This window comes from Bacillus sp. NPDC094064, from assembly GCF_050279585.1.
GTDB lineage: Bacteria > Bacillota > Bacilli > Bacillales > Bacillaceae_G > Bacillus_A.
On the sequence record NZ_JBNNUI010000002.1, the window covers coordinates 495933 to 611275 of the forward strand.

At 35.2% G+C, this 115343-nt stretch carries 91 protein-coding genes, 11 pseudogenes, 1 riboswitch and 4 other annotated features (1 of these 107 only partly in view); of the genes and pseudogenes, 78 read left to right on the forward strand and 24 right to left on the reverse strand.

Translation table 11 applies throughout. The features are described from left to right. Positions 1-39: 39 nt before the first annotated feature. Positions 40-210, forward strand: a complete 171-nt coding sequence (gene fbpA, locus ACQKNI_RS07220; RefSeq protein ID WP_088231164.1) for a Fur-regulated basic protein FbpA — start codon at positions 40-42, stop codon at positions 208-210. 144 nt (positions 211-354) lie between these two features. Here the strand turns inward: fbpA and ACQKNI_RS07225 are convergent. After that, positions 355-591, reverse strand: a pseudogene (locus tag ACQKNI_RS07225) (GntR family transcriptional regulator); the annotation flags it as partial. Between the two features lie 169 nt (positions 592-760). On the opposite strand from ACQKNI_RS07225, the gene ACQKNI_RS07230 reads away from it, so the two are divergent. The 11 genes from ACQKNI_RS07230 (at position 761) to gndA (ending at position 16104) form a co-directional block, all read left to right on the forward strand. Continuing rightward, on the forward strand, positions 761-1246 hold the full coding sequence (locus ACQKNI_RS07230) for a hypothetical protein (RefSeq protein WP_088231165.1): 486 nt from the start codon (positions 761-763) through the stop codon (positions 1244-1246). A 119-nt stretch (positions 1247-1365) separates the two neighbouring features. Continuing rightward, on the forward strand, positions 1366-1776 hold the full coding sequence (locus tag ACQKNI_RS07235) for a hypothetical protein (protein ID WP_088231166.1): 411 nt from the start codon (positions 1366-1368) through the stop codon (positions 1774-1776). Between the two features lie 193 nt (positions 1777-1969). Then, on the forward strand, positions 1970-3424 hold the full coding sequence (locus ACQKNI_RS07240; RefSeq protein WP_427282290.1) for a hypothetical protein: 1455 nt from the start codon (positions 1970-1972) through the stop codon (positions 3422-3424). Between the two features lie 523 nt (positions 3425-3947). Continuing rightward, the gene (gene nhaC / locus ACQKNI_RS07245) at positions 3948-5351 is read left to right on the forward strand and encodes a Na+/H+ antiporter NhaC (protein WP_088231168.1); all 1404 of its coding nucleotides are present in this window, start codon (positions 3948-3950) and stop codon (positions 5349-5351) included. A gap of 231 nt (positions 5352-5582) precedes the next feature. Beyond that, positions 5583-6971, forward strand: a complete 1389-nt coding sequence (fumC, locus tag ACQKNI_RS07250) for a class II fumarate hydratase (RefSeq protein ID WP_088231169.1) — start codon at positions 5583-5585, stop codon at positions 6969-6971. A gap of 837 nt (positions 6972-7808) precedes the next feature. Next, positions 7809-8573 carry a DUF2087 domain-containing protein gene (locus tag ACQKNI_RS07255; protein ID WP_088231170.1) on the forward strand — a complete coding sequence of 255 codons (765 nt, stop codon included), beginning with the start codon at positions 7809-7811 and terminating at the stop codon, positions 8571-8573. Between the two features lie 98 nt (positions 8574-8671). Further along, positions 8672-10081, forward strand: coding sequence for an MATE family efflux transporter (locus ACQKNI_RS07260; protein WP_088231171.1), 1410 nt, complete (start codon positions 8672-8674; stop codon positions 10079-10081). Positions 10082-10494: 413 nt separating this feature from the next. Next, entirely contained in the window at positions 10495-11226 is a 732-nt protein-coding gene (locus ACQKNI_RS07265; protein WP_088231172.1) for a GntR family transcriptional regulator, read from the forward strand. Then, positions 11219-12754 (forward strand): gluconokinase, encoded by a 1536-nt coding sequence (gene gntK / locus ACQKNI_RS07270; protein WP_098252664.1) that lies wholly within the window; start codon positions 11219-11221, stop codon positions 12752-12754. Before ACQKNI_RS07265 ends, gntK begins: the two co-directional genes overlap by 8 nt. 256 nt (positions 12755-13010) lie before the next feature. After that, entirely contained in the window at positions 13011-14357 is a 1347-nt protein-coding gene (gene gntP, locus ACQKNI_RS07275; protein ID WP_088231174.1) for a gluconate permease GntP, read from the forward strand. A 337-nt stretch (positions 14358-14694) separates the two neighbouring features. Then, entirely contained in the window at positions 14695-16104 is a 1410-nt protein-coding gene (gene gndA / locus ACQKNI_RS07280) for an NADP-dependent phosphogluconate dehydrogenase (RefSeq protein ID WP_088231175.1), read from the forward strand. Positions 16105-16259: 155 nt separating this feature from the next. Here the strand turns inward: gndA and zwf are convergent, their stop codons facing one another. Then, complete coding sequence (gene zwf, locus ACQKNI_RS07285; protein ID WP_218012275.1) at positions 16260-17735, reverse strand: glucose-6-phosphate dehydrogenase; 1476 nt, start codon at positions 17733-17735, stop codon at positions 16260-16262. 346 nt (positions 17736-18081) lie between these two features. Beyond that, a complete protein-coding gene (locus ACQKNI_RS07290) occupies positions 18082-18780 on the reverse strand; it encodes a peptidase E (protein ID WP_088231177.1) in 699 nt (232 codons plus the stop codon). Between the two features lie 382 nt (positions 18781-19162). Between ACQKNI_RS07290 and ACQKNI_RS07295 the strand changes: the two genes are divergently transcribed. The 5 genes from ACQKNI_RS07295 to ACQKNI_RS07315 all read left to right on the forward strand — a co-directional run bounded on the left by ACQKNI_RS07295 (position 19163) and on the right by ACQKNI_RS07315 (position 22207). Next, entirely contained in the window at positions 19163-19561 is a 399-nt protein-coding gene (locus tag ACQKNI_RS07295; protein ID WP_088231178.1) for a DUF3942 family protein, read from the forward strand. 107 nt (positions 19562-19668) lie between these two features. Continuing rightward, complete coding sequence (locus ACQKNI_RS07300; protein WP_088231179.1) at positions 19669-20085, forward strand: BlaI/MecI/CopY family transcriptional regulator; 417 nt, start codon at positions 19669-19671, stop codon at positions 20083-20085. A gap of 1 nt (position 20086) precedes the next feature. Then, positions 20087-20899, forward strand: a complete 813-nt coding sequence (locus ACQKNI_RS07305) for a M56 family metallopeptidase (RefSeq protein WP_088231180.1) — start codon at positions 20087-20089, stop codon at positions 20897-20899. Between the two features lie 55 nt (positions 20900-20954). After that, on the forward strand, positions 20955-21509 hold the full coding sequence (locus ACQKNI_RS07310; protein ID WP_088231181.1) for a TlpA family protein disulfide reductase: 555 nt from the start codon (positions 20955-20957) through the stop codon (positions 21507-21509). 17 nt (positions 21510-21526) lie between these two features. Further along, positions 21527-22207 carry a prolipoprotein diacylglyceryl transferase family protein gene (locus ACQKNI_RS07315; protein ID WP_088231182.1) on the forward strand — a complete coding sequence of 227 codons (681 nt, stop codon included), beginning with the start codon at positions 21527-21529 and terminating at the stop codon, positions 22205-22207. Between the two features lie 45 nt (positions 22208-22252). On the opposite strand, the gene ACQKNI_RS07320 is transcribed toward ACQKNI_RS07315, so the two are convergent. After that, positions 22253-22798 (reverse strand): helix-turn-helix domain-containing protein, encoded by a 546-nt coding sequence (locus tag ACQKNI_RS07320; RefSeq protein WP_088231183.1) that lies wholly within the window; start codon positions 22796-22798, stop codon positions 22253-22255. A 148-nt stretch (positions 22799-22946) separates the two neighbouring features. Between ACQKNI_RS07320 and ACQKNI_RS07325 the strand changes: the two genes are divergently transcribed. Both ACQKNI_RS07325 and ACQKNI_RS07330 read left to right on the forward strand, forming a co-directional pair. After that, a complete protein-coding gene (locus ACQKNI_RS07325; protein WP_088231184.1) occupies positions 22947-24278 on the forward strand; it encodes a D-serine ammonia-lyase in 1332 nt (443 codons plus the stop codon). Positions 24279-24431: 153 nt separating this feature from the next. Beyond that, on the forward strand, positions 24432-25679 hold the full coding sequence (locus tag ACQKNI_RS07330; protein ID WP_088231185.1) for a DUF445 domain-containing protein: 1248 nt from the start codon (positions 24432-24434) through the stop codon (positions 25677-25679). Positions 25680-25709: 30 nt separating this feature from the next. Here the strand turns inward: ACQKNI_RS07330 and exsE are convergent, their stop codons facing one another. Genes exsE through ACQKNI_RS07350 form a run of 4 tightly spaced genes read right to left on the reverse strand, consistent with a single transcriptional unit; the run spans position 25710 to position 28747 of the window. Further along, positions 25710-26672, reverse strand: coding sequence for an exosporium protein ExsE (gene exsE / locus ACQKNI_RS07335; RefSeq protein ID WP_088231186.1), 963 nt, complete (start codon positions 26670-26672; stop codon positions 25710-25712). Further along, complete coding sequence (locus tag ACQKNI_RS07340; RefSeq protein WP_088231187.1) at positions 26669-27739, reverse strand: hypothetical protein; 1071 nt, start codon at positions 27737-27739, stop codon at positions 26669-26671. The genes exsE and ACQKNI_RS07340 overlap by 4 nt, the downstream gene beginning before the upstream one ends. Next, the gene (locus ACQKNI_RS07345; protein WP_427282291.1) at positions 27732-28175 is read right to left on the reverse strand and encodes a hypothetical protein; all 444 of its coding nucleotides are present in this window, start codon (positions 28173-28175) and stop codon (positions 27732-27734) included. Before ACQKNI_RS07345 ends, ACQKNI_RS07340 begins: the two co-directional genes overlap by 8 nt. Beyond that, positions 28172-28747: an RNA polymerase sigma factor gene (locus tag ACQKNI_RS07350; protein ID WP_240522835.1), complete on the reverse strand. Its 576-nt coding sequence runs from the start codon at positions 28745-28747 to the stop codon at positions 28172-28174. The genes ACQKNI_RS07345 and ACQKNI_RS07350 overlap by 4 nt, the downstream gene beginning before the upstream one ends. 188 nt (positions 28748-28935) lie before the next feature. Here ACQKNI_RS07350 and ACQKNI_RS07355 point away from each other — a divergent pair, with 188 nt between their 5' ends. From ACQKNI_RS07355 to ACQKNI_RS07390, 8 genes and pseudogenes are all read left to right on the forward strand, one after another. After that, positions 28936-29574, forward strand: coding sequence for a response regulator transcription factor (locus tag ACQKNI_RS07355; protein WP_088231189.1), 639 nt, complete (start codon positions 28936-28938; stop codon positions 29572-29574). 4 nt (positions 29575-29578) lie between these two features. Next, complete coding sequence (locus ACQKNI_RS07360) at positions 29579-30679, forward strand: sensor histidine kinase (protein ID WP_088231190.1); 1101 nt, start codon at positions 29579-29581, stop codon at positions 30677-30679. A gap of 137 nt (positions 30680-30816) precedes the next feature. After that, positions 30817-31755 carry an ATP-binding cassette domain-containing protein gene (locus tag ACQKNI_RS07365; RefSeq protein ID WP_427282292.1) on the forward strand — a complete coding sequence of 313 codons (939 nt, stop codon included), beginning with the start codon at positions 30817-30819 and terminating at the stop codon, positions 31753-31755. A 37-nt stretch (positions 31756-31792) separates the two neighbouring features. After that, positions 31793-32902 (forward strand): ABC transporter permease, encoded by a 1110-nt coding sequence (locus ACQKNI_RS07370; RefSeq protein WP_427282293.1) that lies wholly within the window; start codon positions 31793-31795, stop codon positions 32900-32902. Position 32903: 1 nt separating this feature from the next. Beyond that, the gene (locus ACQKNI_RS07375; protein ID WP_427282294.1) at positions 32904-34049 is read left to right on the forward strand and encodes an ABC transporter permease; all 1146 of its coding nucleotides are present in this window, start codon (positions 32904-32906) and stop codon (positions 34047-34049) included. Between the two features lie 111 nt (positions 34050-34160). Beyond that, positions 34161-35372, forward strand: coding sequence for a cardiolipin synthase (cls, locus tag ACQKNI_RS07380; RefSeq protein ID WP_140417388.1), 1212 nt, complete (start codon positions 34161-34163; stop codon positions 35370-35372). A gap of 86 nt (positions 35373-35458) precedes the next feature. Then, positions 35459-35779 (forward strand): annotated as a pseudogene (locus ACQKNI_RS07385) (cytoplasmic protein); the annotation flags it as partial. Between the two features lie 51 nt (positions 35780-35830). After that, a pseudogene (locus tag ACQKNI_RS07390) lies at positions 35831-36319 on the forward strand (imm11 family protein). Positions 36320-36502: 183 nt separating this feature from the next. Here the strand turns inward: ACQKNI_RS07390 and pyrH are convergent. After that, the gene (gene pyrH, locus ACQKNI_RS07395) at positions 36503-37246 is read right to left on the reverse strand and encodes a UMP kinase (RefSeq protein ID WP_427282295.1); all 744 of its coding nucleotides are present in this window, start codon (positions 37244-37246) and stop codon (positions 36503-36505) included. 375 nt (positions 37247-37621) lie between these two features. Between pyrH and ACQKNI_RS07400 the strand changes: the two genes are divergently transcribed. From ACQKNI_RS07400 to ACQKNI_RS07435, 8 genes are all read left to right on the forward strand, one after another. Then, on the forward strand, positions 37622-38893 hold the full coding sequence (locus ACQKNI_RS07400) for a cation:dicarboxylate symporter family transporter (RefSeq protein ID WP_088231196.1): 1272 nt from the start codon (positions 37622-37624) through the stop codon (positions 38891-38893). 25 nt (positions 38894-38918) lie between these two features. Beyond that, positions 38919-40358, forward strand: coding sequence for an aspartate ammonia-lyase (aspA, locus tag ACQKNI_RS07405; RefSeq protein WP_088231197.1), 1440 nt, complete (start codon positions 38919-38921; stop codon positions 40356-40358). A gap of 75 nt (positions 40359-40433) precedes the next feature. Further along, the gene (malS, locus tag ACQKNI_RS07410; protein ID WP_140417389.1) at positions 40434-42146 is read left to right on the forward strand and encodes an oxaloacetate-decarboxylating malate dehydrogenase; all 1713 of its coding nucleotides are present in this window, start codon (positions 40434-40436) and stop codon (positions 42144-42146) included. Positions 42147-42209: 63 nt separating this feature from the next. Then, entirely contained in the window at positions 42210-43508 is a 1299-nt protein-coding gene (locus ACQKNI_RS07415) for a sensor histidine kinase (protein ID WP_088231198.1), read from the forward strand. A 2-nt stretch (positions 43509-43510) separates the two neighbouring features. Further along, positions 43511-44443, forward strand: coding sequence for a response regulator (locus ACQKNI_RS07420; RefSeq protein WP_088231199.1), 933 nt, complete (start codon positions 43511-43513; stop codon positions 44441-44443). 224 nt (positions 44444-44667) lie between these two features. Further along, a complete protein-coding gene (locus ACQKNI_RS07425; RefSeq protein ID WP_427282296.1) occupies positions 44668-48588 on the forward strand; it encodes a choice-of-anchor L domain-containing protein in 3921 nt (1306 codons plus the stop codon). Between the two features lie 50 nt (positions 48589-48638). After that, positions 48639-52265, forward strand: coding sequence for an S-layer homology domain-containing protein (locus ACQKNI_RS07430; RefSeq protein ID WP_098946025.1), 3627 nt, complete (start codon positions 48639-48641; stop codon positions 52263-52265). 125 nt (positions 52266-52390) lie between these two features. Continuing rightward, complete coding sequence (locus tag ACQKNI_RS07435; protein WP_088231202.1) at positions 52391-55585, forward strand: DEAD/DEAH box helicase; 3195 nt, start codon at positions 52391-52393, stop codon at positions 55583-55585. Positions 55586-55685: 100 nt separating this feature from the next. Here ACQKNI_RS07435 and ACQKNI_RS07440 read toward each other — a convergent pair whose 3' ends face one another. Then, on the reverse strand, positions 55686-55820 hold the full coding sequence (locus ACQKNI_RS07440) for a DUF3934 family protein (protein ID WP_000047587.1): 135 nt from the start codon (positions 55818-55820) through the stop codon (positions 55686-55688). A 102-nt stretch (positions 55821-55922) separates the two neighbouring features. Between ACQKNI_RS07440 and ACQKNI_RS07445 the strand changes: the two genes are divergently transcribed. Both ACQKNI_RS07445 and asnA read left to right on the forward strand, forming a co-directional pair. Next, the gene (locus tag ACQKNI_RS07445; protein ID WP_088231203.1) at positions 55923-56096 is read left to right on the forward strand and encodes a hypothetical protein; all 174 of its coding nucleotides are present in this window, start codon (positions 55923-55925) and stop codon (positions 56094-56096) included. A gap of 131 nt (positions 56097-56227) precedes the next feature. Continuing rightward, positions 56228-56486 (forward strand) — a binding site (T-box leader). 70 nt (positions 56487-56556) lie between these two features. Next, entirely contained in the window at positions 56557-57540 is a 984-nt protein-coding gene (gene asnA / locus ACQKNI_RS07450; RefSeq protein WP_088231204.1) for an aspartate--ammonia ligase, read from the forward strand. A 202-nt stretch (positions 57541-57742) separates the two neighbouring features. On the opposite strand, the gene ACQKNI_RS07455 is transcribed toward asnA, so the two are convergent. After that, on the reverse strand, positions 57743-58972 hold the full coding sequence (locus tag ACQKNI_RS07455; RefSeq protein ID WP_088231205.1) for an aspartate kinase: 1230 nt from the start codon (positions 58970-58972) through the stop codon (positions 57743-57745). 201 nt (positions 58973-59173) lie between these two features. After that, positions 59174-59360, reverse strand: a riboswitch (Lysine riboswitch). Between the two features lie 191 nt (positions 59361-59551). Between ACQKNI_RS07455 and ACQKNI_RS07460 the strand changes: the two genes are divergently transcribed. From ACQKNI_RS07460 to ACQKNI_RS07470, 3 genes are read left to right on the forward strand one after another with little or no spacing between them, the layout of a single operon-like run. Then, positions 59552-60460 (forward strand): DoxX-like family protein, encoded by a 909-nt coding sequence (locus tag ACQKNI_RS07460; RefSeq protein WP_088231206.1) that lies wholly within the window; start codon positions 59552-59554, stop codon positions 60458-60460. Positions 60461-60463: 3 nt separating this feature from the next. Further along, positions 60464-61075, forward strand: a complete 612-nt coding sequence (locus ACQKNI_RS07465) for a DUF4166 domain-containing protein (RefSeq protein WP_088231207.1) — start codon at positions 60464-60466, stop codon at positions 61073-61075. 5 nt (positions 61076-61080) lie between these two features. Continuing rightward, positions 61081-62706 (forward strand): YndJ family protein, encoded by a 1626-nt coding sequence (locus ACQKNI_RS07470; protein ID WP_427282297.1) that lies wholly within the window; start codon positions 61081-61083, stop codon positions 62704-62706. A 28-nt stretch (positions 62707-62734) separates the two neighbouring features. Here the strand turns inward: ACQKNI_RS07470 and ACQKNI_RS07475 are convergent. Then, a pseudogene (locus tag ACQKNI_RS07475) lies at positions 62735-62899 on the reverse strand (DNA mismatch repair protein MutT); the annotation flags it as partial. A gap of 367 nt (positions 62900-63266) precedes the next feature. On the opposite strand from ACQKNI_RS07475, the gene ACQKNI_RS07480 reads away from it, so the two are divergent. Then, positions 63267-64529 carry an MFS transporter gene (locus ACQKNI_RS07480; RefSeq protein WP_427282298.1) on the forward strand — a complete coding sequence of 421 codons (1263 nt, stop codon included), beginning with the start codon at positions 63267-63269 and terminating at the stop codon, positions 64527-64529. A gap of 25 nt (positions 64530-64554) precedes the next feature. Beyond that, positions 64555-64833: a hypothetical protein gene (locus ACQKNI_RS07485; protein WP_098841108.1), complete on the forward strand. Its 279-nt coding sequence runs from the start codon at positions 64555-64557 to the stop codon at positions 64831-64833. A gap of 9 nt (positions 64834-64842) precedes the next feature. Here ACQKNI_RS07485 and ACQKNI_RS07490 read toward each other — a convergent pair whose 3' ends face one another. Then, positions 64843-65307: a hypothetical protein gene (locus ACQKNI_RS07490; protein ID WP_088231211.1), complete on the reverse strand. Its 465-nt coding sequence runs from the start codon at positions 65305-65307 to the stop codon at positions 64843-64845. Between the two features lie 110 nt (positions 65308-65417). Here ACQKNI_RS07490 and ACQKNI_RS07495 point away from each other — a divergent pair. The 4 genes and pseudogenes from ACQKNI_RS07495 to ACQKNI_RS07510 all read left to right on the forward strand — a co-directional run. Beyond that, positions 65418-65666 (forward strand): annotated as a pseudogene (locus ACQKNI_RS07495) (carbon starvation CstA family protein); the annotation flags it as partial. Between the two features lie 89 nt (positions 65667-65755). Continuing rightward, positions 65756-66549, forward strand: a pseudogene (locus tag ACQKNI_RS07500) (polyphosphate kinase 2 family protein). A gap of 176 nt (positions 66550-66725) precedes the next feature. Next, positions 66726-67265, forward strand: coding sequence for a PadR family transcriptional regulator (locus ACQKNI_RS07505; protein WP_088231213.1), 540 nt, complete (start codon positions 66726-66728; stop codon positions 67263-67265). A 32-nt stretch (positions 67266-67297) separates the two neighbouring features. Next, positions 67298-69046: an MFS transporter gene (locus ACQKNI_RS07510; protein ID WP_088231214.1), complete on the forward strand. Its 1749-nt coding sequence runs from the start codon at positions 67298-67300 to the stop codon at positions 69044-69046. A 34-nt stretch (positions 69047-69080) separates the two neighbouring features. Here the strand turns inward: ACQKNI_RS07510 and ACQKNI_RS07515 are convergent. Continuing rightward, positions 69081-69941: pseudogene (locus ACQKNI_RS07515) on the reverse strand (hypothetical protein); the annotation flags it as partial. 291 nt (positions 69942-70232) lie between these two features. On the opposite strand from ACQKNI_RS07515, the gene ACQKNI_RS07520 reads away from it, so the two are divergent. After that, positions 70233-71507, forward strand: a complete 1275-nt coding sequence (locus tag ACQKNI_RS07520) for an MFS transporter (RefSeq protein WP_088231215.1) — start codon at positions 70233-70235, stop codon at positions 71505-71507. Positions 71508-71548: 41 nt separating this feature from the next. On the opposite strand, the gene ACQKNI_RS07525 is transcribed toward ACQKNI_RS07520, so the two are convergent. Then, the gene (locus ACQKNI_RS07525; protein WP_088231216.1) at positions 71549-72532 is read right to left on the reverse strand and encodes a ketoacyl-ACP synthase III; all 984 of its coding nucleotides are present in this window, start codon (positions 72530-72532) and stop codon (positions 71549-71551) included. A gap of 177 nt (positions 72533-72709) precedes the next feature. Here ACQKNI_RS07525 and ACQKNI_RS07530 point away from each other — a divergent pair, with 177 nt between their 5' ends. Both ACQKNI_RS07530 and hflX read left to right on the forward strand, forming a co-directional pair. Further along, on the forward strand, positions 72710-73252 hold the full coding sequence (locus tag ACQKNI_RS07530) for a cobalamin biosynthesis protein CbiN (protein ID WP_088231217.1): 543 nt from the start codon (positions 72710-72712) through the stop codon (positions 73250-73252). A 483-nt stretch (positions 73253-73735) separates the two neighbouring features. Then, positions 73736-74995 carry a GTPase HflX gene (hflX, locus tag ACQKNI_RS07535; RefSeq protein WP_088231218.1) on the forward strand — a complete coding sequence of 420 codons (1260 nt, stop codon included), beginning with the start codon at positions 73736-73738 and terminating at the stop codon, positions 74993-74995. A gap of 41 nt (positions 74996-75036) precedes the next feature. Here the strand turns inward: hflX and ACQKNI_RS07540 are convergent, their stop codons facing one another. Further along, complete coding sequence (locus ACQKNI_RS07540) at positions 75037-76677, reverse strand: peptide ABC transporter substrate-binding protein (RefSeq protein ID WP_088231219.1); 1641 nt, start codon at positions 76675-76677, stop codon at positions 75037-75039. Between the two features lie 244 nt (positions 76678-76921). Between ACQKNI_RS07540 and ACQKNI_RS07545 the strand changes: the two genes are divergently transcribed. From ACQKNI_RS07545 to ACQKNI_RS07560, 4 genes are all read left to right on the forward strand, one after another. Further along, on the forward strand, positions 76922-78133 hold the full coding sequence (locus ACQKNI_RS07545) for an MFS transporter (RefSeq protein WP_088231220.1): 1212 nt from the start codon (positions 76922-76924) through the stop codon (positions 78131-78133). Between the two features lie 10 nt (positions 78134-78143). Beyond that, positions 78144-79061 carry a cysteine synthase A gene (gene cysK / locus ACQKNI_RS07550; RefSeq protein ID WP_098841111.1) on the forward strand — a complete coding sequence of 306 codons (918 nt, stop codon included), beginning with the start codon at positions 78144-78146 and terminating at the stop codon, positions 79059-79061. Positions 79062-79155: 94 nt separating this feature from the next. Next, the gene (locus tag ACQKNI_RS07555; protein ID WP_088231297.1) at positions 79156-79668 is read left to right on the forward strand and encodes a GNAT family N-acetyltransferase; all 513 of its coding nucleotides are present in this window, start codon (positions 79156-79158) and stop codon (positions 79666-79668) included. Positions 79669-79761: 93 nt separating this feature from the next. Beyond that, positions 79762-80586, forward strand: coding sequence for a DUF4037 domain-containing protein (locus ACQKNI_RS07560; RefSeq protein WP_088231222.1), 825 nt, complete (start codon positions 79762-79764; stop codon positions 80584-80586). Positions 80587-80623: 37 nt separating this feature from the next. Here ACQKNI_RS07560 and ACQKNI_RS07565 read toward each other — a convergent pair whose 3' ends face one another. Further along, positions 80624-82258, reverse strand: a complete 1635-nt coding sequence (locus tag ACQKNI_RS07565; protein WP_098356972.1) for a putative polysaccharide biosynthesis protein — start codon at positions 82256-82258, stop codon at positions 80624-80626. A gap of 220 nt (positions 82259-82478) precedes the next feature. After that, positions 82479-82702: a binding site (T-box leader), on the forward strand. A 302-nt stretch (positions 82703-83004) separates the two neighbouring features. Here ACQKNI_RS07565 and ACQKNI_RS07570 point away from each other — a divergent pair. Further along, on the forward strand, positions 83005-84342 hold the full coding sequence (locus ACQKNI_RS07570; RefSeq protein WP_088231224.1) for a sodium-dependent transporter: 1338 nt from the start codon (positions 83005-83007) through the stop codon (positions 84340-84342). A gap of 39 nt (positions 84343-84381) precedes the next feature. Here ACQKNI_RS07570 and ACQKNI_RS07575 read toward each other — a convergent pair whose 3' ends face one another. Beyond that, entirely contained in the window at positions 84382-85086 is a 705-nt protein-coding gene (locus tag ACQKNI_RS07575) for a polysaccharide deacetylase family protein (RefSeq protein ID WP_088231225.1), read from the reverse strand. A 334-nt stretch (positions 85087-85420) separates the two neighbouring features. Here ACQKNI_RS07575 and ACQKNI_RS07580 point away from each other — a divergent pair, with 334 nt between their 5' ends. The 5 genes from ACQKNI_RS07580 to ACQKNI_RS07600 all read left to right on the forward strand — a co-directional run bounded on the left by ACQKNI_RS07580 (position 85421) and on the right by ACQKNI_RS07600 (position 88762). Further along, on the forward strand, positions 85421-85684 hold the full coding sequence (locus ACQKNI_RS07580) for a CD3324 family protein (protein ID WP_088231226.1): 264 nt from the start codon (positions 85421-85423) through the stop codon (positions 85682-85684). A gap of 171 nt (positions 85685-85855) precedes the next feature. Then, positions 85856-86542 (forward strand): DUF421 domain-containing protein, encoded by a 687-nt coding sequence (locus ACQKNI_RS07585; protein ID WP_088231227.1) that lies wholly within the window; start codon positions 85856-85858, stop codon positions 86540-86542. A gap of 109 nt (positions 86543-86651) precedes the next feature. Next, entirely contained in the window at positions 86652-87293 is a 642-nt protein-coding gene (locus ACQKNI_RS07590) for a FusB/FusC family EF-G-binding protein (RefSeq protein WP_046959069.1), read from the forward strand. A 143-nt stretch (positions 87294-87436) separates the two neighbouring features. Further along, entirely contained in the window at positions 87437-88333 is an 897-nt protein-coding gene (locus ACQKNI_RS07595) for an RCC1 domain-containing protein (RefSeq protein ID WP_088231228.1), read from the forward strand. 228 nt (positions 88334-88561) lie between these two features. Beyond that, on the forward strand, positions 88562-88762 hold the full coding sequence (locus ACQKNI_RS07600) for a hypothetical protein (RefSeq protein WP_098252678.1): 201 nt from the start codon (positions 88562-88564) through the stop codon (positions 88760-88762). A gap of 166 nt (positions 88763-88928) precedes the next feature. Here ACQKNI_RS07600 and msrA read toward each other — a convergent pair whose 3' ends face one another. Beyond that, on the reverse strand, positions 88929-89465 hold the full coding sequence (gene msrA, locus ACQKNI_RS07605) for a peptide-methionine (S)-S-oxide reductase MsrA (RefSeq protein WP_098252679.1): 537 nt from the start codon (positions 89463-89465) through the stop codon (positions 88929-88931). A 193-nt stretch (positions 89466-89658) separates the two neighbouring features. After that, positions 89659-89904: a binding site (T-box leader), on the forward strand. A 67-nt stretch (positions 89905-89971) separates the two neighbouring features. Further along, positions 89972-90210, forward strand: a binding site (T-box leader). Between the two features lie 149 nt (positions 90211-90359). On the opposite strand from msrA, the pseudogene ACQKNI_RS07610 reads away from it, so the two are divergent. The 5 genes and pseudogenes from ACQKNI_RS07610 to ilvA form a co-directional block, all read left to right on the forward strand. After that, a pseudogene (locus tag ACQKNI_RS07610) lies at positions 90360-90464 on the forward strand (branched-chain amino acid aminotransferase); the annotation flags it as partial. Between the two features lie 22 nt (positions 90465-90486). Continuing rightward, positions 90487-91173, forward strand: a pseudogene (locus tag ACQKNI_RS07615) (thiamine pyrophosphate-binding protein); the annotation flags it as partial. Continuing rightward, positions 91164-91517 (forward strand): annotated as a pseudogene (locus ACQKNI_RS07620) (ketol-acid reductoisomerase); the annotation flags it as partial. The pseudogenes ACQKNI_RS07615 and ACQKNI_RS07620, both read left to right, overlap by 10 nt. A 46-nt stretch (positions 91518-91563) precedes the next feature. Next, positions 91564-93237, forward strand: a complete 1674-nt coding sequence (gene ilvD / locus ACQKNI_RS07625) for a dihydroxy-acid dehydratase (RefSeq protein WP_088231230.1) — start codon at positions 91564-91566, stop codon at positions 93235-93237. A gap of 31 nt (positions 93238-93268) precedes the next feature. Further along, complete coding sequence (gene ilvA / locus ACQKNI_RS07630) at positions 93269-94531, forward strand: threonine ammonia-lyase IlvA (RefSeq protein ID WP_098883099.1); 1263 nt, start codon at positions 93269-93271, stop codon at positions 94529-94531. Between the two features lie 81 nt (positions 94532-94612). Here the strand turns inward: ilvA and ACQKNI_RS07635 are convergent, their stop codons facing one another. Both ACQKNI_RS07635 and ACQKNI_RS07640 read right to left on the reverse strand, forming a co-directional pair. Then, positions 94613-94840, reverse strand: a complete 228-nt coding sequence (locus ACQKNI_RS07635; RefSeq protein ID WP_088231232.1) for a hypothetical protein — start codon at positions 94838-94840, stop codon at positions 94613-94615. Positions 94841-94892: 52 nt separating this feature from the next. Next, entirely contained in the window at positions 94893-95996 is a 1104-nt protein-coding gene (locus ACQKNI_RS07640) for a CapA family protein (protein WP_427282299.1), read from the reverse strand. 213 nt (positions 95997-96209) lie between these two features. Between ACQKNI_RS07640 and ACQKNI_RS07645 the strand changes: the two genes are divergently transcribed. Next, complete coding sequence (locus ACQKNI_RS07645) at positions 96210-96926, forward strand: DUF554 domain-containing protein (RefSeq protein WP_088231234.1); 717 nt, start codon at positions 96210-96212, stop codon at positions 96924-96926. A 142-nt stretch (positions 96927-97068) separates the two neighbouring features. Here the strand turns inward: ACQKNI_RS07645 and ACQKNI_RS07650 are convergent. Then, positions 97069-97485, reverse strand: a pseudogene (locus tag ACQKNI_RS07650) (PucR family transcriptional regulator); the annotation flags it as partial. Positions 97486-98260: 775 nt separating this feature from the next. Here ACQKNI_RS07650 and ACQKNI_RS07655 point away from each other — a divergent pair. From ACQKNI_RS07655 to ACQKNI_RS07715, 13 genes are all read left to right on the forward strand, one after another. Then, the gene (locus ACQKNI_RS07655) at positions 98261-99412 is read left to right on the forward strand and encodes a Gfo/Idh/MocA family protein (RefSeq protein ID WP_088231235.1); all 1152 of its coding nucleotides are present in this window, start codon (positions 98261-98263) and stop codon (positions 99410-99412) included. Positions 99413-99442: 30 nt separating this feature from the next. After that, positions 99443-100426: an ABC transporter permease gene (locus ACQKNI_RS07660; RefSeq protein WP_240522838.1), complete on the forward strand. Its 984-nt coding sequence runs from the start codon at positions 99443-99445 to the stop codon at positions 100424-100426. 13 nt (positions 100427-100439) lie between these two features. Then, complete coding sequence (locus tag ACQKNI_RS07665; protein ID WP_088231236.1) at positions 100440-101321, forward strand: carbohydrate ABC transporter permease; 882 nt, start codon at positions 100440-100442, stop codon at positions 101319-101321. 18 nt (positions 101322-101339) lie between these two features. Further along, a complete protein-coding gene (locus tag ACQKNI_RS07670; RefSeq protein WP_088231237.1) occupies positions 101340-102962 on the forward strand; it encodes an extracellular solute-binding protein in 1623 nt (540 codons plus the stop codon). A gap of 76 nt (positions 102963-103038) precedes the next feature. Next, positions 103039-103746, forward strand: coding sequence for a YesL family protein (locus ACQKNI_RS07675; RefSeq protein ID WP_240522839.1), 708 nt, complete (start codon positions 103039-103041; stop codon positions 103744-103746). A gap of 148 nt (positions 103747-103894) precedes the next feature. Next, positions 103895-106498 (forward strand): beta-galactosidase, encoded by a 2604-nt coding sequence (locus ACQKNI_RS07680; protein ID WP_098883098.1) that lies wholly within the window; start codon positions 103895-103897, stop codon positions 106496-106498. Further along, positions 106495-106707 (forward strand): hypothetical protein, encoded by a 213-nt coding sequence (locus tag ACQKNI_RS07685; protein WP_088231240.1) that lies wholly within the window; start codon positions 106495-106497, stop codon positions 106705-106707. The genes ACQKNI_RS07680 and ACQKNI_RS07685 overlap by 4 nt, the downstream gene beginning before the upstream one ends. A 110-nt stretch (positions 106708-106817) precedes the next feature. Continuing rightward, positions 106818-107537: a GntR family transcriptional regulator gene (locus tag ACQKNI_RS07690; RefSeq protein ID WP_098356970.1), complete on the forward strand. Its 720-nt coding sequence runs from the start codon at positions 106818-106820 to the stop codon at positions 107535-107537. Between the two features lie 77 nt (positions 107538-107614). Further along, entirely contained in the window at positions 107615-108802 is a 1188-nt protein-coding gene (locus ACQKNI_RS07695) for an SIS domain-containing protein (RefSeq protein WP_098356969.1), read from the forward strand. A gap of 6 nt (positions 108803-108808) precedes the next feature. Further along, complete coding sequence (gene nagA / locus ACQKNI_RS07700; protein ID WP_176549322.1) at positions 108809-109972, forward strand: N-acetylglucosamine-6-phosphate deacetylase; 1164 nt, start codon at positions 108809-108811, stop codon at positions 109970-109972. Positions 109973-109976: 4 nt separating this feature from the next. Then, positions 109977-110822, forward strand: coding sequence for a tagatose-bisphosphate aldolase subunit GatY (locus ACQKNI_RS07705; protein WP_098356968.1), 846 nt, complete (start codon positions 109977-109979; stop codon positions 110820-110822). Between the two features lie 12 nt (positions 110823-110834). Beyond that, complete coding sequence (gene pfkB, locus ACQKNI_RS07710; RefSeq protein WP_088231244.1) at positions 110835-111758, forward strand: 1-phosphofructokinase; 924 nt, start codon at positions 110835-110837, stop codon at positions 111756-111758. 19 nt (positions 111759-111777) lie between these two features. Beyond that, positions 111778-112716, forward strand: a complete 939-nt coding sequence (locus ACQKNI_RS07715; RefSeq protein WP_098883097.1) for an ROK family protein — start codon at positions 111778-111780, stop codon at positions 112714-112716. Between the two features lie 49 nt (positions 112717-112765). Here ACQKNI_RS07715 and galT read toward each other — a convergent pair whose 3' ends face one another. Together galT and ACQKNI_RS07725 are read right to left on the reverse strand one after the other, a co-directional pair. Next, the gene (gene galT, locus ACQKNI_RS07720; RefSeq protein ID WP_098883096.1) at positions 112766-114295 is read right to left on the reverse strand and encodes a UDP-glucose--hexose-1-phosphate uridylyltransferase; all 1530 of its coding nucleotides are present in this window, start codon (positions 114293-114295) and stop codon (positions 112766-112768) included. Further along, on the reverse strand, positions 114292-115343 hold the 3' portion of the coding sequence (locus ACQKNI_RS07725; RefSeq protein WP_088231247.1) for a galactokinase. The gene runs 118 nt beyond the window's last position; 1052 of the gene's 1170 nt are visible here — the last part of the coding sequence; the start codon falls outside the window, past its right edge — the gene reads right to left on this strand; the stop codon is at positions 114292-114294. The genes galT and ACQKNI_RS07725 overlap by 4 nt, the downstream gene beginning before the upstream one ends.

The window sequence follows — 115343 nt, forward strand, 5'->3', positions numbered from 1 at the left end:
TATCATTTTCAATGATCGTAGAAAGGAGTTTTTTAAAAGATGAGTAGTCAACTCCGTTTTGCTGTTGAAAATCGTAAGAGGTATTTAATTGATGAGTTAATTGGAGCAGGTGTGTTTAAAATTCGCGACCGACAATTATACGAGCTGTCTTTAGAGGAATTAGAAAAAGAGTATGAAGATATTGTAGATTACGCAGATATTCAGGCATAGCTATATAGATTAGTAAAAGGTGAGCTGGTTACGATTTTGTGTAACCAGCTCTATTATTATTTCATAGAAATTATTTTTTGTATTTCTTTCATGACAGATCCACTTTTGAGACATTATTTGTTCTATTCGCTTTTCATTTTACTTTTGAAGTGTTTGCTTTCCAATAATTGAGTGAAGACTAGCCATCGTCTCATAAATAATGGATACGTCTTCTAATTTAATTGGAGCAATTTTTTTGCCCAGGGACCATTTCCACTAGACCTCTAGAATTTATAATGCTTCTCTAACTGGTGATCTACTTACTCCAAGTGCTTCTGTCAATTCCCCATCATTCATTTTTTTATTAGGCTGTAATACACCTTCTATAATCCAAAGTTGTATAACTATCATTTGACATTTAGTGATACATAAAAGTGTGTTTATAGTAAGATTTCCGCATATTAATAAAATATGGGGGATAAAGGGGAGCATGCGAGATAGGTATCTGTGAATACAATTCCTAGAAGAGGTATGATGAAAAAATTTTTCAAAATGTGTATGGGGGGAGACGATGAAAAAAATGAGATGGGTGATTTTTTTGGTGGTGATCATGATGGGAAGTATTGCGGGTTGTTCAGAAAAACAGGAAGTGGAACAAGCATCAACAGAGTCAAAAAATAAAAATGAAGTGAGTAAATTAGTTGGAAATTGGCATAATGATGATTGGTATTTCACACTAAAGAAACAGAATGAAAATCTAGTGATGAGTCTAGAGGATGATGGGAAGTATTGGGATTTAACTTTAGAAGTACAAAATGTAAAAAAAGATAGAGTAGAAGCAATTGTAGTCAATTCGAGTTCACAATCACAAGAACGTTCCATTGGTTCAAAAGTAATATTCAAACTGAAAGGTGATGGTGATTTAGAAGAGATTATAGAGAGTCCTTCTGGTGTTCAACAAGTTATGGAATTCACAAAAACGGCGGAAAGTCGTTCTACATGGGCAGAGCAAAAGAAAAAAAGAGAAGCTACACGTGAAGAGCTTTCGGGGAAATGAGATAGAACTGATAGTGAATAAAAAAGAAAAACTTGTGCTTACGAAATAACAAGCGATCCTTCAGGTGAGATATTCGTCGTTTAAATAACTTGATTTTACAATGTGCAGGAGGTGGCAAATTGACATTATTGTTAAGATGTCTTTTCATGTGTACGCTTATTTTTACTTTTTTTATGCCTTGGTATAATGCGTTTGGAGCAAAAGATGTGAATGGATTTACAATTCCTATCTGGGAAGAAATTTCAATTTTCTTTTTTCTATACCTTACTCCTCTTTTTTCCGCAATTAGTATGTATAGAATGATTATAGGAAGAAACCCAGGGATTTTTTATTTATTATCTGGAATTCCAAATGTGTGTTTCTGGTTATTGTTACTTCTTACAGATAATTTATATGCGCCTTGGAAATATTCTTATATCGGTGGAAAAGTAGGTTTATTCGTTTCTATACTTGTCATCGTAACCTACTTCATTCCATTTTCAGTTTCGCAGGGGAGAAAAATAATCCATGGTAAGAAAAAAGATATGTAGGTATCCGCTTTAAATATTCATGCATGATTTTTGTGTAAATCATGAAATAGCGATAAATGAGTTGTATGGGATGAATATTGATAGGATTTTAAGAAATTGTGTTTGTATCATTTTGATAGAATCTATTCGCTTGAAAAAATTGGTAGAACATAGTTTTGATGTATGTGATTCGGGCATATAGAGGAGGAAGCGAATGAAACGTTATATAGGGATTTCACTTTTAACAATTGCGACAGTTTTTGGAATGGCAGCTTGTGGAAGTGAAGAAAAAGAGAAAGTCATGAAAGAAGTGAAGCAGGAAGAAACGAAAAAAACAGATGGAGTAAAAGAACAAAGTGAGAAAGTAAAAGAGCAGAGTGAAAAAGGAAAAGAAGTGAAAAAAAACGTTACATATGCAAAAGCTCCATTAGAAATTCAAAAACAAGAACAACTTTTATATGAAAATGAAAGTGGAGCGATTCGGTATTTAGGGTATGCAAAAGATAAAACAACAGGGTATACACTATTAGCATTACGATATGAAGGAGAAATCGCTCATTTAGATAGAGATAATATGGCAGTTACTGTTATTGCCGAAGATAGTACAAGTGATATATTTGTAGATAGCATGAAAATAGAAACGCGTATTACTGATGAAGGAGAAGTTCATTTATATAAAATGGGTAAGGATTTTAGTAGTAAAAAGCTTGTTCGTATGGATGCGGTATTCGAAAGAAAAGTAGATGGTGGTTATGAGGAAAAAGATAAAAAAACAATCCAATTAAAACCATCAAGTGGAACATTGGACATTCCAGGTGTTGAAGCAATCGATACGGCATCTTATAGTAGTCTATCCATGAAAAAAGAAGGAAAAGACATGGATGTGGAAGTGAAAGTAATTGAATTGTCGCCAGATTATAAAGAGATAAAAATTGCAGGTATTTTAGATTTGAAAAAAGATATACAAGACCACCCTGAAATTTCTTTCTATCAGCCTGTTACACGGTATGTAAGTTCAACAAAGGTAGGGATTAAATCTGAAACAAGTTCTTTATTTGCGGGAACAAAGATTCCATTTGAATCAACTATTAGTTTAAAAGAAACAGTAGGGAAAACAGATGGTGTCATTTATTTCTCTGTTGAAAGCGCACTGTATGCCTTTAATTTAGCAACAGGAAAAGAATTGGATGAAGTATCATTGACTGGATTCCCCGCGATAGAAACAAATCGGAGTAACAAATTACCTTCTACTTATGGATTTAAAGATGTGAGTGGAAAATCGCATTATGATGCCATGAAAGCAGTGGGTGCCGATTTCGATTTAGGAAGTGATACAACTAGATATGGAAATTATCAATATCCAATTGCGGATGATTTCAAAACTGTAACATTCAATATAGGAGCTGGAGAAGGACAAAGTGTTCATACAGGTGATTATATTGTTCGTGTATATGGGGACGATTATAAAGTAGATAAGGTAACGAAACAAATTGTAGGAACACCAATTATCGAAAAGAAAATCAGCAAAAATAGTCCGATGGAATCTGTTACAGTAGATGTAGAAGGAATAAAAGTTCTTACTATTCATTATGATACGAATGTAAAAACGCCCCAAGGAGAAAGGTCCTATATTCCAATGATTATTTCGGATATGCTCTTGAAGAAATAAAGTTCAATGGAAGATTACTATGTAACAAACTATGTAAATGAAAAAAGTGAAAAGTTGAAATTAATATTGTGAAATTTAAAGAAGCAAGATCCTAAAGAAGGGTTAATTCTTCATCTTTTTATGAAACAAAATCATAATTACAATGATAAAAAAATAATGAAAAGAAGAAATAAAAATATATATAGATAATAGTGGAGTACGCATCATGTTAATGATGTGTGTTTTTTTATGGGGAAACATAGCACTTCATAGTAAAAAGTTTTATGAAGACAAATATTAAAAAGGTTATTATCAGGAGATTTTTAATTGCTGCAAATAGCTTAATAAATAAAAATACAACATTTTTTTATTTTTTTCATTGCGAAAAGTAGCATCTACTTTTACAATAGAAAAGGTGTAAAAATATTATACTGAAAAAATAAATCGAAATAATATGAAAATTTTGTTTTGTCTTCGCTAATTGTATTCTACATACATATAAGCCGACATACATCATGTTATCGACTTGTAAGGAGAGAAAAAAATGAAAAGTGTAAGATTACCATCGATGCCAGAAATTATCATTCTTTTATTCCTATTTCTTGCTGTCGTCTTTTCCTTCCAAACGATTTTTGATCTCCCAATTCAATTAGCGCTTTTTATTTCATGGTTTTTAGTTATTGCGCTTGGATTAAGGTTAGGATTTCGTTATCAAGAATTGCAAGATGCAATTACAAAAGGGATTTCTAATGGATTAGAAGCAATTCTTATTTTAGTTGCAGTAGGGGCTTTAATTGGAACGTGGATTGCCGGTGGAGTTGTACCGACATTAATTTATTATGGATTAGAATTTATCCACCCAAGCATATTCTTACTGGCAACTTTAATTATTTGTTCTATTACTTCTATCGCGACAGGAACATCATGGGGAACAGTTGGAACAGCTGGTATAGCTATGATGGCGATTGGTGAAGGACTTGGATTACCACTTCCGCTTGTTGCTGGTGCAGTTCTTTCAGGAGCTTATTTCGGAGATAAATTATCACCACTTTCTGATAGCACAGTTCTTGCAGCTTCTATGGCGAAAGTAGATGTAATTGCTCACGTTCGAGCTATGCTCGTATTAGACGTTCCGGCTTATATTATTACCAGCATTATGTTTACTGTTGCTGGATGGATGTATGGCGGGGATAATGTAGATTTAAATAGAGTAGAGTTTTTAAAAGAATCTTTATTACAACACTTTGATATTAAAATATGGATGCTTGTTCCTGCTGTAATCGTTATTGTGCTATTGGCGATGAAAAAACCATCTATGCCAACAATCGCTATGGGAGCTTTAATTGGTGCAATTTGGGCAACTCTTTTCCAAGGAATGCACTTTGGAGAGGCAATTGGAACAGCATATAACGGATTCTCCATTCAATCTGGTGTTGAGTTTGTCGATAAGTTATTAAACCGTGGTGGAATTAACGGTATGCTTGGTTCAGTGGCCGTTATTATTTTCGGTTTAGGATTTGGTGGATTACTTGAAAAACTAGGTGTTCTAAAAGTAATCGTATCGAAATTTGAGAAGAAATTAAATTCGGCAGGTAATGTAACACTGTCTACATTAGTTGTTGCATTTTTAGCGAATATATTTGGCTGTGCGATGTACGTGTCACTTATTTTAACGCCGAAAATTATGGAAGATAGCTATGATAAATTAAAAATAGACCGTCGCGTATTAGCGCGTAACTCAGAAGTAGGTGGAACGTTAACTTCTGGTATGGTTCCATGGTCGGATAATGGTATTTTTATGGCTGGTATTTTAGGAGTGGCAACACTCTCATATGTTCCGTTTATGTGGCTAAGCTTTGTATCACTAATTTTAGCAGTTATTTACGGATATACAGGTAAGTTTATTTGGTATGCAGATGACGCAGATAAAGGAAAACAAGCGTCATAAATAAAAAATCACCTTTTACGTAATGTGGAAGGTGATTTTTTTTGTTTATTCGAGCGGGGATGGATAACCAGCTTATTAATATTTCGTTTTGATTCCGACACATTGCATGTTAAGGGGGGGATTGAAAATAAATATCAAATATTTATATATACGAGTGAGAATTCTTATCATTTGAGAAAAAGTCTGTTAATATAAAAGATGTAGGTATTATATTTTCAAGGGGATGAAAAAATGGAGTACAGAATTGAAAGAGATACATTAGGAGAAATAAAAGTTCCAGCTGATAAATTATGGGCAGCTCAGACGCAGCGTAGTAAAGAAAACTTTCCAATTGGAACAGAGCAAATGCCGCTTGAAATTGTAAAAGCATTTGCAATTTTAAAGAAGAGTGCCGCGCTTAGCAATCAAAAGTTAGGGAAATTATCAGAAGAAAAAGCAGAAGCAATTGTGAAAGCTGCTGATGAAGTCATTGCAGGGAAGTGGAATGAACATTTTCCACTTGTCGTATGGCAAACAGGTAGTGGTACACAATCGAATATGAATGTGAATGAAGTAATTGCAAATCGCGGGAATCAAATTTTAAATGAAAAAGGATCTGAAGTACATATTCATCCGAATGATGATGTGAATATGTCTCAAAGCTCAAATGATACATTTCCAACGGCGCTTCATGTAGCGTGTGTAATTGCAGTAGAAAATCACGTATTACCAGCAATTACGAAGTTAAAAGAAACTTTAGCAGAAAAAGTAACTGCATTTGAACACATTATTAAAATTGGTCGTACACATTTACAAGATGCAACACCGTTAACGTTAGGGCAAGAAATTAGCGGATGGCATCGTATGCTTGAAAAAACAGAGCGTATGATTGCAGAGAGCAATACGTATATGAAAGAGCTAGCAATTGGTGGTACTGCGGTTGGTACAGGTATTAATGCGCATCCTAAATTTGGTGAGATGGTATCAGAGGAAATTAGCCAATTTACAGGTAAACAATTTGTTTCTGCACCAAATAAGTTCCATGCATTAACGAGTCATGATGAAGTTGTATATACTCATGGTGCATTAAAAGCATTAGCTGCGGATCTAATGAAGATAGCTAACGATGTGCGCTGGCTTGCAAGTGGTCCACGTAGTGGTCTTGGGGAAATTATTATTCCTGCTAATGAGCCAGGAAGTTCTATTATGCCAGGTAAAGTAAATCCAACGCAAAGTGAAGCGTTAACAATGGTTGTAGCGCAAGTGATGGGGAATGACGCGACTATTGGATTTGCTGCGAGCCAAGGTAATTTTGAATTAAACGTATTTAAACCAGTTATCGCTTACAACTTCTTACAATCAGCACACTTATTAGCGGATGCCATTGTTTCGTTTAATGACAATTGCGCAGTTGGTATTGAAGCAGATGAAGAAGTGATTAATGAAAATGTGAATCGTTCATTAATGCTTGTAACAGCGCTAAACCCGCATATTGGATATGAAAATGCAGCGAAAATTGCGAAGCATGCTCATAAAGAAGGATTGACGTTAAAAGAAGCAGCATTGCATTCTGGATTACTAACAGAAGAGCAATTTGATGAAATTGTAGATCCGAAGAAAATGATCGCACCGAAAGAATAATAGAAGAAGCCAAGGTTCGTAGCTTAGAATCTTGGCTTTTCTATATTCAAGTGTAATTCCTTGTGGGAAAAAATTATATTTAAAGGGTTTTGTATGAATTAGTGGAGTGTTCATTTTGGAAGAATAGTGAAATGGATGTTTTTTCACTTTAAATTTCAAGTTAGTTACCTCGGTATACGTGTTTTGTAAATAAAATAAATCACGATATTGTAATGAAACGTAAAAATATGCAGTATTGCATATTTTTACGTTTCATTATTCGTGTAAACTTTTTTGATGAGATAAATATAAAAAAGTTTTTCAATAGTGGAGTGACATAAAGTGACGGGTATGAAAAGAGTGAAAATAGTATTCATAATTCATTGTATAATGATTAATAGTGGTTGTTCAAAAGAATTCGTTGAGGATAGAAATCGAAAACATGTATTTGTTCAAGCGAGTAAAGTTTTAGTAGAAGTTGTAAATAAAATATATAAAAGATAAAAAGGTGTTTTCTTATATGAAAACACCTTTTTATAGTTGGAATTGAATGCCGTATTTTATTTTTTTAAATTTGTATATGTTTTATGTGCAAGTTGTTTAACAGTAAACAGAGTGTCTTGAAGAATAGTCACGTTCTAGTTCACATCCTATAATCATTAGTTTATTAAATACATTCGCTTTTTATTGTTTTAAATCCTTTATAAAGATTATTAATAGATTTTTTTATAAAAGTTTATAAAATAGGCAAACGAAACGTTGAAATGTTTGTTTTTGGTATGTTAAGATGATGAAGAGATAATAAACGATATTATGAAATGTTTGTTTGAAAACAAACGTTTTGAAGGAGTGTTTAGTATGAGTGATATTTCAGAGAAGTTTTGGGAGGCATCGGTTGAGGAATTGAAGAAAGGATATGTGTTTGATGCAGCGGCAGAAGAATATATTTGTTTAGCTTGCGGAGAAACGTTTATAAAAGGGGTTATTTATCAAGATAATCAAGTTTTGTATGAAGCAGAGAAGTTTGCCCAATTGCATATTCAAAATGAGCATACGTCTATGTTTGATTATTTATTAAATATGGATAAGAAATTTACTGGTTTAACGGATTTGCAAAAGAAAATGGTTCAGTTTTTCCATATGGGATTGAATGATAAAGAGATTGTAAAAGAGATGGATGGCGGAAGCACATCAACAATTCGCAATCATCGATTTACACTGCGAGAGAAAATGAAGCAAGCGAAAGTATTTTTAGCATTAATGGAATTATCAGAAGAAAAATCAAAAGTGCAAACGAAATTTGTACCAATTCATAGAACAGCGACGATGGTGGATGATCGCTACAATATTACGGAAGAAGAAAATGATGAAGTATTAAAAGCGCATTTTATAGATGGATTAGATGGGCCGCTTTCTAAATTTCCGAAGAAGCAAAAGCGTAAATTAATTATACTGCGTCACTTAGTGAAAAAGTTTGATAGTAATCAAAAGTATGCCGAAAAAGAAGTAAATACAATTTTGAAAAATATATACCCAGATTTCGTAACTTTAAGAAGATATTTAATCGAATATGGTTTTTTAGATAGAACAGCTGATGGAAGCCAATACTGGGTAAAGTTATAATAATGCACAAAAGAAAATGAATAGAAGCACATCATTATAACAACTATACAAAGAGATAGAGTTTGAAAATAGATTTTGAATAAAAGGAGAAATGAAATTTGAAACCACCTGCAGAGAATAATAAAGAAGGTGCGGAGTCACATAAGTTAGAAAGTGAGAGTAAACCGATATGGAAATCAATGTCCATGTTTTTAGTGCCGTTACTACTAAGTAATGTATTACAATCAGTTGGACAATTATTCGGTATGGTAGTAGTGGGAAGATGGCTTGGTGTAAAGGACTTAGCGGCTATATCGGCTTTCTTTCCGTTATTTTTCCTACTTGTTTCATTCGTCATTGGAATCGGCTCAGGTAGTTCTATTTTAATTGGTCAGGCTTTTGGTGCTAAAAATGAAGAACGCTTAAAAGCTATCGTTGGTACGACACTTACGTTTACTTTTATTATCGGAGTTGTGCTGGCGATAATAGGTAGTATTTTTGCGATGGATATTATGCGCATTATGGGAACACCGGAAAATATTATTGAAATAAGTGTACATTATGCACGCATTTTATTTATATCTATGCCAGTATTATTTTTATATTTTGCATACACAACATTTATGAGAGGTACAGGAGATTCTAAAACGCCATTTTATTTTTTAATCGTAAGTACAGCGCTAAATATGATTTTATTACCGATTCTTATTTTTGGATGGTTAGGAGCCCCGAAATTAGATGTTTATGGAGCTGCATATGCTTCAGTAATATCTACAGTTATTACATTTATTGTCATGTTAATGTATTTAAAGAAGAAAGATCATCCACTACAACTAGATAGTACGGTGAGAAAATATCTTCGAATGGATTGGGAGTTATTAAAGTTATTATTAAGACTCGGTATTCCAGCTAGTATTAATATGATATTAGTTTCATTATCTGAAATTGCGGTAATCGCGTTTGTAAATCGTTACGGTTCGGATGCAACAGCTGCTTATGGTGTTGTGAATCAAGTTGCAAGTTATGTACAGATGCCAGCCGTTAGTCTTGGTATTACTGTCTCCATTTTTGCGGCGCAATCAATTGGTGCGAATCAATTTGATCGATTGCAGAAAGTTGTAAAGGCCGGAATTATCATGAATTATGTCATCGGTGGTGTATTAATATCTCTTATTTACTTGTTCTCAAGAGACATTCTATCGTTATTTTTGACGAGTCAAACTACAATTGAGATTGCTCATAGTTTAGTTATGATTACATTATGGAGCTATTTAATTTTCGGGCATGCGCAAATTATTAGTGCGACAATGCGAGCAAGTGGTACAGTGCTATGGCCAACTGTCATCGGTGTTGTATCAATTTGGCTTGTTGAAGTACCTGTAGCGTATTACCTTTCTTACCATACAAGCCTCGGAATAGAAGGAATATGGATTGGGTACCCGGCAGCATTTATTGTCAGTTTAATATTACAGTATGCATATTATAAGCTTTCATGGCAGAAGAAACGAATTACACGATTAGTTAGTTAAATAGTGAAGAAGTCCCTAGGTTATTATTTAAATCGACTAAACTAAGAAGAGGATAGTATGTTCAATATATGAGCATATATCCTCTTTTCTTATACATATTAGATTAGAAGATTTAGGTTGTTACTATTTTCGCCAACAGTAACTTGCTTCAAAAATGTTTCGTTTCTATTTAAGGAGTTCCACCCTAGCGCCATCAACTTAAGAATTCTATAACGCCCCAAAAATAAAAATTGTACATTTTTATTTGGAGATGCCAATCTTCTCGTTTTGGGGTATTCGCTTGTCTTAGCTTGATTGTGATGTGGCGGTACCCCTAAAAAATCAACGCAAAAAATAAAGCGCTTGCATAATTAAAAATACGAGTTATAATACTTGTATACAAGTATACTTGATTAACATGAGAAGGTGACGTTATGATGGAATCAATGGAATTTATTTATCCTGAAAAATGGCTTTCAAAAGCTTCTACTGGTGATCGTGTTGCGAGCGAACTTAGAATGCGTATTATTGCAGGTAAAATTGAAAACGGTACCATTCTATCGGAAAATAAATTAGCTGCCGACTTTTCTGTAAGTCGGTCACCCGTTCGTGAAGCATTAAAAGTACTGGCCTCAGAAAATATCATTCGCTTAGAAAGAATGGGCGCAGTTGTCATTGGTTTAACCGAAAAAGAAATTGAAGAAATATACGATGTTCGTTTACTCATAGAAACGTTTATCTTTGAACGGCTTGTAAAAATGGAAACGAATGAGTTAATAAAGGAACTGAATAAAATTATAGAAATGATGAAAATCGCCATTAAATATCATGATGCTGATGAGTTTTCTTATCAAGATATCTTATTCCATGAAACGATTATTCGCACTATTCATCATTCCCATATCCTGATGATGTGGAATAATTTAAAACCTGTTATGGAAAGCTTAATCCTATTATCAATGCGTACCCGTTTCAAGGAAAAATACGAAGACTTTGAACGGATTATAAAAAATCATGAGCTTTATATAAAAGCGATTGAATCAAAAGATCGAGCCCTCATGATTGAGGCCTTACATCAAAACTTTGATGATGTTCAAGGGAAAGTTGAAGACCTCTGGATGTCACAACAAATGTTATCTAAAGGAGTAGAGCAAGAACATGAGTAGCTATATGTTAGGTATAGATATCGGTACAACAAGTACCAAAGCAGTATTATTTACTGAAAAAGGTGAAGTCGCCCAAACAGAGAATATTGGTTACCCACTTCACACACCGGATATATCGACAGCGGAACAAGATCCAGAAGAGATTTTTCAAGCTGTTTTACAAGCGATTTCAAATATAACAAGGCATCATTCAGATAAAAAACCATCGTTTATTTCATTTAGTAGCGCCATGCACAGTGTCATTGCCATGGATGAAAATGACCAGCCCCTGACACCTTGTATCACCTGGGCAGATAATCGCAGTGAGGCATGGGCACATAAAATTAAAGATGAACTGAATGGCCATGAAGTTTATAGACGAACAGGAACACCCATTCACCCCATGTCACCATTAAGTAAAATTACTTGGATTGTGAATGACCATCCTGAAATCGCAGTCAAAACGAAAAAGTATATTGGAATAAAAGAATATATCTTTAAAAGATTATTTGATCAATATGTCGTGGATCATTCCCTCGCTTCATGCATGGGGATGATGAATCTACAAACACTAGATTGGGATGAAGAAGCTTTAAAAATTGCTGGTGTAACCCCTGCTCAATTATCTGAGCTCGTACCAACTACCAAAATATTTAGCAACTGTAATCCGGATTTAGCTAAAAAGATTGGTATCGATTCACAAACACCGTTTGTCATTGGTGCCAGTGATGGAGTGCTTTCTAATCTAGGTGTGAATGCAATTAGAAAAGGCGAGATTGCAGTCACAATCGGGACAAGTGGTGCCATTCGAACTATCATTGACAAGCCGCAAACAGATGAAAAAGGAAGAATATTCTGTTATGCCTTAACGGAAAAACATTGGGTAATTGGTGGACCGGTAAACAATGGAGGGATGGTCCTTCGCTGGATTCGCGATGAACTTGCTTCATCAGAAGTAGAAACTGCGAAAAGACTTGGAATTGATCCATACGATGTATTAACCAAAATTGCTGAACGAGTGAGACCTGGCGCAGACGGATTATTATTCCATCCATACCTCGCAGGCGAACGTGCGCCATTATGGAATCCAGATGTACGTGGCTCATTCTTCGGTTTAACTATGTCACATAAGAAAGAACATATGATCCGTGCAGCCTTAGAAGGCGTTATTTATAATTTATACACCGTATTTTTAGCGTTAATCGAATGCATGGATGGTCCTGTGACCCGTATTCAAGCAACAGGAGGCTTCGCAAGGTCTGACGTTTGGCGACAAATGATGTCCGATATTTTCTCATCTGAAGTCGTTGTTCCAAAAAGCTACGAAAGCTCCTGTCTAGGTGCATGTATATTAGGTCTCTATGCTACAGGGAAAATTGATTCTTTTGAAATCGTTTCCGAAATGGTTGGCAGCACCTACAAACACACACCGAAAGAAGAAGCAACACAAGAATATAGACAATTACTACCGATATTTATCAACCTATCAAGAGTATTAGAAGACGATTATACACGAATTGCTAATTATCAAAGAAATTTAATAAAGTAAAACTTTCATCAGTGATCCTCCACTCCTCGTCTCTCTTTAAATTTTGAGGTTGGAGGTTACTACAAAAAAATAGGGGATAAAGTGAAACTTCCATCATTGGAGCGGCTTTTCATCCGAAATGATGGTTAGCCTTCACTAATCGGGCTTTTATAGGCAGTTGACCCCCCCTCGCTTCTCTAAATCTTAAGGTGGGGGTCTTACTGCCCGCAAATAGCGGGATAAACACAAATACAGCTAATATTAAGGGGGAGTTACGATGCCATTAGTCATTGTAGCAATTGGGATTTTAGCATTACTTTTACTGATAATGCGCTTTAAATTAAATACCTTTATTTCATTAATCATTGTATCATTCGGCGTTGCTTTAGTACTTGGAATGCCGCCAGAAAAAATTGTTAAAACCATTGAAACAGGATTAGGCGGAACACTTGGTCATTTAGCACTCGTTTTTGGACTGGGTGCGATGTTAGGTAAGTTGCTTTCAGATGCTGGGGGCGCACAACGCATTGCTATGACCCTTGTAAAAAAATTCGGTGAAAAAAACATTCAATGGGCTGTTGTGACTGCCTCATTTATTATCGGTATTGCATTATTTTTTGAAGTAGGATTAGTATTATTAATTCCGATTGTATTTGCTATTTCAAGAGAATTGAAAGTTTCTATCTTATATCTCGGTATTCCGATGGCAGCAGCTTTATCTGTAACACACGGATTTTTACCGCCACACCCAGGACCAACTGCTATCGCTGGTGAATTGCATGCAAACATCGGCGAAGTATTACTTTATGGTTTTATGATAGCGGTTCCAACGGTCATTTTAGCTGGACCTGTATTTACTAAAATTGCAAAAAAACTAGTACCTGAAGCATTCACAAAAACTGGTAATATCAAATCTTTAGGTGAGCAGAGAGTATTTAAACTTGAAGAAACTCCTGGCTTTGGGATTAGTGTTTTTACCGCTTTACTGCCTGTTATTTTAATGGCAATCGCTACAATTATTACTTTGCTGCAAAAAACAATAGGATTTAAAGATAATGGTTTACTAGCAGCGATCCAGTTTATTGGGAATGCGGATACTGCCATGTTGATATCCTTATTAGTTGCGATCTATACAATGGGATTGGCAAGAAATATTCCAATCAAAAACGTGATGGAATCTTGTACAACAGCGATCTCAAATATTGGGATGATGCTCTTAATTATTGGCGGAGGCGGAGCCTTCAAACAAGTATTAATTGATGGCGGCGTTGGTAACTATGTAGCCGAACTATTCCAAGGAACTTCATTATCACCGATCTTGCTCGCATGGATTATAGCTGCCATCTTACGTATTTCATTAGGGTCTGCTACGGTTGCTTCATTAACAACTGTCGGTTTAGTGATTCCGATGTTAGGTCACTCTGACGTTAACCTTGCTTTAGTTGTCCTTGCAACAGGAGCTGGTAGTTTAATTGCTTCACACGTGAACGATGCGGGTTTCTGGATGTTCAAAGAGTACTTTGGTTTAAGCATGAAAGAAACATTTGCAACATGGACCTTGCTTGAGACTATCATTTCCGTAGCCGGATTAGGATTTACTTTATTACTAAGCTTATTTGTATAGACCTTTCTAGACAGTAAAAGGGGTACGGAAACGATTCGAAAAATAACCCGCTACATCTGAAATTTTTTCCAATCAAACTTTTGGGACAATTCATATGGGATACTTTTCCCTTAGGAAAAAGTATCCCAATTAAGTACACTCTAATTGATAAGGATGGAAGTTTCTCTTTATTTTTTAACTTGATGGCGATCGATGTGCCGTGTTCCTATGACATTTTGTACGCATCTTGGCGGAGAAAAATGAAATGAATAAGACGGATTATTTGATTAAATTGTTACTTTAGGTATATATACTGTAATATAGACAGAGTAACATGTATAGAAAGGAACGATGAAATATGCTAAAGCAACAAATTGGAGTAGTTGGTGTGGGCGTTATGGGAAAAAGCCTCGCACTTAACTTTGAAAGTAAAGGGTATTCTGTTGCCCTATATGATATTTCAAAGGAAAAAGTAAATGAAATTATTGAGGAAAACCGTGGTAAAAACATGGTTGGTACTCATATGGTTGAAGAGTTTGTTAACTCACTTGAATCACCTAGAAAAATTTTGTTAATGGTTAACGCAGGGGAAATTACAGATAAGGCGATTGATTCTCTGCTTCCTTATCTTGATAAAGGTGATATTTTAATTGACGGCGGTAATACATACTTTGTCGATACAATTCGCCGAAACAAACGTCTTGCCGAAGAAGGAATCAATTTCATTGGAGCAGGTGTGTCAGGTGGAGAAGAGGGTGCATTGAAGGGACCGTCTATTATGCCGGGCGGACAGAAGGATGCATATGAAAAAGTGAAGGATATGCTTGAAAATATCTCTGCAAAAGTGAATGACGAGCCTTGCTGTTCTTACATCGGACCTAATGGAGCGGGCCACTATGTAAAGATGGTTCACAACGGTATTGAATATGGAGATATGCAATTAATTTGTGAAGCATATTTCTTCTTGAAACAAACACTTGATTTGACTGCAGAAGAGTTTCATGAAATATTTGCTGAGTGGAATAAGGGCGAACTGAACAGTTATCTAATCGAGATTACAGCAGACATTTTCACGAAGAAAGATGAAGAAACTGGAAAGCCATTAGTGGATGTTATTCTTGATACTGCGGGACAAAAGGGCACAGGGAAATGGACAAGCCAAAGTGCACTTGATCTAGGTATTTCTCTTCCGATTATCACAGAATCTGTATTCGCACGTTGTATTTCTGCTTTAAAAGAAGAGCGTGTGCATGCAAGCAAATTATTATCTGGCCCTAAAGATAAACCAGCGCTTGGAATTGAAAAAGCAGAATTAATTGAAGCAGTGCGCCAAGGTTTATATATGAGTAAAATTTGTTCTTACGCGCAAGGATTCACGCAATTAAAGGCAGCTTCTGAGGAATATGACTGGAACCTTGATTTTGGCAGCATTTCTATGCTGTGGAGAGGCGGATGTATTATTCGTGCAGCCTTTTTACAGAACATTAAAGAAGCTTATGAGAAGAACACTGACTTACCGAACCTTTTACTTGACCCATACTTTAAAGAAATTGTAGAGTCATACCAAGGCGGATTACGTCAAATTATCTCATTGGCTGTACAACAAGGTATTCCGGTACCTGCATTTTCAGCAGCGATTTCTTATTATGACAGCTATCGTACTGCAACATTACCTGCAAACTTGTTACAGGCGCAGCGCGATTATTTTGGAGCGCATACGTATAAACGAGTAGATAAAGAAGGTACATTCCATACGAAATGGATATAAAATAAAAAATGGACCAAGATTGAAATCTTGGTCCATTTTTTTATCCTGCATTAATGGGCAGTTTCATTTTATTGAAAAAATAGCTTGCGCGCTGGTGCTGCATCTGTACCCATTAGTTTTAATGGAGCTGCGACCATAAAAAGACTTTGCTATGATTAGATTGAGTAGTCACTATCATCTGAAATTGGCCACCAATGGAAGCCGTTTTCTGCAAGCAAATCATCTGAAGCTTGAGGTCCCATTGATCCTGATTCATAAGTAAGTAAATCGGTTGATACATCCTGTTTCCATGCTTTAGAAATAACATCAACAAATTTCCATGATAACGCTACTTCATCCCAGTGAGTAAAGTTTGTTGCATCGCCTTGAATTGCATCATATATCAGTTTCTCATAAGCTTCTGGTGTATTTACTCCGTCTACGCAGTCATTGCAGTAATCAAGTTTAAATGGTTTCGTCTTTTCAGAAGTACCGATTTTCTTACCATTTAAAACAAGAGAAATTCCTTCATCCGGCTGAATATGAATAATAAGCAGATTTGGATGAACGCTGTTTTCTGATTTAGAATATAAATTCATTGGCAATTCTTTAAACTGAATAACGATTTTTGTTGATTTCTCTTGCATGCGTTTACCTGTACGAATGTAGATCGGCACACCAGCCCAGCGGAAATTGTCTATTAATAATTTACCCGCCACAAATGTTTCTGTTCTTGAGTTTGGATCCACTTTATTTTCGCTTCTGTACCCAGGAACTTCTTTTCCTTTGATTGTTCCAGGACCATACTGACTTCGTACAAAATATTGATCCACTTCTTCTACTGCTATTGGTCGAAGTGCACGTAATGCTTTAATTTTTTCGCTTCGGATTTCTTCAGTTGTTAAACGAATTGGCGGTTCCATTGCCAGTAAAGCAACCATTTGTAACATATGGTTTTGTATCATATCTCTTAAGGCACCTGAATTGTCATAGTACCCTCCGCGATCCTCTACACCTAAAGATTCACTGGATGTAATTTGAATATTAGAGATGTATCTATTATTCCACAATGATTCAAATATTGCGTTTGCAAAACGAATAACGCCAATGTTTTGAACCATTTCTTTTCCTAGATAATGGTCAATGCGATAAATTTCATTTTCCGCAAATGCGTGACGAAGTTCTTCATTTAATTTTTGTGCGGATGGCAAGTCATGTCCAAAAGGTTTTTCGATAATCAATCGATTCCAGCCACTTGAGTTTGTCACGCCCTCTGATTTCAAGTAAGAAGCAATTGTTCCAAAGAATTCAGGAGCCATCGCCATATAAAACATTCTGTTTCCTGGAATATTGAATTGTTCTTCAAGGTTAGTAATTAATGCATTCAAATCTTGGTATGAAGCAGTATTCGTTACATCAAACGCTAAGTAACGGAAATGAGTTAAAAATTCATCTAAATCATTCCCCGGTTCAATTTCTGACTCTTGAATAGAGGTTAATACATTTGCACGAAATATATCGTCGCTCCATTCACGTCTCGCTACACCAACAACAGCAAAATTTTTAGAGAGCTGCCCTTTTTTATATAGGCTATATATAGAAGGGAATAATTTTCTCTTCGCTAAATCTCCTGTTGCTCCAAATATAACCATAGTGCAATATGTATTGTTGTTATTATTCACTGGGTACCCTCACCTTTATTAATGTATATTGAATAGTATCTCACAAAAGTTTAACACAATTTGAAAGAAATCTTCTACTTTTAAGTATGCGTAGGAACGTGGAAATAAATCTTTTATTAAGGCGAAGGCTATAGAAAATCAAAAGAAAAAGCACGAAATCATCTATACCATGTAATTGTAAACGTAAACAACTCCAAAATATACAATAAAAGTTGATTTTGGAGTTGTTTTTTTATTTTGTTTTTATTTATTTTTTTACTTCATTTTTTTCGGAACACTGCAACTAGATGGTAAATCTATTGACCAAGGCAAGACTTTATAAATAGCTTTTTAAAGTTATATCAAAATGTTGTCTAATGAGTTTTTTATCACTCATATAAAACTCCCACGCTTTTTCAGGTTCACCGATAATCTCAAAGGATTCTTCTGTAATATATAAAGCACAATTATCCTCTAATGCAATCCCTTCTATATTACCTTGGTGATTTTGTAAAAAGGAATGAAAGGCGTTCATTCTGTTTAGTTGGTTATAATGCGGGCAAAATCGTTTGTTCACGATACCCCATCCGTTACTCTCGATATAGCCAGAACCCTCGTAATCCGATCGGATACTAGATGTGAACCAACACATAGCACCAGCGCTATATCCCGCAATAAGTGTTCCGCGTCGCAAAGCCGATAGTAACTTTTCATTTAATTCATATTCTTTCCACTGTGTAAGCATGTGAATATAATTCCCGCCACCGAGGTAAATGAGATCAGCTGAATGAATCATTTCGTCTATTTCATATTTAGAAGGTGTATCAGTTATAGTACGTAAAATTTGTACGTCACAATGTAATTGTTTTTCAAAGGTGTCTAAAAATAATTTTATATAGCTTTCATCATCATGGCTAGCTGTAGGAATAAATAATACTTTTGGGTACGGTTTATCCGTTAATTCTATAAGTCGTTCATTAATAGGCGAGTGATTGGAATCTTGTAAATCACCGCCACCAATGACAGCTAATTTCATAGTAAAGCACCACCTAATCATTTTTGTTATATAAAAATTCGATAGAAGAGAGTTACATTCCTTCCATAAATGAATGATGATGTGGAAGGAGTGGAGAGAAATTATATAGAAATAGTAAGAGAACGCTATTTTTTACATATTGAGGAATTAGAAACAATTGGTTGATAAATAATATGAGATACGTATCGTTGTAAAATATGGAAATCATCTAGCTAAATATTACGAAGAATCATTAAATGTAGAGTGTATATATATAACTAAGAGGAAATAGTAATGATTTTACAAAATGTTTTTTACTTTTAATGGGAACTTGTATTACAATATGGTAAAATTATTTAAATATATTTATTTAATATGAAATAAAGTGAGGGAGCGTGAAAGAGTGGATTTTCGATTTGAGTTTGCAGCGAAGGTAAAAGAATATTTAGATGATGAAAAAGATGAAAAAATAATAAAAGATGGACACAGAGATATCATTTTTCGATATTTATATCCGTTAGAGAGTGAAATTGGCATTTTTAAAAATCCTAACTTTACCTTTTTTGCATCTGGAAGACGCTCACATATAGTATTAGAAAATATTGAATTTAAAACAGAAGTAAACGTAGAAAGTAATATAATTGAAATTACAAAAATAGTGGATAATGTAGTAATTCCGTTAGATACTATCGTAGCGAAAGATAAGGAGTTATTTGCACTTGGACGTAATGAGCCGTTTAGTGTACAAATATTAGAGTATTATCTCTTTGAGACGTTTGGAGAAAAGTTAGGTTTACAATGAATAGAATGGAGTGCAGAGTTATAATGAGTGGATATTCGTTTATATGATTCGAGTTTGACCTTTCATTTAATTTATACTACAATCTGTAGTGTGGAAGGAGCCATGCTATGTTTACTCAAAACTATAAGTTAAATGAGCAAGGGTTAAATCACTTCTTTGGGCCGCTTGAAGCGAAAATTATGGAGATTGTTTGGTCTACTGAGGATATTACTATTAAAGAAGTGCAGCAGAAATTGAGTGAAGAATCACCTGTGAACTTTAATACTGTTATGACAGTTATGAACAGGTTAGTAGAGAAATTCCACTTAGAAAAACAGACTGTGAAAAGAAGTGGCATATATCGTGCAGTACAAACAAAAGAAGAATTCTTATCCAATCAAACGAAGAAAATGACACAGGAATTAATGGGGGAATTTGGAGATTTAGTTGTAACTCATATGCTAGATGAGTTAGAGCAGGCTGATCCGACTTTAATCAAAAAATTAGAAGACAAATTGAATCAATTAAAAAAAGAGGATCGATAAAATGAAATGGCAAATGCGTAAAATCGTATTGTTAGCAGTAATTGTAAGTACTCTCTTTTTCAGCATGTTAGTCTATTACGTTACATATCCATTTCTTTTTCAAAATAAGGCGTTCTTTCTTTCGAAATTTTGCTTGTTTCAGTTAGAAAAGCATATGAAAGAATTATCGCTCATTCGTATTATAATAGCTGGATTGTTATTACTTACTGTACTGATCGTGTGCAAAAGACTTTGGGGGCAATTTTTCTATAGTAAAAAATTTCAAAAAGTACTTTTTCCTTTCATTAGAAAAGGAAAACAAATATATATATTGCCGACTACGAAAGTAGCAGCATTTACAATTGGAATACTTCGTCCGAAAGTTGTTCTGTCGGAAGGGATACTTCAAATGTTTTCAGAGGAAGAAATTGATGCGATTGTATTCCATGAAGAATATCATCAAATCAATCGGGATCCGCTAAAATTATTTTGCTTTACGTTGTTAGCAGAGGGAATGATATATATTCCGATATTAAAAGGACTACTACAGCGATATGAGGCGTACCAAGAGTTAGCTGCAGATAAATATGCGATGCAAAAAATGAAATCTTCATTCGAGTTAGGTAGTGCATTATTAAAATTAATGAAAATAAAGAAAGTGGAAAATCAATGTGTTACAGCTTCATTTGCAAAAACAGCAATCAATTTGCGAATTGAGCAAGTGTTAAATGAAAAAGTTGTTAAGCTTAATATACCGTTACATACGAATTCGGTATATGTAACAGTATGTTTATTCTGTATGTCGATTGTACTTATTGTCGGAGAGTGCATATAGCCTCTTTTTTTAAGAATTAACACTACTTCGTGTAGTGTGATTAGGGGGAAGAAAAGTGAAGAAGTTAATTGCTATTATACTAGTAGGAGCGCTCGTTTGGGCGGGAGTCAACTTTTATAATTCAAAGAAAGAAGAGAAGGAAAGAAAAGCGAAACAAGCAGAATTACAAGAGAAAGAAATATTACCACAAGTAGGCTTCAAAGCGCCAAATATAACATTAAAGGGACTAGACGGAAAGCTGTATTCGTTAAACGATGCAAAGGGAAAACCATATGTTATTAATTTCTGGGCGTCATGGTGTGGGCCGTGTGAAATGGAAGCGCCGGACTTAGTTCATTTTTATGACAAATATAAAAAGGATATTGAAATCTTTGCAGTAAATGCAACTGTAAGTGACCCAGTACAAGAAGCAAGCGCATTTGCCGATCGCCATGGATTTGAGTTTCCTGTTTTATTAGATATGGATGGAGTAGCTGGATTAGACTATAAAGTATTTTCTTTACCAACGACATTTTTTGTTGATAAAGATGGTATTATAGTAGACCATGTACGAGGTGTATTACCTCCAGATCAATTAGAAGAGAAATTTAAGAAATTAATTGAGAAGTAAGAGGGGATTACGTAGTGATGGAGTGGATCGTAAGGTTACAACCCATATCTCTTATAATTGGAAGTCTAATTGGATTTATGTTTATGAAACAAAAGATGATACACCAAACTGTATCATATGAAAAAATGATGGATGCAGTAACAAATGCTTTCCTTATCATCGTATTTGTATGGAAATTTGCACCGGCAATTTTAAATCCAGTATGGGCTTTTGGATCACCATTGCAAGCAATATTAGCTGTAGGAAGTATGCAACATATTATAGTTGGATGCGTAATTGCGAGTATATATATTATTTGGAAAAGTAAAAAGGATCAATTTTCGCTTCGTGTTTTATTCGATGCATTGCCTTTTGGATTTTGTATGGGTATTATCTTTTATTTTCTATTCCATCGAGAAGTAGGTGTACAAACGACACTACCGTGGGGAATGAAAATATATGAATCTAAGTTTTTGTATCAGCCTATTTTCATATACGAGATCATCCTCGCCCTTTGTATAATGGGCTTGTTATGGGTCAAAAATGAAAGGTTAGGAAATGGAAAAAATATAAGTGTTTTTTTGATTTTTGAGGGAATTGCGCATATTATGATGTCGTTCATTAGTGAACAAAATGCGGTTCTATTTGGTCTATCCATACAGCAAATAATGAGTTTTGTTGTTATTAGTTTCGGGATTTTGTTGATACCAAAAAAATAGCCATGTACGGAAGGTGTCCGTGCGTGGCTATTTTTATTACATATATTAAAAAATCGGCGGAGTAACAGAAAATAAGACAATCGTATTTTTCTCAAATTGATTTACCCATTTATGCTTTAAATAAGCAGGTATTTTTACACTGTCACCAGTTTCTAATATGTATTCTTCTTCATTTAAATGTAATGTAATGGTGCCATCCAACACGAAGGCTAATTCTTCTCCTTTATGTTCTAGAACATTTTCTGATGAGGCAGTATTCGGTGGAATAGTCATAATTGCGGTTGCTAAGTTTCCTGTGAAATCAGGTGAAAGCATTTCATATGATAAATTATCGATAATCATTTTCTTACGTTTATGAGAACGTACGATTAAATCATCTGTATTTGTTTCTTCAAGTAAAAAACTAAACGTTGGAACATCAAGTGCTTTTGCGAGTACTTTTAACGTTTGAATGGAAGGGTTAGCAGAACCACGTTCAATTTGGCTTAACATAGATGGTGTAATCTCAGCCATTCTTGCTAGTTCTTTACTAGTTAAACCTTTTTCTTTTCTTTGTTTTTCAATCTTTTTACCAATATCTATATTTTCCATAAAACATTCTCCTTCATAATTATTAAATTATATTTAAGTAAATTAAATTAAAATTAACTAAAACTTCATTTTATGTTAAACTATATTAAAATTAATTTAATTATAATTTATTGTATAGTGAGCTACAAGGATATGAGGAGGAAACGGAATGAAGGAAATAGGGGAATTAAAAGCAGAATATCCATTAGTTAACAAACTTATTGCAACAGAAGAAGTATTTTGGGTAAATCCGAATATAGAAAAGTATGAAACGGCAATAAAAGATTCACCACTTAATGAAGAAGATGTAAAAGACGCGGAAGAGAGATTAGAGCGTTTCGCACCATATATTGCGAAAGTTTTTCCTGAAACGAAAGAAACGAACGGCATTATTGAATCACCTTTAGTGAACATACCTGCTATGAAACAATCTTTAGAGAAAAAATACGGGCAGTCTATATTAGGAGAATTATTATTAAAATGTGATAGTCATCTTCCGATATCAGGATCAATTAAAGCTAGAGGCGGCATTTATGAAGTATTGAAACATGCTGAACAATTAGCTCTGCAGCATGGAATGTTAACAGAGGAAGATGATTACTCCATTTTAGATAGTGATACATGTAGAGAGTTTTTTGCAACATATTCTATTGCAGTAGGTTCGACAGGAAACTTAGGACTAAGCATCGGGATTATGAGTGCGAAACTAGGTTTTAATGTAACTGTTCATATGTCAGCAGACGCGAAACAATGGAAAAAAGATTTATTAAGAAGTAAAGGTGTAAACGTTATTGAATATGAGGCTGATTATAGTAAAGCAGTAGAGGAAGGAAGAAGGCAAGCAGATGCTGATCCTAGCTGTTATTTTGTAGATGATGAAAACTCACATGATTTATTTTTAGGATACGCAGTCGCAGCATCGCGTCTACAAAAACAATTAGAAGAGTTAAAGATTGTAGTAGATGAAAAGCATCCTTTATTCGTTTACCTTCCTTGCGGAGTAGGGGGCGGACCTGGCGGAGTAGCATTTGGCTTAAAGCTCTTGTTTAAAGACAACGTACATTGCTTCTTTGCAGAGCCGACACATTCACCATGTATGCTACTCGGATTAATGACAGGACTTCATGATAAAATTGCTGTTCAAGATATTGGGATTGATAATGTAACAGATGCAGACGGACTTGCGGTAGGAAGACCATCTGGATTTGTTGGTAAAACGATGGAACCATTTCTAAGTGGAAATTACACAGTAAGTGATGAAGAGTTATATAGATTGTTAAAAGAACTAGCTGATACGGAAAATATTTATTTAGAACCTTCTGCGTTAGCAGGTATGGTTGGGCCAGTAAAAGTATGTAAAGAAGATGAGTATTTACAAAAGCAACAGTTAACAGAGAAGATGAAGACAGGTACTCATATTGTGTGGGGGACTGGTGGAAGTATGGTTCCAAAAGATGTAATGAGTGGATATTATAAGAAAGGTTTGGAATTAACAATATAAGAAAAATGAGGCTAATTGTAGCCTCATTTTTTCATGTACATAAAAATCTTTGTTATTTTCACAATAGTTCATTATAGTATATATAGAGGATAACTAATATTGAATAAATATAACAAACAGCTTTATTTTACATAATAAGAGGATGTGTATACGATGTCATTACAGACTAAATATATAGCGGGTATTTCGCTTGGGGTTATGGGAGTAGGCTTTGCGGCTTCTATCCCTTTTCAAGGAACGGTAGCTGGAGAGATTATACAAGGGGGATTTGAAGCTGGATTAGTTGGTGGACTTGCGGATTGGTTCGCAGTTACAGCTTTATTCCGTCATCCGATGGGAATTCCAATACCGCATACAGCGTTATTACCTAAAAATCGTAAACGAGTAACGAAAGGGCTCATCAATACGTTAGAAAATGAGTGGCTGACGAAAGAAAGTATTACGAATAAAGTAAAAGAAATGCAGCTAGCGCAAATGGTGCTGCAAATTGCTGAGAGAGAAATGCAGTCTAATGCTGTGAAAAAGGGGATTGTAACGATTGCGGAGAAAGCGATTGTTACAATAGATACGGAAAAGTTAGCTGTTATTATTGAAAAAGAATTAAAAACGTATTTGCATACAATTAATACAAGTAACATCTTACAAGTGCTTGTTGATCAATTAGTTGTGCAAGAATATGATGAAAAGACACTTGATTACATATTAGTAAAAGTAAAAGATTGGACAGCGCAAGATGAAGCGCGTTATCAGCTTGGAAGTTTAGGAATAAAGGCGATGGAAAATATAAAAGTAGATGGATTCCTGCAGTTTACTTTAAAATCATTTATGAATATCGTAGATGAAGATAAAATTGGAGGCATTTTGCAGAAGTTTATCATTAGTAATATTAACAGCTTACAAGATGCTGATAATAGCACAAGACAACTTATATTAGCAAAAATCCGTCAAGAAATTATAAATGTAAAAGAAAATGAAGCTTTACTACAGGAATTAGAAAATTGGAAAGAAAAGTGGATTGCGAATTGGGATGGTACTGACAAAATAAAAGAAATGCTTGAGCAAGTAAAACAAAGAGCAGTTGCCTTTGTCAACAATGAAGAATTTGCTGATAAATATGTTCTTCCATTTTTACAAAAACAAATGAATAAAATAAAAGAAGACGAAATGACTGTTCAAAAAATAGAAGAGTGGTTACAAAATCAAGTTGTTACACTCGTTGAAAAGAATCATTCGAAAATCGGAAAGCTTGTGCAAGAAAACCTTGATAAGTTAGACGATAAAACATTAATCGAAATGATTGAAAATAATGTAGGTAAAGATTTACAGTGGATTCGAGTAAACGGTGCTGTTTGCGGATTTATGATCGGATTAGTATTAGAAGGAATTAAAGCGATTATATGAGAAAAACCTTCCACAATTGTGGAAGGTTTTTTATTTTTCAATAACACTCATATTTAAATTGTAAGCTTTCTCAATGTTTAGCTTGTACGTCCCGTTTCCAGTTTTAATTGAACTTTTATACCAATGTTCTTGCTTGTCCAATTCTGGATTTTCTTCTGGAGAATTATTTTCTTTTTTCGTTAAATCTTCTACTTGTTCCCAAGGTGTGTTTCCGATAGCTTCTTTTTGATTTGTTACTGCTGTTAGAGATACGTCACTTTCTTTTATTAAATGAACAGATACACCTGAGCTTTCTTGTACAAACCAATTGTTTTGTAATTGACCTGGATAAAGAGATAGATCTCGATTAGACGCACGAATTTCTACATGTTTCGTTTGTGGGAGTACAAGCGTCGGTTTTACTTGTGGTTCCTGACCAAACATTCTTTGATGAAATGGTAATGACTTTAATGTTATATACATCGTTTCTCCAGTCGTTTGAACTGAAAGAAAATCTTCTTGTTTTAAATTGAGTTTTTCATTTCCTTTTGTCGTCATTTCATATGTTCCAAGAAGGCTAACTTCATTTGAATTCCTTCCGTCTATCGTTAGAGGATGATTGTCTGTACCTGCATCCACGACAATTTTATTGATGGATTCAGGAATATCAACTTTACTTTCTGGAATCGTGTTTGTTTGTCTAGTTGTATGAATGGAGTAACGAACTTCCTCTAGTAATCCAGTTGATAATAAACAGTAAAAAGCAATTCCGACGCTTCCTAAAACGCCGATAAAGAAAATACTAAAAATATCATATTTAATAAATGATTGTTCCTTCTTAGAAAATAGAAGGTATAGTAAAATTTCCACGCCAAGTATAATAAGTAAAACAGGCCACCATGCTGTTAAAGAATCTAATACTTGAGTTCCTTTTATAACTGAAAATAGTAAGAAGCAACCTAATGCAATAATAGAAAGCCCCATTGAGAATGTTCCAACACGCCATGTTCTCATTCGTTTGTCCCACCTTTGTTTTCTTTATTTCCAAGTAATAATTTAAAGCCGCCACCAATTAAGAGGAGCGCAACGATAGATGTTTGGAAATAGCGATAATATATTTCGCTAAGATGAATGTTAAATATAGTTGCAAAGTAATCATTCAAAATAGGAAGGACTGTTTGATCTAATAAATAATAACCACCTAATACAATTAATCCGATACCGATCCATCTTTGATGATTTATGAAATAATCGATAATAGGTTCATCATTTAAGCGTTCTTTTCCGTATTTTGCAGTTTGTTGTAACGCATCAAAAAAGCTATAAAACCAAATGATTGGTACTAAAAATAAAAATGCAGAAAGCCTTAATAAGTCAAGTAAGTATATTGAAAGTAAAAAGGCTGCCATAAGCTGAAGACCACGGTGTTGTAAGCCTAAATACATATGTCCTGCTCCAGGAAACATTGCTAAAATAGAAGCGAATGTTTTATTTTTCTTTCCTTGTTCACGGTGCTCTTCAAACTCTTCGAAAATAGTACGATCATCTAGCTGCTCACCACGTTCTTTTTTCTGTAGTTGTTGAACAACATCGAAGAAGTTGTAAATCCATAAAACAGGTAACGTAACAAGGAAGATAAGGAAACTCCCTTGGTTAGTTAATAATGTAACAAATATAATCATGCTGCCTAAGCCTGCGCAAGCGACTAAAAATGTAAGACCGCGTTGCATAAGTCCTAGTTGGAAATGTCCAAGTCCAGGGATAATTGATAGGAGAATGATATAAAATCGTTCGCTCTCTTTAGAGGACCCTGTCAATTCTCCAGCTGCTTGTTTTTTCGATTGATTTACAATCGTGATAACTAAATCTAGTAAATTGATTATCCATAACACTACTAGTAAAAATAGGGAGAGAAAGGTAATCTCATGCTCTCCTAATTGTGTCGTCCAAACCACTGCAAAGGTAAATAGTAATAAAGCTCCTCCGCTATATAAAATAAAACCTCCAATTTTCTTTAAATATAAATGACCAAGCCCAGGAATTAGCCCTAATACAAGTGCTAAAAAGGGATTTTTATTCATGCTTTGAACCTCCGTCCTGCTTTGATGTGTGCGCTGCTTTGTTTACAATTTGTTGTGAAATAGAAGTTTCATTTTCTTTGGAAGATTTCTCGAAATTTGATGTCGCTGTGAAAATATATTGGAATAAACCACTTACCATAAAAATAATGGTAGCCGCAGTCGCAATTATGTAATGAATAATCGTGCGCTTTAGTGAGTTTGTTTTTATATTTTCATTAGGTTGTAACGTTTCAAAATGTATTTGCGTCATAACTTCGTTTGTAAATGAATCATCATTTATCATTGGAAGGTTTTCATGTTGCTCATCAATACTTTCCATATAAAGTGCTAAACAATGACCACATTCATAAAGGTGTTCTTCCATAGATTCACGTTCATTGTTTGCTATAGTATCTAATGTATAATTGCGCCAATCTTCTTTTGAATAATGCATCATAGAAACTCTTCCTCCTTCCAATGTTTTTTAATCCATTTTCTTGCCCGATACAGTTTCATTTCGACTGTTTTCACTTCAATGTTTTCCTGTAAAGCAATTTCTTGATAGCTTTTTTCTTCTAAGTAATGTGCGAGAACGACGTCACGGTAATTTTCCGGAAGTTCTCTCAGCTTTTGAGCAATGATTAATTTTTGCTCTTTCGTCAATAATAAAGCCTCAATATTATGAGAGGATTTTATATTTTCCTCAGTTTCTTTACATAAGGAGAGTTCTTCGTTTTCTTTAGCTTTCTTTCTCTTATAATCAATAGCGTGATTGGTGGCAATACGCGCCATCCACGTTTTTAATCCGCGAAATTGATAATTAGGGAGAGAAGCATGAACTTTTACGAATACTTCTTGTGTCACATCTTTCGCATCTTCTTCATGTCTTAAAATAGCAAAAATAATTTGGAAAATATAATGACGATATGTTTGGACAAGGATGCGAAAAGCATGCTCACTACCTTGCTGTGCTTTTTCAATTAACTGTTTTTCTTCAATTGTGCTCTCCCTCCTTTTTGACGCATTCAATTATATAGACGTAAGAAACGAGAAGTCACCCTACACATGTTGTAAAAAAAGAATAATATATTTTTAGAGATGGGGCTATATGAAAAAGGTGTGAAAAAATGGTAGAGAGAAGTATATAATGAGCAAGTAGGAAATGATACGTGAAGAAAGGATGTGAATGTTAGTAGGGAAGGCCCATACTAACAAACATGAAAATTAAAATATTAATAGCAGATGATAATTCTTTTATTAGAGAAGGCATGAAAATTATTTTAAATACATACGAAGAATTCGAAGTAGTAGATACAGTAAATGATGGGAAAGAAGCAGTGGAATATTGCAAAAAGAATGAAGTTGATATTGTACTTTTAGATGTTCGTATGCCGAACATGAATGGTGTAGAGGCAACGAAGTTCATTTGTGAAGAAACGAAAACAAAGCCGCTTATTTTAACGACGTTTGATGATGATGAATATATTTTGGATGCAGTAAAAAACGGAGCGAAAGGTTATTTATTAAAAAATAATGATCCGGAGCGTATTCGTGATGCAATAAAAGGAGTATATAACGGTCAAACTGTCATGCAAGATGTCGTGCTTGATAAAATTAAGTCTAATTTAATGGAAAGTAAAGAAGAAGAGTCTAAAATAGATAAGAGCCTTTTTACTGAAAGAGAGCTTAGTATTATCGCATTAATTGCAAAAGGATTTTCGAACAAAGAAATTTCGAAGCAACTTTTCATATCAGAAGGAACGATTGCGAATTATATTACATCTATTTTAGGGAAAACTGGACTAGAACATCGCACACAAATTGCGATTTATTACTTAACAGGGAAAGTAGAGTAAAGATATGGAATTTTGGTTAATTGTAAGTAAATTAATTGTCTTTATATATATTGTGTTTAGTTACATCTATTTAAATGTTGCGAACTTATCATGGATTATACTTACTTTACTTTTATATCTTTCTGTAAACGTGCTAATTTCTATATGTAAAAAAGATACGTACAAAAGCATATTAACTTCTGTGTCAATTGGTGTTGTTATGTTATTTACATGGAAGATTCATCCGTTTTTTATTTTGTTTTTACCATTGAACTTATATGAAATTACATTTCGTTATATAGAGAAGAAATGGCAGCTCTTTATTATAATGATGATTCCTATTACCTTTACAGATGAAAGTATTCGAATGACATATGGATTAATTGTTGCATTTTCTTTCATTGTATTAACTATGGCAGAACGGTATATATCGCGTGTATTAAAGCTTGAATCACAAAATGATAAGATGCGAAAAGATATGCAGCGATTGACGAAAAGTCTAAATGAAAATAAAGAGTACATAAGGCAATCAGAGTACACATTTAAGTTAGAAGAAAGAAATCGGCTATCGCAAGAAATTCATGATAAAATTGGTCACTCGATGACGGGTGCACTCATTCAAATGGAAGCAGCGAAGAGATTAATGGAAATAGATAAAGAAAAATCTGCGGAGTTATTACAAAATGCAATTCATATTTCAAAAGACGGAATCGAAAGTATTCGCATTACGTTAAAAAATATGAAGCCACCAACAGAGCAAATTGGTATTCATCGTATGAAATTATTCATAGAGGAATTTGCCGGTAAGCATGATATAAATATTCCATTCGTATATAAAGGGAACTTAGATATGATTTCTCCAATTCAGTGGAAGATTATCGGTGAAAATGTTACGGAGACATTAACAAATGCGATGAAATATGCTGATGCGACAGTCATTTCAATCGATATTCATGTACTTAACAAGATGGTGAAAGTGCAAGTGAAGGATAATGGAAAAGGTGCAGTGCTTGTAAAAAAAGGTCTTGGTATTATGGGTATGGAGGAGCGAACAGCATCTGTAAACGGAAAAATTATTGTAGATGGGACAAGTGGTTTTTCAGTAACAATGCTGTTACCCATATAAGAAAATGGGACGAGGATGAATCATCTCATATGAAAAAAGTGAATATTCTCATGTGAAAAGAATGAAGTTCTGCACTAAGCAGGTTCATTCTTTTTGTTTATAATAAACAGCAGAGAAACCGAAATAGGGGTGAAATGATGAATACATTAGAAATTAAAAATTTAACGAAAAAATTTGGTGATTTCATCGCAGTTGATAATATGTCTTTATCTATTAAAGAAGGAGAAATATTTGGCTTTTTAGGATCGAATGGTGCTGGTAAGAGTACGACAATTAATATGATTGCCGGTTTGTTAAGAAGTAATGAAGGTGAAATTAGCATACTAGGAAAAAATATAAAGAAACATAATCGATTTGCGAAAATGAACATCGGCATTGTTCCGCAAGATATTGCGATTTATGAAGAGTTAACTGCTTATGAAAATGTGAAATTCTTTGCAGGGTTGTACGGGTTACGAGGAGCAGAACTAAAAGCTAGGGTAGAGGAAGCACTTCAATTTGTAGGACTTAGTGATAAACATAAAAGTTATCCGAAAAACTTTTCTGGTGGGATGAAAAGAAGATTGAATATTGCTTGTGCAATCGCACATAGACCGAAATTGATTATTATGGATGAGCCGACGGTTGGAATTGATCCGCAGTCAAGGAACTACATTCTTCAGTCAGTCCGAAAATTAAATGAAATGGGAAGTACGATCATTTATACGAGTCACTACATGGAAGAAGTAGAAGAGATTTGTACGAAAATCGCGATTGTTGATCACGGTAAAGTGATTGCAGAAGGTACAAAAGAACAGTTAAAAGCGATCATTACTGATACGAAAGACATTTGGATTGAAGTGAGATCTGTAGAAAATCTCGATGTAGAAAAATTAAAAGAGATAAGCGGCGTGAAAGCTGTTCAAATCGAAGAGAATGTAATTAAAGTAAATTCTGATTCAGGATTAAACAATTTGAATAAAATTATTCAGCACTTCATTAATCATGATATTGAAATTCGTTCGTTAGAAGAGCAGGCTCCGAATTTAGAAACAGTATTCCTTACGTTGACTGGAAGAAACTTACGAGATAAATAAAAGGTAAATGAAGAAAAGGTAAAGGGAGGTTCATCAATTGAACATCTTCAATATTGCAATTATGCATATTAAGAGAGATTTCAGGGACGTAAGAACTTTAGTTTTTATGTTAGCATTTCCGATTGTGCTTATGCTTGTGTTAGGGACAGCGTTAAGTGACGCATTTAATAGTGATAGTCATTCTATTAAAGATATACAAGTGCTATATAAAGATGAAGCGAGTAGTACGTTTTCTCAATCATTTGAAGCATTTACGAAAGAAGTCGATAAATCGGGTATTCATTTTAAAAAAGCTTCCGGCAGTATAGATGGGAAAGAAGAAGTAAAGCAAAATAAATATGCTGCTTATGTAGAGTTAAATAAAGATGGCGCAAAATTGTACGGAAGTGACAAAAGTAGTATTGAAGGAAGTATTGTGGAAGGTATGCTTACAACATTTGTTGATAAGTACAATGTAGTGACCGAAGTTGTAAAAGTAGATCCTAGTAAGGTTAACGCAGTTATTTCAAACGGAAATCATAATGATTATATAAAAGAAACATCTTTACAAGCTGCGAAAAACCCAGGTTCTATGGATTATTATGCGGTTGCAATGACGACGATGATTGCACTATATGCTGCGATGGGAGCGAGTTCTTTAATTCGAGGAGAACGAATACGTAAAACAGGAGATCGTCTCATTGCTGCACCTATAAGTAAGGCTGAAATATTCATTGGAAAAGTACTTGGTAGCCTAGTAGCAAATGCCCTGTGCATATTACTAGTCATGTTATTTAGTAAATTTGTTTTTCAAGCAAATTGGGGCGACCATCTTGGAATTATATTTATTATTTTATTAACACAAGTCTTTCTAGCAATTAGCTTCGGTTTAGGAATCGGATATATTACGAAAACAGCTGAAGCATCGAGAGCAATTATTATGGTAGTAGTGCAATTAGCTTCTATTTTTGGTGGTGCATATTTCGTAGTAGAAGAAAATTTTGTTACGAATTTATCGCCATTAACTTGGGCAAATACAGCTGTTATGAAAATTATTTATGCGAATGATGTAGGGGCAGCACTACCAGTCATTTTTTTAAACCTTGGAATATCAGCACTCTTTTTATTAATTGCAATTATTGCATTACGTAGACGGGAGGGGCTATAGTATGAAAGATATTTTATGGCTCATACAAAAAACGTTATCTGTACTTTTGAAAAATAAAAAAGGGTTATTCATTATTATTAGTTTGCCAATAATCGGAACGCTCATCTCTTTTTCGATATACGGAAATGCAGGGCAAGGAACGTTAAATATCGGGATTGTAAATAAAGAAAATGAGCCGATAGCAAATGACACGGTGAAATTTTTAGAAGGATTAGAACATGTAAATGTGAGTAAGGTTAAGGAGTCTGAAGTAGAAGATAAACTCACTTCCAAAAAACTTGATGGAGTTATTATATTAGATTCTGGTTTTTCAAAAAGTGTTCGAGAAGGGAAACCAGATCATATTGAAATTTCATCAATTAAAGGTGATCAAGTAACAGGATTTATAAAATCATATTTATACAACTATATTGATAATGTAGCAGCTATTAGTAAAGTGGCAGGAACAGATCAAAGTGCATTTGATAATATGTACGCAGGGTATCAAAAAAGTTCATTTAAAATGAAAACGGAGACGCTAGAAGATACTTCGAAAAATAAAGATATGACAAACCAAACGATGGGTTATCTTATTATGTTTATGCTGTTTTCAGCAGTGAACTTATCAGGATTTATTTTAAAAGAAAAAGAGAATAGAACGTACTTTAGATTATTATCAACACCAATTGACGGAAAGAAATTTATATTATCCAATGTCGCGGTAAATATGATGATATTAACATTGCAAATTGTCATTGCAGTACTATTTATGACGAATGTTTTTCATACAAATATTAATATGCCTTTCATAGTAATGATTGGTGTGATTATGATATTCGCTTTAATTGCAATTGGTTTATCATTAGTCATTGTGTCTTTTTCAAAAAGTTCAACTGCTTCAAATGCATTGCAAAATCTAGTGATAGTACCAACATGTTTACTTGCTGGATGTTATTTCCCGTACGACATTATGCCAAAAGCGGTACAAAAAGTAGCTGATTTTCTTCCGCAGCGTTGGTTATTAGATACGATAGCAAAACTACAGCAAGGAATTCCATTCTCTGAGTTATATTTAAACATTTTAATCTTATTCGCCTTTGCGATTGCGTTCTTCTTAATTGCTATTTATAAGTTTGGAAGGAATAATGATGCGAGGAACTTTGTTTAATGGAAAAAGGGTGTGACGTTAAGTCGCATCCTTTTTTTGTATGAAGCATGAAATCTAAATTGGAATGACAAAATAGAAAGGTGGAAAGAAAATGAGCGGAAGGAAATTAAAATGATTAAGAAAATATTACGAGTTACTTCTATCATTATTGGTATATTAGTTTTGGTTTTAATTTGGATGCATATTGATGTTACACTCGGACGGAAAATGGAAGCTGGGAAAAATATGCCGACAGAGTATGCCCCTCATTATAGTGACTTTCAATTATATGTAGAAGGAAAGCCTTTTTATAAACAGTTATTTACGGATATAAAAGAAGCGAAAAGTTCTATTTACACGTATTTTTTTATTTTGTCGGATGATAAAAGTAGCCATACTTTTTTAAACTTATTAAAAGAGAAGGCAAAAGAAGGAGTAAACGTCTATTTATCAGTTGATCGCATTAATGATTTATCATTTGAAAGAAAGATGATAAAGGAATTGCGGGAAAGTGGTGTACATTTTACATATAGTAGAAAACTGGAATTGCCGTTCGGATTTTATTCACTACATCACCGTAATCATCGCCGTATTACAACGATTGATGGGGAGATCGGCTATACAGGTGGGTTTAATATGGGAGATGAGTACTTAGGAAAAGATAAGCGATTTGGATATTGGCGTGACTATCATGTGCGGATAAAAGGAGAAGGAGCAAAAGATTTAGAAGAACAGTTCGCTTTAGATTGGAAACGAGATACGAAAGAACATATAAAGAGAAGTACGAATAAAGCTAGTAAAGGGAACACGTTACATACGATGGCTAGTTACAACGGGCATCACGTCGCTGAAAAATATGTTGAGTTAATAAACCAAGCGAAGCATTCGGTTGTCGTTACGACGCCGTATTTTATAGCGAAAAATAAAGGATTAATGAACGCTTTAATCGCGGCACAAAAACGTGGCGTCACAGTAAAAATACTTTGGTCATATAAACCAGATATTCCTCTTATTAAAGAGGCGGCCTATCCTTACATACGTCAAGCTGTTAATAATGGAATTAAAGTATATGGTTATAAAAAAGGGATGTTTCATGGAAAGTTAATGCTGATTGATAATGAATTAACTGTTATCGGTACAACGAACATAACTGCACGTAGCTTTTATATTAATGATGAGATGAATTTGTATATTCATGGTGGAACTATCGTATCAGAAGTGAACGAGGCATTAGCGCAAGATTTTCATGATTCAAAAGAAATGACGAAAGAGTTTTTTGAGAAGTTATCATTTTGGGAGCGGTGTAAGGAGAAGTTGGCAGGGTTGGTGGATTTTTATTTATGATGATTTAATGAAAATAATTGAAATGAAAGATATAGTGAGTGCAAAGAAGAAGTAAGAAAGAACCTTCAAAAACAGAAGGTTCTTTCTTGTTTTATAATTCATTATTGGTAGTGGGTGCGTTTAGTACACAAGGATTAAATATGGATTGGACCGTTTCGATTCAAGAAATTGCTGATGAAAGAAAACGTCAAGTTGATGATCATTTAAAGGAGAGATCAATGGAAGAGGGGGCGGTGTGCAAGAAAGCTCCCGAAAAATCTACATCCGAAAAAATTATAGATGGTATTTTAGAAGGTACAGGTCAAGCTGTTGAAGATACAATAGATGGTATTGTGGCACTTGGTAAATGGGAAACGTGGGAGAACATGGGATACGCTGTTACTCATTTAGATGAAACCTTACCTGCTAAGGGTGTGTTTTTACCTTATAAAGTAAATGACTAAGACCATAAAAAATATATTGATGGAAAAATAAATTCGATAACTCATTTAGCAAATTCATGGGGCAATATATATATATAGTGTATAGAAGGAGATAATTATAGTGATTTCCCTAAATTTTGGGGAGGAGCTGGTGCACCAATGATTAGTGAAAAAGCCAAGCAAGTGCTTGAACCTTTAATAGGCGATAATGTTGAATTCTTACCACTTTTACGCAATTCAACTAGTGAGGTATATTACTTGGTCCATGTATTGAATGTACTAGATGCAATTGATGGAGATAAAGCAATCTTTAAAAAACTGATTACAGGCCTTGTAGTAGGTTGTGAAAAGTTCGCGTTTGATTTTAATACTGTTCAAAATGAAATGATTTTTAAAGTTTACATAAATGGCAAAATTCACCCGACGGTTGTCTTTATTTCAGACGAGTTGAAGGCTCTTATTGAACAAAGTGAATTAAAAGGTTTTGGATTTATTGAAGTGTGGGATTCAGAAGAGCTCTCATAAATAAATTCTAAAATTATAAATAGTCCCCTTGTTATACAAAGTAGGGGACTATTTATCCTGCATTAACGAGCAGTAAGATTCCCACCTCGAAATTCGGCTGAAGTAAAGAGGCAAGGTGGGAGATCAACTGCTTGTAAAAGGCTAATAATTTCTAGAGATGAAGAAAACTTCCGATGCAAAATATTATTTTTCATGCACCAACATCGAAACATCATCATTAATCAACGTCCCAACATGTTCACCTAAACAAATTCTTTTCATCACACCAGGCTCATCAAAGTTAAAGACGTGTGCTGGTAAATTATAGTCCCGGGCAAGCAGTAAAGCCGCTTGATCCATTACTTGTATGTTTTGCCTAACAATATCGTTATAGTTTAGTTTTTTATACATTTTCGCTGATTTGTTATGTTTTGGATCACTTGTAAAGACACCATCTACTCCTTGTTTTGCAACTAATATGGCATCGCTATTCATTTCAATGGCTCTTTGTACACTTGGGTAATCTGTCGTAACGAATGGCTGCCCGTTACCGCCTCCAAAAATAACGATATAACCGTTATCTAAATGATGTACTGCACGCAAGTGAATATATGGCTCAGCTACCGCATTAAAAGGGATGGAAGTCATAACGCGTACTTCTTTATCAGTTTTACTAGTTAGAACACCGCGAAGCATTAAGCTGTTAATTATAGTTCCTAACGTGCCTATATTATCAGCTTCTACACGATCAATTCCCCATTCTTCAGCTAAATGACCTCTGAATATGTTACCACCACCAATTACGATGGAGACTTCGATGCCTAAATCAACGATGGATAAAATTTCATTCGCGATATGTTCTAATCGTTTCGAGTTAAAGCTATTTCCAGATTGATCAGCAAGTGCGCCGCCGCTTAATTTAATTAAGACTCGTTTATATGGCTTCATAATAATTCCCCCTATAGATAGCAATAAAAAAGGAACAAGGGCGAATGCCCTTGTTCCTTTTTATAAAAATAAAATAGAAAAGAAATAGATGTAATGAACTTCTTCGTATGATTTTTCATAACATCCACTCCTTTTCATCCTTTTTTGTTTGAATACATATATCTTTTAGATTATACGAAATAATCTGATGTTTTATCAAGTATATTTTATTTCTTTTTACGGAATATGTGTCAATGAATATTTTAAGAAAAAAAATTGAATTTTTTGTGACGAACTTGTAGGTTTTTGTATGATTTTGTAGGTTCGCCTATATGATGTGTGAGTAGCTTTTATAAATACGAAATGAAAGCGTTCGCATAAAGGGGATGAACATAAATGAAAAAATTCGGATTAGCAACACAAATTTTTGTCGCGCTCGTTTTAGGGATTGTGGTAGGGGCAATCTTTTATGGCAATAAAACGGCGATTTCTTATATCACACCAGTTGGGGATATATTTATTCACTTAATTAAAATGATTGTAGTACCAATTGTTATTTCAGCATTAATTGTTGCGGTAGCTGGTGTAGGTGATATGAAAAAGCTTGGGAAACTAGGCGGAAAAACAATTCTTTATTTCGAAATTATTACGACGATTGCTATTTTAATGGGATTACTTGCAGCAAATATATTCCAACCAGGTACTGGCGTTGATATGAATAGTTTGCAGCAAAGTGATATTTCTTCTTATAAAGAAACAGCAGATGCTACAGAGAAGAAAGGTTTTGCTGAAACGATTGTTCACATTGTACCGAAAAACGTATTCGAATCTATTGCACAAGGTGACTTATTACCGATTATATTCTTCTCAGTACTATTCGGTTTAGGCGTTGCGGCAATTGGTGAAAAAGGAAAGCCTGTCTTTAACTTCTTTGAAGGTGTGCTCGAAGCGATGTTTTGGGTTACAAATCAAGTTATGAAATTCGCACCATTTGGTGTATTCGCATTAATTGCAGTTACGGTTGCAAAATTTGGTGTAGGAACATTACTTCCGTTAGGAAAACTAGTGCTAGCTGTATACGTAACTGTTATACTATTCGTTGTGATTGTATTAGGTATTAATGCACGAATGGTTGGAGTAAACATTTTTACATTAATGAAAATTTTAAAAGAAGAACTTATTCTTTCATTTACGACAGCAAGTTCAGAAGCTGTTTTACCTAATATAATGAGAAAAATGGAAGAGTTCGGTTGTCCAAAGGCAGTTGCCTCTTTCGTAATTCCGACAGGTTATACATTTAACTTGACTGGATCGGCTATTTATCAAGCATTAGCGGCATTGTTTGTTGCACAAATGTACGGTGTACACATGTCACTGACGGAGCAAATTACGTTATTATTCGTTCTCATGTTAACATCCAAAGGTATGGCAGGGGTTCCAGGTGCATCGTTCGTTGTTGTATTAGCAACGTTAGGTTCAATGGGATTACCACTAGAAGGTATCGCGTTAATTGCGGGAATTGACCGTATTTTAGATATGATTCGCTCATCTGTCAATGTGTTAGGAAATGCATTAGCGGCCATTGTTATGTCGAAGTGGGAAGGCGAATTCGATAATGAGAAAGCAAAACAATATGTAGAAACAGTCAAACAAGCAAAAGCAGCATAAGAAATCGTTAAGGAGTGAAATAATCATGGCAACATTAACTGAAGTTAAAAATGGCGTGCGAGTTGAAAAAGATTTTTTAGGTGAAAAAGAAGTACTAAATTCTGCATACTACGGCGTACAAACGATGCGTGCAGTAGAGAATTTTCCGATTACAGGATACAAAATTCACGAAGGTTTAATTAAAGCGTTTGCAATTGTGAAAAAAGCAGCAGCACTTGCTAACACAGATGTTGGAAGATTGGAATTGAACAAGGGTGGCGCAATCGCAGAAGCTGCTCAAGAAATTTTAGAAGGAAAATGGCATGATCATTTCATCGTCGATCCAATTCAGGGCGGTGCAGGTACTTCAATGAACATGAACGCAAATGAAGTCATTGCCAATCGTGCTCTTGAATTATTAGGAATGGAAAAGGGAGACTATCATTATATTAGTCCAAACAGTCATGTAAATATGGCGCAATCAACAAACGATGCATTCCCAACAGCGATTCATATCGCAACATTAAATGCATTAGAAGTCTTATTACAAACGATGGGTTATATGCATGATGTATTTGAATTAAAAGCAGAACAGTTCGATCATGTTATTAAAATGGGTCGTACACATTTACAAGATGCTGTGCCAATTCGTCTTGGACAAGAATTCAAAGCATACTCTCGCGTACTTGGACGTGATATGAAACGAATTCAGCAATCGCGTCAACATTTATATGAAGTAAACATGGGAGCAACTGCAGTAGGTACAGGCTTAAATGCAGATCCAGAATATATTGAAGCAGTTGTAAAACATTTAGCTACAATTAGTGAATTACCACTTGTTGGTGCAGAAGACTTAGTAGATGCGACGCAAAATACGGATGCTTATACTGAAGTATCTGCAGCACTAAAAGTATGTATGATGAACATGTCTAAAATTGCGAATGACCTTCGTCTAATGGCATCAGGTCCACGTGTTGGATTAGCAGAAATTATGCTACCAGCTCGTCAACCAGGTTCATCTATTATGCCAGGGAAAGTAAACCCTGTTATGCCAGAAGTGATTAACCAAATTGCGTTCCAAGTAATTGGTAACGACCATACAATTTGCCTTGCTTCAGAAGCAGGACAATTAGAATTAAACGTTATGGAACCAGTACTTGTTTTCAACTTACTTCAATCTATTAGCATTATGAATAACGGTTTCCGTGCCTTTACAGATAATTGCTTAAAAGGAATTGAAGCGAATGAAGATCGCTTAAAAGAGTATGTTGAGAAGAGTGTAGGAATTATTACAGCCGTGAACCCTCATATCGGTTATGAAGCAGCAGCTCGCGTTGCGAAAGAAGCAATTGCAACAGGTCAATCCGTTCGAGAACTTTGTGTGAAAAATGGTGTGTTGTCACAAGAAGACTTAGAGTTAATTCTAGATCCATTCGAAATGACACATCCAGGGATTGCAGGAGCAACTCTTTTAAAGAAAAATTAAAAGAAGAGGGGGGACAAGCCCCTCTTTTTTGTTTACAATATAGAAATGTTATATATGAATAGAGGTAGGGATGTTATGAGTAAGTTTACAGTGGCTTCTAATGGGGCATTAGAAACAGCATTAAGAGGAGTAGAAGTATTATCAACACCACTTTTAAATAAAGGGGTCGCTTTCACGCAAGAAGAAAGAGAAGAGTTAGGTTTAAAAGGGTTATTACCGCCAGCAGTTTTAACATTAGATGAACAAGCACGCCGAGCATACGAACAATTCTGTTCTCAGCCGGATGATTTATTAAAGAATGTATACTTAACAGCGTTGCATGATCGAAATGAAGTATTATTTTATCGCATTTTAACGGATCATTTACGTGAAATGTTACCAATCGTATATACACCTACTGTTGGTGTAGCAATTCAAAGGTACAGTCATGAATACCGTAAACCACGCGGCGTTTATTTATCAGTTAACGACCCTTCAGGTATTGAAGAAGCATTCAATAATATCGGTGCAACAGCTGAAAACATTGATTTAGTCGTTGTAACAGATGGAGAAGGCATATTAGGAATTGGTGACTGGGGCGTTGGTGGCATTAACATCGCAATCGGGAAATTAGCTGTTTATACGGCCGCAGTTGGAATCGATCCTAGCCGTGTATTACCAGTAATTTTAGATGTAGGTACAAACCGTGAGGAACTATTAAACAATCCATTTTATATTGGAAATCGTCATCCGCGTATAACGGGTGAAGCTTACGATGAATTTATTGATACGTTTGTACAAGCGGTAAATAAACAATTCCCGAAAGCACTTTTACATTGGGAAGATTTCAGTTCTCGCAATGCACGAAAAATTTTAGATAAATACCGTCATGACGTATGTACGTTTAATGATGATATTCAAGGTACAGGTGCAGTTTCACTTGCTGCGGTATTATCAGCGGTGAAAGCTTCTGGTGTACCACTGAGTGAACACCGCGTCGTTGTGTTTGGCGCTGGTACAGCTGGAATCGGTATCGCAGATCAAGTAAGAGATGCAATGGTCCGCGTTGGCTTATCAGAAGAAGAATCACATAATCGTTTCTGGTGTATTGACCGTAACGGATTAGTTACAGATAATATGGGAGATCTTCTTGATTTCCAAATTCCATATGCAAGAAAAGAAGCGGAAGTAAGTGAGTGGAAAGCAAATGATGTAATTGGACTTGCTGAAGTTGTGAAACATGCAAAACCGACAATTTTAATTGGTACATCTACTGTTGCGGGCGCATTTAAAGAAGAGATTATTAAAGAAATGGCTTCTCATGTAGAAAGACCAATTATTTTACCAATGTCGAATCCGACGCCACTTGCTGAAGCAAAACCAGCAGATTTAATTGAGTGGACAGAAGGAAGAGCGTTAGTTGCAACAGGAAGTCCATTTGAACCAGTTACGTATAACGGTGTAACGTACGTTATTGGGCAATCAAATAACGCACTTATCTTCCCAGGACTTGGTCTTGGAACAATTGTTGTTCGTGCAAGCGTTATGACGGACGGAATGTTCGCAGCAGCAGCAGAAGCAGTTGCAAGCATGGTAGATACAAGTCAACCAGGGGCACCTATCTTGCCAGAAGTTGAAGAGTTACGTAATATCTCCGAAATGGTTGCAATTGAAGTAGCGAAAGTTGCAGTTGCAGAAGGTGTTGCTAGAGAGAAATTAAGTGATAACGATATCAAGATTGCAGTGAAAGAAGCAATGTGGATGCCAGAGTATCGCCAAATAAAAGCGGTAGAAAAGGTTAGAATATAGAAATAAAGCCCGTTTATTATTATAAGCGGGCTTTATTTGTACGATTGAAAAAATGGATAGGAAGTGGCACTTTTGAATTGGAATCAATTATGGAAGAATGATATGTCTCTTTTAATTATATTAATGGTCGTTGTTCCGATTGCCGGAGAGCTGAATTTTCATCCTTTTAATGATATGTTTCGTGTTAGCTTTGGGACGCCACTATTCTTCTTTTTATTACTGTTTTTAAGAAGAGTACCAGCTGCAGTTGCAGGTATTCTTGTTGGTATATGTGTAGTCTTATTCCGCGTATGTCTTGACTGGGTATTGCAAGGTTCATTTCATATGACAGAATCATTTTATTTGCGCTATCCTGTGTTCTTCTATTATTTTATTTATGGAAGTCTTTTTTCGCTTTGTAGAGTGAATAAGTTTCATCAGAAACCAATAATTATTGGGTGCCTTGGAATTACAATTGAAATTATCGCAAGTATGTCAGAACTTGCGATTTACCATATGGTAGTTCTCGGTACAACAATAACGGTTTCTGAAGTAAATAAGTTAATTATTATTGCTATTTTTCGTAGTTTCTTTGCACTCGGTTTTTTAAATATGATGAACTTATATGAAACGAAATTAAAAGAATCACAAGTGCGAAAAGAAAATGAAAATATGTTAATGCACCTGTCTAATTTATATGTAGAATCTGTTCATTTGAAAAAAACGTTACAAAATGCGGAGTTAATTACACAAGAAGCTTATCAATTATATCGGAACTTGCAAGTAATTGATGATTCGAATGGTAAAACAGCATTGAAAATAGCGGGAGAAGTACATGAAATAAAAAAAGATAATCAAAGAATTTTTGCAGGATTGTCTAAACTATTATTAGATAAAAATGTGGCTGAGTATGTAGAAGGACATGAACTTGCGGAAATGATTGTGAGAATAAATGAGAAGTATGCTGAAATGTTAAAAAAAGATATACGTTTTTCTAAACATATAGAAGGTGAGCATGCTGCATATCACGTGTATACAGTGCTATCAATCTTTAATAACTTAGTTGCCAATGCAGTTGAAGCAATTGAAAATAGAGGTCTCATTAGTATTAAATTATATAAACGAGATCAACATGTAATCTTTGAAGTAATTGATGATGGCCCTGGTATTTCACAAAAGTATAAAAAATTAGTATTTAAGCCTGGATTTACTTCAAAGTATGATCAAACGGGAACACCGTCCACGGGTATTGGACTTTCTTACATACACGAAATGGTAACAGAGCTCGGCGGAGAAGTAAGGTTAGAAGACAATGAAACTGGAAAAGGGTGTAAGTTTATCGTTTGTTTACCGGAGTGTAGTTTAAAGCGGGAAGGGGAATAGAGTTGTTTTATTATATCGTAGATGATGATGAAGTTTTCCGTTCGATGCTTTCGCAAATTATTGAAGATGGCGATCTTGGGGAAGTAATTGGAGAATCGGAAGACGGAGCGTTTATTGAAGCAGAACAGTTAAATTATAAGAAAGTGGACATTTTATTTATTGATTTACTAATGCCGATGAGAGATGGGATTGAAACAGTTCGCCATATAGCTTCTTCTTTCACTGGTAAAATTATTATGATTTCCCAAGTTGAATCGAAACAGCTCATTGGTGAGGCGTATACACTTGGTGTGGAGTATTATATTACGAAACCACTAAACAAAATTGAAGTTGAATCTGTCGTACGAAAGGTAATGGAACGGATTCGTTTAGAGCGTTCCATACATGATATTCAAAAATCATTGAATAACGTGTTTCAGTGGGAGCAGCCGCAAATGCGTAGTGAACCGATGCAAGAAGCAAAAAAGATAGCAGATTCAGGACGTTTCTTACTATCAGAGCTCGGTATCGCGGGAGAAAATGGAAGTAAAGATTTACTTAGTATGCTGGAATATTTATATGGGCAGGAAAAGGCGCAAACATTTGAATTTGGATTTCCTGCATTAAAAGAAATTTTCCAATATATTACGATAAAGAAATTAGGAGACGGAGCTTTAGAGGCGGATATTGATAAAGAGAAAAAAGCCTCTGAACAAAGAGTGCGCAGAGCGATTTATCAGTCGTTAAATCATTTGGCTTCTTTAGGATTAACAGACTTTTCAAATCCGAAATTTGAAAGCTATGCTCCGAAATTTTTTGATTTTACGATAGTTAGAAAACGGATGACAGAAATGACAAAGGAAGAATTCGCAGTTTCAGGTCATACACGAATTAACACGAAAAAGTTTATTCAAGTGTTGTATTTTGAGGCGAAACGGTTGATGGAGATAGATTGAAAAATACGATATAGGGTATAAATGTTGATAAACCAAATCTTACATTGATTTGGTTTTTTTCGTGTCGAAAAGTATTTTTTGAATAAATGAACAATTTGTGAAAAATGCTATTGAATTTGATAATAGTAATAGATTAATATATTTATGAGTTTCCAATAAAATGCAAAGAAAGGAGTTAATAGCGGAAACGTATGTATTTGAAGAAAAGGAAAGGGGATAATTAGTTGGGAGGAAAATATAAGCATTTTAAAAATGTATTAACAGTTTGTATAATTGCTATTTTATGTTTACAGTTACCAGGTTTTTATGTAAAGGCAAATGGAGAAGAAACGATTAAGGAAGACCGAAAATTTGAAATTAAGAGTGTGCAAGAGGCTGGTAAGAGTAATAATCCAGACATTTCAGTATCCACATTAGATGATAATGTGAAAGCGGAACAGCTAGCGAAAAAGCTCGTTGGTGATGGAGTGGAAATTCGAAATGTGAAATATAAAGGTGCAAATCAAGCAGCCGGCACATTTCAAGCGAAGCAAAATATTTTTGGAATAGAAGACGGAGTCATATTAAGTACAGGTAATACGAAGGGCATTATAGGACCTAATAAATATAGAAGTTATACAAACATAAATAACCAACCCGGTGATAGCGATGTAGAACAATTATTGTGGAACGGGACAAAAACATTTGATGCAAGTGTTTTAGAGTTTGAGTTTAAGCCAACGAAAGAAAAAATGAATGTGCAGTATGCGCTTGCTTCAGATGAGTATGAGGAGTTTTCGAATTATAATGATGCAGTAGGAATGTTTATTAACGAGGAGAATATAGCGGTTATATCAAATTGGAATAGGAGTCCAGTGACAACCTCCACGATTGATAAGTGGGATAATAATGGTTACTATATTTCGAATACAAATGCTTCTAAAAATACGGAAATGGATGGAATGACTACAGTATTAGATGCTAGTTCGAACGTAAAAGTAAACGATTGGAATAAGATCAAGTTAGTAATTGCGGATGGGAAAGATAACGGTGTAGATTCAAATGTGCTTGTTAAACCTTTTACATTTGAAGATATACCCTTCCCAGTAGAGTATGATTACGTTTATGTTGCTGGATGGAAAGTAGAAAATATAGGCGTTGATAAGGCAAAAGTCAGTGTTAATGTTGTAAGAACAGGAAATACAAATAAAGACGATAGCGTGGAATGGAACTTAATTCTTCCCCAGAAAGGTACTAGTGTAACGAAAGATCAGGGAAAGGTATTTTTCGAGAAAGGGGAATCTACGAAAACGATTCAAATAGAAGTAAGTAAACAAGATCGTGATTTGCAACTTTCTTTACATGGAGTGAGAGATGGGACAACTACTTTTCGGGATTCAATTAGTATATTTATGCATAGAATGGATATCGATCCCGAACAGATGAAATTAAAAGTTGGTGAGGGGAAAACGTTTAAAGTAGTGGCTAAGTACAATGATGGCCAAGAAAAAGATATTACTGAGAATGTTGAAATAGTCGTAAATGATACTAAGGTTGCGAAGTTAGATGCGGAAAATAAAATAATAGCACAAAATGCTGGAGTAACTAGTATGACCATAAAGTATGGTGAGAAAAGTATTCGAGCTCTGATAGAAGTCGAAAAAACATTAAAAGATATTGAACTAGATAGAGAAAGCTTTTCATTAGTAGATAAAAATGTAGGATATATCGGTGCAAGAGCAATTTATGATGGTGGATTAGTGGAAAGTATAACTGGAAAGGTAAAATTATCAAGCTCAGATGAAAATGTTGCACGTATCATTGGTTTTAATAGTTTTCGAGCTGTAAATGAAGGAGAGGCAACTATTACAGTAGAGTACGGTGGAATTAAGAAAACGGCAAAGGTAACTGTGAAAAAATCGAATCGTAAATTGAAGGAAATTCATGTTAGCCCTAGTATGGTAGTAATAGAAGGAGAAAGTTATCCTTTTTCTGTTATAGCATCCTATGATGACGGATACCATGAAGATGTTACGAAATCATCTGAAATATCGGTTGCTAATAAAGATATTGTTGAATTAATAAATGGTTCAATGTATGGTTCAATGTATTTGAAAGGAAAGAAAGAAGGAGAAACAAAGGTTAAAGCAACTTATGAAGGTTTGACAATAGAGGGGACAGTAACGGTAGAAAAACAATTGAAAGAGATAGTAACCGATAAACAACAGCTTACATTAAAGGAAGGGACTAAAGATAAAATTGTAGTAAAAGCAAAATATGACAATAGTGAGAAAGATGTCACGGATCAGGTAAGTTTCTGGATAAATGATGAGAAAACCGCTGAAATTATAGCTAATGGAGAGGTTAGAGGACTTAAACAAGGACAAACGACGCTTGTTGGTAATTATAGAGGGGAAATGGTACGTATCCCAGTATACGTTGAAAACGGTCTGAAAGACATTGAATTTGAAACATCAAATATAACACTACCTATTAAAGGTACGAAAAAGTTACAAGTAACAGGAGTTTATGAAGAGGATTACCGTTCATCAATTAATAATGAAGCGACATTCTCTAGTAACAACGATAACGTGAAAGTTGATAAGTTCGGAAATATTGTAGCGCAAAAAGAAGGAGAATCTATTATTACAGTATCTGCAAGAGATATAAAAAAGGAAGTGAAAGTAAAAGTAGAGAATCCACTTGTTGCATTACAAGTTGGTACGGAGAAAATTGCATTAAAAACGAAAGAAGCGTATGAATTAAAAGTTACAGGTTTATATGAAGATGGTTCGCTAAAAGATATTACGAAAAGTGCGAATTTTAAATCTTCAAATTCGTCTGTAGTAGAAGTAGATGCTTCTGGGAAGTTAGTAGCTCAAGATAAAAAAGGAACGGCAACAGTTACGATAACGAAAGATAAACAAAGTTTGAACATTCCTGTTGAGGTAACAGAGAAAGAGACTGGCTTATTACTAGAAGTACAAGATGGAAGTGGACGCGGAATTGATAATGTTAGCGTCGTTTTAGAAGATTCAAAAAAGAAAACACAAAAGTTAATAACAGGTAGCAATGGTACTCTGTCGTTAAAACCACAAGAAGGTGCTTATAAAGTATACGTTTATAAAAAAGGCTATAAACCAGTTGCTGTAGACGTAGTTGTAAAGAATGATGAGCGGACGAAGCAGAAAGTCATATTAGAACCTTCGCAGTTATTTGATGGGAAGATGAACGTAACTCAAATGTCGAAAGAAGAAATAGAGAAGGCTGGTATTGATGTCAATCATCCAGATAATCGCCATGTGTATAAGTTTGAACTGCATTTGAAAATAGATAATGAGGATAAAAAAGTTGATTACATCATTAATAATGTAGGTAAAGTTATACAAGGTGATTTAAACGTGTCGATTGGTAGTGGTGCAAGTGAGGTTAATGTGTACCCAGTTGTTATTCAAAATGAACGTTTCCAAGAAAAAGAAGCCCCTCCTGCAGTTGGATATATGGTAGTTCCAGGAAAAGTAAGTTGGTTGAAAGAGTTCTTTAAAGTGGAAGTGATGATTCAAAGTTTTGCGGATGAGCCATTTGAATTAACGAATACAAATGTATCGCTAAAGTTACCAGAAGGATTAAGTTTAGCTCCGATTTCTGAAAAACAAAGTGAAACAATCCATTTAGGAGCGATAGGTGGAAATGAAGTTAAGAAAGCTGAGTGGTATATTCGTGGAGATAAAAAAGGTGAATATCATTTAGGTGCTAATTTCTCATCTACATTATACCCGTTTGATGAGCCACTTTCTGCCGAGTTTAAAACAGCTAAGCCAATTGAAGTGTACGGGGAGGACGGAGTGAAGATGCATATTAAAGTAGATAAAAAAGCATATAAAGGTCTTCCGTATGTAGTTAGGGTAGGAATTGAAAATAAATCGCCAAACGTTATTTATGATTTACAAGTAGAGTTAAATGAAGCAGAAAAGAAAAACTTTGTTTATACACCAGGAACAGAGTTGAAGCGCGTTGTTAATTCTATTCCATCAGGGGAAACGGTATGGCTTGATTATTTATTACTACCTAAAATCTCGGGAGATTTAAATATTGGAAAATCATTCATTAAAAAGGTTGGAGACGGTATAAACATAGAGACTGTTCTTTCTACAATTGATGAATAATTCGATGCGGTTATCTTTATTTCATTTTGAATGCAAAAGGGGAATACGGGATGAAAAATTGGCTTAAAAAAGTAGCTCAATTGAGTATACTGTTTGTACTATTTATAACATTGATATTTGATGGTGCAATAGCGTACGCTGCTAACGAGGTAAATAAAAAAACAAATCCGTTTCATAGCGCAGCTGAAAATACAAATGAGCTTGTATTCAAGGATGTACCACCTTCTTACTGGGCTTATAAAGATATAAAGAGATTAAAAGAGTTGAAGATTGTATCTGGTAAGGGAGATGGGTTATTTGGTCCAGAAGATCGCTTAACGCGAGAACAATTTTTGTCGATGGTCGTGTTGCAACAAGGCTATAAAATTGTAAAAGACCAAGAGACATTTAAAGATGTACCAAGAAGTAAATGGTCAAATCAATACATTGAAACAGCAATAAAAGAAGAGATTATTGAAAAGAAAGAATACGGGGATAATTTTAAACCAGAACAAGAAATTTCAAGGGAAGAAATGGCGATTGTTATCGCGAAAGTGTTGAAGTTAAAAGAAGTAGATGAGGAAATAAAATTTGGAGATAAAGGTGAATTTACGAAAAATCCTAAATTGATAGCTGCATTAGTAAATGCAAAAATCATTTCAGGATATCCAGATGGAACGTTCAAACCGAAACAAACATTAACGAGAGCAGAGTCAACAGCAGTTATCGTTAAATTACTCGATTATGGATATGTATTTGATGATGTACCACCTTCTTACTGGGCGTATAAAGATATAAAGAGATTAAAAGAGATGAAGATTGTATCTGGTAAGGGGAACGGAATCTTTGGTCCAGAAGATCGCTTAACGCGAGAACAATTTTTAGCTATGATTGTGCTGCAACAAGGCTATAAGATTGTAAAAGACCAAGAGACGTTTAAAGATGTACCGAAAAGTAAGTGGTCAAATCAGTACGTCGAAACAGCGATAAAAGAAGGGATTATTGAAAAGAAAGAATATGGAGATAGCTTCAAACCAGAGCAAGAAATCCCAAGGCAAGAAATGGCGATCATTATCGCGAAAGTGTTGAAGTTAAAGGAAGTAAATGAAGAAATAAAATTTGGAGATAAAGGTGAATTTACGAAAAATCCTAAATTGATAGCTGCATTAGTAAATGCAAAAATCATTTCGGGATATCCAGATGGAACGTTCAAACCGAAACAAACATTAACGAGGGCGGAGTCGACAGCAGTCGTTAGTAAAGTTATTGATTTTAAGAAAGATGAGCCGACTACTGGGGATGGTGATACTGGTGGCGGTACGGGTAATGGAGGAGACGCTGAAAAAGCAGGTATCGTATACAAAAAGAACGTATATGAAGTGAAAGAACAATATAAACACGACATAGAACAAACTCAAACAGATACTTTCACATTCAAAAAGGAAGCAGCAAAATTAAAAGAATTGAAAAATGATAACATTTTAATTTTGCCACCAATCCCAAATAATCCACTTGGAGTTGTTATTAAAATCATCTCTATAACGGATGGCAGTGATGGGGAGAAGGTTGTAAAAGCAGTGCAACCAGATGCTAAAGAAGTAATTGAAAAAATAGATGTGAAGGAAAAAATATCAGTTACGAGAGACAATGCAGAAATTGTTTATTTAGCAGAAGGTGTAACGCTGGACGAAAAGCAGCCAGTTTCTTTTAATCCTTTTCAACAGCAAATTAATGGAGAGAAAGAAAAAAATCAATATGTTTTACAGGGGCCAGAGCATTTCTTACAACGTGCATTCGCTGAATATGACGTTGATAAAAAAGAATTCAGTACGAACACAAATGTTAAAATAACAGGTAAGGATTTAGGAATTAATGAGGATCTAACTTTTGCACTAAAAGGTAAAATGAAAATTAAAAATGTAGATGTGGATATCTTGTTTAAAGATGTAACTAATTTAGATGAATTAAAATTTATTCTTAAAGGTGAAGTTGAGAATAACGTAAAATACACATTTGATTACTCGCACTGTGTAGGAGCCCCAGTAAATTGTGATAAGAAAAAATCGGAAGGTCTAACATTTGAAGAATGGAAAGAAATGATTGAAAAAAAAGGTCTCTCACTGAAACCATTTAAAAAACCTTTGTTTATGGTTCGTGTACCACTGCCTGCTGCTCCAGCTATAGCTATAACGATGGAAGCTTCGCTTGTATTGAAAGCAGATTTATCAATAGGTGTAGAAGTAGATGTGAAGCAAATAGATTCGTTTAAGGTGGGAATTGAAAACGGCGGAATTGTAGGTAAACATGAGCAAATAGGACCTAATCTTCAATTTAAAGGGGAAGCAAAAATTGATGGGAAAGCAGGTATCGACGTTAATGGGGGGTTAACACTTGCTAATATAACTTTGATAGGGGCTAATTTTGAAGCAGGATTGAAATTAGAAGCGTTAGCAAGAGCGTCGTGGGGAATAAAAGACGTTGACTCTAGTAATATAAATGCGTTTGAAAGTATTTGCGCAAAAGGGTCACTTGGATATTATATTCAAGCTGGTTTAAAGGCGAGTATACTTAAAGCTGATATTTTATCTATAAAGAAATCGTTAATAGATATAAATGAAGAGATCGGAAAAATAAGTAATTGTGAAAAGTATGATTTACAATCAGCGCAAGATTATTTATTACTTGAAGAGGGAGAAGATACAAATTTAAAAGTAGTAAAAAGAATCTTTGATGAAAATCAATTAACAATGAAAGTAGATAAATTATCGAAGGATCAGGAAATACGAGTATCAAGTGAAAATACAGACGTAGTAGAAGCAAAACGAAAAGATGCCAATGATTTTTCAATTCATGCAAAATCAGGTGCAAAAGAAAAACAGAAAGTAGACCTATTATTTGAGTTAGTGGAAGATGGGAAAGTACTTTCAGAAATAAAAGTTCCAGTTTATATTGTCAAGCCAACGAAGTTACAAGTAGATCCTGAAAAAACATTTGTGATGAAAAAACAAAAAGAACAATTGCAAGTACGTTTAGCAATACCGGTGCCGGAAGAAATAATTGAGCAATATGAAATGTTAGGATTGCCGATTGAGCAGTACCGCTATAAAGAAGTAACACAACCGAACCTACTTACTTTCAAAAGTTCGAAAGATTTCGTTATCGTAAATGAGCTTGGAGAAGTGACAGTAAAGGACGATGCGAAAATCGGAGATACGACTGAAATTAATGTCGCTTATAAAGGATTGACAGGTAAGGTTAGTGCTCAAGTTTCGGGAAGTGAGGAAGATAAGCGAGCACTATCAGGTTTATCTTTACAAAGTGCTCAGCAATTAATATTAGATGCGGAGCAGCACGCAAATAATATTTTGCAAGCGGCAGTTAAATCGCCTGAAGAAGAAAAATTTGAAGACTTACAAAAACAAATGAAAAAGTTTTATGAGCCGAAATTTACAGGGAAGCAATTTGAAAAAGCTTATAAGTATAATAGACAGTGGATATTAAATCCGTATTACTTATATCCTGTAACGAATGTTTATAATACAGAGGCAATGAAAACATTCTCAAGTGTAAGTGAAACACCATCAACGTTAAGTGTGAAGGTAAGTGTACCAGTTCAAGGTGAGCAAGGTGAATCATTTACGTATACGTATGATTTAGTGAAAAAAGATGGGTCTTGGTATTTAGACGACATCAACTAATTAAAAGACAAGCGCCTTTCGTTATATAGAGAAAGGCGCTTGTTTTTCGTATGTACGACTTTACTTAATGGAGTATACATGTACAATGTTTATAGAATGAAATGAGGACGTAAGGAGTTGAACCATTGAGTTTTTATATAAATAAATCGATTATTAAAGAAGTATGCGGAGAAACCTCCTATAAAAGAGGTGAAGCTTATTATAAAGCAAATAAAGTAATCGTGAACCATTATGATGAAAATAAAGAAATTTGCGAGGCGACGGTACAAGGGAACGAAGATTTTCATGTTACAGTAGAAAAAGCTAAAAAAGGTAATGTTGTTGCGAGATGTAGTTGTCCTTCGTTAGCGTCTTTTCAAACGTACTGTCAACATGTTGCAGCAGTACTGCTACAAATAAATTATAATCAGCAAACAGGTGGAATGGGCTCTGTTAGTAGCAGAAATGATCAGTTAACAAACGGGATGTTTCAATTGTTTGCGGACAAACCACTGCGGCCCAAAAGTAAACAACATCGTTTTGATACACGTGAAATATTAGATGTTACGTTTATATGTTCACCAGTAGCGACGAAAAGCGGTGGGGCCCTTCTTGGAATTCAGTTAAAACTTGCGAAAACATATTCTATAAATCATATTAGAGACTTTCTTTCTAAAGTGGAAAAAAGAGAGTCATTTCATTGTTCAAATGAATTTACGTATACACCAGATGTACATAGTTTTAAACAAGAGACAGACGCAATTATTCAGCAGCTTATTAAAATGTATCATAATGAAAAAATGTATGAGGATGCGCTAGAAGTACATGCCAAACAAGATGAAAGTATGATATTCATACCGCCAGCTTCATGGAATGACATGCTTTCTTTACTTTCTAGAGTTGAGTATGTACAGCTGAAACAATATGAACAACTGTTTCACGATTTACAAGTTTCTAAAGGGTTATTGCCGTTACATTTCGAGTTTACGAAAGGGAATAATGGCGGATTTACACTTCATATAGATGGATTAAACCGTGTACAAGTTATGGATATGTATAACAATGCACTTTATGACGGGAAACTATATCATTTACATATGGAAGAGTGTATGCGGCTTATTGAATTAAAAAAGATGATGAATCGTTCAAATAGCAATCAGTTTTACATTCCTGAAAATAAGATGGAACATTTCGTAGCGAAAGTTGTGCCAGGCTTAATGAAACTCGGAACAGTTCGAATTGATGAAGTACTATCAGATCGTGTTGAAACACCGTCACTAAAAGCGAAATTGTATTTAGATCGAGTGAAAAATCGTTTGTTAGCAGGCCTTGAATTCCACTATGGAAACGTCGTTATTAACCCGCTAGAAGAAGACGGGCAGCCGTCTGTTTTTAATCGTGACGAGAAAAAAGAAAAAGAGATTTTAGACATGATGAGTGAAAGTGCCTTTGCGAAAACAGAGGGCGGTTACTTTATGCATAATGAAGAAGCTGAGTACAATTTTTTATATCACATCGTTCCAACGTTAAAAGGTTTACTTGATATTTATGCGACGACAGCAATTAAATTACGAATTCATAAAGGAGATACAGCTCCTCTAATTAGAGTAAGAAGAAAAGAAAGAATTGATTGGTTGTCATTTCGTTTTGATATAAAAGGAATACCGGAAGCTGAAATTAAAGGTGTATTAGCGGCTCTTGAAGAGAAACGTAAATATTACCGATTAGCGAACGGTTCGTTATTATCACTGGAAAGTAAAGAGTTTAATGAAATTAATCAATTTGTAAAAGAATCAGGTATTCGGAAAGAATTTTCACATGGAGAAGAAGTAAATGTTCCGCTTATTCGGAGTGTAAAATGGATGAACGGACTTCAGGAAGGCAACGTTTTAAGTTTAGATGATTCTGTTCAAGAGTTAGTGGAAAACATTCAAAATCCGAAAAAATTGAAGTTTGCTGTGCCAAATACTTTACACGCTGTTCTGAGAGAGTATCAAGTGTATGGATTCGAGTGGATGAAAACACTCGCTCATTACCGTTTTGGTGGTATTTTAGCAGATGATATGGGGCTTGGGAAGACGCTGCAAAGCATTGCTTTTATAGATTCCGTCTTGCCTGAAATTCGAGAGAAGAAGCTGCCCATATTAGTCGTTTCACCGTCATCACTTGTTTATAACTGGCTTAGTGAATTGAAAAAATTCGCTCCGCATATTCGAGCGGTTATTGCCGATGGAAGTCAAGCAGAGCGCCGAAAAATATTGAAAGATATAGTGGAATTTGATGTCGTAATTACGTCATATCCATTGCTGAGAAGGGACATAAGATTGTATGCAAGGCCGTTTCACACGCTATTTCTTGATGAAGCACAAGCGTTTAAAAACCCTACAACACAAACGGCAAGAGCAGTGAAAACGATTCAAGCTGAATATCGTTTCGGATTAACGGGGACCCCTGTAGAAAATTCATTAGAAGAGCTATGGTCTATCTTTCATATCGTATTTCCGGAATTATTGCCAGGAAGAAAAGAGTTCGGTGATTTAAGGCGTGAAGATATAGCGAAGCGAGTGAAACCATTCGTATTAAGGCGACTAAAAGGGGATGTATTAAATGAGTTGCCAGATAAAATAGAGCATTTACAGTCATCGGAGTTGTTACCAGATCAAAAGAGACTTTATGCTGCTTATTTAGCGAAATTGAGAGAAGAAACGTTAAAACATTTAGACAAAGATACGTTACGTAAAAATAAAATCAGAATTTTAGCTGGTTTAACGAGACTGCGTCAAATTTGTAATCATCCCGCGTTATTTGTCGATGATTATAAGGGTAGTTCAGCTAAATTTGAACAATTGTTAGAGATTTTAGAGGAATGTAGAAGTACAGGAAAGAGAATTTTAATTTTTTCTCAATTTACGAAGATGCTCTCCATTATTGGTCGTGAGTTAAATCGTCAAGCCATTCCATATTTTTATTTAGACGGGAGTACACCTGCGCAGGAGCGTGTAGAGCTATGTAATCGTTTTAACGAAGGGGAAGGCGATTTATTTCTCATCTCATTAAAAGCTGGTGGTACGGGTCTCAATTTAACAGGAGCAGATACGGTCATATTATACGATTTATGGTGGAATCCAGCAGTTGAGCAACAAGCAGCTGATAGGGCATATCGAATGGGACAAAAAAATACAGTGCAAGTTATTAAGTTAGTTGCTCACGGAACGATTGAAGAAAAGATGCATGAACTGCAAGAGAGTAAGAAAAATTTAATCGCTGAAGTGATTGAGCCGGGAGAAGAGAAATTATCTTCTATTACGGAGGAAGAAATACGAGATATTCTAATGATTTAATATGAAAAAGCTATGCTTTCAAATTTATGAGAGCATAGCTTTTTGTTGTAATAATTATATTTTGTTTTGTACAAAGTAAAGAAATCAAATGTTATTTAAATTACTTCTTTGCACCTTTACTTTTGTATGGTTTTGCAGCTGCCTTTTTCTTTGCACTTGATTGCCAACGGTTCCATCCTTTACTTCCTGTACCTTGTCCTACGCCTTTTTTCGGTTTTGCTTTCGTTTTGCTCATATGATCACTCCATTATATAAAAAATCTGATTTGATAATAGTCAATAATTTAGAAAATACTCTTGATAAATGACTATGTTTGCTTTAAGGAAAAACAAACTGCTTGAATGCTATAGTATATCATGAATTTGCAAGTAAACAGAAAGGAATTACAAAGAAAATGAAAATAATAAGAAATACTGCGGATTCTATCTTTCGAACGATTACATTACTTGTTGTGTATATGTTAGTTTCGGTTAGTGAAACGCTTTTCGGATTGACGAGGCAAAAGAAGTGAAAATGTTATATTAGAAACAATCAATAAAGCCGTAAAATAAAGAATTGAAAAACATTTTGAAAATTTTTGTTGACTTTCTTTATTTTTTGTATAGAATAATCATTAATAAAATGTTTCAGAGATGTGACAACAAAACGACTATGAAAGGACGAGTAGTAGTAGGATGTAGTCTAAGCGAGTCAGGGGTGGTGTGAGCCTGATACGAAGCCTATTATGAAGAACCTCCTGGAGTTGCTAACCGAAATCCTTTAGAGGAAAGTAGACTTAGCCGGGAACTTCGCCGTTACAAGAAGAGCAGTATCGAGATATTCCATCTCCGTACTGTATAAGTGAGCAACCTCTGTTGCTAATTTGGGTGGTACCGCGGAACCAAAGCCTTTCGTCCCAGTTTTTTGGGGAAGAAGGGCTTTTTTTGTTGGCTTCTTTTCACAACATCCAAACATTTTAGGAGGAAACCACCATGTATCAATCATTAATGACAGTAAGAGAGACTCAAATTGCAATTAAGGAAGTTAAAACATTTTTCGAGGATCAATTAGCAAAACGCCTTGAACTATTCCGCGTATCTGCACCATTATTCGTAACGAAAAAATCAGGATTAAACGATCACTTAAACGGTGTAGAACGTCCAATTGAATTTGATATGCTGCATTCGGGAGAAGAATTAGAAATTGTTCATTCACTAGCGAAGTGGAAAAGATTTGCATTACATGAATACGGATATGAAGCTGGTGAAGGTTTATATACGAACATGAACGCGATTCGTCGTGATGAAGAACTTGATGCTACACATTCCATTTACGTTGACCAATGGGATTGGGAAAAAATCGTTCAAAAAGAATGGCGTACTGTCGATTACTTACAAAAAACAGTACAAACAATTTATGGAATATTCAAAGATTTAGAAGATCACTTATTTGAAAAGTATCCGTTCCTAGGAAAGTATTTACCAGAAGAAATCGTCTTCGTTACTTCTCAGGAGCTGGAAGATAAATATCCAGAATTAACACCGAAAGATCGTGAACATGCAATTGCGAAAGAACACGGTGCAGTCTTTATTATCGGAATTGGTGATGTACTTCGTTCAGGTGAAAAACATGACGGACGTGCAGCTGATTATGACGATTGGAAATTAAACGGTGACATTTTATTCTGGCACCCAGTACTACAAGCTTCATTCGAATTATCATCAATGGGAATTCGTGTTGATAGTAAATCACTTGATGAGCAATTAACGAAAACAGGTGATGACTTCAAACGTGAGTATGATTTCCATAAAGGGATATTAGAAGACGTACTACCATTAACAATTGGTGGTGGTATCGGACAATCAAGAATGTGCATGTATTTCCTACGTAAAGCACATATTGGTGAAGTTCAATCTTCTGTATGGCCTGACGATTTACGTGCAGCTTGTAAGAAAGAAAACATTCATCTGTTTTAATAGAAGTGAGAAGAGTCAGTAGTATTTCCTAGGAAAGAGTATGACGATTAATTTGAGTGTTTTATAATGATTTTTGGATGTCAATAATATGTTAAAAAGCTGTTTGTATAGAATCTTGAAATCTATGCAAACAGCTTTTTATTTATAAATAGGAAGGAAATAGATTTATATGACTTTTGTAAGTTGCAATAAAAATATTAAATTATACCATTTGTACTAAAGGCTCAATTTTCGCCATAAATGATTGATGCAGCGCCTCAACACCTGTAACTAAATGAAGGCGGTCAATAACGACAGATACTTTAATTTCTGATGTACTTACCATTTTAATATGAATATCTTCTTCTTTTAAAGTAGTGAACATATTTGCAGCGACACCTGGGTTAGATACCATACCAGATCCTACAATTGATACTTTTGCTAAATGATTTTCATGTTCTACTGACTCATAGTGAAGAGTTTCTTGATTTTGTTCCAACACTTCTAAAGTTTCTCTTAAATCATTAGAGTGAATGGAGAAGGAGAGATGAACAGTTCCTTCATTTGTAATACTTTGAATGATAATATCTACATTAATGTGTGCTGCTGCTAATGTAGAGAAAACTGTTGAAAGTGAGCCTTGTTCCAATCCTTTAATTGTGACACGTGTAATATTATCCTCAAATGCAATACCTTTAACGATTGATTGTTGTTCCATGTTACATTCTCCTTTTACAATTGTTCCGTTTTCTTGTTCCATACTTGAGCGGACTTCTAAAACGACATTATGATTTTTAGCAAATTCAACAGCACGCGGATGTAATACGCCAGCACCGAGGTTGGCAAGCTCTAACATTTCGTCATAAGAAATTTCATCTAATTTGTAAGCCGTTTTTACAACTCGTGGATCAGTCGTGTATACGCCTGTCACATCCGTATAAATATCACATTTTTTCGCTTTTAATGCCGCTGCTAATGCGACAGCGGTCGTATCAGAGCCACCACGTCCAAGCGTTGTGATTTCACTTTCTATACTCATACCTTGGAAACCAGCTACGATAACAATTGTGCCTTCAGCAAGATAAGACTGAATACGATCTGTATTAATGTCAGTAATCCGTGCACTACCATGTACAGATTCTGTCGTAATACCAGCTTGCCATCCTGTTAATGAAATGGCGTTATAGCCTTTTGTTTGTAATGCCATTGTTAATAATGAAATGGTCACTTGTTCTCCTGTAGATAGAAGCATGTCCATTTCACGTTTACTTGGGTTTTCCGTAACAGCGTTAGCAAGTGCTACTAGTTCATCCGTGCTTTTGCCCATTGCCGAAACGACAGAGACAACGCTATGTCCCCTTTCATATTCTTCAATAATTAAATTTGCTACATGTTGAATGCGTTCGACGCTTCCGACAGAAGTGCCACCAAATTTTTGTACAATCGTTTCCATTACGAATTCCTTCTTTCGTCCATTTTTAAGAATAGGTTAGGACATATGCAAATCCCAATATTCCTGTAGTTACCAGAGAGAAAAACAAAAAACACCATCTCAAATAAGTGAGGATGGTGCTGTTACAGGAAAAGGGAAACAGAAAACGGAGCTAATAAAAAAACCGCCAAAAAAGGAATATCATGAAAATGATATCTCTTTTTTGTAGATAGCTCTTCATACGTACATGTTTGTACATATGACAGTTCTGTTTCTATTCGAAAACAGCCCCAATTGATAAATGCAGAGAAGTTTATCAATTTCGGCAACACTTCCTTTCTTCTAATTTCATAGACATCTCTGTGTCTCCATTAGAATACTTATAAGTATTGCAACCTCTATCTCACGTTTTAGGCGAGAGTGTTTGATTTATAAAGTTGTGGGTAACATTTGTTTTATAATAATTTAAATTTTCCGGGGAATCAAGTGTTTTATGTATTTTTTTAAAATTCTTTCTATTTACGGGGGAGTTTGTGAAAAATGTAGCAAAATAAACTCATTGCATGTACATTAAAAATATAGTGCACTGGAGGTGGAAGAATGCAAAGGAAAAAACCTATTTATGTTTCGATAGAAATGGAAACAACGATAGAGAAATTATGGGAATATACGCAAGAACCAGACATACATACAGAGTGGGATGCTCGCTTTACTGAAATTTCGTATTTAGAGAAAAAAGAGGGAGAACCGCAGCAATTTTTGTATAAAACAAAGATCGGATTTGGACTTGAAATAGCTGGGGAAGGGGAATCGATAGGTGAGATTAGAAAAGAAACTGGAGAACGAATTTCGTCTTTGAAATTTTGGACAGACAATCAATTATCGCTTATACAAATGGGGCGTGGGTATTGGAAGTATACACCGAATAATGAATACATTCATTTTGAAACGCAATATGATTATGATACAAGATTTGGCCGTATAGGAAATGTAATAGATTCATATATTTTTCGCCCGTTATTAGGCTCTGCGACTGCTTGGAGTTTTGATGCTTTAAAATTATGGTTAGAAAAGGGACTTCATCCTAAGTTGCTAATTAGAAGAACAATGACATATTGGCTCGTTTGTTTTTTATTTTCTTTTGTATGGCTATATCAAGGGATTGTACCGAAAATAATCTTTACCCATCCAGAAGAAGTGAAAATGCTTTCGGTCATAATTGGTTCAACTGAAAATAGTATTTTTATTCTTAAAATAATTGGGCTGTTAGAAGTTATTTTTGGTGTCATATGGTTACTTCCATTTCCAAAACGAAATGTATTTATACTACATATTTTCATGTTAATAGCCTTAACGATAGCAGCAGGATGTACGAATATCACAAGTTTTACAGAGCCGTTTAATCCAATTACGTTAAATCTGCTTCTAATTGGAGTATCGATTGTCGGTTATATGAATAGCTTCGATTTGCCAAGTGCAAAAAATTGCAAGAGGACGAGAAAGGGATAGTGTATGGCTAATATTTATGAAAGACTATTAGGGGATTCTTATAAAAAACTTCATCCGAAATTGCAGAAACGCTATGAGATTACAGAAGAGAATAGTTTTATTGGGGAAGGAAAGATGGATGAAATTTATGGTGGTTCTTTTTTTGTGAAATTAATATTAAAAATTGCATCGAAGTTTCGAATGTTTTTCTCTGAACGAGGAAAAAAAGTGCCTTTTGTAATACATAATACTGCTGGACGAGATAAAGATGGAAAAGAAATTGTAAAGTGGAATCGCACGTTTTATTTTCATGATAAGGAAAGATATTTTAATGCGGTTATGCAGTTGGATGAAAACGAAAATGAAATTGTAGATTATTTTGGTGAACCACATTTACTCGTCTCTACATTGAATTTTCATATTGATGGGTTAGGGGCAATGCATATTTCTTCAAAGAAACAATGGCTTTATATGTTTGGAAGAAAAATCTCTTTACCGAAACTTTTATACGGAGAGGCAAAAATTGTTGAAAGTTATGATGACGAATTACAATGTTTTCGAATTTATGTTCAAGTACGAAATCCGTTAATTGGTTCGCTATTTTCATATAAGGGAACGTTTGTGGAAAGGAAATAAACGATATGAGAAATATAATATTTGGTCTTGCTTGTTATATTGTTTTTCTAATATGTGAGTGGCCCGATGTAAATCCTGTTGAAGCAATTATATTATTATCTATTTTGTTATTTATACCGATGTCTTTTTGTATTATTGATAAAAGAACACGAAATGGATCGTATTTATTATTTTATAAATCCGTATCGTTTTTATATCCGGTCGCAGCAATTAGTGCAATGTTAGCTTTTGTAACAAATCAATATTTCTTTGCGATAATTTGGTTTGTATATACGGGGATCGTTGCGTTATTTGGTATAAATAGATTACTAGAAAGAGGACGGAAGCCATTAGAAGAAACGGCTATCGATAGTGCGTTTATTTATTTGTTTTTAGGTGGTTTTTGGTTTTTTGCTTCAGTAGCAAACGTATCGATTATGCAGTTTAGTTCTGACATTGTTTTACTTACAGCTGCACACTTTCATTATTCGGTATTTCTATTGCCGTTATCAGCGGGTTTAATTGGGAGGGAGAGAGAAAAGAGAAGTAAAGTATATGATGCAATTATGTTTATTATAGTCATTTCACCGATGACAGTTGCGATTGGAATTACATACTCAAGGATATTTGAATTTTTTGCAGTGTTCCTATATTTATGTGCTATTTATGGTTATGGGATTTATGTTTGGCGCACGAAATTTAATGCTATCAGCGCAAAGATTCTTTTAATCATTTCGTCTAGTACGCTCATGGTCACAATTATGTTCTCACTCATATATTCATATGGGAATTTGAAACAAGTAATGACGATTACAATTGTACAAATGGTTTGGGTTCACGGTGTTGTAAATGGGATTGGAGTAGCGCTACCGGCATTTGTTGGTTGGATGATGGAAAAGAGTGCTCCCAATTATAAATACTATGGAAAACCAATGAGTCGGTTAAGAGGAAGTGTAACAATTGGTGAGACGTTTTTACATAGTAGGAATTTAGTAGATAGTAAGGAATACAAAGGTTTAGTTGATAAAATGAATGACTTTCATAGTGAGGCATTTGACACAGCGAAGATTCCTTTAAGCATTATTCGTTTTTATGAAAATACAACAGCGTATAAGTTACAATCGCATATTAAATGGACTCGTTGGTTCCGCCCATTTGCATTTTGTTATGAGAAAATGAGTAAACGTGTTGGACAAATACATTTAGGAATGGGTGGCAAGTGGGAAACAATGTACGGTTCTATCCTTGGTGTAATCGATGAGAAAGACGGAAGAGAAAACGTAAGAGCTTGGCTAAGAAAAAATGAAGCAGGGAAGTCTATTTTTTTAGCTTTGTATTCAATGCATACCCATAAGAACGATACATATATGAATATCGCATTACCTTTACCATATTCGAATATGACGGGGATTTTAAAATTACGCAATGATAATAATGAGTTAATCATTACTAGTAAGCTAAGAGAAAATGGTAAGGGCGATGAGGGGATTTATTTACATACTCGTTTCTTTACAATCCGTTTACCGTTAGCAGAGACGTTTATTATTAAAGAGGGAAATGGTCAAATGCTAACAGCTCACCATAAAATGTGGATATTTGGAGTTAAGTTTTTAGAAATTGATTATGAGATTAAGAAAATAGAGGAAAAGTAAGAAAAGCTTGGAGAGATTCCGAGCTTTTTTACGTGTGGGCAATTGTCATAGCGACTTGTTTATCTAAATCTTTGTCCCAAACACGTTTAATTTCAAACGTACCTTTTTCAAAAAGTAATGGGGATCTTTCTTTAAACCAACCTTGCATAGGAAGATTTAGTGCTGTATTGATTGGCACCCATACTAATTCACCGATACGATAAACTTAACTAAATCTATACAATTCAATTAAATTTACACAAGTTAGTGCTTCATCGTGTTCTCGCAACCCCGAAGGGACGAGGGGTATAACATTCCACACGAGGCAGTATCGTTACCTCCTATTAACAAGCATTTATTTTACAAGTAAAACTTCATTGTTACGCTAGATCATACACATTGTATAGAGTTGGTGCTCGATGTTATGTGAATTTGGAGGCATAATGATGTATTCTCCTTTATATTTTTTTTTGATAATTTTACCATAGCATAATGGTTTCTTATATAATTGAAAATGTAATATTGGTAATTTTCCGTTATTATGTATGGATTCTATAGTCATTTGGAAAGAGGAGAGGGAAATGCAAGGAGAAATACAAAGAGAGAAAGGTTTAGGGTATGTTGGCAAATTACTGTTGCCAGTTAAAGTGTCACGGCATTTTAAATTTTTGTGGATTGGACAATTGCTTTCAACTTTAGGGAGTTCTATAACGATGGTTATTTTGCCAGTCGTTGTTTACTCATTAACTGGTTCAACGGTTGTAATGGGGATGACTATGGCAATGTACATGCTACCTAATATTCTTGCTTTACCGTTTGCAGGGTTAGTTGTAGATCGAATTGACCGGGTAAAATTAATGTTATTTACAGATATAATCCGCGCTATATTAATGCTATTACTTGCATCGCTTATATTTATGGATTTGCTAACGATTACCCTTTTATATGTCCTTGTTGCTTTATACGGACTTATGGAAGGAATATTCCAGCCGGCGTATTCAGCTGTAAGAGCAAAAGTGTTTGTACCAGAAATTCGTAATGCGGCTAATGCACTCACGCAAATGAGTAATCAAGGCATACGATTAATCGGACCGGCACTTGGTGGATTAATCGTATCAGTTGCATCTGCTGGGATAGGGTTTGGACTAGATGCAGCAACGTATTTATTATCATTTTTCTGTTTATTATTTTTAAAAGAAATTAAGTTTAAGAAAGTAAACTCGATTGAAAGGAGTAAGATCGATTATAAAAAAGAGTTTATGGAAGGGGTTTTAGTTTTAAAAAGTCATCCGTGGCTGTGGATTACAATTTTAGTGTTTTCTTTCGTAAACATTTGTTATGCCGGCATTATCGTCGTATTAATTCCATGGTTGTTTAATGTTCACCATCATTTTGAAGCTTACGTATATGGACTAGGCATGGCAGCTTCTGGTGTTGGTGCTGTAATCGCCGCACTAATATTTGGCGGGAGGGAACGATGGCATAAAAGAGGATTACTTGCCTATGGAGGTGTTTTAATTAGTGGTATCGCTCTACCAATTATGCCGTTCATTTCTTGGCCACCTGCTTTAATATTCTTAATGGCAATCGAAGGATTCGGTATGATGATATTTGGACTTATTTGGGAAACGAGTTTACAAGAACTTGTTCCAGAAGAAACATTTGGAAGAGTAGCAAGCCTTGATATGTTAGGTTCTTTCGCTTTATTGCCATTAGGATACGTAGTTGTTGGTTGGCTAGCGAATGTAATAGGTGGCGAGATAACGATTGTATTGCTAGCAATTTTAGTGATTATTACAATAGGTATGGCATTGTCTGTGCGGAGTATTCGTCGATTTGATTGATGATAGGGGAAAGGGGACAGCGTATATGACGATAGAAAATTTGAAAGATATAGTAGTAAGGCAACTAGAAAGCAAATACACTTTGCAAGAAAAGGTTTTTGAAGCAAAAAATTTCACGGTCTATATCGCTACTCATATAGAAAATAATATAGTATATAATCGATTATTATTAATAAAGCATTTTTATAATAAAAAGCCTTCTGTACATATTTGGCACAAGCAAATTAGTACGGAAGCAACTGAACTGGAAATTACAAAAGAAGTGACAGAAGCGATCCAATCAGGTTTCATAAATGAAGGCTAAGTTCAGAACTTAGTCTTCATTAAATACAAATGTTTGTTTCATCTTTTTATCCTCATTTACCGGATGACCGTTGTAAGAGAAATTATTTTCTTCCCAAGTAATGACGACTTTGAAATTATGGCTGTTAAAGTCTAATGGGAATACTATGTAGTCAAAGTTTGTATGACTTTTAGAAACTTTGTTATTTAATGTAGTAGGATTAAAAGTAGCTTTAGAGGTAGGAGTGTTATCAAGTATTTCCACAGCTACGTTTGATACATCATTACCGATATTTTTTACAAGTAAACTATACGTATCGTATACATCCTGTTTTGGCTGCACTGCTTGCTTCTTTACGTTATGAGATTTATCAATTTCGATATACCACTGTTTAGACTTTGACGCAATTGGTAGTGATTGAAATGTGTATGCACTTGCTTGTATTGGTAGTGCTAAACAGGTTAGTGCAAAGAGAGAAAATATTTTTCGTTTCATTGTTAGAGAGCTCCCATTCTTTAACGGATTTATTTGTTATTATCTTCTCTTTGTAAGAGGATATACCATAATTCAATTGTGAAAAGTATAGTCTCTCTTTGTGAATAAGATGGAGATATTTCTCTTGAGCTAACCAATCGATTGCAGCAATTGCACTATGGATTGGAACGATGTATTTATTCATAAAAAGAAAACCATATGTTGTGTCCTTAATTCCAGCAATCTTTATGACGCTCATGACAGCCATTTATATTTTAAATGCGAAAATAGGTTTTAATATTTCACTAAATACGTCTTATGTTGTAGGTGCGGTTATTACAGTTATTTTAACTGCTATATGTTTCATGAAAGCTGTGTAGAGATTTTTCTAAACAGCTTTTTGTAATATGAAAAAATTACCAAATGTATGTTAAAATAGTATTGTCATACAACAAGGGGGATTTGTTTTATGGAAAATGGACATCTTGCTAAAGTAGATGTAACGAAAAGAATAGAATCGAAATCTAAGTATAATAAGAAACTTGAAAAATACCAGAGACGTTTATTAGCGCTTCAGCAAATTGTAAAAGAGGAAAAAATTGCAGTTATGCTCGTTATGGAAGGCTGGGATGCAGCTGGAAAAGGTGGAGCGATTAAACGAGTGACTGAGCATCTTGATCCACGTGGTTTTCAAGTAACTCCGATTGGAGCACCTGCACCTCATGAAAAACGGTACCATTACTTGCAACGTTTCTGGCGGAAACTTCCTCAGTACGGGCAAATTACTATTTTTGATCGCTCGTGGTACGGCCGTGTGTTAGTTGAGCGTGTGGAAGGTTTTGCTACACAGGAAGAATGGATGAGAGCATATGATGAGATTAATGATTTTGAAAAATTATTAATCGATGATCATTACATAATAGGAAAATTCTTCTATCATATTAGTAAAGATGAACAATTAAAGAGGTTTAAAGATAGAGAGAAAAACCCATTAAAAAGGTGGAAAATTACAGACGAAGATTGGCGTAATCGTGAAAAATGGGACGAGTATGTTGAAGCGACGGAAGAAATGTTTGAAAAAACAAATAAACCAAATGCGAAATGGAATATTATCGAAAGTAACGATAAATTATATGCTCGTGTGAAAACGTTGAAAGTGATTATTTCGTAGAGCATGGTATAGAATTGCCTTCTTATTATTATGAAATGAAAGAAGGTAAGCAAGAGGGCTTTGAAACGAATCAAGATGTAATTGTAAAATAGTACGAAATTTGAATATGAAATATAACGAAGAACCATCCTGGAAATTTGAGAAACCAAATTACAGGATGGTTTTTATTTAGAAACATTTTACAATTAACAGAATAAGGTATATAATCAATAATCATATTAATATTGTTAATATGATTATTGATTATATACAATGTGGGGGTCTTATTTTGAAGGGAAGAGATGTTGTTTTAGGTTTATTGATGGAAAAAGAATTGTCTGGTTATGATATTAAAATTGTGTTCGAGGACGTATTTACTCATTTTTTTGATGGGAGTTTTGGAATGATCTATCCAACGTTACGACAGTTGGAAAAAGAGGGGAAAATAAAGAAAGAGGTTATTATGCAAGAAGGGAAACCGAATAAGAAAATGTACTTTATTACAGATGAAGGGCGTGAAGAGTTTTATCAATACATGAAAACAGATGTAGAGAAAGATGTTTTACGTTCAGATTTTTTAATGAGGATGTATTTCGGTAATTATAGCGATGATAAGGCAATAAAAAAATGGATTGAAGAGGAAATTAAAAGGAAAGAAGCATACATTGCGGATCTTCGATTGAAATATGAAAAGTGGAGAGTAGGTATTACTTTTGTCGAGGAAATTTCTCTCGATGTAGGTATTGCATCGTATAGTGCACAAGTAGAGATATTGAAAAGAAAACTAGAGCAATTAGAAACAAAAGAACACAATAAAAAGGAAGAATGAAAAACACGTTCGAAATAAAGGGGTAAATAAAGATGGAGCAATCAAAGGGTATTAAGATTGTCTTTTTAATGTGTCTAGGTATCTTTCTTTGTATGATTGATACGACAATTATGAATATAGCTTTACCGGCAATACAATCGAGTGTAAATACTTCATTAGAAAAGATGTCTTGGGTATTAAATGTATATACAATGACGATTGCAGTACTTGCTATTCCGTTAGGACGGATAGCTGATATTTTTGGGAAAGCAAAGATGTATATTCTTGGTTTGATAATTTTTGGTGGTGGATCAGTACTTTGTGCTTTTGCTAATACGGGTGATTTTCTCATTTTTTCTCGTTTTATACAAAGTGTAGGGGCGGCAATTTTATTTCCGACTAGTATGGTAATCGGCGTATCAGCTATGCCATTAGCTAAGAGGCATGTTGCACTTGCAATTTTAGGGGTAACGCAAGGACTATCAGCTGCGATGGGACCGGTAATAGGCGGAATTATTACACAAAATTTCGGTTGGAGATGGGTGTTCTTCGTTAATGTTCCAATTTGTATTCTTGGAATCATTTTATGTGGCATTATGTTACAAATAAAAAATGAAGAACGTATCATCTCAAAAATAGACTGGATAGGACTACTATTAAGTAGTACAGCAATTTTTTCTTTTACTCTCATATTAGTAAAAGGCAATACATGGGGATGGCAAAGTAATATAGCTTTGTCTTGTTATGTAATTAGCACTATTTCTCTTATTCTATTTGTTTTAGTAGAACGGAAGATTCATAATCCAATGGTGAATTTAAAGTTATTTCAAGATCGAATGTTTGTTGGAGCATCTATCGTTGTAATATTAAGTAATTTATTTTTAATTGGAGTAACTGTATTACTTCCAACGTTCTTGACGAAAATACAAGGTCGAACGGAAATTGAAGCAGCTTTTTTAGTGACACCTATTTCAGCAATGATATTTTTGGTCTCACCAGTTGCAGCAACATTAATTAAAAAGCTTGGCAAAGTAACTATTATTTTGTCAGGATTTCTTGTTATGAGTCTATCTTATTATTGGTTGCAAATGATTGACGTCACTTCCACAAATATAGAAATTATTATCCCATGTATGATATTAGGTGTTGGGTATGGCTTAGTAGTGGGACCAATTACTGTTTTAAGCGCATCTTCGTTTGAAGGGGAATTGTTAACTGCTTCTCAAAGTGTCGTATCGATGTTGCGGCAAGTTGGAATTGTATTAGCGGTAGCAATATTTGTATCTAACTTAACTCATAACTTAACTGTAAATAAAGAGAATGTATATCGTTATGCAGAAGAAAAAGTAGGAAATATTCATGTGGATCGTACTCAGCAAATTGAGATATTACAAATGACAAAAGAAAAAATAGAGAATCAAAGTATAGAAACGAATGTAGAAAAGCATCAAAATGAAACATTTGTAGGGTTAAATAAAGAGAAAAAAGACGAACTAATTCACCAAAAAGTAGATGAAGTATTAAATGCTGTTCCAGTAGAATATAGAGATATAAAAAGAGAAGAAGTTATGAATCAAGTGATAAAGGAAGTTGAAAAGCAAGAGGGAATTGTAAAGAAAGAGGCACTCGCATTTTCAGATGACGTGAAGCATTATGCTAAGAATCAGATGGCGATGAGTTTTACAGATTTATATAAAGCGAGTGTACCAATTATTTTAGTTTGTGCTTTAGTAAGTTTGTTATTTTGGGAAGGAAAGACTTTGAGTAAAAAGAGAAGGGAAAGAGTGGTAGAGGAAGCGTAAAAAAACAGGCTAATAGCAGCCTGTTTTTCTTACACTAGTATGGAAAATCTGGGTTTAATTCGTTAAATTTATGACTATAATGTCTCTTATTATTAAAGCCAACAAAATCTATTCCGACACAAGGCTCTAAATTGCCGTCTACAATCGTAGAATCCACGAAGCTAAAATGCTTTAATTTAGGTAGTTCTTTAATGAATTGTAGATTTTGTATGTTACCACAACCGGATAGAATGAGTGTTTCTAAATTTGTTAAATAACGTAAATAGTCGTGATTTTTCATTTTACTGCAATGATCGAATTCGATGTATTTTAATGTTGAAGCGTTGTTTTCAATCTCATCAATATGTTCTAAATTTCTTAAATAATTGAGTTCTAATTGCTTTAATTTAGGGAATGCTCTACATCCTTTTAAGGAGTTAATGTTTCCTTGTGTAATTCTTAGTTTTTCAAGTTTTCGTAAAGGTATTAATTCTTCAAGATTTTTTTGTTTCGGCTTGTATTTCCAAATGTATAGTTCTTTTAAGTTAGGACAAGATTCGAATCCTGTAATGTTTTTATTCCACTGTATGTAAAGTTCCTCTAAATTTGTAAAGCTTGCTAGTTCTGTTAAGTTTAGTGGGACTTGTGGTTCTTCTAGTGCTAAAGATTTTAAGTTTTTTAATTTATATAAAGCTGAGTAATCAGTAATACATGTACTACTAATGTGTAAGCTTTCAATTTGCGGACAGTGTTCTAGAAAATTAATATGGTTTAAACTATATCTAAGATCATTAATGTAAACATCGTTAAAGTTGTTTGTATTAATGAAGTGTACGTACTCATCCAGTCTATTTTCATGAATTTGTACGGTGCCATCCATAACTAAAAAGTTTTGTGGTTTCTTTTTAAAAGAGATAAGACGATTGTGACATTGACTACATAATTTGAAAGATTGGTTTGATTTGTCGAAATCTATGGCATTATGTATCGGATTATGTTTGCAAGCCTCACATAGTTCTAGGTTTTTTTTCATTGTGTTCTCCTTGCATATTGTGAATAGTAGTATTTTTAATATAGCATGGAGGAAGACGAATTGGGTTAGAGAGTTTTTTAGAATGAAAGCGAAGAATGGGAAATGCCATTGAATATGTAACGTTAAACATAGTACATTAACAAGAGGGTTTAATTTTAAAGGGAGGATGAGGAATTGTTGGATAAGGCGGGGGCTTTAAAAAGTAATCGTATGTATACAGAAGAAGAGCAACAAAAACTATATAAACGAACATTAATAATCGTAAGTATTTCACAAATGTTCGGCGGGGCAGGTTTAGCTGCTGGAATTACGGTAGGTGCACTTCTTGCACAGCAAATGCTCGGCACAGATGCATATGCAGGATTACCGGCAGCTATGTTTACATTGGGATCTGCAGTAGCGGCTTTTATTGTAGGAAAGTTATCACAAAAACATGGTCGCCGTATAGGGCTTGCAGCAGGATTTATAGTAGGTGGATTTGGGGCTATTGGAGTTGTATTGGCAGCTATAACAAATAGTATTATGCTTTTATTAGTCTCTTTACTTATATATGGTGCAGGTACAGCTACAAATCTACAAGCTCGTTATGCTGGTACAGATTTAGCGAATAAGAAGCAACGAGCAACTGCTGTTAGTATTACGATGGTCATGACGACTTTTGGTGCAGTCGCAGGTCCAAATTTAGTAGGTGTAATGGGAAGGTTTGCTCATTCAATTGGAATTCCTGAACTTGCTGGTCCATTCATATTATCAGCAACAGCATTTATACTTGCGGGTCTTGTCCTTTTTGTTATGCTTCGTCCAGATCCGTTACTTATTGCTAATATGATAGAAGCATATAAACAAGAACATACATATAAAGGGCAACCGGTAACAGAAGAAGTGAAAGAAAATAAACGAGGCATTACTGTTGGAGCAATCGTAATGATACTTACACAAATCGTGATGGTTGCAATCATGACGATGACGCCAGTTCATATGGGACACCATGGCCACGATTTAAGTGCAGTAGGTCTTGTAATTGGTTTTCATGTAGGTGCAATGTATCTTCCATCTCTCGTTACGGGAATGTTAATTGATAAAATTGGCAGAACTACGATGAGTATAGCTGGTGGAGTAATTTTACTAGCAGCAGGTGTCATAGCTGCGATAGCACCGAGTGATTCTTTAATACTATTAATTGTTGCCTTGTCTTTACTTGGATTAGGATGGAACCTCGGTTTAATAAGTGGTACTGCTCAAATTGTTGATGCAACTATCCCTTCCACACGTGCAAAAACACAAGGGAAAATAGATGTGTTTATTGCGCTAGCTGGAGCTTCAGGTGGAGCGATGTCAGGAATGGTAGTGGCGAATTCAAGTTATGCGGCATTGTCATTAGCTGGAGGAGTTTTAGCTTTCATGTTGATTCCTGTTGTGATATGGTCTCGAAAAGGAGAAAGAAATTAAAGAGAGGTTCTAGTTACTGACTAGAACCTCTCTTTATATAATTAGCTTAAATCCCACGCAACAATAAGCCCTAAATGCGTAAGACCACCACCGAATCCGTATAGTAAAAGTGTGTCTCCGTTATTTAATTTTCCTTCTTTACTAGCTAAATCTAAAGCGAGTGGAATGGAGACGGAGGAGGTATTCCCCATAAATTCCATACTCGTTAATGTTTTTTGCATTGGAATTTGAGATTTCTCACAAATAGCTTCGATCATTCGCAAGTTAGCGCTGTGAGGTACGAACCAGTCTATATCATCTATTTGCATATGTGCGGTATGTAATAGTTCTTTTATACCTGCTGGCACCTTGCGTGTTGCCCATTTATATACTTCTCTTCCATTTTGAACGATTTTTTCATTTGTTTGCAGTGGTGTGCCATTCATAGTAGTAGATAAGTTTGTTCTGTATAGATGAATTCCGCCGTCACCGTTTGTGCCCATATGAGCAGCGATAAAGCTTGGTTTGTTTTCATCTTTTTCTAATAAAATAGCTCCAGCACCATCGCCAAATAAAATACAGGTCGTTCTATCGGTGTAATCAGCAACTTTAGATAATGTCTCTGTCGCTACGACAAGGACCTTTTCATGTGATCCAGAAGTGATCAAACTATTACCAACATGTAGTCCATATGTGAAACCAGCGCAAGTCGCATTTAAATCAAATGCTATTGTATGAGGTATGTTGAAGTATTGTTGTATTTGACACGCAACACTAGGGAAAACATAGTCAGCAGTTGTTGTAGCGACGATGATACAGTCGATATCTTCTAAGTTCTTTTTAAATGTTTTACATAAATTTTCAATTGCTTTAATGGCTAAGTGTGAGGAGTATTCTTCTTCGCTAGAGATTCTTCTTTCCTTCATTCCTGTTCTTTGTAAAATCCATTCATCATTCGTATGGACCATCTTTTCTAAATCGTTATTAGACAATATTTGATCTGGAACATAAGTACCAATTGCAGTAATACGAGATTTAGAATGCATAGGAACATCTCCTAACTTATTTTTATAACTTGATACTAGTATCAGATGATAATAAAGTCAACAGATAGCTTTATAACTTAATATCTTTATGTATGAATTAAAAAAGGAGTTTGAGAGGGAATGTCAAAATAATATACAGAAAGCTTTTGAAATTGATAATGAAGGGGTCTGAGGTTCTTGAAAAGAATCATATATTTGTTGTCTCTTGTTTTAATTTGTAGTTTTATATTACCAGATAAGTCCTATGCTTGTGATTGTACTAAAGCATCACCAGAAGATAGGTTACAAAAAAATGATGTAGTGTTCGAAGGGAAAGTTTTAGAAGTTCAAAAGCAAGATGGGGGCGGGATTAAAACACTATTTGAAGTGAAGAAAATTTGGAAAGGAACAAATTCTTCGCAAATTATTATATATACAAGTATGAGCAGTTGTACATTTCGTTTTGCAGAGGGAGGAGAGTATCTAGTCTTTTCTTCTTATAGAGGGGAGGCAAAGTTAGAGACATCTATTTGCAGTGGAACGAAGAGATTAGATGAGGCAAAGATGGAGAAACAGGCTTTAAGTCATATTGCAAAAGAGTCAGCTCCAACGAAGAAAGTGGATTTAAAAGGTGAGATGGTGAACGGTTTAAGTTGGTGGCAAGTTGCTGTTATTTCTATAGGTGTGTTATTGATTATTGCAGTTGTTATTATTTATGTGAGAAGAACACGCAAAAAATGACGATTAAAGTAAATATATGAAGATTTTCTTTCGCGTGATATAGGTTGTTAAATCTTGTGAAAGCGAATTACTTATGCTACACTTTATGTAACTTAAAATGAACGGAGGGGCTTCCTTTGATCTTAATCAGATTACGTCTCAATACTTTGTGCCAATAATTGAATAGCGCTCAAAGGCTCTGTCTGTGTACAGAGTGAACGGGATTGGTCTGCCTATTTTAAAGGAACCCTTTATTAAGCTTATATGTGAAAAAGAGGGAGGGACGAATACGCCCTCTTTTTGTTTTGCCTTTATAAATAGAATGGGATAGTATAGGTGAACACTTAATGTGGATACGTATATTATTTTGAGACTTTTTTACTATGGAATAGGATGAAAGGATAGCTTTCTTCTATTTCTTTGGTGAACCCTTATCCGTTTACGAAAGCACAGGCAGTGACCTGTGTTTTTTATTTTACGTAATCGAAATGGAGGAATAAATATATGGAAGAAGTAGTACAAAAAGCAGTTTTAGTTGGTGTGAATTTAGGTAATGAAGATGATTTTGCATATTCGATGGAAGAGTTAACAAATCTTGCAGAAGCTTGTGATGTAGAGGTAATTGGGCAGGTAACGCAAAATTTACAACGAGTAAATCCATCGCATTATATTGGAAAAGGGAAGATTGAAGAAGTAGCAGCCTATGTTAACGAAGTAGATGCGAATATGGTCATCTTTAATGACGAATTATCTCCTTCGCAAATTCGCAATTTAGAAGCGGATTTAGATTGTAAAGTAATCGATCGTACCATATTAATTTTAGATATTTTTGCGCAACGTGCGAAAACGAAAGAAGCGCAGCTACAAGTAGAAGTAGCACATCTTCAATATATGATGCCTCGTTTAATCGGTCTTCGTGAGTCGTTAGGAAGACAGAGCGGCGGCGTTGGTACGAAAAATAAAGGTGTCGGTGAGAAGAAATTAGAGTTAGATCGTCGTAAAATTGAAGAACAGATTTCAGTTTTAAATAAAGATTTAGAAGCGCTTGTTGCTCAGCGTCAAACGCAGCGAAAACAACGTAAGAAAAATGAAGTTCCTGTTGTAGCATTAGTAGGTTATACGAACGCAGGAAAATCAACGACGATGAATGCAATGCTTGAAATTTATAATGGTACAGAAGAAAAACAAGTATTTGAAAAAGATATGTTATTCGCGACGTTAGAAACATCTGTACGAAATATTGATTTGCCAGATAATAAATCATTCTTATTAACAGATACAGTTGGATTTGTAAGTAAATTACCACATCATCTTGTAAAAGCGTTCCGTTCAACGTTAGAAGAAGTAGCGGAAGCAGACTTACTTATTCACGTTGTAGATTACGCAAATCCAAATTACGAACAGTTAATTGATATTACAAATGAAACGTTAAAGAAAATTGGAGTAGAAAATATCCCGACGATTTATGCTTATAACAAATCAGATATGGTGGATGTTGAAATTCCGAAAGTACAAGAAGATCGCGTATATTTATCTGCGAAGAAACATGTTGGAATTGAAGAGCTTGTAGAAATAATTCGCTCGCATATTTATAAAGAATATACGAAGTGCGAAATGTTAATTCCGTATGATCAAGGACAGGTAGTTTCTTATTTCAATAATCATGCGCACGTCTTATCTACGAGCTATGAGAATGAAGGTACGAAACTAGAAGTAGAATGTAAGACGAGTGATTACGAAAAGTATAAGCGTTTTGCTATTTAATAGAAAAGGCGACCCTAATTTATTTTAGGATCGCCTTTTTCTTATTCTGTAATAGAGGCCCACTTATAAGAATAAATTCCTGCAAATGGACGAATAACAACACCTTTTACTGTTGGTCGTTCTAAATATACAAGCCCTGATTGGAAGATTGGAGCGATAGCCGCATCGTCTTCTAGTAAGATTTTCTCTGCATCTTGGAACGCTTTCCAACGTGCTGGTAAGTCAGTTGCTAAAGTAGAACGCGTTTTCTCAATTAATTCGTCGTATTGTTTGTTTGAATAGCTCATCTTATTAAACGGTCCGTCTGTGACAAACATATTTAAAAATGTTGTAGGATCAGGATAGTCTGGTCCCCATGTGGAAAGTGAAATTTCAAAATCACCATTTCCTTCACGATCTAAAAATGCTTTTACTGGAAGGGGCTGTAATGTGATTTTTAATCCTGGTAAGTTTTTCTCCAGTTCACCTTTTAAAAACTCACTAATTTTTTTATCGTTAGACTCATCAGTTGTTATGATTGAAAGAGAAGCATTTTGTAAATTAGTTTCTTTTTTTGCAGTTTCCCATAGTGTTTTAGCTTCTTTCACATTTGTTTCTACTTTTACATTACTTGTACTGCGAAAATCTTTATTATCAGGTCCTTTTACGAATCCTTTTGGAACGAAGGCATTCGCAGGTATAGAACCATTATTTAAAATCGTTGTTGCGATTCCTTGTTTATCAAAAGCAAGCGAAATAGCTTTTCGAGCATTTTTGTTTGCCAATAAAGGATTCTTTTGGCTAAATCGGAAAAATGTCATAGAAGGACGTTCCATTTTCTTCAAGCTCGGATCTTTTTGATATTTATCAACAAACTCTGAATTAATTGTAATTCGGTCTACTTGTTTGCTTTCAAATAAATTAACGGCTGTTGAAGTGTCTTTTACGATATTTACATTGATTTCATTTAATTTCACATTTTTATTATCCCAGTAGTTCGGATTTTTTGTCATTTTATAACTTGTATCATGTTTCCATTCACTTAATTGAAACGGCCCGTTATAAACTACATTTGCAGCTTCAAGACCATAATTTTTCCCTTGCGCTTCTGTAACTTTTGGGTTTTGAGGATAAAATGTTGCAAATCCCATTAACCCTAAAAAATATGGAACAGGGTGTTCTAACTGTACTTCAAGCGTTTTATTATCAATCGCTTTTACACCAAATGAATCAATTGGTAATTCTTTTTTATTTATTTTTTCTGCGTTTTTAATATCGAACATAATATGTGCGTATTCAGAAGCGGTTTCTGGATTTACGGCACGTTTCCATGCATATTCAAAATCATGAGCAGTCACTGGATCACCATTTGACCACTTTGAATCGTGTAATGTAAATGTATAGGTTTTTCCGTCTTCGCTCAGTTTGTATGATTCAGCTGCCGCAGGAACAGGTTGATTATCAGGTCCAGGCATATATAACCCTTCCATTACGTTGTTTAAAGCAGCGTAAGAATGCCCATCAGTTGCGATAGATGAATCAAGTGTAGAAATTTCCCCAGCTTCTACAATATTTAATACTTGTTTTGAAGATTCCTTTTTCTTTTCCCCGGTAGTTGTTGCCTCTTGTTTTTGACCACATGCTGTTAAAAACATAGATAATGTAATTGAGAGTGCAACGACTCCTTTAGTTTTTTGCTTCATAGTTGTCATCCTTCCCTTCATCTCTGCCTTAGTATAAAAGAAAATATAGAAAATTTCTATAAATAAATCCGATAAAACGCATAGAAAAAATATATTATGTAAGAAGTGATATTTCTGGAAAAAGAAACGAAACCAGTATAGAATAGAAATGTTTCAAAAGTCAGAATTTATTAAGGTTAAAGTTTTACTTTATTACACTTACTTTAATAAATATATATTTTGTAAAGGAAGGAGAGATTCATATATGCAGGCAGTTTCGCAAAAAAACACAGTAGAAACACCGACAATATACCGAATATTATTTGCGATTAGTTTCGGTCATTTTTTAAATGATTCGATGCAAGCAGTTGTGCCCGCGCTGTTTCCTATTTTGGAAAAAACGATGAATTTATCCTATATGCAAGTAGGGTGGATTGCGTTTGCGTTAAATATGACGTCATCCATTATGCAGCCGGTTTTTGGTATGTATTCGGATAAGAAGCCGTCACCATTTTTATTACCGCTCGGTATGTTTTCGAGTATGCTTGGGATGATCGGACTTGCTTTTGCACCAAACTTTATTATTGTTATTATTTCTGTTTTATTTATCGGATTAGGTTCTGCAGTCTTTCATCCAGAAGGTGCCCGAGTTGCTTATATGGCGGCAGGGGCAAAACGAGGTTTAGCACAAGCGATTTATCAAGTGGGAGGAAATACAGGGAATTCCTTAGCTCCTATTTTTACAGCATTAATTTTCGTTCCGCTCGGTCAAATTGGCTCTTTAGGTTTTACCGCTTTTGCAGCAGTAGGAATCGTATTATTAATTTTCGTATCAAATTGGTATAAGAATGAATTAGCAACTGGTGCTGTGAGAAGGAAAAAGAGGGCTGCGCTTGAGGCAGAAAATGCAATTGTAAGTACGCATATTAAATTCGTTATTATACTTCTTGTTTTCCTTACTTTTGTACGCTCTTGGTACGGTGCTGGTATCGGGAATTTCTATCAATTTTACTTAATTGAGCATTACGGTTTATCTATAAAAAATGCCCAGTATTTCGTATTCGCATTTATGATTGCCGGTGTGTTAGGAACTTTCTTTGGTGGACCGTTAGCAGATCGATTTGGTAAGAAAAATATTATTGTATTTTCAATGCTTGGATCAGCGCCGCTTGCACTTTTACTACCTCACGTTTCTCTTGTGTGGGTCGTACCGTTATTTTTATGTATCGGTTTTATTAGTTCAAGTAGTTTTAGTGTAATTGTTGTTTACGCGCAAGAGCTTGTTCCTGGAAAAGTAGGAATGGTATCTGGATTAATTGTAGGGCTTGCGTTTGGACTCGGAGCTTTAGGATCTGTAGTCCTTGGGAAATTGGCTGACATATATAGTCTACAATTCATTATGTTACTATGTAGTTGTCTACCATTAATTGGACTTACTTCATGGTTACTACCAAGTGATAAGAAAACGATAGAATAGGGGATGCGCTATGAAATTATGTGAAAATATTACAGAATTAATAGGAGATACACCTGTCGTCCGATTATCTAAATTTATTCCAGAAGACGCAGCGGATGTGTATGTAAAACTAGAAATGTTTAATCCGTCACGCAGTGTGAAAGACCGTGCGGCCTATAATTTACTGCACGTTGCTGAAGAGAATGGTCTTATCAAACCAGGAGATACAATTATTGAGCCAACAAGTGGAAATACAGGAATAGGCTTAGCGATGAATGCGGCGGCTAAAGGGTATAAAGCGATTTTAATTATGCCGGATAATATGTCTAAAGAAAGAATTAACTTATTGAAAGCATACGGAGCAGAAGTAGTTTTAACACCAGCAGAACAAAGAATGCCAGGAGCAATTGCGAAGGCGTTAGAACTACAAAAGCAAATTCCAAATAGTTTCATTCCGCAGCAATTTGAAAACCCAGCAAATCCGAATATTCACCGTTATACGACTGCCCTTGAAATTTATGAACAAATGGATGGAGAGCTTGATGCATTTGTAGCAACGGCAGGAACGGGCGGAACGATTACAGGGACCGGTGAAACGTTAAAAGAGAAATTACCAAACTTATATATTGCAGTAGTAGAACCGAAAGGATCACCGGTTTTATCTGGTGGTGTTCCAGGTCCTCATAAACTAGTAGGAACTAGTCCAGGATTTATCCCGAAAAACTTAAATACAGAAGTGTATAACGAAATTATTCAAATTGCAGACGAAGAGGCTTTAACGACAATGAGAAACTTAGCTAGACAAGAGGGATTATTAGTTGGGCCGTCTTCTGGAGCATCTGTTTACGCAGCAATTATGATAGCAAAGCGTCTAGGAGTGGGAAAAAAAGTTTTATGTATTGCACCTGATACAGGGGAACGTTATTTGAGTATGGGATTATTTGAATAAAAGGGATAGAAGCAACTTAATAGTAAGGATGAAAATCCTCTATTAAGGTGTTTCTTTTCGAAAAATAGAGAATGGGTGAGTGGTGAGAATGACAATGAAGTTATTGAAACCAGCATATGAATATAGCGAACAAATTATAGAGTATAGGCAGACATTTTTACATGTAGGAGAACAACCACACGGCAGCTGCTCTTTACAAAATTTTGATTCTCTCGATGGATGGTTTGAAAAAGTGAGTATACAAGAAGTGGGAGAAAACTTACAAGCTAATCGAGTACCGTCTAGCCAATTTTTAAGTTTTGAAAAAGGGGAACTTATAGGTTTTGTGAATATTAGACATCGATTAAATCCAGAATTATTACTGGAAAGCGGTCATATCGGTTATAGTGTCCATCCGAATAAACGTCGTCAAGGTTACGCTACGAAACAACTACAACTTGCGTTAGGTGAAGCAAAAAAATTAGGATTGCAGAAAGTGTTAATAACTTGCGATAAGGTTAATGTAGGTTCTGCTAAAACGATTCAAAAGGTTGGCGGTGTGTTAGAGAATGAAGTAGTTTCTTCTCATACTGGCGAAATTGTTCAGCGTTATTGGGTAGAAATTTGATTAAGTGTGAATTTGAAAAGGTAATATAATATGCAATATCGAAATAGATAAATAAAAAGCGAGGAGAGTACTGCGGTATTAGGGGGGAATGAAATGGGATTAAAAGAGAAAGCGATTGAAATTTCAGAGATTTATAGACAAAACTCGAAAATCGAATCCATTATGTTAGCAGGTTCAGTAGCTAGAAAGTTAGAAGATGAACATTCAGATATCGAATTACATATTTTATGGTCAGCGCCGCCAGAGGATGAGGATCGTAAAGGGCCTATTAACTATATTGGTGGCACTATTTTGTCATATCATCCTTACGAAGAAGAAGAATGGTCGGAAACGTATTTGACGAAAGAAGGAATTAAACTAGAGATCAGTAATTTTTTGACAGTGACCGTAGAAAAGGTTATTTCAGAAGTTGTAGAACATTATGATATAAATTATGAGAAACAATGTATTGTATCATCCGTTCATGATGGTGTGAGTTTGTATGGAGAAAAGAAAGTGAATGAATTAAAAGATAGAGTGGCGGTGTATCCAGAAGAACTAGCGAAACGGATGATTTCAGAAAATCTTTGGTTAAGCAATCGTTGGCATAATCGAGAGGCTCTTTTAAAACGAAAAGATTGGCTTATGCTATATGATGTTATTTGTGAAGTGCAAAGAAATATATTTGGGACCTTATTTGGTTTGAATAAAATGTATGTGCATCATCCTGCATTTAAATGGATGCCGCATAATGTGGAACGAATGAGTATTAAGCCTGAAAACTTATATGAGCGTATGGCGAATACGTTGATAGAGAAACCGGAGTATAGTGTGCAGGAGTTAGAAATGTTAATAAAAGAGGTATTACATTTAGTAGAACACCATGCTCCAGCACTAAATATTGCTGAGCAACAAAAACATATTCAATATGCAAAATAAAAAGAAGAGATGTAACAATGAGTTACATCTCTTCTTTTTATTTTACTAACTTGCCTAATACAGGTAAACGTTGAATACGATCACCAAGAATATGCGAAGCAAGTCCACTCGTTAATACGAATAATAGATAAACCAGTCCTCCTGCTGTGGCGCATATAAATACAATAATTAGTGATTCTATATAAGATTGGCCAGGAATAATCCAACTTATAAATGTTTTTAATGCAATTACAACAGCAGACATTGCCGCTGAGTAAATCGTAATAAGAAATACTGTTTTTGCTGTTTCACCAATTTTAAATTTCGCAAACTTAATGATGCAGTACAACATAATAACATTGGAAACGAGGTATCCAAGAATTGTTCCAAGTACAGCACCGTGTCCGCCAAATAAATGTAAGAGCGGTGTATTCACTACAATCTTAACGAGAATACCGATTGAAAATGCAATCATTGTTTTTCTTTGATAATCAATTCCTTGTAGTATAGCTGCTGAAACTGTGAAAATTGCACTTAATATAGCAGAAGGTGCAAATGAAATTAAGTATTGTGATCCATCAAGTGCAATTTTAGGGTCTACATAAACCATGCGGAATGCATCGTAAGCGATACTAGCGAGACCGAATGCAGCTGGGATCGTGAAGAATAACAATACTTGGAATATCTTTGAAATTTGCCCTTGTAATTCTTCTAGTTTCCCGCTTGTATAAGATTTCGTTATAGCCGGAATGATCGTTAACGAGAATCCAGTTGCAAGTGAAGCTGGAATCATAATTAACTTTTGTGCATAGTTCGTTATATAAGCAAACACTGCATTCGCTGTTTCTAAAGGCTCTCCCATCGCTCTAAGGACATCAGCTACTGTATATTGATCTACTAACGTATAGAGCGGAATTGCAATACCGACAAATACAATTGGGATTGCATATCGAAGTAATTCTATATAAATATTTTTTAACGGAATATTGGATGCCCTTGATTTTAATTCGCCTTCGGGAGGTTTTAATCGGTTATACTTTTTCCAGTACATCATTAAAATAGAGACGCTGGCAAGTGCACCGATAACAGCTCCAAACGTAGCAACTGCAACAGAAGAGGCTACGGAACCTCCTAATATTTTTGAGACGATGAAGCTACCAACTAAAATGAAAACAACACGTGCGATTTGTTCTACGACTTGAGAAACAGCACTCGGTTTCATATGTTGAAAGCCTTGGAAATAACCACGTGTAACACTCATAGCTGGTACGATAATAAGTGCGAAACTTAATGCTCGCATCGTAAGTGTTACGTCAGCGATAAATTGTGGATCTGGTGTTTTAGAACGAATAATAAATTGTGATATGTATGGTGCTCCAATAAATAAAATTAAAAATCCTAAAAAGCCCATAAACAGCATCAATTTTACACTAGAGTTATATAATTTTTTACTTGTACTATAATCACCGAGCGCATTATGTTTTGCAACAAATTTAGAGACGGCAATAGGAATGCCGGCTGTTGAAAAGCTTAATAAAATACCGTACCAAGAGTATGCATATCCGTATAAAGCGACCCCTTGCGTTCCAACTAATAATTGAAAAGGGAAGAAGTATATAAACCCTAAAATACGTGAAATCATTGTGGCACCGCTTAATAAAGCAGTTCCTTTTAAAACTTTTGACGTAGACAAAATTCTTTCCTCCTACTCACGCTATCTTACATTCATCGTATACTACTATAAACCTGCTAGAGAAGTTAATACAGTATAAACCATAAATGTTCTAATACTATTCATTTAAAAGTCATATTTTGAATTTTTAAATAGAATGTACTACATAAAAATTCAAAATATAAGTTGACACTATTTTTAATGTATGATAAAAATGATAGTAATCAATTCGGAAAATAATATTTGGGCAATGAAAGGGTATAGTAGTGAAAATCTCCCTATTTCAGAGAGCTGATGGTTGGTGTGAATCAGTATATAGATTATTCATGAAGTTCGTCCTGGAGCATCTTTCATAAATCTCGCGTTGTGAGGAAATGAAAGACGGTAGTGTATACCGTTATCAAATAAAGTGGTGAAGATTTTGTTCACAACTAGGGTGGTACCGCGATATATATCGTCCCTACGTATTTACGTAGGGACGTTTTTTATTTAGGTCTTACTTTGTTGTGGCTTCATAACTAGGGTGGTACCGCGATATTTTATCGTCCCTACGTATTTGCGTAGGGGCGTTTTTTATTTCGGTGGTTTCTTAGTGATTTTCACAACTAGGGTGGTACCGCGATATTTTTGTCGTCCCTACGTATTTACGTAGGGGCGTTTTTTAGTTGAAGGGAAGTGGTTGTATTAGATCGGAGTGGTAGCAGAACAATATAAGCATAGACAGATTATAGCGAAAAAAGAAATAGAAACAGAGAGGAGATAAAAAGATGAATTCACAGCAATGGACATCGAAGTTAGGTTTCGTATTAGCTGCAGCAGGTTCTGCAATTGGACTAGGGGCGATTTGGAAGTTCCCGTATATGGCTGGTATTGGAGGGGGCGGAGCGTTCTTTCTTATTTTCATCGGTTTCACATTATTAATTGGATTACCGCTATTATTAGCTGAATTTGTTATTGGTAGAAGTACACAAAAAGAGGCTGTCGATGCGTATAGAGCAATCGCACCAAAAACATTATGGCCATGGCTAGGTAAATTAGGGATTGTAACATGTTTCATACTACTTTCTTTCTACAGTGTTGTAGGAGGTTGGATTTTATTATATTTATGGAATGCAATTACAGGTAGACTATGGGAAGGAAATGGATCATACGAAGCTACGTTTGGTGAAATCATTTCCAATCCGTATTTAGCAGTGGGGGCACAGTTATTATTCATTCTTATTACTATTTTCATCGTAAGTAAAGGTGTACAAAATGGTGTTGAAAAAGTAAATAAATATTTCATGCCGGCATTATTCGTTTTATTCTTTGTTTTAATTGTTCGTGCACTTACGTTAGATGGTGCTGGAGAAGGGGTTCGTTTCTTCTTACAACCTGATTTCTCACATGTAACATCAGAAGTTATTTTATATGCGATGGGTCAATCGTTCTTCTCATTATCAGTTGGTGTAGCAGTAATGGTAACGTATAGTTCATACTTACCGAAGGAAGAAAGTTTGCCACGTTCGGCATTTTCTATCGTAGCTTTAACGCTTGTTATTACATTACTTGCAGGACTTGCGATCTTCCCAGTTGTATTTGCATTTGGATTAGAGCCATCTCAAGGACCAGGACTACTATTTATCGTATTACCTGCTATTTTCAGTAAAATGGCGTTCGGAAAAGTGTTCTTCGTTATTTTCTTATTGCTATTCTTCTTCGCAACGATTACATCAGCTATTTCTATGCTAGAAATTAGTGTTGCGTCATTAACATCAAAAGGAAAAGGGAATCGCGAAAAAATGGCCTTAATTGTAGGGTTATTAATCTTCGTTGTTGGAGTACCATCAGCATTATCATTCGGTTTGTTAAGCGATGTGAAACCATTTGGAAAAACAATTTTTGATTTAGCAGATTATACGGTTAGTAACATACTAATGCCACTTGGTGTTCTATTAGTTTCCATCTTTGTTCCTTTAAAAATGAAGAAAGATGTATTAATGAAAGAACTTGGTGTAAGTAAAAATAAAGGCTATAAACTATTCGTTTTATGGTTATTCTTACTTCGCTTTATCGCACCAATTGCCATTATTATCGTGTTCTTAAATGTACTTGGAATTATTTAATAAGAAAGGTAGCGTATCGTGATATGATACGCTACCTTTTTATTTTGCTCTTTTTTGCAATTCGTTTACTGTTACGAATTGATAACCCTTTTTAGATAAAGAGTCTAAGATACCTTCAATGGTCTGTAAATTTTCATTAGATTCATCATACATAGAGTGCAATAAAATAATAGAACCAGGTTTTATATTCTTATTGACGTATTCAATTTTATCAGTGGCGGATTTATAAAAAGTATCAGGTTCAAGGTCCCATGTAATCGTTTCGATATTATTTTGATTTAAATAGTATGGTAGCCCTATTAGCTTCTTACCGTTAGGTGGCCTAAAATCAATTTCGTCTGTAAATCCTGTTTGACGGATTAATGAATTCGTTTTTTCTATTTCTTCTTTAATAAAAGAAGGTGTTTTGAAAACCATTCTATTATGAGAATATGTATGATTTCCAAGTTGATGTCCAGATTGAACAATCGCTTTACCTAATGATAAATTATTTTCTAATTCGTTTCCGATAACAAAGAAAGTAGCTTTCGCATTGTACTTATCTAAAAGCGGTAATATTTGTTCAATATTTTTTGTAGGGCCATCATCAAAAGTTAAGGCCACTATCTTTTCGTTCGTTTCAATGCGATTTGTCAGCTCACCAAATAATTGAAAGCTTCTTGCGTTCATTAATTTGTATGTTCCGAATAATGCTATAGTAATAATGAATAGTGTAACTATTGTAATGATTAATTTCTTCTTCATAATGCAACCTCACTATACTTTTTGATTGAACTAAAAAGTATTATATCAAACTGCATAACTTGTTGCTTCAAAAAGTATGAAGATGCAAGTGGTGGGAATTTATCATATAATAAAATGAAATCAAAAGGTATATTAGGAGGTGTTTATATGGCGATTACAATTCAATTGCCAGACACTGCAACGTCTCATGCAAAGCCAAATATGGAAATGGCGATACTTTGCGTGAGGTAGACAAGTAATATACGATTAATCGCCAAAATGAGTTCGTATCATTTTTTATATTTGGCTTTGCACCTTATTGAAATGAACCATAAAAAATAAGGGGCGAGCAGAAATGAAATACGTAAAAGCTAAGGCCGTTTTACCAGAGAGTTTAATTGCTGAAATTCAAAAGTATATACAAGGTGAAACAATTTACATTCCAAAACAAGAAACGCAACATTATAAATGGGGTACGCGATCTGGTGGTAGAAAACATCTGGATGAAAGAAATAAAGCAATAAAAGATGCTTTTAAAAGTGGAACTGCCATTCAGCAACTTGCAGAAGAATATTTTCTTTCTGGAGAAACGATTAAAAAGATTGTGTATTCTAAATAAATAAAAGTAAAAGAGTTTGGTTCATATATTATTTTGAATCAGGCTCTTTTTGTTTTGTACGTATTGGATATATGAGGGAGGAATGGGCATGATAATAGCAAAAATGAATCGTATAGAAGTATGAATGGGCATTAAAACGTTATATTTCATATTACAGAAAGGTGAGCAACTATGAATCATCTTGGACAAATAACGATAGAACTGTTTTTTGGTTTTTTTATTCTATTGATTGCTACTAAAATATTAGGGAAAACACAAATATCGCAGTTAACGCCATTTGATTTTATTTCTGCTATTGTTCTCGGAGAATTAGTCGGAAATACTATATATGATCCGAAAATAAAAATATGGTCTATTTTATATGCCGTACTTGTATGGGTAGTGTTAATCTATTCAATAGAAGTGATAACACAAAAATTTAGAGGGACGAGAAGTTTTTTTGAAGGCTCACCTTCAATTATTATCCGTAATGGATATATTGATCGGGAACAACTAAGTTCAAATCATTTGGATATTAATCAACTACAACAAATGCTAAGACAACAAAAAGACATATTTTCAATCCGAGAAGTTGAATATATGGTTTTGGAACCTAATGGAAACATAAGTGTTCTGAAAAAAAGTAAATACGAATCTCCCACTATAAATGATTTAAGTTTAAAACATAAGCCTGTATACTTACCGATTTCATTAATTAGTGACGGAAAAGTAGTGAAAGATAATTTGAGAGAAGCTGGCTTTGATGAAGGATGGCTGTATAAACAAATAAAGCAAAAAGGGATTACTAAATTTGAAGATGTATTATATGCAGAATGGAAAACAGACGATGGTTTCTTTTGTCAGGAAATAAAGCGGTAGAACATATCGAAGTATGTAATATTCGTTTCTAAGTTATCTTTTACATATCAAAAAGCTGAATCTTTGTATACAATAAAACTAGATTAACAATTTGTATGGAGTGATAAAGATGGAAGCTTTTATTAGAAGTGATCAATACAATTTTATAAAATCACAAGCTTATATTTTAGCAAATGGGCATGCAACGGCAAATGATAGAGGTGTAATTCAAGCGTTAAAATCACTTGCAATTGAAAAGATAATACATGTATTTGAGAATTTAACGGATGAACAGAAAGAGTTAATTGATACAGTATTAACAGTTCAAAATAGAGAAGATGCAGAATCGTTTTTACTGAAAATAAATCCGTATGTAATTCCGTTTCAGGAAGTTACAGCACAAACGTTAAAAAAATTATTTCCTAAGGCGAAAAAATTAAAGCTTCCTGATATGGAAGAACTGAATATGAAAGAATTATCTTATTTAAGTTGGATTGATAAGGGATCAAGCAGGAAATTTATTATAGCGAAAAATGATAAAAATAAGTTTGTTGGTCTGCAAGGAACGTTCCAAAGTTTAAATAAAAAAAGTATTTGTTCATTATGTCATGGGCATGAAGAAGTGGGAATGTTTTTAGTTGAAATTAAAGGTGATGTACCTGGAACCTTTGTTAAAAAGGGAAACTATATTTGCAAAGATGGTGTAGCGTGTAATCAGAATATGAAATCGCTTGATAAATTGAACGATTTTATTGAGAGATTGAAGAAATGAATAGAATACCTCTAGTTTATAAACTGGAGGTTTTTATTTTTGGAAGAAGTAGTAATAGGTTTCTTTTAAAGATGTAGATTAAAAAGAAAGTTTGATAAGAAGGTATGTTTTGATATATTTGCTTATTTTGAAGGAGGAAAAACATGAATTACATTTCACCGAAAGAGGAGGTGTTAAAAGTGAAACGGTGGCCTAAAGATACGATAGCAGCAGGTCGTGGTCATACAGTTGCACTTAAATCGGATGGCACGGTGGTAGCAGTGGGGCGAAATAAAGAGGGGGAATGTAATGTAAGTGGCTGGTGTGATATTGAAGCAGTCGCAGCGGGTAATGTTCATATGGCGACGAATACGGGTAATGCTCATACAATCGCTCTTAAAAGTGATAATACTGTGACAGCAGTGGGGTGGAATAAGCATGACCAATGTGAAGTAAACGACTGGCATAATATTGTAGCGGTTGCAGCGGGTTGGCGCCGTACTATTGGCCTTAATTTGGATGGCACGGTAATAGCGGTGGGCCGAAATAAAGAAGGAGAATGTAATATAAGTAGCTGGCGTGATATTGTGGCGGTCACGGCGGGTGACTGGCATACTGTCGGTCTTAAATTGGACGGTACGGTGACGGCAGTTGGTAATAATCGATATGGCCAATGCAATGTAAATGGCTGGTGTGGTATTGTGGCGGTCGGGGCAGGGTATCTTCATACTGCTGGTCTGAAACGAGACGGTACGGTGATGGCAGTGGGTAATAATAAGCATAATCAGTGCGACGTAAGTGGCTGGAGAGGTGTTGTAGCAATAGCAGCTGGTACGAATCATACAATCGGACTTAAATCAGACGGTACAGTGGTGGCAGTGGGCTGGAATGAGTATGGTCAATGTAATGTAAGCGATTGGCGCGATGTTGTAGCGATAGCGGCTGGTTGTGCGCATACTGTCGGACTTAAATCAGACGGCACGGTGGTCGCGGTAGGTAATAATGAATTTGGTCAATGTGATGTAGGTAGCTGGCGAGGTATACGGCTGCCGGGTAATTAGTTACTAATTGTAAATATTTGTTGATGAGGAATAAAAACAGTGAAATTACAATACGGATCCAGTAATATATTTCTACTTCAGGAGTAATTATGGAATAAGGTATGTGGAAAATAATCAACCTTACATTTGCTGAATAAGAATCCTTTTTCAAAATGGATTCTTATTCTTTATTTCAAATCTACAGTAGAAAACATATTTTACAAAGAAGGTATAAAAAGAGGTGAATAAATGTTTAAAAAGTTTGCACTTTATTTACCAGATGCTTTGCTTGTGTGGGTCGTTCTCTACATAACATATACAAATTCTTTTAGTTTTGGACAGATGTTAGTAATTTCAATTGCAATCGGAATAATAGGTGCTCTTATTACAAGAATATGTAAGGATGTATTTACTTTCATCTGGTGGACAATTAAACAAAAAAAATCTTGAATATGTTTACTTGTTATAAGGAGAGATAAAATGACTAATAAAAAGAATAGAGTTAAAAACGAGATAATACTTTGGACATTAACAGCGATTGGTTTTGTAATCGTATGGTACCTGTTTCAAAGATAAAAACGCATCGCACTTTAAAAGAAAGCACGATGCGTTTGTATTATTTTTTTTGCCAATTTTCTTTAATAAAGTCTTCACGTCCAGATTCCTTTTGCTCAGTAGCATATTTCTCTGGATTCTTTTTATAAAAATGTTGATGGTATTCTTCAGCCTCATAAAAAGGTGCAGCCGGGCGAATTTCAGTTACGATTGGTTCTTTAAACATACTGCTTTCTACAAGAGCTTGTTTTGATTTTTCAGCAAGTTCTTTTTGCGTTTCATTATGATAAAAAATAGCGGTACGATAAGATGGACCACGGTCAAAAAATTGTCCGCCATCATCAGTTGGATCGATTTGTGGCCAATATAAATCTAGTAATTTTTCATATGGAAAAATAGAAGGATCGAATGTAATTTGTACAACTTCTAAATGACCAGATGTACCAGCTTTTACTTGTTCATATGTTGGGTTTTCTACATGACCACCTGCATAGCCGGAAAGCACTTTATGAATACCAGGAAGTTCATCAAATGGCTTTACCATGCACCAAAAGCAACCGCCTGCGAAGGTTGCGAGTTCGTATGTTTTTTCGGACATTGCTGTAATCCTCCTAAATATATATGTTTTATATAGTATTATACAAAAAGTTTTATTGCGCAATAAAAAAGATTCGAAAATATATGTATTATTAAAAATAAATTTTGAAAACATGTTGACAATGAAAAGAACAACGTCCTATAATACGTTTAACAAATAAAAGTTAATTAAGAATTTTCTAACTTTATAGTTTGCATATGCAAAGAAGAGGAAAGTAGATGGTTATGATCGTTTCAGAGAGCTGCTCCTAGGCTGTGAGAGTAGTAACAATCGAATCATTGAAGATCACCTCGGAGCATCGCTTGCGAAAGGGAAACTGAGTAGAGGGCGACGGCATCGTCTCCGCTAAAAGGACGGGGGTCTAGTTGGACCTACAGAGCTTATATTTCGTGAGAAATATAAGGAAGCTGAGTGGTAACGCGAAACTCTCGCCTCAGCAATCAAAGCTACTAAATTGTAGTAGTTGATTGCTGAGGCGAGAGTTTTTATTTTAAACAATAGAATAAGAGAATGCGTAGAAGAGGAGAGTAAATGATAGGTATTGTTTCAGAGAGCTGCCTGGAAGCTGTGAGGGTGGTAACAATTTAATCATTGAAGATCACCTCGGAGCACTGCTTTTGAAACTAGTAAAAAGTAGCGGAGTTGTTCCCGATAGAAAAACAAAAGTCTCATTAGACTTGCAGAGCTTATATTTCGTGAGAAGTGTAAGGAAGCTGAGTGGTACCACGATTCCCTTGTCTCAGCAATGGATTGCTACAAGTATGTAAGTAATCGATTGTTGAGACGAGTATATTTTTAAAATTTATATACTGAATATTCTGTCGAAAATACTCATCTCAGCAATCGATGTAGAAATAGATTGCAAAAGTATAGAAAAAAAGAGGAGCGATGTGAGATGGGAAACCAGGAGATGTCACGAAACAATTAACTGAAGAATTTAAAAAGTTAACGAGAGAAAGAGGAGTACGTGTTCCTGGACTGGCGGAAAGCTTAATGTAGAAAGGGAGAGGAGTTAATCGAAATGAAGGCACAGCATACAGCATGTGAGGAGTTACAGTGCGAAGAAGTGACAGGAGCCGGGCACGTTATTCAATGCTTGAAAAAATTAGGTGTAACGACCGTTTTCGGTTATCCGGGCGGAGCGATTTTGCCAGTATACGATGCGTTATATGAAAGTGGATTGAAGCATGTATTAACTCGTCATGAACAAGCTGCCATTCATGCAGCTGAAGGATATGCGAGAGCTTCGGGAAAGGTCGGGGTAGTCTTTGCTACCTCTGGCCCAGGGGCGACAAATTTAGTTACGGGCTTAGCAGATGCTTATATGGATTCGATTCCTTTAGTCGTCATTACAGGGCAAGTTGCAAAGACTTTAATTGGTAAAGATGGATTTCAAGAAGTGGATGTTATCGGGATTACAGTACCTGTTACGAAACATAATTACCAAGTTCGTGATGTGAATCATTTATCACGCGTTGTACAAGAAGCTTTTTACATTGCCGAAAGCGGGCGACCAGGACCAGTATTAATTGATATTCCAAAAGATATTCAAAATGAAAAGGTAACAAGTTTTTATAATGAAGTAATTGAGATTCCAGGATACAAACTGGAGTCTATGCCAGACACTATGAAGCTTAAAGAGGTGGCTAAAGCAATTTCACAAGCAAAACGCCCGCTTCTTTATATTGGAGGAGGCATCATTCATACTTTGAATGTTTACATGAATTAAAGTTAATTGTTGATTTAATGTACGAAGGTGGATTAACGAACATGCGCCATTCTATTTCAGATACGGCTGAGTTTGGAGATTATGTAACAGGATCGAGAATTGTTACAGATGAAACGAAGAAAGAGATGCAACGAGTACTTACAGAAATTCAGCAAGGTGAATTCGCGAAGAAATGGATTTTAGAAAATCAAGCTGGGCGCCCAACGTATAATGCGATGAAAAAAGCAGAGCAAAATCATCAGTTAGAAAAAGTAGGAGCAGAGCTTCGTGAAATGATGAGCTGGATTAAGGAGCCAGAAAAGAAAACGTTAGTAAAGAAATAGATTGAGATATTATAAGTGAAAAATATGTAAAAGGGGATTTGACAAGATGAGAAGTGACATGATTAAAAAAGGTTTTGATAAAGCTCCGCATCGTAGTTTATTAAAAGCAACTGGTTTAAAAGATGAAGACTTTGATAAACCGTTCATAGCGATTTGTAATTCTTTTATTGAAATTATTCCAGGGCATAAGCACTTGAATGAGTTTGGAAAGCTTGTAAAAGAAGCAGTACGTGCGGCAGGTATGGTTCCATTCGAATTTAATACAATTGGAGTAGATGATGGTATTGCGATGGGACATATCGGTATGCGGTATTCGCTTCCGAGTCGTGAAATTATTGCAGACTCAGTAGAAACGGTTGTAAATGCACATTGGTTTGACGGCATGATTTGTATCCCAAACTGTGACAAAATTACACCTGGTATGATGATGGCTGCCCTTCGTATTAACATTCCAACTGTGTTTGTTTCAGGTGGACCGATGGCAGCAGGTAAGACTTCTAAAGGAGAAGTAGTTGATCTAAGTTCTGTTTTTGAAGGGGTAGGAGCCTATCAATCTGGGAAAATTTCAGAAGAAGAATTGAAGGATATTGAAGATCATGGCTGTCCATCTTGTGGCTCTTGTTCGGGTATGTTCACAGCGAATTCTATGAATTGTTTATGTGAAGTGTTAGGTTTAGCTCTTCCAGGTAACGGGAGTATTTTAGCAATTGATCCAAGGCGTGAAGAGTTAATTAAACAAGCGGCAGAGAAATTGAAAATATTAGTTGAAAGAGATATTAAGCCAAGAGATATTGTGACAGAAGAGGCAATTGATGATGCATTTGCACTTGATATGGCGATGGGAGGATCTACGAATACAGTATTACACACGCTAGCACTCGCACAAGAGGCAGGGCTAGATTATGATATGAGTCGTATTGATGCTGTTTCAAGACGTGTACCGCATTTGTGTAAAGTAAGTCCGGCTTCTAACTGGCATATGGAAGATATCGATCGAGCAGGCGGGATTAGTGCAATTTTGAAAGAATTAAGCCGAAAAGAAGGGGTACTTCATTTAGATCGTATCACTGCTACTGGACAGACGTTAAGAGAAAACATTGCTCACGCTGAGATTCAAGATAAGGAAGTTATTCATTCTCTCGAAAACCCTCATAGTGAAGAGGGAGGCTTACGTATATTAAAAGGAAACCTTGCGAAAGATGGGGCAGTTATTAAAAGTGGAGCAACTGAAGTAAAACGATTTGAAGGACCTTGCGTTATTTTTAATTCACAAGATGAGGCGCTTGCGGGCATTATGCTTGGGAAGGTTAAGAAAGGGGATGTTGTTGTTATTCGTTATGAAGGACCAAGAGGCGGCCCTGGTATGCCAGAAATGTTAGCACCAACATCAGCAATTGCTGGAATGGGATTAGGCGCTGATGTTGCGCTATTAACGGATGGGCGTTTCTCTGGTGCTTCACGTGGTATTTCGGTCGGGCATATTTCACCAGAAGCAGCAGCTGGTGGAACGATTGCACTTCTTGAACAAGGGGATATTGTATGTATTGATGTTGAGGAACGCTTGCTAGAAGTAAGAGTGAGTGATGAGGAATTAGAAAAGCGTAAAAAAGAATGGAAACGACCAGAACCAAAAGTGAAAACTGGATGGCTTGGGCGTTATGCGCAAATGGTAACATCGGCGAATACAGGGGCTGTTCTGAAAATCCCGAATTTTGATTGAGCCAATTTAAAAAAGATAAGGATGATATAAAATGGTGCACAAGGTAAAGGAGAGAGTGAAAATTGAAGATATCTTAATGGCTCATAATTGCATGAAAGATATCGTGATTAAAACACCGTTACAACGTGATACAGTTTTATCTGAGAAATATGATTGTGACGTTTATGTGAAACGAGAAGACTTACAATTGATTCGCTCTTTCAAAATTCGTGGTGCGTACAATTTGATTCAAAGCTTACCGAAAGAAAAGTTGCAAAACGGTGTTGTTTGCGCAAGCGCCGGTAATCACGCACAAGGGGTAGCTTACACGTGTAACTTATTGAAGATTCCGTCGAAAATTTTCATGCCTACAACAACACCTAAGCAAAAAGTATCACAAGTACAATTTTTCGGTGGTGATTTCGCAGAGATTGTATTAGTTGGTGATACATTTGATAGTGCTTTCCAAGAAGCACAGCGTTATTGTGAAGAAAATAGAATGACATTTGTTCATCCATTTGATGATCCGTATGTCGTTGCTGGTCAAGGGACAGTTGCAGTTGAAGTTATGCATGATATGGAGAAATCGGTTGACTTTATCTTTACAGCAATCGGTGGTGGTGGGTTAGCATCAGGCGTTGGTACATATGTAAAAGGTGTTAGTCCTACTACAAAGGTCATTGGTGTAGAACCGATGGGAGCTGCATCTATGAAAGAGGCTTTTCTCCAAAATGAAAATGTCGCATTAGATAAAATAGATAGTTTTGTTGATGGGGCAGCTGTAAAAAAAGTAGGGAAGTTAACATTTGAAACTTGTAAAGATGTAATTGATGATATTGTTTTAGTACCAGAGGGAAAAGTTTGTACGATGATTTTAGAACTATATAAGAAAAATGCGATTGTAGCAGAGCCTGCTGGTGCGCTTTCTATTGCAGCACTTGATCTATACAGGGAGGAAATAAAAGGAAAAACAGTTGTGTGTATATTAAGTGGTGGAAATAATGATATTGATAGAATGCAAGAAATGAAAGAACGTTCGCTCATTTATGAAGGATTACAGCATTACTTCATCATTGAATTCCCGCAGCGTTCTGGAGCACTAAGAGAGTTTCTTGATAAAGGGTTAGGGCCAGAAGATGATATTACGCGCTTTGAGTACATTAAGAAACATAATAAGGAAAATGGGCCAGCGTTAGTCGGTGTAGAATTAAAACATAAAGAGGATTATGAGCAATTAATTACTCGTTTTAAAGAAAATAATATTCAATTTATGGAGCTTAATAAAAACCCTGTTTTGTTTGATTTGCTTATTTAATAGAAGGAAAGAGTTAGCATCCAAATAAAAAAGATAGATACAAGCAAGGGAAATATAATGCTTGTTCTATCTTTTTTATAGTTAAACTAGATACTCATTAAATTCAAGAAGAATAAAGCTAGCTAACCAAAAAAATATTGCAATACGAATAATTACGTACATAGTGAATTCAAAGGTAGAAAGTTTTCTTTCTCGCTTTATTTTTTTTAGAAGTCTAACAGAAAAAAAGGAGCATAAAAGTAGAATCGCTATGGACATTTTATAAATGTTCTCTAACAAACTTACATTTTCTAATAAGTCTTTCAGCATGTTCATCACCTATTCTGTAATATATGTTACAGAGAAAAGGGTTTTCTGCTGTTTAGTTACGTTTGTTTATTATTTTCCCTGTATCATCAATTTCTACATCAGTTGAAACTGTTTGTAAATATTGTAGAGCTTGTTTCTTTTCTTCCTCATTTACAGGGGAAACTTGGTTGTTACGGATGATATAAGGATTGAATGACATTTGGACATCTTTTCCTTTAAAAGTTAAAGTTAATACGCCAGTTTCGGCGCTTTTTCCGTTCACATAACTTGGGAATAAAAAGTTTCCTAATGAGTAAGCGACAGGAACATTATTATAATATTCAAACCCTTGTAACCAATGTGGATGACTTCCGACGATCGCGTCGGCTCCTGCTTCAACTATTTTAGGTACATATTGTTTTTGGTATTCTACCGGGCGATTCGATTTTTCAACGCCCCAATGCATATAGACAATTAAATAGTCTGCATCTTGTTTTTGCTCTTTAATTGTTTTTGTTACTAAATCTAGATCATATCCGTTCGCAACACCAGGTTTATTGTCACCAGCTACCCAAGTAAAACCAGGCATAAATCGAACGAAGGAAAGAAATTTAAACTTTTTTCCTTTTACAGTCATTTCTCGTGCAGTATATGCATCTTTTGCGTTCTTTCCGGCTCCAATGTAAGGGAGCTTTAATTCTTCTACATGAGAGATCGTATCTAATAATCCCTCTTGTCCATAATCAAGTGTATGGTTATTTCCAATATTTACGATATCATATCCAGTGTTTTTAATAGCTTGTAGTGTAGATGGGTCACTTTTAATCCAAAATAGTTGCCCAGGTGCTTTCTTTTCTTTCGTTGTAAATGCTGATTCTAAATTCACAAAAGAAATATCAGCTTTTTTTATTTCTTCTTTTACATGTTGGAATGGATAATCAGCACCGTTTTTTTCGATAATAGGACGCAATTGCCAATCGAACATTGTATCACCAGAGAAGGTGAGTGTAATCTCGGGATCTTCTACTTTCTTTTCGCTTTTTGAAGCTGTTTTACTCGATGTGTTTTGTATATCGGGTTTGTCCTTCGCTTTTGAAATAAAAGAGTAATTGATTAATAACACAATTGGTGTAATGCAAAAGGCTATTAACAAAAATCGTTTTAGTAAAGTTTTCATAAATACCTTCCCTTTTGAGTTTATCCCGCAATTAGATTAACAATGAATCTACTAAAGGTAACTGGTCTATGTATAGTTACAAAAAATAGCGGGTTATAGCAGTGGAAATTATTTGTTAATATTCTCAATATTAAGTTAACATATAGATAACCTGTAAATCAATGTGTAAACCAAAATATAGAAATAAAGAATTCGAAAGGTGAAGAATGAGAAATGGTTATATTAGGGGCAGTTGTTAATGGGATTTGTATTATATTTGGTACTTTACTTGGTAAATTATTTAGTAGGATTCCAGAAAGTATGAAAGGGACAATTATGCACGCAATCGGTTTAGCGGTTACTGTGCTTGGACTTCAAATGGCATTAAAAAGTGAAAATTTTCTTGTTGTGATACTAAGTTTAGTTCTTGGTACGGTAATCGGGGAATGGCTGCAATTAGAAGGGAAGTTAAAAGTTTTAGGGGATTGGCTAGAAAATAAAGTGGGATCGAAAGGGAAAGGAAGCATATCAGAAGGTTTTGTAACAGCTACTTTAATTTTTGCAATTGGCGCGATGGGGATACTTGGAGCATTGGATAGCGGGATTCGCGGGAATCATGACATTTTATTTACAAAGGCGATTATCGATGGATTCATTTCTATTATATTAACGACAACTTTAGGGATTGGCGTAGTATTTTCAGCAATTCCCGTTATTTTATATGAAGGAGGTATCGCAGTTTTTGCAACACAAATTAACAGTTTTGTTCCGAAAGAATTGATGAATCAATTTATAGTGGAAATGACAGCTACGGGCGGTATTATGATAGCCGCTATTGGATTGAACCTACTTGGTGTTATTAAAATTAAGGTGGCAAATTTACTGCCAGGTATATTGGTAGTTGGAATAATCGTTTCACTTATTTATGGTTACGGTTTAATAGTAAAGTAGTAGGGGATGGAGATACATATGGAGGAATTCCAATTTACAAAACGTGTTCATAACATATTGAAGATTGCAGAAGAAGAGGCTGAATGATATTACATTCAGCCTCTTCTTCTATTTACAACTAAAGTTGAATGTATCGAGGAAGAGTTTGGAATATATGTTCTGGTATGTTTTCTTCTAAGATGAGGACACCATTTTGTGAAGTCGCCCATACTGTTGTAGTGGTGAAAGAAAACATAGATTGTAAAGCTTCTTGAAATTCTTCATGTTCTATTATAGATTCGTTGTCAAAAAGTGTAAAAAAACGAAAAGATGCAATAAGGATATCCTTATTTTGATATAACGCTTCATACTATAACTTTTCTTTTTCTGTTTCATAAAACGTATCGGTATAAAAGGGTGTTAAGATAGATAAAAGTAATTGACATTCCCGTTTATGTAAGCGAGCTTTGTGGATACCTACTTTGTTTCCCGCAACTAAAAACCAGTTATAATCCTCAGACAACATGGCCTCATTAATTTTTATATCTTTCCTATAATACATTTTTAATTTTTGAATCATAGGAACACTCCCTTTTATATGAATTAGGCTTCATTTTTCGCTATTCGTTAGGACAAGGTAAATTAAAAACTTGAGGGGAGGATTTCTTTATCTTGTATTAATGTTTAATTTTCATCAATCCGATTTTAATAGAAAGAATATATTTTATAAAAAAAATTTTTCTTTTGTAGGCAATTCAATTCATAGTTTGCATTACAAAATAAAAATATAGAATAAGTTTGTTGATAAATAAAAAGTTTTAAAAAATTCAGAAAAATATATTGCGGAAGGAAAAGTTGTGATGGTATACTTCATAACAACTGGTAATGACAACATTATATCATGATTGAATCTGTCATATACATAATCAATATAGTAGTCATAGTTTGTTAGTTCAACTGGTAGTGACATCATTATAGCTGCGTGATAGAAAGAACAAAAAATGTTTCTTACAAATAAAAACACTTATTTGTAAACGTTTTATTTATAAGGGAGAATACTAGGTTTAAAATACAAATCGATCGTTAGTTAGTTCAACTAACCATTAGTGTGTAATAAATGCACCGGTGAAAATGAGATGAAAAAGTGGCTTATATTCTCTTTGTCAGCATTGTTATTTCTAGCAGCAGGATGTTCTAATGGTGGCGAAAAAGCAAACACGTCATCTTTAAAAACTAGGTAGAAACATTTGGATGATAATAAGGAAATACTTCCACAAGACTTTAAGGAGGTGGTTCACCAAGAGGAATAATCAAAAGTAGCAGGGATAAGAAGAAGGGATAGGAGGAAGTATCAAATGGAAAATGTAAGAATTGGGATTATTGGTGCAGGACTTCGGAGTGGTATTGCAAAGTATTGGCATAATCCAGGTGGAAATTCAGTTGTCGTTGCTGCAGCCGATGTTTCGATGGAAAGATTGAAAACCTTTCAAGAAAAAATTAACAAACATGCAGATATTACCACTGATTATAAAGAGTTACTCGCTCGCACGGATATTGATGCTATTGCTATTTTGTCTCCCGATTATTTACATGAAGAGCATGCCATTGCGGCACTTCAAGCTGGAAAGCACGTCTATTGTGAAAAGCCCTTAGCGATCACAGTAGAAGGATGTGACCGGATTATCGAACAAGCGGAAAAGTCTGGAAAGCATTTAATGGTTGGTTTTAATATGCGTTATATGAGTATGTACCAAACAATGAAAGAGATTATTGATTCAGGGGTAATCGGTGATCTTAAAGCCGTTTGGGTAAGGCATTTTGTCGGATTAGGCGGATACTATTATTACCATGACTGGCATGGAACAGCTAAAAATACGACTTCACTTTTATTGCAAAAGGGTTCTCATGACCTTGATGTGATCCATTGGATTACTGGAAAATATACAAAAAAGGTTTCGGCTTTTGGGGGGCTCGATTTTTACGGTGGAGAGAAACCAAATACATTAACCTGTCCTACTTGTGATGAAAAGGATACTTGTACGGAAGCGAGTATGAACGTATTAACCCAATGCGCTTTCCGGGAAGAAATCGATGTTGAGGACAATAATATGTTGATTATGGAACTTGAAGGCGGAATTAAAGCTTCCTACTTGCAATGCCACTTTACACCAGATTATTCAAGAAACTATACCTTTATCGGTACAAAAGGCAGAGTAGAGAATGATGATGTAAATGAAAAAGTATATGTGAAAACGAGAAAATCAAACTCATGGAATGAACTTAGCGACATAACCTATGACATGAAAAAAGAACAAGGCAGCCACGGTGGTGCGGATCCAAAAATATGCAGAGACTTTGTCGAACTAGTTTTAAACAACAAGCAGCCTTTAACCACACCATATGCGGGAAGAATGAGTGTCGCGGTCGGCTGTGCAGCGACTGAGTCCATTCGCTCGGGTGGAAAGGTTATTAAAATCAATCAAGGTTCAACTGTCAAGTATGTGTGATTAGCTTCTGTATGAGAAGGGGGAGAGAATTTGGAAAAAATTATTCAAAGCGAGACTCGTATGCAACACGCTAACATATTAGAAAAAAAATCAGAAGCGTCCTCGTCAAAGTGGACAATTTTACAGAAGTCGTTCCGTAAAAATTGGGAACTTTATTTATTGATTTCTCCTGTAATCGCTTACTTTATTGTGTTTCATTATATCCCAATGTATGGCGTGCAAATTGCTTTTAAAGATTTTATTGCAACGCTAGGGATATGGGATAGTCCATGGGTAGGGATGAAACACTTTGAGCGTTTTTTTAATAGTTACTATTTTTGGAGACTTATTAAAAATACGTTGATTATTGGTGTTTATACACTAGCAGTAGCATTCCCGATTCCAATCATCATTGCCCTCATGCTAAATGAAGTAAGAAATTCTAAGTTTAAAAAATTTGTACAAACCGTTATTTATGCTCCTCACTTTTTATCTACAGTAGTAGTAGTCGGGATGTTGATCCTTTTTTTAAAGCCGGATGGATTAATCAATCAAATTATTATTCTAGTGGGTGGAAAACCAATCGCATTTATGTCGGAACCAAGTTGGTTTAAAACATTATACGTGTTTTCCGATGTATGGCAAACCATGGGGTGGAGTTCTATTATTTATCTTTCTGCTTTAACTGCTGTTGACTATTCTTTACATGAATCAGCAATGATTGACGGTGCTTCGAGATTGCAAAGAATATGGCATATTAATATCCCAACGATTATGCCAACGATTATTATTCTATTTATTCTAAATGCAGGATCTGTTATGTCAGTTGGATTCGAAAAAGTTTTCTTAATGCAAAATACCCTAAACATGTCGACATCAGACGTTATATCTACCTTTGTTTATCGCAGCGGTATCGAACAAGCTGAATACAGCTTTTCTGCTGCAATAGGGTTATTCAACTCAATCATAAATTTCATTATGCTTGTAATGGTGAATTTCTTTGCTAAAAAAGTTAATCAAACAAGTCTATGGTAGGTGGTGAACTAAATTGGAAAATACAGCATCCGATAAAGTTTTTGATTTTTTCAATTATTTCTTTTTAACAATTATCGCATTACTGGTTGTTTATCCTTTGATCTTTATCATAAGCGCGTCGCTTAGCAATCCACTCCATGTGTTAAATGGAGAAATTTGGTTTTGGCCAAAGGGGTTAAATTTCGACGCGTACAAAAAATTATTTTCAAATCATGATATTATAAACGGATTTCTCAATACGGTTAAATATACAGTGGTAGGGACTGCTATTAATGTAGTATTAACGATTATGGCAGCGTATCCACTTTCTAGGGCAGACTTTGTTGGCCGTAATGTGATTATGGGAATATTTGTTTTCACGATGTTTTTTAGTGGCGGTTTAATTCCTAGCTATTTGCTTATTAAAGATCTTGGAATGATTGATACTTTTTGGGTAATGGTTATTCCTAATGCCGTATCTGTTTTTAATATTATTATTATGCGGACGTTTTTCCAAACGACCATTCCACTTGAACTTCAAGAAGCGGCCATGATTGATGGCGCAGGAAATATTAGAATTCTACTGAAAATAGTTTTGCCTCTTTCTATGCCTGTTATTGCAGTTATGATTTTATTCTATGCAGTTGCACACTGGAATTCTTATTTTACAGCATTAATTTATTTACAAAATAAAGAACTTTTTCCACTTCAATTAATCTTAAGGGAGATTCTTATTCAAAGTCAAACGAGTGATATGGTTAAATCAACGAGTGAAAGCTTCTTAAAGCAGCAGATGAGTGTGGAAGGACTGAAATATGCGGTTTTAATTTTTGCGAACTTACCAATGTTGTGTTTGTATCCATTCTTACAAAGGTATTTTGTTAAAGGATTTTTGGTTGGATCTATTAAAGGATAAAATCAGGGGGATTGCGAAATGAAGAATAAAAAGAAAAAAGCTAGTATTCTATCGTTTGTTCTAATGAGTTCACTCGTATTAGGCGCATGTTCCAACGAGAAAACCACTGCCGACAATAAAAAGGAAACCACAATATCTAATTTAAATCAAACTGGAATGCCCATTGCAAAAGATAAGATTGAGTTGGAAGGGTTTGCGGGAAAGTTTTTTCAATCACAGGATTGGAACAATTTAATGCTTTGGCAAGAATATGAAAAAATGACCAATATTCATATTAAGTGGGATGCTGTCCAAACACAAAGTTTGAAGGAAAAACGAAATCTCATGCTTGCAAGTGGTGAGTATCCAGATTTACTATTCGCAGCTGCAGTGCCAAAGACGGATTTAATAAAATTTGGTCAGCAGGGTGTATTTATTCCTCTAAATGACCTAATTGATCAGTATGCTCCGAATTTTAAAAAGATTATGGAAAAATACCCTTTAGTGAAAAAAGGGATTACGATGCCTAATGGAAAAATTTATGGGTTTCCAGCTTTTTATGACCCTGAATTCAAGGGGCTCATTTATGGAACACCATGGATTAAAAAGGAATGGCTTGATAAATTAGGATTGAAAGAACCAACGACTCTTGATGAATTTGAATCTGTATTACAAGCCATAAAAGACGGTGATCCAAATGGTAATGGAAAAGCAGACGAAATTCCTTGGGGCGGGGCATATGGAATCGATGAATTTATTAGCTCCCTAAAAGGATCTTTCGGCTTAAATAATCATGGAACTGCGAATCAAAATGTTGACTTAGATCCGAAAACAAAAAAAATGCGCTATGTACCGACCACTGATGGATATAAAGAGCTATTGCAATATTTAAACAAGCTTTATACTAAAGGTTTAATTGATAAAGAAATCTTCACTCTTAAGACGGAAGAGTTTAGTGCGAAAGCTTCAAAGAATACCTTTGGCGTCATAAACGGAGTTGATCCTGGGACGACAGAAAATCTGAGTGGCTTTGTAGGAATGCCTGTATTAAAAGGCCCTCATGGAGATCGATTAAATACAGCAGTTGGTTCACCTTTAGGAAACATAGGGATGTTTGTTATTACGAATCAGAATAAGAGCCCTGAAGCGACGGTAAGGTGGATTGATCATTTCTATAGTGATGAAGGATCAAAAATGTTCTTTATGGGCTTCGAAGGTAAAACTTATACCAAAGATCCAACAACGGGTAAATTGGATTATGTTGATGAAATCAAAAAGAATCCGGATGGATTAACGCTAGACCAAGCAGTAAGTAAATACCTAACATGGCCTGGTGGTTATTACCCTGGTTTTGTTAAACAAAAATACTTTAACGGTGCAGAAAGTAAAGAGGCTACAACTGCAAATGCTCAACAAGCAGAACCGTTATCGCTTAAATTGGATGATGTTTGGCCAGCGTTTAACTTTACGGTAGAAGAACAGAGTGAGTTAACACCAATTTCAACCGACATGGATACGTATCTGAAAGAAATGACAGCAAACTTTATTACAGGAAAAGCAGATTTCTCTAAATGGAATGAATATAAAAGTACGTTAGAAAAAATGGGCGTTAAACGTTATCTAGAAATTTATGAAGCAGCATATAAGAGAATGGAAAAATAAAAAAGTTGATTGAACCGTACGGATGATATTGGCTCTCCGTACGTGTTTCCTTCTTAGGAAGAGGGTTATGGTGTTTATGGAAACTAATGGTCTAATATGGAAGTTTTATAATTTTTCGGAAATTGTCATGAAAATAGCCATTTTTCAAATCATTTGGATCGCCCTGACTTTAATGGGGGGCATTATCCTGGGGCTGATGCCTGCAACTGTAGGGTTATTTACAGCCATAAGGAAATGGCGGATGGGAAACGAACAACTCCGTTCATTAGTTGAAATTTATTGGATTACTTTCCGAAAAGAGTTTTGGAAAGCGAACACCATAGGCTTTGCTTTGTTTTCCATTGGGTTCCTGATCTATCTGAATTTTTCTGTTATTCGATTTACCAACGGGCTCATGCATCAATTATTATTTATTTTTATTATCACGCTTAGTATACTTTTTTTAATCCTACTATTATATGTTATCCCTGTTTTTGTTCATTTTGAATTTAAACTGCAGCAATACTTGACAATGTCCTTATTATTAGGAATATCCTTCCCGTTCCATACGATACTATTAGCTTTCGGTTACTATATTTTATTTAGGTTGTTTTTGTGGGTTCCAGGTTTAATTCCATTTTTTAGCGTTAGTGTTGTAGCCTTTTTTACTATGTGGGTGTCAATGAATATATTTCATACGATGGAGAATAAAGTGAGAGAGACTTCTAACTTTAAATTGTCCGGTTTGAATCCGTTCTTTCATAAAAAAACATTACCATCTGAAAACCAGACCAAGGGAGTTTAAAGAGACTTTAACAAATATAGAAAAACCAATATGTACATTTTTCGTTATTAGCGATATCCAATTAACATGCTGGTAGAAGTTCTGCTTGCTACTAAGTTATAAAACTGTTATCAAGAATTTTGGGACATGACAATTTTGGAGGGAAATCATGATAACTTACGATAAGAAAAGTTGGAAGATTCATAATGAAAGAATCTTCATTTTATCTGCGGCCATCCACTACTTCCGTCTTCCAAGGGCTGAGTGGGATGATGTTTTAGAAAAAGCAAAAGCTGGGGGATGTAATACAATTGAAACCTATATTCCATGGAATTTCCATGAGATGAAGGAAGGCGAATGGGATTTCTCTGGCGATAAAGATTTAGCGCATTTTCTTCAATTATGCGCTGATAAAGGATTATATGTCATTGCAAGACCTGGTCCATATATTTGTGCAGAATGGGATTTTGGCGGATTTCCGTGGTGGCTCTCTACGAAAAAAGATATTCAATATCGTTCGGCGCAGCCTAGTTTTTTACACTATGTAGATCAATATTTTGATCAGGTTATTCCAATTATTGATGAGTATCAATTAACGAAAAACGGTTCAGTTATTATGGTTCAGATTGAAAATGAATTCCAAGCTTACGGTAAACCCGATAAGAAATATATGGAATATTTGCGTGATGGAATGATTGCAAGAGGCATTGAAGTACCATTCGTTACATGCTATGGAGCAGTCGATGGTGCTGTGGAGTTCCGCAATTTTTGGTCGAGTGCCAACCGTGCCGCTGAGAGTTTAGATGAACGATTTGCCGATCAGCCGAAAGGTGTCATGGAGTTTTGGATTGGTTGGTTTGAACACTGGGGTGGAAATAAAGCGAATCAAAAAACACCTCAGCAGCTTGAACGTGAGTGTTACCAGCTCTTGAGCAATGGATTTACGACCATTAATTATTACATGTATTTTGGTGGCACGAATTTTGATCATTGGGGCGGACGAACAGTTAGTGAACAGGTTTTTTGTACGACAACGTACGATTATGATGTCGCCATTGACGAATATTTACAGCCAACCAGAAAATATGAAGTATTAAAAAGATACCATTCATTTGTTAAATGGCTGGAACCGCTATTCACAAATGCAGAACAAGCTGCTTCTGATGTGAAGCTGTCAAGTGGCCTTAAATCGGAGCGAATTGTCAGTCCTCATGGCGAAATACTATTTATTGAGAATAATAGGAATGAAAGAATTCAATCCCATGTGAGACATGGCAATGAGCTTGTTCCGTTTACGATTGAAGCCAATGCCATTTTACCGATTGTCCGTAATATCAAGGTAGGAAATAGTGTTACCATTAAAACATTAACGGGACAGACAACAGGTTTTGATTCTAGGCATGCGGTGATCTATCACGAAAATGGACAACGTTCTACTTTAGTTGTACAGCTTGACCAAAAGGCAGAAATTCATTGTCCAACACCAAATCGATTCGAAGAGTTAGAAGACGGCAGTATTGCTTTTCATTTATTTCATGGAAGTCAATCACAAACAATAAAGCTTTTATTTAAGGATGGCTCTAGCTATTCTATTGAAGTTGTCACAAGAACATCGCTGGATGTCATTGTTCCTAAGCTTGAAAAGGATACTGTACTAAATAAATTATCATGGAAAACGGCAGATGAACCTCTTTCTTTTTTAACAGGAAAGGTGAAAGAGGCAGAAAAACCGCTTGATTTCAGTAGTTTTGGACAGTTTAGCGGCTATTTAGGCTATGAAAGTGAATTTGATACAGAAGAAACGCAAACTACGACGGTTGTCTTTCCTCGCATCGAGGATCCAGTTATGGTTTTCTGTAATCAGCAATTTGTCGGGAAGCTTAGCAAGCTTGGAGCTGCTGAAATTGAGGTTCCAGTGAAAAAAGGGAAAAATACGTTAACATGCCTCGTTCAGAATATGGGACGCTTTAACTATTCTCAGGTGGTAGGGGAACCGAAGGGCATTAGTGAGCCGCCAGCACTTAACGGAAAATATTTATCCGTACGAGGAGAATGGCAGGTTGAAGGCTGTGGGGTTCAACATCATTTATCGCAAATACCAATGATTGAAGAGCGTATCGCCTTTTTAAGAAGCTTCGAGAATGAGGGTTATGATCGAGCGTTTCTCGTTGGTGAAGGCGTTTCGCGTGTTACAGTAAATGGTGAAAAGGGTAATATCTTGATGGAATGTCAAACGGGTTGGTCAAAAAACAGTGCTGTTTATGGAGTTGCAGATATAAGTGCTGCCTTAAAGCAAGGGGAAAATGTTTTGGATTTAGATGTTCAGAATATTACTAGTATTCGTCGTTTCGACCTTTACTTGTTTAATGAAAAGGAGCAAATTTCTGGATGGAAAACGAAAGCATTTGCCCAGCAACACGAGGTAAGGGAATGGAAGATTGTTAATAATAGTGATCAACAAACTATTAATCCCCGCTGGCATAAAAGTAGTTTTACCTGGAACCCTGACAATGGCTCTATTGTAAAGGTTCGTTTGAATCAGTTGAGCAAAGGATGTTTTTGGGTAAACGGCCAATGTTTAGGAAGGTACTGGAATATTGGACCACAGGAGGATTATAAGATTCCAGCATCCTTACTGAAAGAGCAAAATGAAATTGTTATTTTTGATGAAGAAGGTTTAGCGCCGGATCATGTTGTGATTCATTCCTACAGCCCATTTGTTCAGCCAGAAAAAAAACAGTTGGTTCCAGTCGAAGCTGGAAGCAAAGAATGAAACTTAAATATGAAGAAAGTTTAACGTCTGCAATGATTTCGGCAAATAGTCATTTAATTGCTTTTGCTGCTGAAAAATCAAGAATAACAGGTGAAACAATCTGTAACAGAATTGCAGAAAACAATGAAATAAGTGAAGTAAGGAATTTAACCTGTATCGTAAGAGTCACCTCAAAATGGGGAAATATAGGTGAAAAGAATTTTAACTGATGGAGAACCACTTTCCACTTCCATATGAGAAAGTGGTAGTAGTTCCTATTTCCATTCGTTATAATAGCCATAAAATGGTTATAACAACTTTATGGATGAGGGAGTAAAATATGATTGAAAAAGATAATCGAACACCACTATATTATCAACTGCTGGATATTATTGTAGAGTTAATTGAAACTGGGAAATTACAAGAACATGATAAGCTTCCGTCAGAGCGTGAGTTATGTGAGATTCATGATGTAAGCAGAACAACAGTAAGACAGACAATGCAAGAGTTAGAGAAAGAAGGATACATTTATAAAAAGCATGGAAAAGGAAGTTTCGTCTCACCTCGTGTATTTAATCAAAGTCTTGTTCATTTTTATAGTTTCACAGAAGAAATGAAAAAGTTTGGGAAAGTACCATCATCAAAAGTAGTATCCTTTACTATTATGAATTGCGACAAGAAAGTAGCGAAAATTATGAAGCTTGAGTTTGAAGAAGAAGTCTATCAAATTATAAGACTAAGGTTAGCTGATAAAGAACCAATGTTGTTTGAAACGTCGTATATTCCCGTAAAGTTTTTTCCGTATTTAACGAAGACAGAGCTAGAAGAGACACCAATGTATGAAATTTTTCGTGCAAAATATCAAGTTCATATTACACGAGCAGTAGAAAATTTTAAAGCAATTGCAGCAAATGAAGATCATGCAAAATGGCTGCAAATTCAAGTGAATGATCCATCTCTATTATTAGAGCGAATCGCATATGCAAAAGAAAATATAATGGAATACACAGAGACGATTGCTAGAGGGGATAAATTTACTTACACAGTTGAATTACAATAAGTATCATCATACTTATTGTAATTCAACTGGTAATGATGACGTTATAAGATATAAAATTATGTGAAGGGGGTTTGCACATGTTATTACATGCAAATGAAAAAATAAGAGAAACATATGGAGCGTGTTTTACCGCGAAAGAGATTGCCCAGCAACCAGATCTTTGGGAACAAGTATATTCAAATGTTCAAAGTAATCATCATGAAATTACGGCGTTTTTTTCCCATATTTCAAGAAGGCATGAGCAGACACGAGTTATTTTTACTGGAGCTGGTACATCAGCTTTTGTTGGAGATACAATCGTTCCATATATAAAAAGAATAGTAGATGTAAAGAAAACGCACATTGAAAGTATTCCAACAACAAATATCGTTTCAAGTCCTTATTATTATTTACAACCCAATATCCCAACTATTTTAGTATCGTTTGCTCGCTCTGGTAATAGTCCAGAAAGTGTAGCAGCAGTGGAGCTAGCAGAGCAAATGATTCATTCCGTTTATCATATTATTTTAACTTGTAATGAAGAAGGGAATTTAGCGAAACAATTTCAACATAAAGAGAATGTTTTCATAATGTATATGCCAAAGGAGGCAAATGATCGAGGGTTTGCGATGACAGGAAGTTTTACCTCTATGATGTTAACGGCACTTTTATTATGTAACTATAACGAAATCCCTCTTTTACAATCTAGCATTACGGATATTGTTCAGCTAGGAAAGAAGGTAATCGAAAAGCAAGAACGGGAAATGAAGCAAATTGCAGAAAAAGAATTTCATAAAATTGTATTTTTAGGATCAGGCGTATTCGAAGGCCTTTCTAGGGAGGCTGCACTAAAATTTTTAGAGTTAACGGCTGGCCGCATTCCCATTATGTTTGACACGCCGCTTGGGTTTAGACATGGACCAAAATCAATTTTAGATAAAGATACAGCTGTTGTATTGTTTTTATCGAATGATGAGTATACAAAAAAGTATGATCTTGATTTATTACGAGAAATTTATCAGGAGAAAGATAGAAACGATATTATTGTTATTGCGCATCAAGATAGCCAGGAAGCAAGGCAGTATTGCAATACATTTTTATGCCATGACGGAAACGATTTGAAGGATGATGTATATATTACGTTTATTTATATATTATATGGTCAAATTTTGGCGTTATATAAATCTATTGCATTAGGCATTACTCCAGATAATCCTTGCCCAAGCGGAAGTGTAAATCGCGTTGTTCAAGGTGTAACCGTACATCCCTATAAAGGAAAGGAATAGAAATGTATGAATTATTATGTCAAAGCATCAATGTATTTACTCGAAGATGGGGTACGTGAAAGTGGGTATTTACATATTGTAAATGGCTACTTTCTAAAACATGTTGAAGAAATAGTAGACGGAGCAATGGTAATGGATTTTGAAGGGCGTATTATTGCTCCGGGATTTGTTGATACACATATTCATGGTTTAGCGGGACACGATGTAATGGATTGTACATATGAATCGTTAAACAATATTTCTATTAAGTTATTGGAAAATGGTGTTACGAGCTTTTTGCCAACAACATTAACTGATTCTTTAGAAAATACTACAAAGGCTTTACAAAATATAGCTCATGCAAAAAGAAAGGGAGTTGCAGGAGCAACTATTATTGGAGCTTTTCTGGAAGGGCCTTGTTTTACTGAAGCCAATAAAGGTGCGCAAAATCCAAAATATTTTATTAATCCAACGATTGAGTTGCTAGAAGAGTGGATTGTTGAATCAGAAGGAACAGTTAGAAAAATTGCAATGGCACCAGAAAGAGAAGGTGCTATCGCCTTTATACAGCAAGCGGTAAAAAATGATATTCGCGTGGCAATTGGTCATACAGATGCGAACTATGAAGTATGCCAGGAGGCAATTCAAGCAGGAGCGACAATCTTTGTGCATACGTTTAATGGAATGAAGGGGCTACATCATCGTGAACCTGGCGTTGTTGGAGCCGCACTTTCTACTGAACATGTGTACAGTGAAATCATTGCAGACGGACATCATGTACATCCAAGTGCAGTGAATATTTTGTATAAATGTAAAGGATACGATAAAACTTGTCTAGTTAGTGATTGCATGCGAGCGGGCTTATTAGGAGATGGCATATATCATTTAGGAGAATTTGCTGTTCATGTAAAAGATGGAGTTGCTCAAACAGAAACAGGATCTTTAGCAGGGAGCACACTTCGATTTATTGATGGTGTGAAGAATATCAAGAAATGGACAAATGCATCGTTATGGGAAAGTGTTCATATGGGATCACTTATTCCTGCTAAAAGTGTTGGAGTTGACAGAGAAATTGGGAGCATCGCGCCAGGAAAAAGAGCAGATTTTCTTATATTAACAGACGATTTAGAGCTTATCGGAACAGTTGTTAGAGGAGAAATGAAATATAAAAAGAAAATGGAAAGGGTTTGAGAATATGCTTGTTTCAACTCAATTTATATTAAGAAATGCACAAGAATGTGGATACGCAGTTCCTGCTTTTAATATTCATAACTTAGAAACTTTTAAAGCTGTAGTTGAAACCGCGGTAGAATTACGATCACCTGTTATTATCGCGGCAACACCAGGTACGATAAAGTATATGGGAAAAGAAATTCTTGTGAATATGATTGAAGCGGCAAGAATGCGATATGATGTACCAATTAGCCTACATTTGGATCATCATGAAGATATAGAAGATATTAAAAGTTGCATTGATTTAGGGGTTCGCTCTGTTATGATTGATGCATCACATCATTCGTTCGAAGATAATATTCAGATTGTTCAGGAAACAGTTTCGTATGCAAAACAATACGGAGCAACAGTAGAAGCGGAATTAGGTCAATTATCAGGAATAGAAGAAAATATAGTAGTAGAAAACTCAATCTATACAGATCCGTATCAAGCAAAAGAATTTGTAGAGCGCACGAATATTGACTCATTAGCAGTTGCAATCGGAACAGCGCATGGTTTATATAAAGGAGAACCAAAGTTAGATTTACAAAGATTAGCAGATATTCAAAAGCAAGTTGATATTCCACTTGTACTGCATGGAGCATCTGGATTATCTGATAGTTTAGTGCAAGAAACAATCAGATTGGGCATTTGTAAAGTGAATATCGCAACAGAATTAAAAATCGCATTTGTCACAGCGTTACGCAATTACCTACAAACGCACCCAGAAGAAAACGATCCGCGAAAATACTTTGCAGACGCTATTGTAGAGATGAAACGAGTCGTTGCAGATAAAATAAAGATGTGTAAAAGTTTGAATCGTGTATAAGGAGCTATTCTTATGATTGCAACGATCACATTGAATCCATCTGTTGATATGCGATATGAGTTAGATGAATTAAAGCCACATGAAGTACATCGCACGAAAGAATATGAAAAAACAGCTGGTGGCAAAGGTATTAATGTATCGAGGGTACTTTGCTTATTAGGCATAGAAATTACCGGTAGCGGCCTACTCGGTGGTAGAAATGGCGATTTTATAAGAGAAAAGTTGAAAGAACTATCAATTACAGACGAGTTTGTTTCCATTAAAGAAGAAACACGCAATTGCTTAGCATTAATAACAAAGAATGCTGCTTCAGCTACAGAAATATTAGAAGCAGGCCCAGCTATTTCGGAAGATGAAATAGCTCTATTTATAAAAAAATATGAAAAAATTGTAGATAACTTTGAGTTTATTGTTGCATCGGGAAGCTTACCAAGTGGCATTCCAAAATCATTTTATAAACAGTTGGCGCAAAAAGCTGCTGAAAATGGTAAGAAATTTATATTAGATACAAGTGGGGAAACATTATCTCATGGTATACAAGGAAAGCCATTTTTAATTAAACCAAATATGCAAGAGATTTGCCAGTTTCTTCAAAAACAGCACGTATCACAGGAAGAAATGGTCGCAGCGGCAACTCAAATATGCCGGGGCGGTGTACAGTATGTTCTTCTTTCACTTGGAAAAGAAGGAGCGATACTTATAACGAAAGATGAGAGGTTTAGGGCAATTTTACCAGAAATAGCTTCTATCAATTCGGTTGGTTCAGGGGATGCAATGGTTGCGGGCATAACGTATGCACTCGCAAAAGGATATGAGATAAAGGATGCACTTCGATTTTCTGCTGCTTGTGGCATGGCGAATGCAGCAGAGCAAGCAACAGGTTATATACAACCTCAACTTGTAGAGAAGTTCTATAACGAAATTACAATTGTATAAAAGTAGGAAGGAGAGAAATATGGGGAAAAGCTTCGCTTGTTTTGATATTGGGGGAACATTTATTAAATATGCGATGATTGATGAACAAGGAACAATATATGAAAAAGGAAAAATCCAAACACCAGCAAACAATCAAAAAAACGAAATTCTGCAGCGTATTTGTGACACAATACGTGAATTAGAAAAGAATGATAAGATTCATTCCGTTGGGGTGTCGTCATGTGGACTGATTGACAATGAACGAGGAGAAGTTATATTTTCTGCCAATATTCCGGGGTATAGTGGCACGAACATAACAGACTATATTTATAGAGAAACCGGTTATACCGCAACTGTTGAAAACGATGTTCGTTCAGCTTGCATTGGTGAAATGTGGAAAGGGGTAGGTAGTGGAAAAGAACATATTGTTTTAATTACGCTTGGAACAGGGATCGGTAGCGGTATTATGATAAATGGTCAAATGCTCCAAGGTGCAAACGGACTAGCTGGAGAGCTCGGTCATATGACAATTGTCCATAATGGAGAAGCTTGCAGTTGCGGCGGGAAAGGATGTTACGAAAGATATGCATCAACTTCAGCTCTAATTCGTCAGTATCAAGAAGCTTCCAGATTGCAAGGGATAGAAATAAACACCATTACAGGTGAAGAAATTATAGAACGCATACATGGAGGAGAGCAGTTAGCAAAAGATGTATATGAACAGTTTTTACAATATGTCACTACCGGATTAGTGAATATTGCCCATATGTTCAATCCCGAATTAATTATTATTGGAGGCGGGATTGCTGAACAAGGGGAACCTTTCTTGCAACAAATTCAAGAAAGGTTTCACCAAGCAGTAATGGAGATTTATCGAAAAAAGACGGATATAGTATTAGCAGCATTACATAATGATGCAGGTGTGTATGGGGCTTGTTATGTGGCGCTCAACCGGTTGGAAAAAGAATTACTATTCTAAAATAGTAATTCTTTTTTTGTGAAAGTTGCTATCCGGGTCTATCAAAATATTAGATTGATAACCCCTCTCGATTTGTGCTTTGTAATTCTTTGATAAAGCGATCAAACCCCGCTCTACCATCTTTATTCATCTTATAGACACCAGCATCTTCTAAGACACGTTCAAATTTTTTTGCAACTTCAGTTTGAAGAAGGCTTTGGATGTTCTCTTCCGTATAGCCGCCCTGGACTTTTAATTCATCTGCCCATTTTTGATGGATTTCAGGAACAGTGGATTCCTTATCTAACAAGTACAGCTCAACTTCATGAAGCTCCTCAATCAAACGCGGAGGGAGAATTGCAAGACCCATGGCTTCAATAAGCCCGATATTTTCTTTCTTAATATGCTGTACATCTGGATGTGGATGGAAAATTCCATCAGGGTATTCTTCACTCACATTATTATCACGTAGTACAAGATCAATTTCATAATTTCCTTCGCGACGTCGCACAATTGGTGTAATCGTATGATGTTTTGTGCCATCTTTTGATTGTGCACGAATTTGTAAGAATTCATCTGAATAGTTCTTCCAACTTTCGTGAATGTAGGTACTGGCATTAATTAGTTCTTCTTTGCTGAAAGAAGAGAGGCGAATCACACTCATCGGCCAGTTGACAATACCACAAGAAATATTTGAGTAGCCAGACAGTTCAAACGTTTTAAGAACTTTAGCCTTTGCCATTGGAAAGGTATAGCTTCCAGCTTGATAGTGATCATGACTTAAAATAGATCCTCCTACAATAGGTAAATCCGCATTTGAACCAATGAAATAGTGTGGCATGATTTCTATAAAACTAAGTAAACAAGAGAATGCCTCACGAGAAATTTTCATTGGTCGATGCTTCTTAGATAATACGATGGAGTGTTCATTAAAGTATGCATATGGTGAATATTGAAAACCCCATTCTTCTCCATCTAGCTCGATGTTAATGATTCGGTGATTGCTTCTCCCTGGATGGTTAAAGCGACCAAAATACCCTTCATTTTCAATACAAAGTAAACATTTTGGATAATTGCCCTTCGGTGCATTTCTAGCCGCTAAGATCTCTTTTGAATCTTTCTCTGGTTTGGACAAATTAATAGTAATCTCAAGTTCACCATATTTTGATTCTGCTAAATAATGAATATTTTTTGCGATTTCACGGGTCTTTATATAATCATTGCGTTTACTTAGTTCAAAGAAATAATCCGTTGCTTGTTTAGGACTTTTACAATATGCCTCCTGAAAATTTGCATTGACCTTGGAGGGAAGTGGTGTAATCACATTCATTAAAAGCGCTTCGAACATATCACGATTGGCTTGGTTTTTAGAGATAATAAGATTTTCCGTCGCTTTATCTATGAGCGTATCTAACAGCACATGTGGATTCTTTTCGACTACGCTAGTAATCTCTCCCATTTCCGATTCGCCAATCAAACGTAATAGTTGATTGTGCGTATAAATTCGGTCATTTTCCTCAATGGCTCCATTCTCAATTGCAAGTGTAGTAAAATCATAAATTGCTTGACATGTGTTCATCGTCTCCACCTCATTCATCATCCAATCACTGTAGTTCCACTACCAATGTGTGCCACATAAAAGACAGGCGCATATCCTACAACTTTGATATATTCATCATAAACATTATTTTTAAAAGTTTGGGTTTCACTTTCTTTTACTAATGCGATGGCGCAGCCCCCAAATCCAGCTCCAGTCATACGGGCACCAAGCACACCCTCTTGTTTTTGCGCAGTGGCCACCAATGTATCTAATTCAATTCCGGTTACTTCATAATCATCTCTTAAAGATGTATGAGAAGCATTCAATAGCTTTCCGAATTCTTCTAAATCACCTGCAGTAAGAGCTGCTTTGGCTTTTTTTGTGCGTTCATTTTCGTAAACTGCATGCTTCGCGCGTTTAATTAGGACTTCATCTCCAATAAGATTTTGATTTGCATCAAATTTTGCTTCACTTAGTTCTCCAAGTGCATGAATCTCTAACTTCGTTTGGAGACGTGCGAGTGCTTCTTCACATTCAGCACGGCGCTCATTATATTTTGAATCTACTAGTTCACGACGTTTATTAGTATTCATAATTACAATAGCATAGTCGTCCAAAACCACTGGAACCATTTCATACTTTAACGTATTGGTATCAAGGAGAATTGCTTTGTCTTTTTCACCAAATCCAATGGCGAATTGATCCATGATACCAGAATTTACACCAATGAATTCATTTTCAACTTTTTTACCCATTTTCACTAATTCAAGTCGCGTTACGTCTAAGTTGAACAAGTCTTCTAATACTATGCCTACCAGTAATTCAAGTGAAGCACTACTTGAAAGTCCCGCTCCATTCGGAATCGTTCCCTCAACTAATAACTCAAAACCACAGTCTATTTTATGACCTGCTTCTTTCAGTGTTAAGATAACTCCTTTTACATAATTTCCCCAATTTGCATTTTTATCATAATCTAGTTCATTCAACGTGAAGCTAATCACTCCAAGTTCTTCAAAGTTCGTTGAGTAAACTAATACTCTATCATCCTCACGACGTTTAGCTACTCCGTAAGTTCCATAAGTAATAGAAGCGGGGAACACATAGCCAC

Bases quoted from the DNA above. Each gene is read 5' to 3' on its own strand.
- ACQKNI_RS07655 (WP_088231235.1), top strand. From the start codon at position 98,261: ATGGAAAATGTAAGAATTGGGATTATTGGTGCAGGACTTCGGAGTGGT.
- gntK (WP_098252664.1), top strand. From the start codon at position 11,219: ATGAGTAGCTATATGTTAGGTATAGATATCGGTACAACAAGTACCAAA.
- ACQKNI_RS07580 (WP_088231226.1), top strand. From the start codon at position 85,421: ATGAAATACGTAAAAGCTAAGGCCGTTTTACCAGAGAGTTTAATTGCT.
- hflX (WP_088231218.1), top strand. From the start codon at position 73,736: ATGGAAGAAGTAGTACAAAAAGCAGTTTTAGTTGGTGTGAATTTAGGT.
- ACQKNI_RS07680 (WP_098883098.1), top strand. From the start codon at position 103,895: ATGATAACTTACGATAAGAAAAGTTGGAAGATTCATAATGAAAGAATC.
- aspA (WP_088231197.1), top strand. From the start codon at position 38,919: ATGGCAACATTAACTGAAGTTAAAAATGGCGTGCGAGTTGAAAAAGAT.
- pyrH (WP_427282295.1), bottom strand. From the start codon at position 37,246: ATGAAGCCATATAAACGAGTCTTAATTAAATTAAGCGGCGGCGCACTT.
- ACQKNI_RS07545 (WP_088231220.1), top strand. From the start codon at position 76,922: ATGCAGGCAGTTTCGCAAAAAAACACAGTAGAAACACCGACAATATAC.
- ACQKNI_RS07320 (WP_088231183.1), bottom strand. From the start codon at position 22,798: ATGGAAAATATAGATATTGGTAAAAAGATTGAAAAACAAAGAAAAGAA.
- ACQKNI_RS07695 (WP_098356969.1), top strand. From the start codon at position 107,615: ATGTTATTACATGCAAATGAAAAAATAAGAGAAACATATGGAGCGTGT.
- pfkB (WP_088231244.1), top strand. From the start codon at position 110,835: ATGATTGCAACGATCACATTGAATCCATCTGTTGATATGCGATATGAG.
- ACQKNI_RS07255 (WP_088231170.1), top strand. From the start codon at position 7,809: ATGAGTGATATTTCAGAGAAGTTTTGGGAGGCATCGGTTGAGGAATTG.
- ACQKNI_RS07555 (WP_088231297.1), top strand. From the start codon at position 79,156: ATGAAGTTATTGAAACCAGCATATGAATATAGCGAACAAATTATAGAG.
- ACQKNI_RS07525 (WP_088231216.1), bottom strand. From the start codon at position 72,532: ATGCATTCTAAATCTCGTATTACTGCAATTGGTACTTATGTTCCAGAT.
- gntP (WP_088231174.1), top strand. From the start codon at position 13,011: ATGCCATTAGTCATTGTAGCAATTGGGATTTTAGCATTACTTTTACTG.
- ilvA (WP_098883099.1), top strand. From the start codon at position 93,269: ATGGTGCACAAGGTAAAGGAGAGAGTGAAAATTGAAGATATCTTAATG.
- ACQKNI_RS07290 (WP_088231177.1), bottom strand. From the start codon at position 18,780: ATGAAATTAGCTGTCATTGGTGGCGGTGATTTACAAGATTCCAATCAC.
- ACQKNI_RS07470 (WP_427282297.1), top strand. From the start codon at position 61,081: ATGAGAAATATAATATTTGGTCTTGCTTGTTATATTGTTTTTCTAATA.
- ACQKNI_RS07715 (WP_098883097.1), top strand. From the start codon at position 111,778: ATGGGGAAAAGCTTCGCTTGTTTTGATATTGGGGGAACATTTATTAAA.
- nhaC (WP_088231168.1), top strand. From the start codon at position 3,948: ATGAAAAGTGTAAGATTACCATCGATGCCAGAAATTATCATTCTTTTA.
- ACQKNI_RS07340 (WP_088231187.1), bottom strand. From the start codon at position 27,739: ATGAATAAAAATCCCTTTTTAGCACTTGTATTAGGGCTAATTCCTGGG.
- ACQKNI_RS07705 (WP_098356968.1), top strand. From the start codon at position 109,977: ATGCTTGTTTCAACTCAATTTATATTAAGAAATGCACAAGAATGTGGA.
- ACQKNI_RS07300 (WP_088231179.1), top strand. From the start codon at position 19,669: ATGTTTACTCAAAACTATAAGTTAAATGAGCAAGGGTTAAATCACTTC.
- zwf (WP_218012275.1), bottom strand. From the start codon at position 17,735: ATGGTTATATTTGGAGCAACAGGAGATTTAGCGAAGAGAAAATTATTC.
- cls (WP_140417388.1), top strand. From the start codon at position 34,161: ATGATTAAGAAAATATTACGAGTTACTTCTATCATTATTGGTATATTA.
- ACQKNI_RS07635 (WP_088231232.1), bottom strand. From the start codon at position 94,840: ATGCTGAAAGACTTATTAGAAAATGTAAGTTTGTTAGAGAACATTTAT.
- galT (WP_098883096.1), bottom strand. From the start codon at position 114,295: ATGATGAATGAGGTGGAGACGATGAACACATGTCAAGCAATTTATGAT.
- ACQKNI_RS07465 (WP_088231207.1), top strand. From the start codon at position 60,464: ATGGCTAATATTTATGAAAGACTATTAGGGGATTCTTATAAAAAACTT.
- ACQKNI_RS07440 (WP_000047587.1), bottom strand. From the start codon at position 55,820: ATGAGCAAAACGAAAGCAAAACCGAAAAAAGGCGTAGGACAAGGTACA.
- ACQKNI_RS07355 (WP_088231189.1), top strand. From the start codon at position 28,936: ATGAAAATTAAAATATTAATAGCAGATGATAATTCTTTTATTAGAGAA.
- ilvD (WP_088231230.1), top strand. From the start codon at position 91,564: ATGAGAAGTGACATGATTAAAAAAGGTTTTGATAAAGCTCCGCATCGT.
- ACQKNI_RS07670 (WP_088231237.1), top strand. From the start codon at position 101,340: ATGAAGAATAAAAAGAAAAAAGCTAGTATTCTATCGTTTGTTCTAATG.
- ACQKNI_RS07570 (WP_088231224.1), top strand. From the start codon at position 83,005: ATGAATTCACAGCAATGGACATCGAAGTTAGGTTTCGTATTAGCTGCA.
- ACQKNI_RS07315 (WP_088231182.1), top strand. From the start codon at position 21,527: ATGGAGTGGATCGTAAGGTTACAACCCATATCTCTTATAATTGGAAGT.
- cysK (WP_098841111.1), top strand. From the start codon at position 78,144: ATGAAATTATGTGAAAATATTACAGAATTAATAGGAGATACACCTGTC.
- ACQKNI_RS07485 (WP_098841108.1), top strand. From the start codon at position 64,555: ATGACGATAGAAAATTTGAAAGATATAGTAGTAAGGCAACTAGAAAGC.
- ACQKNI_RS07400 (WP_088231196.1), top strand. From the start codon at position 37,622: ATGAAAAAATTCGGATTAGCAACACAAATTTTTGTCGCGCTCGTTTTA.
- ACQKNI_RS07480 (WP_427282298.1), top strand. From the start codon at position 63,267: ATGCAAGGAGAAATACAAAGAGAGAAAGGTTTAGGGTATGTTGGCAAA.
- ACQKNI_RS07590 (WP_046959069.1), top strand. From the start codon at position 86,652: ATGGAAGCTTTTATTAGAAGTGATCAATACAATTTTATAAAATCACAA.
- ACQKNI_RS07595 (WP_088231228.1), top strand. From the start codon at position 87,437: ATGAATTACATTTCACCGAAAGAGGAGGTGTTAAAAGTGAAACGGTGG.
- exsE (WP_088231186.1), bottom strand. From the start codon at position 26,672: ATGAGAACATGGCGTGTTGGAACATTCTCAATGGGGCTTTCTATTATT.
- ACQKNI_RS07690 (WP_098356970.1), top strand. From the start codon at position 106,818: ATGATTGAAAAAGATAATCGAACACCACTATATTATCAACTGCTGGAT.
- ACQKNI_RS07365 (WP_427282292.1), top strand. From the start codon at position 30,817: ATGAATACATTAGAAATTAAAAATTTAACGAAAAAATTTGGTGATTTC.
- ACQKNI_RS07230 (WP_088231165.1), top strand. From the start codon at position 761: ATGAAAAAAATGAGATGGGTGATTTTTTTGGTGGTGATCATGATGGGA.
- ACQKNI_RS07455 (WP_088231205.1), bottom strand. From the start codon at position 58,972: ATGGAAACGATTGTACAAAAATTTGGTGGCACTTCTGTCGGAAGCGTC.
- ACQKNI_RS07560 (WP_088231222.1), top strand. From the start codon at position 79,762: ATGGGATTAAAAGAGAAAGCGATTGAAATTTCAGAGATTTATAGACAA.
- ACQKNI_RS07675 (WP_240522839.1), top strand. From the start codon at position 103,039: ATGGAAACTAATGGTCTAATATGGAAGTTTTATAATTTTTCGGAAATT.
- ACQKNI_RS07240 (WP_427282290.1), top strand. From the start codon at position 1,970: ATGAAACGTTATATAGGGATTTCACTTTTAACAATTGCGACAGTTTTT.
- ACQKNI_RS07265 (WP_088231172.1), top strand. From the start codon at position 10,495: ATGATGGAATCAATGGAATTTATTTATCCTGAAAAATGGCTTTCAAAA.
- ACQKNI_RS07645 (WP_088231234.1), top strand. From the start codon at position 96,210: ATGGTTATATTAGGGGCAGTTGTTAATGGGATTTGTATTATATTTGGT.
- ACQKNI_RS07325 (WP_088231184.1), top strand. From the start codon at position 22,947: ATGAAGGAAATAGGGGAATTAAAAGCAGAATATCCATTAGTTAACAAA.
- malS (WP_140417389.1), top strand. From the start codon at position 40,434: ATGAGTAAGTTTACAGTGGCTTCTAATGGGGCATTAGAAACAGCATTA.
- ACQKNI_RS07575 (WP_088231225.1), bottom strand. From the start codon at position 85,086: ATGAAGAAGAAATTAATCATTACAATAGTTACACTATTCATTATTACT.
- ACQKNI_RS07600 (WP_098252678.1), top strand. From the start codon at position 88,562: ATGTTTAAAAAGTTTGCACTTTATTTACCAGATGCTTTGCTTGTGTGG.
- ACQKNI_RS07585 (WP_088231227.1), top strand. From the start codon at position 85,856: ATGAATCATCTTGGACAAATAACGATAGAACTGTTTTTTGGTTTTTTT.
- ACQKNI_RS07330 (WP_088231185.1), top strand. From the start codon at position 24,432: ATGTCATTACAGACTAAATATATAGCGGGTATTTCGCTTGGGGTTATG.
- asnA (WP_088231204.1), top strand. From the start codon at position 56,557: ATGTATCAATCATTAATGACAGTAAGAGAGACTCAAATTGCAATTAAG.
- nagA (WP_176549322.1), top strand. From the start codon at position 108,809: ATGAATTATTATGTCAAAGCATCAATGTATTTACTCGAAGATGGGGTA.
- msrA (WP_098252679.1), bottom strand. From the start codon at position 89,465: ATGTCCGAAAAAACATACGAACTCGCAACCTTCGCAGGCGGTTGCTTT.
- fbpA (WP_088231164.1), top strand. From the start codon at position 40: ATGAGTAGTCAACTCCGTTTTGCTGTTGAAAATCGTAAGAGGTATTTA.
- ACQKNI_RS07345 (WP_427282291.1), bottom strand. From the start codon at position 28,175: ATGATGCATTATTCAAAAGAAGATTGGCGCAATTATACATTAGATACT.
- fumC (WP_088231169.1), top strand. From the start codon at position 5,583: ATGGAGTACAGAATTGAAAGAGATACATTAGGAGAAATAAAAGTTCCA.
- ACQKNI_RS07510 (WP_088231214.1), top strand. From the start codon at position 67,298: ATGGAGCAATCAAAGGGTATTAAGATTGTCTTTTTAATGTGTCTAGGT.
- ACQKNI_RS07430 (WP_098946025.1), top strand. From the start codon at position 48,639: ATGAAAAATTGGCTTAAAAAAGTAGCTCAATTGAGTATACTGTTTGTA.
- ACQKNI_RS07375 (WP_427282294.1), top strand. From the start codon at position 32,904: ATGAAAGATATTTTATGGCTCATACAAAAAACGTTATCTGTACTTTTG.
- ACQKNI_RS07685 (WP_088231240.1), top strand. From the start codon at position 106,495: ATGAAACTTAAATATGAAGAAAGTTTAACGTCTGCAATGATTTCGGCA.
- gndA (WP_088231175.1), top strand. From the start codon at position 14,695: ATGCTAAAGCAACAAATTGGAGTAGTTGGTGTGGGCGTTATGGGAAAA.
- ACQKNI_RS07305 (WP_088231180.1), top strand. From the start codon at position 20,087: ATGAAATGGCAAATGCGTAAAATCGTATTGTTAGCAGTAATTGTAAGT.
- ACQKNI_RS07460 (WP_088231206.1), top strand. From the start codon at position 59,552: ATGCAAAGGAAAAAACCTATTTATGTTTCGATAGAAATGGAAACAACG.
- ACQKNI_RS07540 (WP_088231219.1), bottom strand. From the start codon at position 76,677: ATGAAGCAAAAAACTAAAGGAGTCGTTGCACTCTCAATTACATTATCT.
- ACQKNI_RS07640 (WP_427282299.1), bottom strand. From the start codon at position 95,996: ATGAAAACTTTACTAAAACGATTTTTGTTAATAGCCTTTTGCATTACA.
- ACQKNI_RS07490 (WP_088231211.1), bottom strand. From the start codon at position 65,307: ATGAAACGAAAAATATTTTCTCTCTTTGCACTAACCTGTTTAGCACTA.
- ACQKNI_RS07360 (WP_088231190.1), top strand. From the start codon at position 29,579: ATGGAATTTTGGTTAATTGTAAGTAAATTAATTGTCTTTATATATATT.